At 70.3% G+C, this 113,656-nt stretch carries 97 protein-coding genes (2 of these 97 only partly in view); 51 read left to right on the plus strand and 46 right to left on the minus strand.

The window, feature by feature from the left end; translation table 11 throughout:
• Together GTY96_RS25250 and rraA are read left to right on the plus strand one after the other, a co-directional pair.
• Positions 1–1,189 carry the 3' portion of a hypothetical protein gene (locus GTY96_RS25250; RefSeq protein ID WP_161666041.1) on the plus strand. It extends 137 nt beyond the left edge of the window, so 1,189 of the gene's 1,326 nt are visible here — the last part of the coding sequence; the start codon falls outside the window, past its left edge; it ends in the stop codon at positions 1,187–1,189.
• Positions 1,190–1,420: 231 nt separating this feature from the next.
• Positions 1,421–1,918 (plus strand): ribonuclease E activity regulator RraA, encoded by a 498-nt coding sequence (rraA, locus tag GTY96_RS25255; RefSeq protein ID WP_143905388.1) that lies wholly within the window; start codon positions 1,421–1,423, stop codon positions 1,916–1,918.
• Here the strand turns inward: rraA and GTY96_RS25260 are convergent.
• Positions 1,893–2,840, minus strand: a complete 948-nt coding sequence (locus GTY96_RS25260; protein WP_161666042.1) for a LysR substrate-binding domain-containing protein — start codon at positions 2,838–2,840, stop codon at positions 1,893–1,895. The two genes, rraA and GTY96_RS25260, sit on opposite strands and share 26 nt — an antisense overlap.
• 131 nt (positions 2,841–2,971) lie before the next feature.
• Here GTY96_RS25260 and GTY96_RS25265 point away from each other — a divergent pair, with 131 nt between their 5' ends.
• Both GTY96_RS25265 and GTY96_RS25270 read left to right on the plus strand, forming a co-directional pair.
• On the plus strand, positions 2,972–4,444 hold the full coding sequence (locus tag GTY96_RS25265) for a catalase (protein WP_161666043.1): 1,473 nt from the start codon (positions 2,972–2,974) through the stop codon (positions 4,442–4,444).
• Between the two features lie 19 nt (positions 4,445–4,463).
• Entirely contained in the window at positions 4,464–5,027 is a 564-nt protein-coding gene (locus GTY96_RS25270) for an ankyrin repeat domain-containing protein (RefSeq protein WP_161666044.1), read from the plus strand.
• 18 nt (positions 5,028–5,045) lie between these two features.
• Here GTY96_RS25270 and GTY96_RS25275 read toward each other — a convergent pair whose 3' ends face one another.
• On the minus strand, positions 5,046–6,950 hold the full coding sequence (locus tag GTY96_RS25275) for a transketolase (RefSeq protein ID WP_161666045.1): 1,905 nt from the start codon (positions 6,948–6,950) through the stop codon (positions 5,046–5,048).
• Positions 6,951–7,156: 206 nt separating this feature from the next.
• Here GTY96_RS25275 and tal point away from each other — a divergent pair, with 206 nt between their 5' ends.
• Positions 7,157–8,278, plus strand: a complete 1,122-nt coding sequence (gene tal, locus GTY96_RS25280; RefSeq protein ID WP_143905396.1) for a transaldolase — start codon at positions 7,157–7,159, stop codon at positions 8,276–8,278.
• A gap of 111 nt (positions 8,279–8,389) precedes the next feature.
• Entirely contained in the window at positions 8,390–9,829 is a 1,440-nt protein-coding gene (locus GTY96_RS25285; RefSeq protein WP_161666046.1) for a hypothetical protein, read from the plus strand.
• A gap of 55 nt (positions 9,830–9,884) precedes the next feature.
• On the opposite strand, the gene GTY96_RS25290 is transcribed toward GTY96_RS25285, so the two are convergent.
• On the minus strand, positions 9,885–11,711 hold the full coding sequence (locus GTY96_RS25290) for a fibronectin type III domain-containing protein (protein ID WP_161666047.1): 1,827 nt from the start codon (positions 11,709–11,711) through the stop codon (positions 9,885–9,887).
• Positions 11,712–11,936: 225 nt separating this feature from the next.
• Here GTY96_RS25290 and GTY96_RS25295 point away from each other — a divergent pair, with 225 nt between their 5' ends.
• The gene (locus GTY96_RS25295; RefSeq protein ID WP_161666048.1) at positions 11,937–12,836 is read left to right on the plus strand and encodes a bestrophin family protein; all 900 of its coding nucleotides are present in this window, start codon (positions 11,937–11,939) and stop codon (positions 12,834–12,836) included.
• A 194-nt stretch (positions 12,837–13,030) separates the two neighbouring features.
• Positions 13,031–14,206: a hypothetical protein gene (locus tag GTY96_RS25300; RefSeq protein ID WP_143905404.1), complete on the plus strand. Its 1,176-nt coding sequence runs from the start codon at positions 13,031–13,033 to the stop codon at positions 14,204–14,206.
• 102 nt (positions 14,207–14,308) lie between these two features.
• On the opposite strand, the gene GTY96_RS25305 is transcribed toward GTY96_RS25300, so the two are convergent.
• The 5 genes from GTY96_RS25305 to GTY96_RS25325 form a co-directional block, all read right to left on the minus strand.
• The gene (locus GTY96_RS25305; protein ID WP_161666049.1) at positions 14,309–14,734 is read right to left on the minus strand and encodes an arsenate reductase ArsC; all 426 of its coding nucleotides are present in this window, start codon (positions 14,732–14,734) and stop codon (positions 14,309–14,311) included.
• Positions 14,731–15,780, minus strand: coding sequence for an ACR3 family arsenite efflux transporter (arsB, locus tag GTY96_RS25310; protein ID WP_143905408.1), 1,050 nt, complete (start codon positions 15,778–15,780; stop codon positions 14,731–14,733). Before arsB ends, GTY96_RS25305 begins: the two co-directional genes overlap by 4 nt.
• A gap of 31 nt (positions 15,781–15,811) precedes the next feature.
• Positions 15,812–16,174 carry an ArsR/SmtB family transcription factor gene (locus tag GTY96_RS25315; protein ID WP_143905410.1) on the minus strand — a complete coding sequence of 121 codons (363 nt, stop codon included), beginning with the start codon at positions 16,172–16,174 and terminating at the stop codon, positions 15,812–15,814.
• An 81-nt stretch (positions 16,175–16,255) separates the two neighbouring features.
• On the minus strand, positions 16,256–16,954 hold the full coding sequence (locus GTY96_RS25320) for a HoxN/HupN/NixA family nickel/cobalt transporter (RefSeq protein WP_161666050.1): 699 nt from the start codon (positions 16,952–16,954) through the stop codon (positions 16,256–16,258).
• Between the two features lie 173 nt (positions 16,955–17,127).
• Positions 17,128–17,556 (minus strand): FixH family protein, encoded by a 429-nt coding sequence (locus GTY96_RS25325; RefSeq protein WP_161666051.1) that lies wholly within the window; start codon positions 17,554–17,556, stop codon positions 17,128–17,130.
• 142 nt (positions 17,557–17,698) lie between these two features.
• Here GTY96_RS25325 and GTY96_RS25330 point away from each other — a divergent pair, with 142 nt between their 5' ends.
• The 3 genes from GTY96_RS25330 to GTY96_RS25340 all read left to right on the plus strand — a co-directional run bounded on the left by GTY96_RS25330 (position 17,699) and on the right by GTY96_RS25340 (position 22,804).
• Positions 17,699–18,409, plus strand: a complete 711-nt coding sequence (locus GTY96_RS25330; RefSeq protein WP_161666052.1) for a hypothetical protein — start codon at positions 17,699–17,701, stop codon at positions 18,407–18,409.
• 28 nt (positions 18,410–18,437) lie between these two features.
• Positions 18,438–19,130 carry an SCO family protein gene (locus GTY96_RS25335; RefSeq protein WP_161666053.1) on the plus strand — a complete coding sequence of 231 codons (693 nt, stop codon included), beginning with the start codon at positions 18,438–18,440 and terminating at the stop codon, positions 19,128–19,130.
• A 107-nt stretch (positions 19,131–19,237) separates the two neighbouring features.
• The gene (locus tag GTY96_RS25340) at positions 19,238–22,804 is read left to right on the plus strand and encodes a serine/threonine-protein kinase (RefSeq protein ID WP_161666054.1); all 3,567 of its coding nucleotides are present in this window, start codon (positions 19,238–19,240) and stop codon (positions 22,802–22,804) included.
• A gap of 145 nt (positions 22,805–22,949) precedes the next feature.
• On the opposite strand, the gene GTY96_RS25345 is transcribed toward GTY96_RS25340, so the two are convergent.
• From GTY96_RS25345 to GTY96_RS25370, 6 genes are all read right to left on the minus strand, one after another.
• The gene (locus GTY96_RS25345; RefSeq protein WP_143905422.1) at positions 22,950–23,444 is read right to left on the minus strand and encodes a hypothetical protein; all 495 of its coding nucleotides are present in this window, start codon (positions 23,442–23,444) and stop codon (positions 22,950–22,952) included.
• Between the two features lie 26 nt (positions 23,445–23,470).
• The gene (locus GTY96_RS25350; RefSeq protein ID WP_161666055.1) at positions 23,471–25,084 is read right to left on the minus strand and encodes a sigma 54-interacting transcriptional regulator; all 1,614 of its coding nucleotides are present in this window, start codon (positions 25,082–25,084) and stop codon (positions 23,471–23,473) included.
• An 84-nt stretch (positions 25,085–25,168) separates the two neighbouring features.
• On the minus strand, positions 25,169–25,639 hold the full coding sequence (locus GTY96_RS25355) for a hypothetical protein (protein WP_161666056.1): 471 nt from the start codon (positions 25,637–25,639) through the stop codon (positions 25,169–25,171).
• A gap of 19 nt (positions 25,640–25,658) precedes the next feature.
• The gene (locus GTY96_RS25360) at positions 25,659–32,627 is read right to left on the minus strand and encodes an FG-GAP-like repeat-containing protein (RefSeq protein ID WP_161666057.1); all 6,969 of its coding nucleotides are present in this window, start codon (positions 32,625–32,627) and stop codon (positions 25,659–25,661) included.
• 127 nt (positions 32,628–32,754) lie between these two features.
• A complete protein-coding gene (locus tag GTY96_RS25365; RefSeq protein WP_143905430.1) occupies positions 32,755–33,324 on the minus strand; it encodes a Vps62-related protein in 570 nt (189 codons plus the stop codon).
• Positions 33,325–33,565: 241 nt separating this feature from the next.
• Positions 33,566–34,594: a serine hydrolase domain-containing protein gene (locus GTY96_RS25370; RefSeq protein WP_143905432.1), complete on the minus strand. Its 1,029-nt coding sequence runs from the start codon at positions 34,592–34,594 to the stop codon at positions 33,566–33,568.
• Between the two features lie 276 nt (positions 34,595–34,870).
• Between GTY96_RS25370 and GTY96_RS25375 the strand changes: the two genes are divergently transcribed.
• From GTY96_RS25375 to GTY96_RS25385, 3 genes are all read left to right on the plus strand, one after another.
• On the plus strand, positions 34,871–35,749 hold the full coding sequence (locus tag GTY96_RS25375; protein WP_161666058.1) for an ATP-grasp domain-containing protein: 879 nt from the start codon (positions 34,871–34,873) through the stop codon (positions 35,747–35,749).
• A gap of 50 nt (positions 35,750–35,799) precedes the next feature.
• Positions 35,800–37,134, plus strand: coding sequence for a hypothetical protein (locus tag GTY96_RS25380; protein WP_161666059.1), 1,335 nt, complete (start codon positions 35,800–35,802; stop codon positions 37,132–37,134).
• Positions 37,135–37,211: 77 nt separating this feature from the next.
• Positions 37,212–37,616, plus strand: coding sequence for a hypothetical protein (locus GTY96_RS25385; protein ID WP_143905438.1), 405 nt, complete (start codon positions 37,212–37,214; stop codon positions 37,614–37,616).
• 1 nt (position 37,617) lies between these two features.
• On the opposite strand, the gene GTY96_RS25390 is transcribed toward GTY96_RS25385, so the two are convergent.
• The 3 genes from GTY96_RS25390 to GTY96_RS25400 are packed head-to-tail and all read right to left on the minus strand — an operon-like array spanning position 37,618 to position 40,657.
• Entirely contained in the window at positions 37,618–38,844 is a 1,227-nt protein-coding gene (locus GTY96_RS25390) for a hypothetical protein (RefSeq protein WP_161666060.1), read from the minus strand.
• 45 nt (positions 38,845–38,889) lie between these two features.
• On the minus strand, positions 38,890–39,732 hold the full coding sequence (locus GTY96_RS25395) for a helix-turn-helix transcriptional regulator (RefSeq protein WP_255442640.1): 843 nt from the start codon (positions 39,730–39,732) through the stop codon (positions 38,890–38,892).
• A 58-nt stretch (positions 39,733–39,790) separates the two neighbouring features.
• Entirely contained in the window at positions 39,791–40,657 is an 867-nt protein-coding gene (locus GTY96_RS25400; RefSeq protein ID WP_161666061.1) for a hypothetical protein, read from the minus strand.
• A 361-nt stretch (positions 40,658–41,018) separates the two neighbouring features.
• Here GTY96_RS25400 and GTY96_RS25405 point away from each other — a divergent pair, with 361 nt between their 5' ends.
• The gene (locus GTY96_RS25405; RefSeq protein ID WP_143905448.1) at positions 41,019–42,242 is read left to right on the plus strand and encodes a glycosyltransferase family 4 protein; all 1,224 of its coding nucleotides are present in this window, start codon (positions 41,019–41,021) and stop codon (positions 42,240–42,242) included.
• A 48-nt stretch (positions 42,243–42,290) separates the two neighbouring features.
• Here GTY96_RS25405 and GTY96_RS25410 read toward each other — a convergent pair whose 3' ends face one another.
• The gene (locus GTY96_RS25410; RefSeq protein WP_143905450.1) at positions 42,291–43,442 is read right to left on the minus strand and encodes a DegT/DnrJ/EryC1/StrS family aminotransferase; all 1,152 of its coding nucleotides are present in this window, start codon (positions 43,440–43,442) and stop codon (positions 42,291–42,293) included.
• Positions 43,443–43,768: 326 nt separating this feature from the next.
• Between GTY96_RS25410 and GTY96_RS25415 the strand changes: the two genes are divergently transcribed.
• Positions 43,769–44,917 (plus strand): SGNH/GDSL hydrolase family protein, encoded by a 1,149-nt coding sequence (locus GTY96_RS25415; protein WP_161666062.1) that lies wholly within the window; start codon positions 43,769–43,771, stop codon positions 44,915–44,917.
• A 120-nt stretch (positions 44,918–45,037) separates the two neighbouring features.
• Here the strand turns inward: GTY96_RS25415 and GTY96_RS25420 are convergent, their stop codons facing one another.
• Complete coding sequence (locus tag GTY96_RS25420; protein ID WP_143905454.1) at positions 45,038–46,168, minus strand: hypothetical protein; 1,131 nt, start codon at positions 46,166–46,168, stop codon at positions 45,038–45,040.
• A gap of 128 nt (positions 46,169–46,296) precedes the next feature.
• On the opposite strand from GTY96_RS25420, the gene GTY96_RS25425 reads away from it, so the two are divergent.
• From GTY96_RS25425 to GTY96_RS25435, 3 genes are all read left to right on the plus strand, one after another.
• Complete coding sequence (locus GTY96_RS25425) at positions 46,297–46,926, plus strand: histidine phosphatase family protein (protein ID WP_143905456.1); 630 nt, start codon at positions 46,297–46,299, stop codon at positions 46,924–46,926.
• Positions 46,927–47,146: 220 nt separating this feature from the next.
• Positions 47,147–48,289, plus strand: coding sequence for a trypsin-like serine protease (locus GTY96_RS25430; RefSeq protein WP_328701000.1), 1,143 nt, complete (start codon positions 47,147–47,149; stop codon positions 48,287–48,289).
• 109 nt (positions 48,290–48,398) lie between these two features.
• The gene (locus GTY96_RS25435) at positions 48,399–49,718 is read left to right on the plus strand and encodes an Rcat domain-containing protein (RefSeq protein WP_161666064.1); all 1,320 of its coding nucleotides are present in this window, start codon (positions 48,399–48,401) and stop codon (positions 49,716–49,718) included.
• 22 nt (positions 49,719–49,740) lie between these two features.
• On the opposite strand, the gene GTY96_RS25440 is transcribed toward GTY96_RS25435, so the two are convergent.
• Together GTY96_RS25440 and GTY96_RS25445 are read right to left on the minus strand one after the other, a co-directional pair.
• Complete coding sequence (locus GTY96_RS25440; protein ID WP_143905462.1) at positions 49,741–50,841, minus strand: ferrichrome ABC transporter substrate-binding protein; 1,101 nt, start codon at positions 50,839–50,841, stop codon at positions 49,741–49,743.
• Positions 50,842–51,069: 228 nt separating this feature from the next.
• On the minus strand, positions 51,070–51,474 hold the full coding sequence (locus tag GTY96_RS25445) for a hypothetical protein (protein WP_161666065.1): 405 nt from the start codon (positions 51,472–51,474) through the stop codon (positions 51,070–51,072).
• A gap of 222 nt (positions 51,475–51,696) precedes the next feature.
• On the opposite strand from GTY96_RS25445, the gene GTY96_RS25450 reads away from it, so the two are divergent.
• The 6 genes from GTY96_RS25450 (at position 51,697) to GTY96_RS25475 (ending at position 56,582) form a co-directional block, all read left to right on the plus strand.
• Positions 51,697–51,969 (plus strand): DUF2277 domain-containing protein, encoded by a 273-nt coding sequence (locus tag GTY96_RS25450; RefSeq protein WP_143905467.1) that lies wholly within the window; start codon positions 51,697–51,699, stop codon positions 51,967–51,969.
• A gap of 25 nt (positions 51,970–51,994) precedes the next feature.
• On the plus strand, positions 51,995–52,609 hold the full coding sequence (locus GTY96_RS25455; protein WP_161666066.1) for a dihydrofolate reductase family protein: 615 nt from the start codon (positions 51,995–51,997) through the stop codon (positions 52,607–52,609).
• Between the two features lie 201 nt (positions 52,610–52,810).
• Positions 52,811–53,821 carry a siderophore ABC transporter substrate-binding protein gene (locus GTY96_RS25460; RefSeq protein ID WP_161666067.1) on the plus strand — a complete coding sequence of 337 codons (1,011 nt, stop codon included), beginning with the start codon at positions 52,811–52,813 and terminating at the stop codon, positions 53,819–53,821.
• Entirely contained in the window at positions 53,784–54,866 is a 1,083-nt protein-coding gene (locus tag GTY96_RS25465; protein ID WP_235685848.1) for an ABC transporter permease, read from the plus strand. The genes GTY96_RS25460 and GTY96_RS25465 overlap by 38 nt, the downstream gene beginning before the upstream one ends.
• The gene (locus GTY96_RS25470; RefSeq protein WP_328701001.1) at positions 54,856–55,827 is read left to right on the plus strand and encodes an iron chelate uptake ABC transporter family permease subunit; all 972 of its coding nucleotides are present in this window, start codon (positions 54,856–54,858) and stop codon (positions 55,825–55,827) included. The genes GTY96_RS25465 and GTY96_RS25470 overlap by 11 nt, the downstream gene beginning before the upstream one ends.
• Positions 55,824–56,582 carry an iron ABC transporter ATP-binding protein gene (locus tag GTY96_RS25475; protein ID WP_161666069.1) on the plus strand — a complete coding sequence of 253 codons (759 nt, stop codon included), beginning with the start codon at positions 55,824–55,826 and terminating at the stop codon, positions 56,580–56,582. The genes GTY96_RS25470 and GTY96_RS25475 overlap by 4 nt, the downstream gene beginning before the upstream one ends.
• Positions 56,583–56,656: 74 nt before the next feature.
• Here GTY96_RS25475 and GTY96_RS38365 read toward each other — a convergent pair whose 3' ends face one another.
• Both GTY96_RS38365 and GTY96_RS25485 read right to left on the minus strand, forming a co-directional pair.
• On the minus strand, positions 56,657–58,000 hold the full coding sequence (locus GTY96_RS38365; RefSeq protein WP_161666070.1) for a S41 family peptidase: 1,344 nt from the start codon (positions 57,998–58,000) through the stop codon (positions 56,657–56,659).
• On the minus strand, positions 57,987–58,496 hold the full coding sequence (locus GTY96_RS25485) for a MarR family winged helix-turn-helix transcriptional regulator (RefSeq protein ID WP_201756381.1): 510 nt from the start codon (positions 58,494–58,496) through the stop codon (positions 57,987–57,989). The genes GTY96_RS38365 and GTY96_RS25485 overlap by 14 nt, the downstream gene beginning before the upstream one ends.
• A gap of 181 nt (positions 58,497–58,677) precedes the next feature.
• Between GTY96_RS25485 and GTY96_RS25490 the strand changes: the two genes are divergently transcribed.
• Both GTY96_RS25490 and GTY96_RS25495 read left to right on the plus strand, forming a co-directional pair.
• The gene (locus GTY96_RS25490) at positions 58,678–59,286 is read left to right on the plus strand and encodes a hypothetical protein (RefSeq protein WP_161666072.1); all 609 of its coding nucleotides are present in this window, start codon (positions 58,678–58,680) and stop codon (positions 59,284–59,286) included.
• 19 nt (positions 59,287–59,305) lie between these two features.
• The gene (locus tag GTY96_RS25495; protein WP_161666073.1) at positions 59,306–59,863 is read left to right on the plus strand and encodes a hypothetical protein; all 558 of its coding nucleotides are present in this window, start codon (positions 59,306–59,308) and stop codon (positions 59,861–59,863) included.
• A 55-nt stretch (positions 59,864–59,918) separates the two neighbouring features.
• Here the strand turns inward: GTY96_RS25495 and GTY96_RS25500 are convergent, their stop codons facing one another.
• Entirely contained in the window at positions 59,919–60,842 is a 924-nt protein-coding gene (locus GTY96_RS25500; protein ID WP_161666074.1) for a LysR family transcriptional regulator, read from the minus strand.
• 104 nt (positions 60,843–60,946) lie between these two features.
• Between GTY96_RS25500 and GTY96_RS37855 the strand changes: the two genes are divergently transcribed.
• Positions 60,947–61,390 (plus strand): DUF4437 domain-containing protein, encoded by a 444-nt coding sequence (locus tag GTY96_RS37855; protein ID WP_161666075.1) that lies wholly within the window; start codon positions 60,947–60,949, stop codon positions 61,388–61,390.
• A gap of 16 nt (positions 61,391–61,406) precedes the next feature.
• Here GTY96_RS37855 and GTY96_RS25510 read toward each other — a convergent pair whose 3' ends face one another.
• Entirely contained in the window at positions 61,407–62,201 is a 795-nt protein-coding gene (locus tag GTY96_RS25510) for an intradiol ring-cleavage dioxygenase (RefSeq protein ID WP_143905489.1), read from the minus strand.
• Positions 62,202–62,455: 254 nt separating this feature from the next.
• On the opposite strand from GTY96_RS25510, the gene GTY96_RS25515 reads away from it, so the two are divergent.
• Positions 62,456–62,863, plus strand: a complete 408-nt coding sequence (locus GTY96_RS25515; RefSeq protein ID WP_161666076.1) for a DUF3224 domain-containing protein — start codon at positions 62,456–62,458, stop codon at positions 62,861–62,863.
• A gap of 34 nt (positions 62,864–62,897) precedes the next feature.
• Here GTY96_RS25515 and GTY96_RS25520 read toward each other — a convergent pair whose 3' ends face one another.
• Both GTY96_RS25520 and GTY96_RS25525 read right to left on the minus strand, forming a co-directional pair.
• The gene (locus tag GTY96_RS25520; RefSeq protein ID WP_161666077.1) at positions 62,898–63,605 is read right to left on the minus strand and encodes a hypothetical protein; all 708 of its coding nucleotides are present in this window, start codon (positions 63,603–63,605) and stop codon (positions 62,898–62,900) included.
• Positions 63,606–63,924: 319 nt separating this feature from the next.
• A complete protein-coding gene (locus tag GTY96_RS25525) occupies positions 63,925–64,410 on the minus strand; it encodes a DUF1772 domain-containing protein (RefSeq protein WP_161666078.1) in 486 nt (161 codons plus the stop codon).
• 78 nt (positions 64,411–64,488) lie between these two features.
• On the opposite strand from GTY96_RS25525, the gene GTY96_RS25530 reads away from it, so the two are divergent.
• The 4 genes from GTY96_RS25530 (at position 64,489) to GTY96_RS25545 (ending at position 69,105) form a co-directional block, all read left to right on the plus strand.
• Positions 64,489–65,277, plus strand: coding sequence for a helix-turn-helix domain-containing protein (locus GTY96_RS25530; RefSeq protein WP_161666079.1), 789 nt, complete (start codon positions 64,489–64,491; stop codon positions 65,275–65,277).
• A 105-nt stretch (positions 65,278–65,382) separates the two neighbouring features.
• Entirely contained in the window at positions 65,383–66,438 is a 1,056-nt protein-coding gene (locus GTY96_RS25535; RefSeq protein ID WP_161666080.1) for a hypothetical protein, read from the plus strand.
• A gap of 691 nt (positions 66,439–67,129) precedes the next feature.
• A complete protein-coding gene (locus tag GTY96_RS25540) occupies positions 67,130–68,098 on the plus strand; it encodes an endonuclease/exonuclease/phosphatase family protein (RefSeq protein ID WP_161666081.1) in 969 nt (322 codons plus the stop codon).
• Positions 68,099–68,277: 179 nt separating this feature from the next.
• Positions 68,278–69,105 (plus strand): glycosyltransferase family 2 protein, encoded by an 828-nt coding sequence (locus tag GTY96_RS25545; protein WP_143905503.1) that lies wholly within the window; start codon positions 68,278–68,280, stop codon positions 69,103–69,105.
• Between the two features lie 36 nt (positions 69,106–69,141).
• Here the strand turns inward: GTY96_RS25545 and GTY96_RS25550 are convergent, their stop codons facing one another.
• The 3 genes from GTY96_RS25550 to GTY96_RS25560 form a co-directional block, all read right to left on the minus strand.
• Positions 69,142–69,669: a BTAD domain-containing putative transcriptional regulator gene (locus GTY96_RS25550; RefSeq protein ID WP_255442649.1), complete on the minus strand. Its 528-nt coding sequence runs from the start codon at positions 69,667–69,669 to the stop codon at positions 69,142–69,144.
• Between the two features lie 49 nt (positions 69,670–69,718).
• Positions 69,719–70,831 (minus strand): DUF1521 domain-containing protein, encoded by a 1,113-nt coding sequence (locus GTY96_RS25555; RefSeq protein WP_235685849.1) that lies wholly within the window; start codon positions 70,829–70,831, stop codon positions 69,719–69,721.
• Between the two features lie 160 nt (positions 70,832–70,991).
• Positions 70,992–72,401, minus strand: a complete 1,410-nt coding sequence (locus GTY96_RS25560; protein ID WP_161666082.1) for a hypothetical protein — start codon at positions 72,399–72,401, stop codon at positions 70,992–70,994.
• 254 nt (positions 72,402–72,655) lie between these two features.
• On the opposite strand from GTY96_RS25560, the gene GTY96_RS25565 reads away from it, so the two are divergent.
• Both GTY96_RS25565 and GTY96_RS25570 read left to right on the plus strand, forming a co-directional pair.
• Entirely contained in the window at positions 72,656–74,701 is a 2,046-nt protein-coding gene (locus GTY96_RS25565) for an AsmA family protein (protein ID WP_143905508.1), read from the plus strand.
• Between the two features lie 155 nt (positions 74,702–74,856).
• Positions 74,857–75,567, plus strand: a complete 711-nt coding sequence (locus GTY96_RS25570) for a LysM peptidoglycan-binding domain-containing protein (protein ID WP_161666083.1) — start codon at positions 74,857–74,859, stop codon at positions 75,565–75,567.
• Between the two features lie 103 nt (positions 75,568–75,670).
• Here GTY96_RS25570 and GTY96_RS25575 read toward each other — a convergent pair whose 3' ends face one another.
• A complete protein-coding gene (locus GTY96_RS25575) occupies positions 75,671–77,728 on the minus strand; it encodes a metallopeptidase domain-containing protein (protein ID WP_161666084.1) in 2,058 nt (685 codons plus the stop codon).
• Positions 77,729–78,124: 396 nt separating this feature from the next.
• Between GTY96_RS25575 and GTY96_RS25580 the strand changes: the two genes are divergently transcribed.
• The gene (locus GTY96_RS25580; RefSeq protein ID WP_143905513.1) at positions 78,125–78,946 is read left to right on the plus strand and encodes a hypothetical protein; all 822 of its coding nucleotides are present in this window, start codon (positions 78,125–78,127) and stop codon (positions 78,944–78,946) included.
• Here the strand turns inward: GTY96_RS25580 and GTY96_RS25585 are convergent.
• The 3 genes from GTY96_RS25585 to GTY96_RS25595 all read right to left on the minus strand — a co-directional run bounded on the left by GTY96_RS25585 (position 78,924) and on the right by GTY96_RS25595 (position 82,474).
• Complete coding sequence (locus GTY96_RS25585) at positions 78,924–79,847, minus strand: toxin-antitoxin system YwqK family antitoxin (RefSeq protein WP_161666085.1); 924 nt, start codon at positions 79,845–79,847, stop codon at positions 78,924–78,926. The two genes, GTY96_RS25580 and GTY96_RS25585, sit on opposite strands and share 23 nt — an antisense overlap.
• Positions 79,848–79,896: 49 nt before the next feature.
• On the minus strand, positions 79,897–81,396 hold the full coding sequence (locus tag GTY96_RS25590) for a HEAT repeat domain-containing protein (RefSeq protein WP_161666086.1): 1,500 nt from the start codon (positions 81,394–81,396) through the stop codon (positions 79,897–79,899).
• A 409-nt stretch (positions 81,397–81,805) separates the two neighbouring features.
• Positions 81,806–82,474, minus strand: a complete 669-nt coding sequence (locus GTY96_RS25595) for a hypothetical protein (protein WP_161666087.1) — start codon at positions 82,472–82,474, stop codon at positions 81,806–81,808.
• 93 nt (positions 82,475–82,567) lie between these two features.
• Between GTY96_RS25595 and GTY96_RS25600 the strand changes: the two genes are divergently transcribed.
• The 3 genes from GTY96_RS25600 to GTY96_RS25610 all read left to right on the plus strand — a co-directional run bounded on the left by GTY96_RS25600 (position 82,568) and on the right by GTY96_RS25610 (position 85,516).
• Positions 82,568–83,620, plus strand: coding sequence for a sensor histidine kinase (locus GTY96_RS25600; RefSeq protein ID WP_143905522.1), 1,053 nt, complete (start codon positions 82,568–82,570; stop codon positions 83,618–83,620).
• Entirely contained in the window at positions 83,617–84,402 is a 786-nt protein-coding gene (locus tag GTY96_RS25605; protein ID WP_143905524.1) for a LytR/AlgR family response regulator transcription factor, read from the plus strand. Before GTY96_RS25600 ends, GTY96_RS25605 begins: the two co-directional genes overlap by 4 nt.
• Before the next feature lie 118 nt (positions 84,403–84,520).
• A complete protein-coding gene (locus tag GTY96_RS25610; RefSeq protein WP_143905526.1) occupies positions 84,521–85,516 on the plus strand; it encodes a TolB family protein in 996 nt (331 codons plus the stop codon).
• A gap of 12 nt (positions 85,517–85,528) precedes the next feature.
• Here the strand turns inward: GTY96_RS25610 and GTY96_RS25615 are convergent, their stop codons facing one another.
• From GTY96_RS25615 to GTY96_RS25635, 5 genes are all read right to left on the minus strand, one after another.
• Positions 85,529–87,211 (minus strand): DUF4091 domain-containing protein, encoded by a 1,683-nt coding sequence (locus GTY96_RS25615; RefSeq protein WP_235685850.1) that lies wholly within the window; start codon positions 87,209–87,211, stop codon positions 85,529–85,531.
• Between the two features lie 105 nt (positions 87,212–87,316).
• Positions 87,317–87,784 (minus strand): ribonuclease HI, encoded by a 468-nt coding sequence (rnhA, locus tag GTY96_RS25620; RefSeq protein ID WP_143905530.1) that lies wholly within the window; start codon positions 87,782–87,784, stop codon positions 87,317–87,319.
• Positions 87,785–87,821: 37 nt separating this feature from the next.
• Complete coding sequence (locus tag GTY96_RS25625) at positions 87,822–91,439, minus strand: VIT domain-containing protein (protein ID WP_161666089.1); 3,618 nt, start codon at positions 91,437–91,439, stop codon at positions 87,822–87,824.
• A 329-nt stretch (positions 91,440–91,768) separates the two neighbouring features.
• Positions 91,769–92,095 (minus strand): hypothetical protein, encoded by a 327-nt coding sequence (locus GTY96_RS25630; RefSeq protein ID WP_161666090.1) that lies wholly within the window; start codon positions 92,093–92,095, stop codon positions 91,769–91,771.
• Positions 92,096–92,509: 414 nt separating this feature from the next.
• Positions 92,510–93,736 carry an FAD-dependent monooxygenase gene (locus tag GTY96_RS25635; protein ID WP_161666091.1) on the minus strand — a complete coding sequence of 409 codons (1,227 nt, stop codon included), beginning with the start codon at positions 93,734–93,736 and terminating at the stop codon, positions 92,510–92,512.
• Between the two features lie 131 nt (positions 93,737–93,867).
• On the opposite strand from GTY96_RS25635, the gene GTY96_RS25640 reads away from it, so the two are divergent.
• Positions 93,868–94,776: a TetR/AcrR family transcriptional regulator C-terminal domain-containing protein gene (locus GTY96_RS25640; RefSeq protein ID WP_161666092.1), complete on the plus strand. Its 909-nt coding sequence runs from the start codon at positions 93,868–93,870 to the stop codon at positions 94,774–94,776.
• A 283-nt stretch (positions 94,777–95,059) separates the two neighbouring features.
• Positions 95,060–96,685, plus strand: a complete 1,626-nt coding sequence (locus GTY96_RS25645) for a lipase family protein (protein ID WP_161666093.1) — start codon at positions 95,060–95,062, stop codon at positions 96,683–96,685.
• Between the two features lies 1 nt (position 96,686).
• Here the strand turns inward: GTY96_RS25645 and GTY96_RS25650 are convergent, their stop codons facing one another.
• Together GTY96_RS25650 and GTY96_RS25655 are read right to left on the minus strand one after the other, a co-directional pair.
• Positions 96,687–97,514, minus strand: coding sequence for a crotonase/enoyl-CoA hydratase family protein (locus tag GTY96_RS25650; protein ID WP_161666094.1), 828 nt, complete (start codon positions 97,512–97,514; stop codon positions 96,687–96,689).
• Positions 97,515–97,605: 91 nt separating this feature from the next.
• The gene (locus GTY96_RS25655) at positions 97,606–98,220 is read right to left on the minus strand and encodes a hypothetical protein (RefSeq protein WP_235685851.1); all 615 of its coding nucleotides are present in this window, start codon (positions 98,218–98,220) and stop codon (positions 97,606–97,608) included.
• Positions 98,221–98,285: 65 nt separating this feature from the next.
• Here GTY96_RS25655 and GTY96_RS38370 point away from each other — a divergent pair, with 65 nt between their 5' ends.
• Both GTY96_RS38370 and GTY96_RS25660 read left to right on the plus strand, forming a co-directional pair.
• Positions 98,286–98,417, plus strand: a complete 132-nt coding sequence (locus tag GTY96_RS38370; RefSeq protein ID WP_268903976.1) for a hypothetical protein — start codon at positions 98,286–98,288, stop codon at positions 98,415–98,417.
• Positions 98,418–99,213: 796 nt separating this feature from the next.
• Positions 99,214–99,840 (plus strand): hypothetical protein, encoded by a 627-nt coding sequence (locus GTY96_RS25660; RefSeq protein WP_161666095.1) that lies wholly within the window; start codon positions 99,214–99,216, stop codon positions 99,838–99,840.
• Between the two features lie 120 nt (positions 99,841–99,960).
• On the opposite strand, the gene GTY96_RS25665 is transcribed toward GTY96_RS25660, so the two are convergent.
• Positions 99,961–100,857: a LysR family transcriptional regulator gene (locus tag GTY96_RS25665; protein WP_161666096.1), complete on the minus strand. Its 897-nt coding sequence runs from the start codon at positions 100,855–100,857 to the stop codon at positions 99,961–99,963.
• A gap of 130 nt (positions 100,858–100,987) precedes the next feature.
• On the opposite strand from GTY96_RS25665, the gene GTY96_RS25670 reads away from it, so the two are divergent.
• On the plus strand, positions 100,988–101,935 hold the full coding sequence (locus GTY96_RS25670) for an alpha/beta hydrolase family protein (RefSeq protein WP_161666097.1): 948 nt from the start codon (positions 100,988–100,990) through the stop codon (positions 101,933–101,935).
• A 38-nt stretch (positions 101,936–101,973) separates the two neighbouring features.
• Here GTY96_RS25670 and GTY96_RS25675 read toward each other — a convergent pair whose 3' ends face one another.
• Positions 101,974–102,894: an AraC family transcriptional regulator gene (locus tag GTY96_RS25675; protein ID WP_161666098.1), complete on the minus strand. Its 921-nt coding sequence runs from the start codon at positions 102,892–102,894 to the stop codon at positions 101,974–101,976.
• A gap of 85 nt (positions 102,895–102,979) precedes the next feature.
• On the opposite strand from GTY96_RS25675, the gene GTY96_RS25680 reads away from it, so the two are divergent.
• Genes GTY96_RS25680 through GTY96_RS25690 form a run of 3 tightly spaced genes read left to right on the plus strand, consistent with a single transcriptional unit; the run spans position 102,980 to position 105,083 of the window.
• Positions 102,980–103,564, plus strand: coding sequence for an NADPH-dependent FMN reductase (locus tag GTY96_RS25680; RefSeq protein WP_161666099.1), 585 nt, complete (start codon positions 102,980–102,982; stop codon positions 103,562–103,564).
• A complete protein-coding gene (locus tag GTY96_RS25685; protein ID WP_161666100.1) occupies positions 103,561–104,007 on the plus strand; it encodes a nuclear transport factor 2 family protein in 447 nt (148 codons plus the stop codon). The genes GTY96_RS25680 and GTY96_RS25685 overlap by 4 nt, the downstream gene beginning before the upstream one ends.
• Positions 104,004–105,083 (plus strand): Gfo/Idh/MocA family protein, encoded by a 1,080-nt coding sequence (locus GTY96_RS25690; RefSeq protein WP_161666101.1) that lies wholly within the window; start codon positions 104,004–104,006, stop codon positions 105,081–105,083. Before GTY96_RS25685 ends, GTY96_RS25690 begins: the two co-directional genes overlap by 4 nt.
• A 60-nt stretch (positions 105,084–105,143) precedes the next feature.
• Here the strand turns inward: GTY96_RS25690 and GTY96_RS25695 are convergent, their stop codons facing one another.
• Positions 105,144–105,347 carry a hypothetical protein gene (locus GTY96_RS25695; RefSeq protein WP_161666102.1) on the minus strand — a complete coding sequence of 68 codons (204 nt, stop codon included), beginning with the start codon at positions 105,345–105,347 and terminating at the stop codon, positions 105,144–105,146.
• A gap of 648 nt (positions 105,348–105,995) precedes the next feature.
• On the opposite strand from GTY96_RS25695, the gene GTY96_RS25700 reads away from it, so the two are divergent.
• The gene (locus tag GTY96_RS25700; protein ID WP_143905544.1) at positions 105,996–106,901 is read left to right on the plus strand and encodes a bile acid:sodium symporter family protein; all 906 of its coding nucleotides are present in this window, start codon (positions 105,996–105,998) and stop codon (positions 106,899–106,901) included.
• Positions 106,902–106,973: 72 nt separating this feature from the next.
• Here the strand turns inward: GTY96_RS25700 and GTY96_RS25705 are convergent, their stop codons facing one another.
• On the minus strand, positions 106,974–108,731 hold the full coding sequence (locus GTY96_RS25705; protein ID WP_161666103.1) for a SulP family inorganic anion transporter: 1,758 nt from the start codon (positions 108,729–108,731) through the stop codon (positions 106,974–106,976).
• A gap of 172 nt (positions 108,732–108,903) precedes the next feature.
• On the opposite strand from GTY96_RS25705, the gene GTY96_RS25710 reads away from it, so the two are divergent.
• From GTY96_RS25710 to GTY96_RS25720, 3 genes are read left to right on the plus strand one after another with little or no spacing between them, the layout of a single operon-like run.
• The gene (locus tag GTY96_RS25710; protein ID WP_143905548.1) at positions 108,904–110,400 is read left to right on the plus strand and encodes a HAMP domain-containing sensor histidine kinase; all 1,497 of its coding nucleotides are present in this window, start codon (positions 108,904–108,906) and stop codon (positions 110,398–110,400) included.
• Positions 110,390–111,835 carry a sigma-54-dependent transcriptional regulator gene (locus GTY96_RS25715; RefSeq protein ID WP_143905550.1) on the plus strand — a complete coding sequence of 482 codons (1,446 nt, stop codon included), beginning with the start codon at positions 110,390–110,392 and terminating at the stop codon, positions 111,833–111,835. Before GTY96_RS25710 ends, GTY96_RS25715 begins: the two co-directional genes overlap by 11 nt.
• A complete protein-coding gene (locus tag GTY96_RS25720) occupies positions 111,832–112,239 on the plus strand; it encodes a helix-turn-helix transcriptional regulator (protein WP_235685852.1) in 408 nt (135 codons plus the stop codon). Before GTY96_RS25715 ends, GTY96_RS25720 begins: the two co-directional genes overlap by 4 nt.
• On the opposite strand, the gene GTY96_RS25725 is transcribed toward GTY96_RS25720, so the two are convergent.
• A protein-coding gene (locus tag GTY96_RS25725; protein ID WP_161666104.1) for a putative metal-binding motif-containing protein crosses the window boundary here: on the minus strand, positions 112,224–113,656 show its 3' portion. 43 nt of this gene lie beyond the right edge of the window; 1,433 of the gene's 1,476 nt are visible here — the last part of the coding sequence; the start codon falls outside the window, past its right edge — the gene reads right to left on this strand; its stop codon occupies positions 112,224–112,226. The two genes, GTY96_RS25720 and GTY96_RS25725, sit on opposite strands and share 16 nt — an antisense overlap.

The raw sequence follows: 113,656 nt of genomic DNA on the forward strand, positions 1-113,656 counted from the left end.
GACCCTCTCCGAGAAGCTGACCGCCGCGACGACCTGGGCGCCGGGTGAGCAGCAGTGCACCTACGCGGTGACAGGCGTGGTGGAGGTCAGCGGCGCGCTCACCATCGCCCCTGGCACGGTGGTCCGCTTCGGCCCCAACGCGGGTCTGTTGATGACGGCGACAGGCTCCCTCAACGCGGTGGGCACGGAGGCCGCGCCCATCACCTTCACGGGGACGACGGCCACGCCGGGCTTCTGGAAGGGGCTCGCGTTCAAGTCCAACAACCCCGCGAACGTGCTGGAGCACGTGGTCATCTCCTACGCGGGCAGCGAGGACTCCTTCTGCTGTGACTTCTTCTACGGCCCGGGTGGGAGCATCGAGGCGCGGGCGGCCGTGCTGCTGGGCTCGCAGCTCCAGGACTCCATCACCCAGGTGCGCATCACGGATACGACGGTGGAGAAGAGCGGGACGCTGGGCCTCTTCGCCTTCAACAAGGCGCGGCTGCCCGGCTTCTCGCGCAACCTCTTCCGAGGCAACCTGGGCGCGCCCGTCACCGTGAGCCTGTCCATCGCGAGCGCGCTGGACGCCACCAGCATCTACTCCGGGAACAGCGCCACCAACCCCTCGGCCAATGGCGACAACACCGTCCACCTGCTGGCGGCGCCGGAGGCCGACACCGCCACGGCGCAGACGCTGCACAAGCTGGACGTGCCCTATGGCATCTCCACCGGCGTCCCGAACACGACCGTGGAGTACGCGGGCGCGCTCACGCTGGAGCCAGGCGTGCGGCTCCAGTTCGAAGCGGAGTCCGGCCTGCGCATCACGGCGACGGGCTCCCTGGTGGCGCGGGGCACGGCGGCGGCCCCCATCGTGTTCACGGGCAGGACGGAGACGCCGGGGTCCTGGAAGGGCATCTCCATCCGGTCCACGAACGCGAACAACGTCATCGCCTCCGCGCGGGTGAGCCATGGCGGCTCGGATCCATTCTGCTGCGACTCCTTCACGAGCGCGGGCGACATCCGGGCCAACATCTCCCTGGGCGGAGGCAATTCGGGGCGGGGCCGGTTGCAGCTGACGGACTCGCTCGTGTCGCAGGGGGCCGGCTGGGGCGTCTTCGTCTTCAAGGACTCCACCCTCACCCAGAGCGCCAACACCTTTGACGGCAACACCGGCACCGTGGGCTACCAGAATCCCCCCTTCGCGCCCTGAAGCCGCGCCTCCAACACGGCCTTGGGAGCCGCGCGCCGTTCCGGCAGGGACGGCGCGCGGCGGTGGGCGCTACCGGGGCGCGAGCGCGCCCACCAACCACTTCAATGCTTGCATGAACTTCCCCCTCTGGAAGGCGTTGACGATAGGGTTTTGAACAATGCACGGCCAAGGCGCCCGGACCCACCCGAGCAATCACAGTCGGACGCGCCCGGCGTGTGCATCCTCCCAGTCATGAACGACTCCTCTGACTTCAAGACCGCGGACCTCTGCGATGCCCACGCGGACACCTCGCGGTTCCAGATCGCGGACCCTGGCTTCCTGGACTACGGCGGGCGCAGGAGCTTCAGCGGCCCCATCAGCACGGTGCGGGCGCCCGAGGACAACTCGCGGGTGCGCCAGGCGCTGGAGGAGCCCGGCCTGGGCCGCGTGCTGGTGGTGGATGGCGGGGGCAGCCGCCGGTGCGCGCTGGTGGGCGACGTGCTGGCGGCGCTCGGGCAGAAGAACGGCTGGGCGGGCGTGGTGGTGAACGGCTGCATCCGCGACGCGGAGGAGGTGGGCCGCACCGACATCGGCGTGAAGGCCCTGGGCACCCACCCGCTCAGGAGCGGCAAGCGCAACGAGGGTCAGCGCGACGTGGAGGTGCGCTTCGCAGGAGTCACCTTCACCCCGGGCCACCACCTCTACGCGGACGCGGACGGCATCGTCACTTCCGAGCAGCCGCTGCGCTGACCTTCGCCCGCCCTGCCCCACCGGGCCACGCGGAGCGCAGCGTCCCCGCGATGGCGCGCAGCGCTTCGGCCCGGGGGTGTCCGGGACGCCACGCGAGGGCGAGCGTGCGGCCCGGCCCCGGCGGCGCGAAGGGCCGCACCACCAGCTGCCCCTGCCGGTTCTCCATGGGCACCGCCAGCTTGGGCAGCAGCGTGATGCCGCCCGCCGCCATCACCATCTGCGCGAGCGTCGTCAGGCTGGTGGCCCGGAAGTCCACCTCACGCGCGCCCACGCGCGTGCACAGGGCCAGCGTCTGGCTCCGGAAGCAGTGCCCGTCCTCCAGGAGCAGCACGTCCTCCTCGTCCAGGTCGCGCAGCTGCACCTGCTTCTTCTTCTCCAGCGGGTGCCCTGGAGGCGCCGCGACGACGAAGGGGTCCTCCGCGATGACCTCGTGCTCCACCGCGCGCCCCAACTCCGTGTCCACCGCGAGCAGCGCCGCGTCCAGCCGGCCCTCATCCATGTCGCGCATGAGCAGCGCCGTCTTCTCCTCGCGCAGCCGCAGCCGCAGCTTCGGGTAGCGCTTCACCAGCGCGGGCACCACCTCCGGCAGCACATAGGGCGCCACCGTCGGGATGGCGCCCAGGTGCAGCGGGCCCGCGAAGGGGTCCCCCATCCGCGCCGCCGCCGTGAGGAGGTCCTCCGCCTCCGTGAGCACCCGGCGCGCCCTCGCCACCAGCTCCCGACCCTCTGGCGTGAGCAGCACGCGGCGCGCGTCCCGCTCGAACAGCTTCACCCCGAGCACCGCCTCCAACTGCTGAATCTGCGCGCTCAGCGCCGGCTGGGAGACGTGGCACCGCTCGGCCGCCCGCCGGAAGCCCAGCGTCTCCGCCACCGCCACCACGTACTCCAACTGCCGCAGGCTGAGGTCGTTGAGCGAGGCCATGGCCCCTCCGTGAACCGATAACCCCTGCCTATCACTTCCATCCAAACGATGTCTTGGCCCGATTGCCGCCCGCTCTCTACCTTTCCCCCCGTCGAAGTGCCCCGAAAGCCCTCACGCAAAGGAAAGCGGCCATGTCCCAGCGCCCCACCCTCACCACCGAAGCCGGCGCCCCGGTCGCCGACAACCAGCACTCGCAGACCGCCGGCCCCAGCGGCCCGGTGCTGCTCCAGGACCACCACCTGCTGGAGAAGCTGGCCCGCTTCAACCGCGAGCGCATCCCGGAGCGCGTGGTGCACGCGGTGGGCTCCGGCGCCTACGGCACCTTCGAGGTCACGTCGAAGGACGTGACGCGCTACACGCGCATGAAGGTCTTCAGCGAGGTGGGCAAGCAGACGGAGGTCTTCCTGCGCTTCTCCACCGTGGCGGGCTCCAAGGGTGCGCCGGACACCGCCCGCGACCCGCGCGGCTTCGCGGTGCGCTTCTACACGGAGGACGGCAACTGGGACCTCGTGGGCAACAACACGCCGGTGTTCTTCCTGCGCGACGGCATCAAGTTCCCGGACTTCATCCACTCGCAGAAGTACGACCCGTACACGAACTGCCAGGAGCCGGACAACGTCTGGGACTTCTTCTCCTACTCGCCGGAGGCCACGCACCAGTTCACCTGGCTGTTCGGCGACCGGGGCATCCCCGCGACGCTGCGGCACATGGACGGCTTCGGTTCACACACCTTCCAGTGGGTGAACGCGCGGGGCGAGCGCTCCTGGGTGAAGTTCCACTTCAAGACCGACCAGGGCATCCGCACCCTCACCTCGCCGGAGGCCGAAGCCCTGGGCGGGAAGGATCCGCAGCACCACCAGCGCGACCTGTACCAGGCCATCGAGCGCGGCGAGTTCCCCTCGTGGACGCTCAAGGTGCAGGTGATGCCGGAGGCGGACGCGGCGAACTACCGCTTCAACCCGTTCGACCTCACCAAGGTGTGGCCGCACCAGGACTACCCGCTGATGGAGGTGGGCAGGCTCACCCTGAACCGCAACCCGGAGAACTTCTTCGCGGAGGTGGAGCAGGCGGCGTTGGACCCCGCGCACTTCGTGCCCGGCATCGGCCCGTCGCCGGACCGGATGCTCCAGGCGCGGCTGTTCGCGTACGGCGATGCGCACCGCTACCGGGTGGGCATCAACAGCACGCAGCTGCCCGTGAACGCGCCGCGCGGCGTGAAGGGCGGCGCGCGCAACTACGGCCGTGACGGCGCCATGCGCTTCGACGGCAACGGCGGGCGCGGCCCCAACTACGAGCCGAACAGCTTCCACGGCCCCGCGCAGACGGACGCGTCCCCCGGCCTGGGCTACGCGGTGGACGGCATGACGGGCACCTTCGTGCACGGCAAGCACGCCGAGGACACCGACTTCGTGCAGGCGGGCGCCCTCTACCGGCTGATGGACGAGGCCGCGAAGGCGCGGCTGGTGGAGAACCTCTCCGGCAGCCTCGCCCAGGTGAGCCGCGAGGACATCATCACCCGCGCCATCGCCCACCTCCGCGCCGCCGACGAGGACTACGGCGCGCGCATCGCCACCGCCGTCCAGCAGCTGCGCCGCTCTCGCTAGAGGGAAAGGAACACCACCCATGCTCCCCCACACCGTCACGAAGACCCTCGATGCCCCTCGTCCCTCGGACGGGGATTCCGACGACGCCGCGGTGGTCGACCTCGCGAGGACCGCGTTCGCGCTGGCCCGCGCGGGCGCGGCCCGGGACCTGGCGGTGATGCTCGACGCCGGGCTGCCCGCGGGCCTGCGCAACGAGCGCGGCGACTCGCTCCTGATGCTGGCCAGCTACCACGGCCACGTGGAGGCGACGCACCTCCTGCTGAAGCGCGGGGCCAACCCGGAGCAGACCAACGACGCCGGGCAGACGCCGCTGGCCGGCGCGGCCTTCAAGGGCAGCGCGGCCATCGCCACGGTGCTGCTGGACGCGGGCGCGAAGGTGGACGGCGCGGGCGGAGACGGCCGCACGCCCCTGATGTTCGCGGCCATGTTCGACAAGCTGGACGTGGTGGAGCTGCTGCTCCAGCGCGGCGCCAACCCGGACCTCCGGGACGCGGACCAGCGCACCGCGCTCGCCTACGCCCGGGCGTTCGGGGCGTGGCGAGCGGCGGGCCGGCTAGAGCCGCGGCCTCCAGCCCAGGACTGACGGCCGGGGCGCGGGGCCTCAGGCGTTCGTGTGGCCCCAGGCGTTCTCGGACGGCTTGCCGCGCCCGTCCCCACGCAGGGGCGAGTCCTCCACCAGCGACGTGACGCTCTCCACGATGTGCTCGGCGTCGATGCCGGCGGCGCTCAGCAGCTCCGCGGGCTTGCCGGAGCCGGGCAGCTTCGTCACCGCCAGGCGCACCACCGTGGGCAGCAGCGCGCGCTCGCCCGTGAAGGCCTCCAGCACCGCGTCCGCGAGCCCGCCCTCGGCCCAGTGGTCCTCGACCACGACCAGCCTCCCCTGCGTCTCGCGCGCGGCCTCGCGCAGCGTCTTCGCGTCCACCGGCTTCACCGAATACAGGTCGATGACGCGCACCGGGATGCCCTCCTGCTTCAGCAGCTCATACGCCTTGAGCGCTTCGTGCAGCGTGATGCCGGCGGCCACCACCGTCGCCACGTCCTTGTCGGAGCGCCGCAGCACCTTGCTGCCGCCAAGGGGGAACGCCTCCGTCGCGGGGTAGAGCACCGGCGTCTTCTCACGCGTGCTGCGCAGGTAGGTGATGCCCGGGCGCTCCAGCACCTGCGCCAGCAGCTTCGCGGTCTGGTTCGGGTCGCTCGGGTAGAGCACCGTGCTGCCGCCCACCGCGCGCATCATCGCCAGGTCCTCCAGCGCCATCTGCGACGGCCCGTCCTCGCCAATGGAGACGCCCGCGTGGCTGCCGCACAGGTGCACCGTCGCGTTGGAGATGGCCGCCATGCGCACCTGGTCATACGCGCGCGACAGGAAGGCCGCGAAGGTGCTGACGAAGACCTTCTTGCCCAGCACCGCCATGCCCACCGCGCTGGACACCATGTTCTGCTCCGCGATGAACATCTCGAAGTAGCGCTTCGGGTGCGCCTTGTGGAACTCGTCCGAGTACGTGGAGTTGGACACCTCCGCGTCCAGCGCCACCACGTCCGGCCGGGCGTTGCCCAGCGCCAGGAGCGCGTCGCCATACGCCTTGCGCGTGGCCTCCTTCTGGCCGACCTCGTACGTGGGCAGCTTCAGCGGCGCGGCCACGTCCAGGCCGGAGGGCTTCACCGCCTCCGGCTTCTTCACCTGGATGCGGACGTTCCGCTCGCCGCCCAGCTCGCGGATGGCGTCCTTCGCCTTGTCCTCCGGCAGCGGCTTGCCGTGCCAGCCTTCCTTGTTGGCGATGAGCGAGTAGCCGTGGCCCTTCTCCGTCTTGCAGATGAGGCAGGTGGGCTGCCCCTTCTTGCCCTGGGCTTCGGCGAAGGCGCGGTCGATGGCGCCCAGGTCGTGCCCATCCAGCGCGATGGCATGCCACCCGAACGCGCGGGCGCGGGCCACATAGGCCTCCACGTTCCAGCCCAGCTCCGTCGCGCGGCTCTGGCCCAGCCGGTTCACGTCGATGATCGCGCAGAGGTTGTCGAGCTGGTAGTGGCTGGCCTTGTCGAACGCCTCCCACACGGAGCCCTCCGCCGTCTCGCTGTCCCCCATCAGCACGTAGGTGCGGAAGGGCAGCCCGTCCATGCGCGCGGTGAGCGCCATGCCCACGCCGACGGCGAGCCCCTGGCCGAGCGACCCCGTGGCCACGTCCACGTACGGCAGCACGTGGGGGTTCGGGTGCCCCTCCAGCCGGCTGCCGAACTTGCGCAGGGTGAGCAGCTCCCGGTCGTCGATGGCGCCCGCCGCCTTGAAGGCGGAGTAGAGGACCGGGCAGGCATGGCCCTTGGAGAGCACGAAGCGGTCGTTGTTGGGCGCGCGCGGCTGCTGGAAGTCGAAGCGCAGGTACTTCTGGAACAGCACGGCCATGATGTCCGCCGCGGACATGGATGAGCTGGGGTGGCCCGAGCCCGCCGCCGTGGTGCAGCGGATGCTGTCGATGCGCAGCTGCGCCGCGAGGTCCGCCAAGGTGTCCGCCATCGTTTCGCTCCCGGAGTTCAGGGGGACAGGGGTGCCCCCCGGTACTGTGTTGACTGACGCGGCCCGCGAGAAGCGGTCGCCCCCGCTGGCCTCGCGTCCAGGCAGAATCCGCGAGTGCCTGCCTGCCCGGCCGGGCTCGGGGGGCGGCACGTGGTCATCTTGAAGGAACGCCATCCGGGCGCCCTGCGCCCCCGACGGGAGAACCCATGAATCCGCTTCGACAGCTCGCCGAGTTTGGCCAATCCGTCTGGGTGGACAACCTCCAGCGCAGCTACATCACGAAGGGCACGCTGAAGAAGTTCATCGACGAGGACGGCCTCAAGGGGCTCACCTCCAACCCGACCATCTTCCAGAAGGCGGTGTCGGGCAGCGACGACTATCAGGACCTCTTCGACGCGGCGAAGGGCCAGGGTCTGTCCGGCAACGACCTCTACGAGCAGCTGGCGGTGCGCGACGTGCAGGGCGCGGCGGACATCCTGCGCACCGTCTACGACGCGACGAAGGGCCAGGACGGCTTCGCGTCGCTGGAGGTGTCCCCCCGGCTGGCGCTCGACACGAAGGCCACCCTGGAGGAGGCGCGGCGGCTGTGGAAGACGCTCGCGCGACCCAACGTGATGGTCAAGGTCCCGGGCACGGAGGCCGGCGTTCCGGCCTTCGAGCAGCTCACCTCCGAGGGCATCAACATCAACGTGACGCTGCTCTTCAGCCAGGAGCGCTACCGGCAGATCGCCGAGGCCTACGTGAGCGGCCTGGAGAAGCTGGCCGCGTCCGGAGGGGACGTGAGCCGCGTCGCCAGCGTGGCGTCGTTCTTCGTCAGCCGCATCGACACCCTGGCGGACAAGGAGATCGAAAAGAAGCTGAAGGCCGGCGCCACGCCCGAACAGCAGAAGGCGCTGGAGGGGCTGAGCGGCAAGGTGGCCATCGCCAACGCGAAGCTCGCCTACCGCATCTACAAGGAGATCTTCGGCGGCGCGCGCTGGAAGGCGCTCGCGGCGAAGGGCGCCAGGGTGCAGCGCGTGCTCTGGGCGAGCACCAGCACCAAGAGCCCGAAGCTGAGGGACGTGCTCTACGTGGAGGAGCTCATCGGCCGCGACACGGTGAACACCATGCCGCCCGCGACCATCGACGCGTTCCGCGACCACGGCAAGGTGCGCGCGAGCCTGGAGGAGGACCTCCCGGCCGCGGAGGCCACCCTGCGCCAGCTGGAGGCGGGCGGCATCTCCATGCGGAAGCTCACCGACACGCTGACCACGGATGGCATCCGCCTGTTCGAGGAGTCCTTCGACCAGCTCCTCTCCGCGGTGGGGGAGAAGCTGAAGAAGACCTGAGCCTCCGAAGGAGGGAGGGCCTGAAGACACTCCCCCCTCCTTCCAGTGCTTGTTGGAAGGCACTGCCCTGCCCCCCACCCTTCCGGACACTTGGGCCGGAAGGAGCCGTTCATGGGAGTGAAGAACTGGGGCGCCGTGGCGTGGCTGGCATTGGTGGGCTGCGGTGGCATGCCGGAGGAGGAGCAAGCGCGCCAGGTGGAGGCCCAGGCGTGCCCGTCCGGGGTGGCGTCGCGGGTGAAGGTGGTCATTCCTCCGCTCGCCAGCACCGCCACGCGGCTGCAGGGGCTGACCGACGTCCAGGGGACCCTCTACTTCGCCACCAACGGCCCCTCCTCCGAGGGCTCCATCCTGTGGCGCAGCAACGGCACGGCGGCGGGCACCGTCCCCGTCCGGGGCTTCCCCGTGGGGTACTCCGGCGTGGAGTCACCGGTGGCGGTGGGCAACCGGCTCTTCTTCCAGATGTCCGTGGCCATCACGGGGACGGAGCTGTGGGTCAGCGACGGGACGTCCCTGGGCACGAAGCTCGTCCGGGACATCACGTCAGGGCCGGAGGGCTCCACGTTGCTGAGCGCGACCGCGGTCAATGGCCGGCTGGTCTTCTTCCGGGCGCGCTCCGGCACCGAGGACGCCGAGCTGTGGCGCTCGGACGGGACGGCCGTGGGGACGCAGCGGATCAGCGTCCTCGGCGGCGTCAACGGACTCTATTCCCAGGCGACCCTGCAGGTCGGAGGCGCGCTGCTCTTCTTCCGGAACGAAGACTCGGGCACCCGGCTGTGGCGCACCGACGGCACGCTGGCGGGGACCCAGGCCGTCGCGGGCCTGAGCTCGCGGCGGCTGAACATCGTGCAGGTGGCGCAGGCGGGCAGCCTGGGCCTGTTCATCGTGGAGGACGGGCCCAACTCCCAGGTCTGGAAGACAGATGGCACGGGCGGGGGGACGGTGAAGCTGGAGACGTTCGGCCGGGCCGTCCACATCCTGGGCGTGCTGGGGTCAAAGGCCTACCTCTCGTCCGTGGACCTGGACACGCAGCAGCTGCGCATCCAGAGCCTCCTGCTGGCGGGCGGCGGCAAGGCATCCGTGGCCACCCTGCCCCGATACAACGCGAACGCCTATCCTTTCGTGCAGCGGAGCACCCTGTCCGCGGGGAGCCTGTACTTCTCCGTCGCCCAGTTCGTTGACGGCCCCGCCCCGGAGGCCGTGGAGCTGTGGGCCACGGACGGCACGTCCGCGGGCACGCGCAAGCTCTTCCAGACGCTGTCCCGGAACGACGAATACGCCTCGCCCGTGTTCGCCACGGGAGAGGGCGTGGTCCTCTTCAGCGGCTCGGCCACGGGCAGCGGCCTGCAACCCTGGTTCACGCGGGGCACCGTGGCGACGACCGGGCGGTTCGCGGCCACCGGGCCGGGAACGCCAGCCATCGCGCCAGACGGCTTCACCCGCCTGGGCAGCCGCGTCTACTTCCGCGCCCTGGACGACACCGACCGGGAACAGCTCTGGTCCGTGCCGGCGTCGTTCAGCTGCCCGGCCGGGTTCAACGACACGCGGGAGTAGCCCCGCCCGCCGCTGTCCACCGGGACGAAGCCCGTGGACAGCGACGGCCGCGTCCCTACCGGTAGGTGTCCAGGTAGGCGCGGTGGCTGTTGGAGAACTCGAAGTTCGTGAACTGATCCCAGTTGATGGACCAGGTCATCAGCCCCTTGAAGCCCGGGTAGCCGCCGGCCTTGCGCAGCACGTAGGCGCCGCCGAAGGACTGGCCCTTCATCAGATAGTCCAGCGCCTTCTGCACGTTGGCGGGCGTCGTGTAGCCGCCGCCCGCGGCCTGCGGCGAGGACGGCAGGCCGATGACGACCTGCTCCGGCTGGAGCGCCGGGAAGACCGCGCTCGCGTTGCCGCCCACGGGGAAGCCCTGGAGCAGCATCTCCGCCATGGCCACGTGGAAGTCCGGCGTGGCCTGCGCGTAGGCGCGGCCGTCCAGCGCCGTCACGGTGCCGGTGTTGTAGTGCTGCACGTGCAGGTACGTCAGCCGGTCGCGCAGCGCGTGGATGACGGGGAGGTAGGCGCCCCACGGGCCGCCGTAGGCCGCGTAGCCGCCCTGCACGTAGGCGGTCTCCGGGGCCATGGTGAGCAGGAAGCCCGCGCCGTTGTCGTTGAGCAACTGCCGGGTGCCCGCGATGAGGTTCTGGATGCGCGGCGTGGTGGGGTTGCGGAAGTCGGTGTCCCCGCCGTTGAGCGCCAGCGAGCTGCCCTCCAGGTCCAGGTCCAGGCCGTCAAAGCCATACGTGTTGACGAGCCCCTGCATGCTGGTGACGAAGGCCTGCCTCGCCGCCGCGTCGTCCAGGTGGATGGTGCCATTCGCGCCGCCCAGGGAGATGAGCACCTTGCGGCCCTGCGCCTTGAGCGTGGCGATGTCTGCCTTGAACTCCGCCACGGTGGCGTTGTACGGCGTGAAGCCCATGGTGCCCGACGGCGCGCCCGCCACCGGCTCCGCGAAGGCGACCTGGATGACATTGAACTTGGAGGAGATGTCGCGCAGCCGGATGTTGGTGGAGCCGTTGTCGAAGTTGTGCCAGTAGCCGACCAGCACCTTGCTGCCCGAGGGGGTGGAGTTGCCCGTCGTCACGGCGAGGCTGTTGCTGGCGGCGGAGCGGTTGCCCGCGGCGTCACGCGCCTTCGCGGTGAAGGTGTACGTCGTGTTCGCGGAGAGCCCCGTCACGGTGGCGCTGGTCGTGGTGGAGGTGACCGCCGCCGTGGTGGCGCCATTGACGAAGATTTCGTAGCCGGTGACGCCCACGTTGTCCGTGGACGCGTTGAAGGCCAGGGAGACGCTGGAGGCCGTCACGCCGGTGGAGCGCAGGGAGCCAGGCGCGGTGGGGGCCTGGGTGTCGGGCGCCGGGCGCGGGGGCGTGGTGGTGCTGAACGCCGCGCTCGCCGCGGAGCGGTTGCCCGCGGCATCGCGCGCCTTCACGGTGAAGGTGTACGTCGTGTCGGCGGACAAGCCAGACACGGTGGCGCTGAGCGTGGTGGAGGTGACGGCCGCCGTGGTGGCGCCATTGACGAAGACCTCGTAGCCGGTGACGCCCACGTTGTCGGTGGACGCGCTCCACGTCAGCGACACGCTGTCATACGTCTTGGAGGGGGACGCGAGGCCGGTGGGCGCGGTGGGGGCCTGGGTGTCCGCGGGCGGGTTGCCGGTGCGCTCCAGCCACAGCGCGAGCACGTTGGGAGGCTCCCAGCCCACCAGCGAGGTGTGGGACTGCCGGCAGTCGTAGCCCTTGCCGCCATACGACGCGATGTCGCCCACGACATACGCGACGCCCGGGGCCCAGGCGCCCCGGTCCGCCGCGACGGCCAGGGCGGGGAGCAACAACAGGAGCGCGGCGGTGGCCATCCGCGCGGAGCGGGCCGCGCGTGAAGAGAGACGAGGGGGATGCATGGGGTGAAGCCTCCCGGGAAGGGGTGCGAGGCGGGCCGACACAGCGAGCGCCCACCGCGCACCGGGTGCGGGAGACAGGGAGGACCGGAACCCGGAAAACGGGTCAAACGTCCTGGACGAATCCCTGTTCCCCACCTGCGAGGTGGGCGGCGTCCGGCCTCCCAGGAGCCCCACCGGTCCACTCGATTGCCCAAGGAGATGGAGGGGAAGTGCTAGAGGGGCGGCATGATCGTCCGTCCGCGGCTGCACTGGCTCCGCATGCTGTTCGTCTGGCGCGGCTCGGTGGTGTCCCGCATCCTGATGCGGCTGCTGTTCTTCCTCGGGCTGGCTTGTGGCGTGGTGGCGCTGCGGCCCCTGCCCTTCCACCTGGAAGCCGGCCCCCTGGGAATGCTGGGCGTGGCGCTGGCCATCTTCCTGGGGTTCCGCAACAGCACGGCGTACGACCGCTTCTGGGAGGGCCGCAAGCTGTGGGGGTCGCTGCTCATCGTCACGCGCTCCTTTGCCCGACAGGCGTTCACCCTGCCGGTGCCCGCGCTCACCCCGGAGGAGCGTCGCGGCGTCTGCGACCGGCTCCGCGCGCTCGCGGTGACGCTGAACCACCAGCTCCGGGAGACCCGGGTCGACGTGGCCACGCTGCCCCCGGGCGTGCGCGAGCAGGTGGTCCGCGCGGAGCACCGGCCAGCCCGGGTGTTGCTGGAGCTGGGCGCATGGCTGTCCGAGCAGCGCCGCCAGGGCCGATTGAGCGACATCCTGGTGGCCTCGCTCGATGAAAACCTGCACCGGATGTCGGAGGTGCTGGGCGGCTGCGAGCGCATCGCCACGACGCCGATTCCCTACGCGTACAGCGTCATGCTGCACCGGACGGTCTACATCTACAGCCTGATGCTGCCCTTCGCGTTGGCCGGCAGCCTGGGCTGGGCCACGCCGCTCGTCTCCACCTTCACTTCCTATACGTTCATCGCGCTCGACATGGTGACGTCGGAGCTGGAGGACCCGTTCGGGACCGAGCCCAACGACTTGCCGCTCGACGCGCTGACGCGCACCATCGAGCGCGCGGTGCTGGAGCTGGCGGGCGAGCCGCTTCCCCCGCCGCTGAAGCCCGACGACCGGTTCGTGCTGTCGTGACACCCGCCGGCCCGCTCCCGGTGGGTCGGTGGCCGGGACGCGGACCCAGGTCCGCCCTCCGGTCCGGCGGCCAGCGGGAGACAGGAAGCGAGTGCAAGGCGCACGTGCGCCTTGCGGCGCGGCGATGGGTGCACTAGCCATCCAGGAACAGAGGCCGACGGCGCCGACCGTTCGGGCCTTTCGAGGATGACTTCATGGCCCAGCGCCGTCCGACCCGACCCTCCGCCTCCCCTGCTCCGTCCAAGTCCCGCGGCGCCGCCAGCAAGGCCGCCACGAAGCCAGGGAAACAGCCCGCCCGAGGCAAGGCCCCCGCCACGGTGAAGAAGCCCGTGGCCGCCAGGCCGAAGTCGCCGGCAAGGGCGCTGAAGACCGCGCCCTCGAAGAAGGTGGCGGTGTCGAAGGGCAAGCCCGCGAAGACCCCTGTCGCGAAGAAGGTCGCGGCGAAGGCGGCTCCCTCGAAGGCAAAGCCCGCCGCGCGAGTTTCGAAGGCGCCCCCGCAGCCCTCGAAGGCATCCGCCGCGAAGGCTTCCACGCGGGCCCCGAAGTCCGCGCAGGGCCCGGAGGCTCCTGAGTCGAAGACGGGTCCCGGTGACAGCGCTTTGAAGCACGGGACGAAGACGCCGAAGGGCGCCTCCAAGCGGAAGAGCGCATCCGAAGTGACCACGCCTCATGAGCCCGCGACCGAGCGGCTGTCGTCGAACAGCGCGGAAGCAGCGGCGGCCGTGTCTCACGTGGAAGTGACCTCGCCCACGAGCACCATCGAGGGAACCCCTCCCGCGGCGGAGGCGGCTCCCGCGGAAGCGACCGAGGCCCCTGCGCGCAAGCTGTCAGGTCGCGCCGCGAAGAAGAAGACCGCGCCGGAGGTCTCCGCATCCGAGGCCGCCGAGAGCATGACTGCTCCGTCCGCTCCCGCTGAGTCCGAAGCGCCGTCCCCTGCCGCCGCGAGCAGCGAGACTCCCTCCACCCCCGCGAAGGCGAAGCGTGCCGGCAAGGGCGCGGCGCGAACCCCCTCCGAAGAGCCCCGTGAGGCAGAGGCCCCTGCTTCACCTGGACCGGCGAAGCCCGCGCGCACCGCCGATCCCCAGTACCTCATCCTCACCGGAGGCTCGCCCTTCCTGCGCGCCATCGGCTCCGTGCGCCGCGCGGACGGCGAGCCCCTGCCGGGCTTCGTCAACCTCACCGTGACCAAGATGTCCGCGCTCATGCTGCCCACCGAGCCGGGCGCGTATGAGTTCCGCTTCCAGGCCAGCAACGGGACCGGCGACTTCAAGCTCGCCCAGCGCAGCGAGACCGGGGCCCCTCGCAACGTGCGCGACTTCGAGATGGCCTCGTCGGGTGGCTTCCAGCTCTACCGCTTCACCATCTCCTGAGCCGGTGGGTCCGCGAGGCGCCCCGGAGGCGTACGCGGTCGACGATGGGCGCCCGACAAGCCGATGCCCATCGTGGAGCGGCTTCCTGGGCGCGGCGTCACCTCACGGCTCGTGAAGCCCCTCCCGCGACCGCGCCCACCCCTCTTGAGACAGCAGCTGCTCCACGCGAGTCCGCACCTCCTCGCGGATCTCGCGCACGCGCTCCACCGGCTTGCCCTTGGGGTCCTCCAGGGGCCAGTCGCCCCGCTTCAGCCCAGGCACGAAGGGGCACGCATCACCGCACCCCATGGTGATGAGCCACTGGGCTCCCTGGGCGAGTTCATCCGTGAGGTGCTGCGGCCTCGCCCCAGAGAGGTCGATGCCCACTTCGGCCATGACGGCCTGGACCTCGGGATGGACGCGGGCGCCCGGCTGCGTGCCAGCGGACACGGCTCGCGCCCGCGCTGGGTCGGCCAGGGCGTTGAAGAACGCCGCCGCCATCTGGGAGCGGCCGGCGTTGTGCACACACGCGAAGATGACCTTCTTCATCGGGGCCTCAGCCACAGCGAGAGGTAGACGAGCGAGATGAGGGCGGGCACCTCGATGAGCGGGCCCACCACACCGGCCAGCGCTTCTCCAGAGGACATGCCGAAGACCCCCACCGCGACGGCGATGGCCAGCTCGAAGTTGTTGCCTGCCGCCGTGAAGGAGAGCGACGCGGTCTCCTCGTAGCTGAAGCCCAGCTTGCGCGAGAGGAAGAAGGCACCGGCGAACATGACGACGAAGTAGATCAGCAGCGGGATGCTGATCCGCACCACGTCCAGTGGCAGGCGCGTCAGCTTCTCCCCCTGCATCGCGAACATGAGCACGATGGTGTAGAGCAGGCCCAGCAGCGCCGTGGGGCCCAGTCGGGGCAAGAAGCGCTGCTCGTACCAGGCCTCCCCCTTGAGGCGGGTCAGGCCCACGCGTGTCAGCGCGCCCGCCACCAACGGCACGCCCAGGAAGATGAGCACGCTCTTGGCGATGCTCCACATGGACACGTCGAACGCCGCGACATCCGCTCCAAGCCAGCCCGGAATGAGGGTGAGGAAGAGCCAGCCGAGCACCGAATAGAAGAGGATCTGGAAGACGGAGTTGAGCGCCACGAGCACGGCGGCGACCTCGTTGCTTCCGCATGCCAGCATGTTCCAGATGAGGACCATGGCGATGCAGCGAGCAAGCCCGATGAGCACCAGGCCATTGCGGTAGTGCGGCAGGTCCGGCAGGAAGAGCCACGCCAGCGCGAACATCAGCAGGGGCCCCACCACCCAGTTGAGGAACAGGGACGTGGTGAAGAGCTTCCCTCGCGCGCGCAGCCCCCCCAGCTCGCCGTAACGGACCTTCGCGAGCACCGGATACATCATCCACAGGAGGCCCAGCGCGATGGGCAGCGAAACGGTGTCCAGCTTCACCGTGTCCAGTCGACTGCCCAGGTCAGGAAAGAGGCGCCCCAGGCCAATGCCCAGGCCCATGGCGGCGAAGATCCACACCGGCAGGAAACGGTCGATGAGGGAGAGCTTCTTGACGATGCCTTCGGAGGCGATCAGCGAGGACATGGGTGGGAGCAACCCGGGAAACAGGGAGGCGCTACTTGCAGGCGTCAGGGCCGCAGGACTTCAGGACACGCGCCACTTCGCGCTGGAGCGCCGCGCGCGTAGCAAAGGCCGAGACGAGGGCCTGCACCTGGGAAGCGCACAGTGCGTCCGACTGCGGCGCCAACCGGTAGTAGACCCAACTGCCCTCGCGACGCGCCTCGACGAGCCCGGCGGCCTTGAGGACGGAGAGGTGCCGGGAGGTGTTGGACTGAGGAAGGGAGAGCGCGCTCTCCAGATGGCAGACGCACAACTCCGAGTGCGAGAGCAGGGCGACGATGCGCAGGCGCGTCTCGTCGCCAAGGGCCTTGAGGACGCGGGTCAGCGGACCCACATCAAGAGAAGGGCTGGCTGGCATGACGACATGAACATATTCGCATGTCGAAATGTTGGCAACAGGCGAGGGGCACGCCTGCCGGACAGGCGAGCCCCACCGCGCTCAGGACAGAGGGAAGGTGCTGCTCGCCGCGTCCCAGCCCCACCAGAGTCCGATGACGACCGACAGCGCCCCAGCGGCTCCCAGCAGGGCCACCCGCGTCGGCGTGCGCTGGGCCATGCGGCGCAGGGACAGGCCAGCCAGCCCCGTCAGGGCCGCCATTCCCAGGACGGACCCCAGGCCGAACGTAGCGATGTAGAGGAGCTGCGCGTTCAGGGACGGCAGCTCCGCCATCACGAGCGCTGTCAGCGCGCCACTGCCAGCCAGGCCGTGCACGAGGCCCACGACCAGGGGGCGCAGCGCCACGGGCCACCGCGACACGTGGACGTGGTCAGCGGAACCGGCGTGGGTATGCACCTGGGCACCGTGCTGGTGCAGGGTCCTGGGTCCCTGGGAGCCTTCTCGAAAGGCGACGCTCAGCGCGCGGACTCCCAGCCCGACGACCATCACGGCCACGGCCAGCTCCAACGCACTGCCAACGCGCTCTGGCATCTGAGTGCGCAGCGCGGCGAGCACGCCCCCCACGACGAACAGCGCCAGGCTGTGTCCCAAGCCCCAGGCCGCGCCCAACCAAAGGCTTTCCCGAACAGGTCGGCTGCGCTCCATGGACAAGGTGGAGACCGCCGCCAGATGGTCGGGCTCCAGCGCATGGCGCATCCCCAACACGACTCCCACCAGACCTGCTCCCAGCAGTGCAAGCATCGCTGCCTCCAGCACGACGCGGCCATGGGGCTCCATCAGGGCGGGCCGTGCGCACCTTCTGGAGACGCCCTACGGTCCCTCGTGAACGGACCGCCATCGGAAGCGTCAGGTGGCTGGAGCCTCTTGCGTAGCGGCAAGCCCCCGGCGCGTCAACGCGGCGTTTCGACACGCGTCTACCTTCCCAGCTTGAGGGTGACCGCCGCCGTGTCCTCCACCGCTCCCTTCAGGGTGAAGCGCAGCTCCCAGACGCCGGGCATGAAGAGGTCCAACTCCGTCACGTCAAAAGTCCCAGGCTCGCGAGCGATGACGCGAGGGACTTCCTCGATCCCATGGCCCATGGAAGGCATCCAGGGCTGGACGGCCAGCACGACGTCGGGCACCGGCTTTCCCGACGCGGCGTCGGTGACCTGAACCCGCAACACCTGGACACCTCTTCGGAGGGGCACGGCCGCGGAGCGGACCTCCACGCGCAGGCGCCCCGAAGCACTGACCGCCGACCCCACGGCGGTCTCCGCGCGCACCACTCCCGCATCGCTCCCGGCATCCGGCACGGCCAGGGGTGCCGCGCCCAGCAAATGCATCCACATCACCAGCGCCTTCATGGCTTCCTCTCCTGGAGGCCCTTCGGCCCCGCCTCCCCTGTAGCGGAAGTGTCCGGGCACGGAGCGCGACACATTGTCGCGGGAGCGCTGCGACAAGGTGCCGCATCGCATGGGGCCACCGGATGCGACAGGGTGCGCCGCCATGCCCTCCCCCTCCCCACGCTCCGAGCCGCATGCCGGGCGGTCGTGGCTGCTCGCGCTGTTGGGAGTGATGGGATTGACCCTGTTCGCGCTGGCATGCGCGGCGCTCGTGATGGTGCTGGACTTCGCCTGGTCGGGAACGGGCCACGACGACACCGTGGGCGAGGTGCTCGTACCGCCGCCCGTGTATGGCCCGCTGCCCTCCTTCACGCTTCGCGACGACCGGGGACGCGCCCTGGAGACCGGCCAGCTCCAGGGCCAGCTCACGCTGCTCCAGTTCGCGTCGGAGCCGGATGCGCGCACCCTCCAGTCCCTGCGAAGCATCCAGCAGCAACTGGACGCCGAAGGCGTGTCTGTTCAGGTCGTCATCGCGATGTCTCGCCTCCCGCCCTCGGACGAACCCGGCCCCCTGCCACCGGGCTGGCGACGGGTCTGGGATGGCGCCCGGTTGGAGGCGACAGCGCGCGGGCTGGGCATCCTCGCCCCAACGGATGCTCCGACGACTCCCGCTCCTTCCTCGAGCCCCCTGCTGCTGGTGGATCAACGAGGACAGGTGCGCGGAGCCTACGACCTGCTGCGGGCCCCTCGGACCTCCGAACGGCTCGTGGAGGACGCGCACTGTCTGAACACCTGCGGTCCCTTTTCCGTGCACACCCACACGCTGAAAGAAACGCCACCGCTCGGGCGAGCGCCGCCTTCGGACAGGCCCTGAACCCCGAGCCCTCACCCACAAGGTTCCAATGAAGCCTTCGTCCATTTCCTTCACGGTGGCGCGCAGGCGGCTGCCCTGGTTCGCGCTCGCGGGCGGCCTGCTGGCCTTCGCGCTGCTGTTCGCCGCGTGGCCCCGGCTCCAGCAAGAACGTGCGCGCATCGCCGCCGAGAAGCTCCCGGTGTATGGACCGCTCCCGCGCTTCGCGCTGACCGACCAGACGGGACGGTCCTTCTCCGACGCCCAGATGCGGGGACACCTCTACGTGGCGGACTTCTTCTTCACCCGCTGCCCCACCGTGTGCCCGCTGCTGACGGCGAAGATGCTGCGGGTACAGCGGACGGCGAGGGAGCGGGGCCTGGCCCTGCACTTCGCTTCGTTCAGCGTGGATCCCCGCCACGACACGCCCGAGCGACTGACCGCGTATGCGCGTGACCATCACCTCGACACGTCCAACTGGACGCTGTTGACGGGCCCACTGGATGAGGTGGAGACGACCGTGCTGAAGGGCTTCCGGGTGATGATGGGTCGCGACGCCGACGCGGGGGACGACGACTTCTTCAGCGTCTTCCATGGAGAGCACTTCGTCCTCGTGGACGCCCAGGGACAGCTTCGCGGGTACTACAAGGTCACCGAAGGCGAACAAGGCCTGGAAAACCTGCTCCGGGACGTGGAGCTGCTGGCGCTGGCGGAGGGTCCCATCGGCGCATCCCCCCGCCCGTGAACGTACCCAACCGGGGGCCAACCTCCCGGGTTGGGTCTCCGTCTCCAGGCGGGAAGGACGTCACCGCTCCATGTCCACGAAGGAACCGGGTGCTAGCGTCGCGCCGCATGAAGGACTCGCTCGCCCGGCCCCCTCCGTATGAGGAGGAGCTGCGCATCGCGGTGGCCGAGGGACTCGTCTCGGAGGCGGACGCGCCCGCGTTGGAGGAAGAAGCCCGGCGCGTGGGCAAGGGCCCCCTCGCGCTGCTCCACGCGCACGGACGCATCTCCGACACCACCCTCGCGGCCCTGATGCCACGCGCCGGCGCGGCCCTGGAGGCGTCGACGATGGCGCCGCTCACGCCCGCCGCCTCCCCGTCCCAGGCGGCGCCTCCCTTCCCGCTTCCACGGTGGGACCGCTACCAGGGCCTGCGCTTCCTGGGCCAGGGCGGAATGGGTCAGGTGTTCCTCGCGTATGATCCGCGCCTGCGCCGCGACGTCGCCCTCAAGTTCATGAAGGGCGACGATCCGGACGTCTTGCGGCGGCTGCTCGCCGAGGCCCGCGCCCAGGCCCGCGTGCACCACGAGCGCGTGTGCCCCGTGCATGAGATGGGTGAGGCCCAGGGCCGCGCCTTCATCGCGATGCGATACATCCCCGGGCGGACGCTGGGACAGCTCGCGGAAACACTCACCGTGGCACAGCAAGTCCGGCTGGTCCGCGAGGCCGCCCTGGGCGTCCACGCCGCGCACCTCGCGGGCCTCATCCACCGCGACCTCAAGCCCGGCAACATCCTGGTGGAGCGCACAGCGGACGGGCGCCTCCATCCCTACGTGATGGACTTCGGGCTCGCGCACGACTGGACCGCGCGCGGCGCCACCGCCACCGGCTCCGTGCTGGGCACGCCCCCCTACATGTCCCCGGAGCAGGCCCGGGGCGAGGTGGGCCAGCTGGACCGGCGCACGGATGTCTACAGCCTGGGCGCCACGCTCTACCACCTGCTCACGGGCCAGCCCCCCATCCCCGGCGCCAACGGCCTGGAGGTCCTCAGCCGCATCGCCACCGTGGAGCCCGTGCCTCCGCGCACGCTGCGCCCGGACGTGCCCGCGGACCTGGAAGCCATCGTCCTCAAGTGTCTGGAGAAGGACCGCGCCGCCCGCTACGACTCCGCGCTGGCGCTGGCGGAGGACCTGGACCGCTTCCTCGAGGACCGGCCCGTGCTCGCGCGGCCCGTGAGCCTGGGCTCCCGGCTGCGCAAGAAGGCCCGGCGGAACCGCGCCGCGGTGAGCGTGGCGGCCGTCGCGCTCGTCGCCGTGCTCGGCGCGCTCGTCCAGGTGCAGCTCACCCGCCGGCAGGCCGCGCACCGCGAGCTTCTGTCCCGCCGCTTCACGGAGGCCGTGGAGCGAGTGGAGGCGCAGGTCCGCTACACCAGCATGGCCCGCCTGCACGACGTGCGCGCGGAGCGGGCCGAGCTGCGACACCGCCTGGAAGCGCTCGCCGGGGACGTCGCTCTCGGGGGCGAGGAGGCTCGGGGCCCGGGACTGTACGCGCTGGGCCGGGGCACGCTGGCCCTGGGAGACCCGGCGAAGGCCCGCGAGCAGCTGGAGGCGGCGTGGGAGGCGGGCTTCCACGAGCCGCGCCTCGCTTGGTCCCTGGCGCTCGCGCTGGGGCAGCTCTACCGCGACGCGCTCCTGGACGTGGAGAACATCCAGGACCCCGAACGGCGGAAGTCGCGCCTCGCGGCAACCCAACGGGAGTACCGCGACCCGGCCCTCCTGTGGCTGCGCCGGAGCGAGGGCGCCGAGGTGCCGTCGCCGGACTACGTCGCCGCGCTGCTCGCCTTCCACGAGGACCGCTGGGACGACGCGCTGGCGCGGCTGGATGCCGCGGAGCCCCTGCCGCCCTGGTTCTTCGAAGCGCCCCTGCTGCGCGGCGACATACTCCAGGCGCGCGCCCACCAGCGATGGAACCAGGGCGACCGCGACGGCGCCCGGGCGGACCTGGACGCCGGACGGCGGGTGCTCGCCTCCGCCGCCGCCACGGGGGAGAGCCTTCCCGAGGTCCAGCTCGCGCTCGCCCGGCTCGAGTACCGCGCCCTGGTGATGGCGCTGTACAGCCAGGGAGATGTGGAGCCGGCCGCCACCCACGGGCTGGAGGCGGTCGCGCGCGCGCTCGCGGCCGACGCGGACAGCGCGGAGGCCCACACCTGGGAGGCCCGCTTCCACAACCGGCGGGCCGAGGACTCCCTGCGCCGGGGCGCGGATCCAGAGGACTCACTCCAGCGGGCCATCGCCGCCGCCCGCCAGGTGCTGGCCACGCGGCCGAGCGATTCGCGGGCTCGCAAGGAGCTGGCGCAGAGCCTGCTGCGCGAGGCCCGGGCGAAGCAGGGCCGGGGCATGCCGCCAGACGCACCGCTCCAGGGTGCCCTGGAGGCGCTCGACGGTATTGATCCGCGCAAGCGGGACCATGAAGTCCCCGCCACGCGCGGCCTCATCTTCCGCGTCTGGGCGGACGCCGACACACAGCGGGGCGCGTCACCCTCGGAGCATCAGGCCCTGGCCATCGCGGCCTACCGTCAGGCGCTCCAACTGGACGCCGCGCTGCCGGATGTGTGGATCAACCTGGGCCAGCTCTACCTGACGCGGGCCTCGGATCCCCGCGCGGCGACGCCGGACGCGGACCTGGACGAGGCGCGGCGCGCGCTGGAGCAGGCGCGGCGCCTCAACCCGACGAACTTCGTGGCGTGGTTCCTGGGCGGCACGCTGCACACCGAGCTGGCCTCCCGCTCGCGGACCCGCGGTGGCGACCCGCGCCCGGACCTGGAGACCGCCGCCACGCTCTTCGAGCGCGGCATCACCATCAACGCGCGCGTGGCCCCGCTGCACAACGGGCTGGGCATCGTCCGGGCGGAGCAGGCCCGCGAGGCCTGGGACCGCGGCGAAGACCCCTTCCCCTTCCTGGACGCGGCCCAGGCCGCCTACGCGAAGGCCGTGGAGGCCGCGCCCCGCCAGGGCTGGGGCCAGAACAACACGGGAGATGTGCACTTCGCCCGCGCGGAGTGGCGCGACGCCCTGGGAGAAGCGCCGGACGCGGAGGTGCGCGCCGCGCAGGCGTCCTACGAGGAGGCCGTGGCGCTGCTGCCCGGACAGGCCACGCCGTGGGCCAACCTCGCGCGCCTGCACCTCCTCCAGGCCACGCGGGCGCTGGCGCGGGGACGTCCCGCGGCGGAGGCCCTGAGCCGGGCGGGAGCGGCGCTCGACGAGGCCTTGCGCCGGAACCCGGAGGAGCCCCTGGCGTGGCGACTCCAGGCGGAGCTGGCCAGCGCGCGGGCCCGCGCCCTGCCCACGGTCCAGGCCGACGCGGCCTTCACGCGGGCCTCGAGCCGCTTCGACGCCGCCATGGAACGGGAGCCCCGGAGCCTGGAGACGCGCCTGGCCTTCGCGCGCATGTGCCTTGCGTGGGCCCAGGCCCGGAAGGCCGCCGGACAGGACGCGGCGCCCGTGCTCGCGCGCGGCCTGGAGGCCGTGGACGCGCTGCTCGCGCTCCACGCCAACTGGGCAGAGGCGCGGTGGCTGCGCGCCAGCTTGCGTCTCACGCGCGAGCCCGACCTGCCCGAGGCACTCCAGGAGCGCGCCGCCGCCATCGCCGCCAACCCGCATCTCGCGGGCCGTGGACCTCCGTCAAAGCCTGCTCCGTAGCGGTCGAGCCGGAACGGCCCTGCATCCGCCAGCGCACCCGAGGGCAACGCGCACTCAGGGCCAAGCAAGCCGGCGGGGTTCAGCGGCGCAGGCGAAGGGCGCCGGGGCACCCGCCCTGCCCATCACGGGCAGGGCGGAGAGGCCGTCACTTCTCGCGGGGATAGTTGCCCGTCGTGTAGACGTCCAGGCTGCCGGTCTTCGACTCAATGGTACCACCCGGGGGGCAGCGCTCGGTGTCGACGCACAGCACGTGGGGGCCCGGCTGGGCGCCGACCTCTCCCTTCCATGTGTCACCCTCATTCTGGAGGATGAACAGGCCCGACGTGTCGTTGGTGAAGAGCGTCTCCGGGTCGGTCCACTGCACCTTGACGGGGCCTCTGTCGCATTGAGACTGGAAGATGACGGTGGCCTGCTGGAAGGCGCAGGAGTTCACCGAGCCGGTCTTCAATCCCTCACAGCCCACCTGGATGGTCAGGTTCTCCCGGGCGATGCTGTTGTTGGTCGGACAGACATTGACGCCACCGTTGGCCTCCTCCGGCGCTGGCGTCCCCGCCGTCTTGCAACCTCCCACCGCGAGCAGTCCCGCCACCCACCACCACCCGCGAGCTCCGACGCCGTCCCTGCGCTTGTGCTTCGTCACGACCGTTCCTCCTCCGTCTGGATGATTCAGTCCTCGCGCACGTCCAGGCCCAGTTCCTTGAGTCGCCGCGCGAGCGCCCGCCGAGACACCTCCAGCGTGCGCACCATCGCGTCCAGCCTGCCACCCGTGGCGGCATGCACACGCGCGATCTCCTCCGCGCCCAGCGACCCGGCGGTCCGGATGCCCGGGCTGCGCTCGATGAGATGGTAGATGGACGTGCGGTGGATGCCCAACCGATCCGCCGCCGCCTGGAAGTCCCAGTCCCCTTCGCGCAGCGCCGCCAGCAGCTCCGCCTCCGGAATGTCCGCCGGCCGCCGCCGCCCCACCGGCTCACCCGTCACCGGTGCCGAAGCGGGTGCATCCGACGCGGGCACGGGCGCGCCCGCGGGCCGCCCCATCGGGGTGCCCGGACTCGCGGACAGCTCCGCGTCCAGCTGCGGATCCGGCCGCAGCTGGGACTGTCCCCGGCTGCCGATGACCAGCTGGCGAACCACGTTGCGCAGCTGCCGCACGTTGCCCGGCCAGCCATGGCGCAGGAGGCGGACCGCGAGCGCCGGAGGCAGCCACGGCTCCGTGGACGGCGGCGGCCAGGGCTCGCCCATCGCCTCCAGCTCCTCCCGCGCGAAGTGGTGCAACAGGACGCCCAGGTCCTCACGCCGTTCACGCAGCGGAGGCACGCGCAGCGAGAAGCCCGCGAGCCGGTGCAGCAGCGGCGCCTTGAAGCGCCCCTCCTGGATCTGCTGCTCCAGGAGCGCGTCCGTCGCGGCGACCAGCCGCACGTCCACCGCCAGGGGCACGCGCTCGCCCACGCGGTAGATCTCCCCCGTCTCCAGCACGCGCAGCAGCATCACCTGCACCTCGGGCGGAGCCTCCCCCACCTCGTCGAGGAACAGCGTGCCGCCATGGGCCGCCTGGAAGAAGCCGTCCTGGTCCCGCACGGAGCCGGTGAAGGAACCCCGGCGCGCGCCGAAGAGCTCCGCCGCGGCCAGCTCCCGGGGAATGGCGCCCAGGTTCACGCTCACGAACGGCCGGGCCCGCCGGGGGCCGCACTGGTGGAGCGCGCGGGCGATGAGCTCCTTGCCGGAGCCCGTCTCGCCGCGCACGAGCACCGGAACGTTCAGGTCCGCCACCCGGGAGATCTGCGCGCGCACGCGCTGGAGGCCCACGCTGGCGCCCACCATGCCCAGCGGCTCGCCTCCATCCTCCGGGGGTGAAGCCCCGTGCAGCAGGAGCACCACCCGCCCCGCCACTTCCAGCGGCACGCCCGCGGCGACCTCATCGGCGGAGAACAGCCAGGGGCCGGACAGCACCAGCTCTCCGACGCGCACCCGGCTGCCGTCGCCCGGCTCCACCCGCACGCCGCCCTCCGGCAGGGCCTGGAAGCGCACCGCCTTGCGGCTCACGAACGGATCCTCCAGGGGACGCCCCCCGGACAGGCCCGGACGCTGGAAGAGGGGCTCCGCGCGAGAGAGGGCCAGCGCCCCACCAGGCGCGGCGGGCAACAGCACCCGCTCGCCCACGCGGTCCACCTGGGGATGCACTGCGAGCGTCAGCGCCGGCACGAGCGCGGCGGCGGGCACGCTCCCTTCACGCTCCGGCGCATCAGCCGTGGAGATGTCGACAAAGGGGGGCGGACGCATGACGGGCTCGGACGGTCCGCAGTCTACACCCACCCCCCATGCACCAGACGGTCCTGCCCCTGGGGGCAGGACCGTCCGGGTTCTTCAAGGATTCAATGACGGCCCGTCGAAAGCCGCGTCCCGGGCGAAGGATGCCAGGGTGAGCACGGTGCGTCCGACGATGGCACGCACCGGCCCTGGCAGCTCCTCCAGCAGCAGGGGCACCTCCGGCAGGATGACCCGCCGGTACACCCACCCCCGCCCCCGCGGCTCCAGGTCATAGGCATACAGCCCCCGCTCCCCCATGGCCCGGAAGTCGCGCAGGTAGCGCTCCCGCATGTCCTGCGTGGCGAACACCTCCCGCGCCTCCAGTCCAGGGTCCACCCGGGGTTCGCCCCCGAGCGCGGGAGCGGTCCGGAAGTAGCGCTGGACCTGGCGCAGGTCCTCCCAGGAGACCGCGATGCTCTCCGGGAGGGGCCGGCCCAGGGACGTGAAGTGCGCGAGCCGCCCTTCGCCGTCCACCGCGAACCAGTCCAGGTCCCATGCCTGCTGTGCGTCCTCTGGGATGCGCGTCATCGCAAGGGACCTCGTGGCCTCACTGGCCGCTGTCGAACGTCGCGTTCCGCGGGAATGCGTCCCGGCCGAACAACCGCTCGCAGTTCTCGCAGACCGGCATGTTCCTGCCAGTCCTTGGCCGGAAGGGGTTGGTGAAGCGGATGTCCTCCCACTCGGCGCCCTGCTGCAGCAGCGCGTTGGCCGCCCGCTGTTCCGCGCACGCCCCCAGGAAGTTGTTGCACACCCCGCGTTGTCCCACCCTGCCCCGTCCGAACTGTCCCTCGATCTCCGCGCGCATGCGGGGGTGCATGTTCGCCCCCCGGGGAACGGAGCCGCTGCCCTCCACCGAGATCAGATTCGACCCCGCTCGCGAGTCGTACGCGGCCACGCCCGAAGCGCGCCACTGTTCGTGGTAGTCGTCCCAGAAGACGCTGGCCTCGGTCGTGTCCTGCCATGCCTCGGTCGCGGCGGCGTTCGCCTCGCCCAGCGTGCAGTTGTGGACCCAGGCCTCCAGCCGGCCCACGAAGTACGTGCGCAGCTCGCGGACCTGCAGGTCGTGCACGGGCCGGGGCTCGGCCAGCGCCCGCACGCTCACGACGCGCAGCCAGGTCCCCTTCGCCGAGTACACCGCGTCGTCCGGCCCCAGCCGGCCCACCTCCGTCCAGCCCCGGTCCCGGGCCCAGAACGGGTGGGCGGGCGTGGAGACGATCCGCTCGGAGGCGCCCTCCTCCTCCGACTGGAGCACCACCTCCACCACCGGCACGGCGTCCTTCTCACGCGTCGCCACGAGCGCGCGCAGCGCCATGAACCCGGTGGCGTCGTCCTGGCTGAGCACCGCCACGCCCGCCTGGAGCGTCTCGATGGCGCGCGGCCCGTCCGCCGTGGCCACCCACGTCCCCGCGACGAAGCTGTTGGGGCATGGCGCGCGGTCCGACGTGAGCGAGTCGGCGGCGGACGTGCCCTGCGTGTCCGCCGTCTCCTCCACGCCCGTGCGCAGCACGGTGCCCTCGGCTTCTCCCGCGGCCCGCTGCGATGCCGCGGTGGCCTCGCGCGCGCCCGCGGCCTCCAGCTGCGACGCCTCGCTCTCCGCCAGGCCCACGCCGGACTCCGCGGTCTCACCGAAGCCGCCGGTGAGCATGCCCAGCACCGCGCCCACGCCCTGCTGGATGCCGTACTGCTTCCAGCTGAAGGACTTGCCGCTGGTGGCGCTGTACATGATCCCGTTGATGCCCGCGCCAATGAAGGCCCCGCCCACGGACTCCAGCGCGCCGTCGCTCACGACGTCGATGACGACGCCCACGGCGACCTCCAGCGTGCCCAGCGTCGCGCCCAGCACGCTGTCCCAGACGCTGTGGCCCGTCGGGTCCGTGTACGTGACGGGGTTGTTGATGGCGAAGGCGAAGCGGTTGAGCGAATCGCGCCCGGAGATGCGGCTCGCGGTGCGCGAGTCGGGCGTGAGGAAGCGCCCCAGCGCCGGGTCGTAGTAGCGCGCCCCGAAGTAGAGCAGCCCGCTGGGCTCGTCCGCCTCGCGGCCCTGGAACTTGGGCCGGAAGTCGTCCGGGCCCGTCGTCTTCGGGCGGAAGACGCCGCCGTACGGCAGATACGCCACCTGCGACGCCTTCTTCCCCGAGGCATCCGTGGTGAGCGCGGTGCTGCCCAGGTGGTCCGCGTGGAAGTACAGCGTCCCCGGCTGGGGGTAGCCCGCGCCGGGCGCACCCGACACCGTGCCGGACACCGCCACCGTCACGGCGGCCACCATGCCGTCCGGGCCCATCACCGCGCGCGTGGCCTCCACCGCGCCGCCGGGCAGCTTCGTGACGGTGTACGCCGGATCCGGGTACAGGCTCGTCACGCCGCCGCCGTCCACCTTGCGCAGGCGGTTGCCGTTGGGCCCGTACTGGAGCGAGGAGAGGACGGGGACGCCGCCCTGGGTCACCTGCGTGAGGCGGTTGCGCGCGTCGTAGGTGAAGGCCCAGGTGGAGCCCTGCGCCTGCTTGGACACCACGTTGCCGCTGGCGTCGTAGCCCAGCGAGAACACGGTGGCCGCGCCCTGCGTGCCCTTCAGCGCGCGGTGCGCCTGGTACGTGTACGCGACGCCGTTGTTGTTCGTGAGGTTGCCGGACGCGTCGTAGGCGAACGTCCGCGCGCCATACAGCCCCTGCGCGGAGGCCTGGGACAGCCGGTCGTTCGCGTAGGTGAACAGCTGGCTGAAGTCCACGCCGCCGGCCTTCACGGCGTCGGTGATGCCGGTGACACGCGCCAGGTGGTCCCACTGGATCCCCTGCGCCACCAGCGTCTGCTGGGCGGAGTCCTGGACCTGCTGCGTGTTCAGCTCCCCCTGCGGCGCGTAGGTGTACGAGGCGCGGGCGCCATTGCCATACACCACCTGCTGGGGATTCCCCTGGGCGTTGAAGCCGCTGTAGCTCGCGAACGTCGTCGTGCCGGACGCAAGGGTGGTGAGGTTGCCCTGCGCGTAGGTGCGCTGGAGCACCGTCCCATCCGGATACGTCAGGGTGCGCACGCGCGCGAGCGGGTCATACGCGCGCACGGTGGTGTACGCGGACGGCTCGCCCTGGAGCAGGACGCGGCTCTGGGTGCGGTTGCCGTAGGGGTCGTAGGCGAAGGTGGACTGGAACACCTGCGCGCCGCCCTGCTGGCCGGTCACCTGCGTGAGCTGTCCTCCGCCGAAGGCCGCCGCCGGGTCGTCATAGCCATAGGTGTAGACGGTGCCGTCGGAGCCCGTGGAGGTGAGGATCCGGCCCAGGCCGTCATAGGTGAAGCGCGTCGTCTGCCCCCGCGCGTCCGTCACCTGGGACAGGTAGCCCGTCCTCGCGTCGTAGGCGTACGTGCTGGCCTTCGCGCCCGCGGACGCGCCGGTGTTCTGGTCCGGGTTGTCCGCGGTGAGGCGGCGGTTGAGCGAGTCATACGTCACGGTGTTGGTGACGCCCGACGGGTTGGAGCCCGTCCTCGCGTCCGTCACCGACGTCAGCCGCCCCAGCGCGTCGTAGGCGAGCGCCGTGGTGGCATTGCCCTCCTGGGGGACGACGATCTGGAGGGGCTTTCGCTGGCCGCGGTAGTACGCGTACTTGAAGACCTTCTGGGTCTGGTACGGATCTCCCACCGCGGAGGTGAGCGTGGCGGTGTCCACGCCCGTGTACGCCACCTGGGTGACGGAGGTCTCCGTGCCCTGCGAGCCCGCGGGCCGCGTGTGGCGCGTGAGCCGGCCGTAGACGTCGAAGGCGTTCGTGCTCCACAGCGTGGGCCCGCCCGTGCCCGGCGTGCAGGAGGGCCCGTCGCCCGGGAAGGACTGGAGGACGGACTCCTGGAGGACGCGGTTGTCGCCGTCATACACGCGGCACGACACCCCGTTGCCGTCGGAGGCCGCGCCCTGCGCCACCTCCTTGAAGCTGCGGCCCAGCCCGTCCAGGTGGACGTGGGTCCAGCGCCAGTCCGGCGTGCCGCCGCTCGCGGTCCAGCCCTGGAGCGTGTTCTCCGTGACGAAGACCCCCAGGGCGTCGGTGCTCCACGCCTGGGTCTTGAGCGTGGCGACGGCCGCGGCGCGGAAGGTGGGCGCCGCCAGGCCCGTCACCCCGGGGCTGACGCAGTTCGTGTCCGTGGCCATGCCGCTGGAGGGCACGGGCCCCTGCGTGGCGCGCTCCCGGCCAAAGGCATCCAGGCAGGTGAGCTGGGAAGCGCCCGCGGTCGTCAGGATGGCCACCTGCGTGCCGTGGGCCGCGTCGTAGCCGTAGCGCTCGCTCAGCGCGGTGCCGGCCGCGTTGGCCGGGAACGTCTTCGTGTCCGGGTACGTGTGGAAGGCGGACTCATACGTCGTCGTGATGACGCCGCCCCCGGGCAGCATCTGCCGGGTCCGGTTGCCGAAGCCGTCATACCCATACGCCGTCGTGAGGAAGGCGCCCTGCGTGCTGTCCCAGGTGCCCAGGGACGCCAGGCTCCACCGGCCATCCGTCGTGTACGTCAGGTGTTGCAGCGAGAAGTCCGTGCTCGCGTTGAACGCCGTGAAGTTCGAGCACGCGCTCGTGCGGGAGACCTTGGTGTCGGTGAGGTAGCCCAGGCGCCAGCGCGCCGCGTCGTTCGAGTACTGGCTGCACGTGTAGACGTTGTCGCTGGGGGACGCGTCCACGCCCTTCGCGTTCGTGATGCCCAGGTCGCTCTCCAGCACGGTGTTGCCGTACGCGTCGTACTGGTACTGCGTGACGTGGGAGTCGCCATAGACACCATAGGCATACGCGTCCGTCTGGACGCGCGTCTTCTGCACCAGCGTGACGCGCTGGCTCGTGGCCGTGGCGCCCTTCGCCGTGCTGACGGCGGAGTAGTCCGTCCGGCTGGAGGACAGCAGCGTGTCCGTCTTGCCCTTGGGGCACAGCGGATCCTTGGACACCGTGGCGTCGCACCGCGTCTGGAGGACGGACGGCGTGCCGGTGTACGGGAAGGACTGGTTGTACGTGGTGACCAGCACCTGGCCGTCCTGCGCGTCATGCTTCGTCACCTGCTGGAAGCCGAGCCAGCCGCGCCCCTGCCGGTCGATGAGGGCCCGCGCGTACTGGTACGTGTCCGTGTACGCGTACGCGGCGCCGCCGGGCAGCGCGTTGTGCATCACCGTCTTCGCCACCAGCTGCATCACTCCGCCGCCCACCACCTGGAAGGGCATCTGCGCGGGGGCGCCCTGGAAGACGTAGGCCAGCGCGTCGGAGCTGGGATAGGTGGGGGCCGCCGTGCTCGCGTTCGCCGTGTAGACGGACGGGTCGGACATGGGGACGTAGGTGATGTCCACCTGCCCGCCCAGGCCGTCCACCACGCTGCTCACCAGGTCCGGCGTGGGGCCCTGGGCGATGAAGTTCGTGAAGGAGAGGCCCGAGCCGTTCGGCCAGCCCTGCACCAGGTCCACGAGCCCGTCGCCGTCCACGTCCATGGGGTACGTGGTGGCCACGTTCGCGGCGCTCAGCGCCGTCTGGGTGTCCGTGCCTGAGTCAAAGCCCGCGCCGGTGTTGCGGTAGACGAGCAGGTCCAGCGTCCCGCCGTTGTTCCACGCCTGCACCAGGTCCGTGCGGCCGTCGCCATTCACATCCATGGGCCAGAACGCGGAGAGGTCCGTGGCGGAGCGGCCGGTGTTGGTGGAGCCACCGTCCACGAAGTGCCCGTCCCCGGTGGAGACGAAGGCCTGGAGGTTCAGCGTCCCCTGCGACACCCAGCCCTGCACCAGGTCCATCACCCCGTCCGCGTTCACGTCCACGGGCCACACCGCGAGCGCCCCGGCACGGCCGCTCCCGAAGGACGAATCCACGCCGCTCCCGAACGTCTGGCCATTGGAGAGATACGCGGTGAGCTGGGTGGCGCCCGACGCGGACTGCCACGCCTGCACCAGGTCCACCTGCCCGTCCGCGTTCACGTCCATGGGCCACCACCGCGCCCCCGCCTGCCCGCCCAGCGTCGTGCTCGGCCCCGCGGTGAAGCCCTGGCCGTTGCTCAGGAGCGTCTGGAAGCCCATCTGCCCGGACGCGGCCGACGCCAGCACCAGGTCCGTGCGGCCATCGCCATTCACGTCCATGGGGTACGCCTGGGCGTAGCTGCTGCTCGTGCCCGGGGCGCTGGCGTTGGTGGCGGTGAAGCCACAGGACGTCGCGTTGGACAGGTACGTCGTCACCTGGAGCGCGCCGCCCTGGCTCCACAGCTGCACCAGGTCCACGCGACCGTCGCCGTTGACGTCCATGGGCAGCAGCCGCTGCTGGCTTCCCGCCGCGATGGACGTGGGGGTCGCGCACGCGGTGAAGCCCGTGCCCGTGGACAGGTACACGTACGCCTTCATCGACTGGCCATTGGACAGGTAGAGCAGGTCCGCCTTCCCGTCGCCGTTGACGTCCCCGGGCAGCAGCGCCGTGAAGCCCTGGGGCACCTGGAGCTTCGGATCGCTCGGCGTGAAGGCCACGGCGGAGGCCCCCTGGAACTGGAAGGACGTCGCGGGCAGACAGGGCGCCGACGCGCCGGTGCCCGCGCACACGCGGGCGCTCGTCACGCGGCTGCGGCCGGTGGACGGGCCGGTGCCGTAGGTGAGCCGGTAGTCCTTCACCGCGGTGTCATTCACATACGTCGTGACGTTGGACAGGAGCGCGCGCGTGAGGATGGGCGAGCCGCCCACGTAGCGGCTCGACACGTCGCCGCGCGCCACGTACGAGAAGCGCACGGAGCGGTTCGCGGCCACCGCGGGGACCACCGTCGCGTTGGCCGTGTAGTCGATGCGCACCGGGTAGAACTGGCCGTCCGCGGCGCTCGTGCTGGAGATGGGCGCCTGCGAATAGCTGACGTTCAGCGTGTTGCCGTTCAGGTCCTTCACCTGGGTGAGCGCCCAGACGCGCGCTTCGGCACGGCCCACGGCGAGGACGCGGCTGTCGGTGCTCGCGCCGTAGGTCCACTGCTGCCCCTGCGCGGTGGTGACGGTGAAGGAGCAGGGGCCGGAGCCGCACTGCTGCTGCGACGCCTGCACCTGACGCCACGTCTCCAGCTCCGTGCGGTAGACGGAGGCCGGGGCCCCGTAGGCGCCGGTGACGTTGATGAGGCGATGGCCGTCCAGACAGAAGCGGTCCTGCGCGTCGTAGCCGATGCTGCCGCGCACGCCGTCCACGGCGAAGGTCTGCTTGCAGCGGGAGATGGCGGACAGCCCCTGGAGCTGCCACCCCATCCCCACGGTGCCGTCGCCGGACATGCTGCCGTAGACGAGCGACAGGCTCGGATCCAACCCCTGGATGCCGGACGGCACGTCGATGGCGACGGAGTACTGCGCGTCACCGTTGGCGCCCGGCGTGAACCGGCCCGGGAGCATGCCCACCGGCGCGGCGGCGCCGTCCATTGGGAGCGCGACGGCACTCAGGGTTTGGGGCTCCACGCGCTTGGGAGCCACGGAGGTACATCTCAAGGAGACGAGGACCAGCAGCGCGAGCATCAGCGCGCCCAGTCGTCCCGGGGAGGCGAGGTTCGGTGGGGTGTCTTTGGACATGGAGGCTCCAGCACGCGCGGGGCCACCGCGCGCGTCGGGTCGACAAGGGAGGGAGGCGGGAAAGACACGAGGCCCCGGAGAGCGGGTGCGCTCCAGGGCCTCGGGGCGGGCTTCGGTGTGAGGTGGACTAGGAGTTGGAGACGAGCTGCGAAGGCACCCAGACCGGCCCCACGGGCGGGTTGTAGTTGCCCTGCGCGTAGAACAGCCCGGGCGAGCTGGTGGCGTAGCAGGACACGTCCAGGTCCGCGCCGCTGCCCTCGTCACTCCAGATGAGCGAGCCGATGAGCCCCTGCTTCACGAGGTCGAACCGGATGCAGCGCAGGTTGGGGATGTAGGGCGAGTTGTAGCCCGTCTGCGACACCGCCCCGAGCGCCACGTAGCCCTGGGGCGCGATGGGCATCCAGAGCGAGCCGTCCATGTCCGCGCCGCTGCCCTGGTCGGTCCAGATGAGCGCATAGCCGGTGGGCGCCGCGAGCGCGGGGTTCGTCGGATCATCGTTCTGCACGGACACGGTGAGGACGGAGCCGGAGGGCGGGTTGTAGTTGCCCTGGGCGTAGTCCCCCAGCAGGAACGTGGTGTCACCGGACACGACGCCCCGGTAGAAACAGCCGTCCAGGTCCGCGCCTGAGCCCTTGTCGCTGTACATGAGCTGGAACTGGTTGACGGTGCCAAAGGTGAGGATCGGCGGGCCACTCATGGGGGTGCTCTCTTTCGATGGAGGCGGCGGGAGGTGCGTGGGTCCTCCGGCGCCGCGGGCCGGGGACGCACCCTCCTTGAGCAACCGCGATGCCACCGGCCCTCCCCGTGTGCTTTCCAGCGGTTGGCCCGTCCACGCGGGCCCCCGACCCGGATTCACGCGTGAACGCGCGCCGTCCTCGCGTGAATTCACGCGTCGACGCACGCACGCCCGGGGCGCGTGAAGCCGCGTCCCCCCGCCCTCAGCCGGGCAGCACCCGGGAGAGGAGCGCGAGCCCCGGCGCTTCCAGGGGCACGCGGCCCCGCAGCGCGGAGAACAGCGACCACCCGTGGTCGGACAGGAGCACCACGGCCGCGTCCGCCGCGACGCACAGGCCCATGAAGCCCACGGAGCCGCCCATCGCGGACGAGCGCCACACCACGTCGTGTCCGCGCACCCGGGAGACGTTCCACCCCAGGCCCCGCTGCCACGGCCCGGCCTTCACGCGGGGCGCCTGCATGCGGGACAGGGCCCGCGTGAAGAAGGGCTCCCCCCGCCCGAGGCTCGCTTCGAGGAAGCGCAGCACGTCCCCCACGGTGGCGTGCAGCGCCCCCGCCCCGGGGAGCGCCGGGAAGGTCCAGGGCGGCACGGGCTTGCCTCGCGCGGTGTGGCCGGACAACAGGCGCGGCGCCTGCTCGTCGGTGACGCGCGCCGTGGTGTCCGCGAGGCCCAGGGGCTTGCAGAGCAGGTCCCGCATCGCGTGCCCGTAGTTCAACACCGCGCGCCGGGAGAGCGCGTGGCCGAGCACGCCCATGCCCAGGAAGGACTCGGAGGACGGGTGCGGCGGCGGACGCTGGGGGTGGTAGCCCCGAAGGAACTCGCCGAACAGGCCCGCGGAGTAGTGGCCGAACGGGTCGTCCGGATTCTGGGGGGCCGCGTCCAGGTTGGGGGGCAGGTTGGGCAGGCCCGCGGTGTGCGTCGCCAGCTGCTCCAGGGTGATGGCGCGCGCGACCTCGTCGCTCAGCAACGACGCGGGGATCAACCGCCCCAGGGGCTCGTCGAGCCGCACGTCGCCCCGCTCCACCATCACCGACAGCAGCGCCGCGGTGAAGACCTCCGTGAGCGACCCCAGGGAGAAGATCGCCTCCGTGGACGGAGGGGGCCCCTTGTGGCGAAGGCCTTCGACGTGCGTCGTCCCTTGCCAGCTCATGGCCGCGCACACGGAGGCAGTGGGGTAGCCGCGCAGGTAGCGCCGCAGCTCCGCGTGGAGGAGATCCGAAGGGTTCGGCATGGGCTGGGGCTTTACGGGTCCCCTGCCCCGGGTGGCAAGCCCCCTGGAGGCCGGCGTGTCAGACGTCACCGTGAGGGGGCGTCGGAGACAGGAAGCCCTCCAGCTCCAGACATGCAGCCCGTGGTCGCGTGCTCACGCCTCCACCGTGGCCGTGTCAGGTCCCCTGTGTCCCGGCGTCAGCGAGGGCCCTGCCGTTCCACTCGCAATGACGAAAGGTGCCTGGATGCCCATCCCCCTTGTCGTGGTGGAGTCGTTCCGCGAAACCCGGAGGTCGCGATGAGCCCTTCGCGCGAGGCGACGGCGATCCTCTTCGGGCGCAACCCGCACCAGCCAGACCCCTTCGACGTGGAGGCCGACGCGGCGGAGGCCCTGGGTGTGGACACGTATCAGGCGGACCTCTCCGCCCTGCTGTCCAGGGACGCCGAGCGGGCGCTCAGCGGGGTGCCGGAGCGAGGGCGGCTGCGGCTGCTGTACCGGGGCTGGATGCTCACGGAGGAGGAGTACGGAGCGCTCGACGAAGCGGTGGCGGCGCTGGGGCACCGGCTGATGACGACGCCAGAGCAGTACGCCGCCGCGCACTACCTGCCCCGCTGGTATCCGCGCCTCGCCCGCTACACCGCGCGCTCCGTCTGGACGGAGGGGACGGACGTGGCGGAGGCGTGGCATGCGGCGCGGCGGCTCGGGCCGTCGCCGTGGATCGTGAAGGACCACGTGAAGTCCGCGAAGGAGCGCTGGGCGGAGGCGTGCTTCGTGCCCGCGGACGCCACGCGCGAGGACTTCGAGCGCGTCTGCCTGAACCTGCTCGACGCGCGAGGCGACCGCTTCGAGCGCGGCTTCGTGGTGCGCCGCTTCCTGCCGCTCAAGGTCTACGGGCGCACGCCCGAGGGGCCCGCGCACCTGGAGTTCCGGCTGTTCTTCGGCCGGGGCCGGCTGCTCGCGGCGGAGCCGTACCACGAGTTCGACGTGGAGGTGCCTGACTTCTCCGCCTTCGCGCCGCTGGGCCAGCGCATCGCGTCTCCGTTCTTCACGCTGGACGTCGCGATGCTGGAGGACGGGGGCTGGGCGGTGGTGGAGGTGAATGACGGCGGCGTCTCCGGCCTGCCGCCGGGGCTCGATCCCCGCGACCTCTTCGCCGCGCTGCTCGGCATCCGGTAGCCTGGAAGGCAGGTCCCGCCGCTGGAGGACCGGTGTTAGCGTCCACGGCCATGATGGACACCGCTCCCCGGCGACGGGGTTTGCTCCCGCGCCTCGCCGCCCTCCTGCTGCTCGGACTCGCCGCGTGCGGCGGCTGTCAGCGGACGGATGCCGAGCGCGCCGCGAAGGAGCGCGCGGAGATCGACCAGCGCATGCGCGACTCGGTCGCGCTCGTGCCCTACCGCGCGCTCAAGCTCACCCTGCGCGCGGACGGCGACCCGAAGGCCCCGGAGGAGGTCGCGCTGCTGTGGAAGGCCCTGGCCGAGACGCGCGCCCTGCCGGACAAGCCCCTCACGGACGAGGCGACGCGCGCGGCGGCCCGCACGTACCTGGACCTGGGCATCGCCTTCTATAAGGCGCGCAAGGCGCTCCAGACGCGCGACGAGGACGAATTTCCCCTGCTGTGGTCCCGGTGGGCCCCCACCTCCACGCCCCCCACGGCCTATGACGCGGGCCAGGAGCACGCCCTCTTCGCGGCCCTCTGGCTGCTGCTGGACGCCGCCGAGCGCTCCGACCGCGTCCCCGCCACGGAGCTCGTCTTCTACGAGCTGTCGCGCGCCACGCCCGCGCCCACCTGGCCCCCGTCCATGCGCGTCGCGGTGCGCGCGAACCGGGGGCTCTCCTTCTGCCTCGGCGGCTACCACTACGCCGCCGAGGAGGAGCTGACCGCCTTCCTCACCGAAGCCGAGCAGCTCCCCCCGGACGAATTCCCCGCCCTGCGGGACACCACGCCGGCGCAGTCACGCGAGGCGGCGCTCGCCGCGGGACACTTCCTGCGCGCGTGGAACCGCATGGGCCTGAAGCGTGAACGCGCCGCGGAGGACGACATCGAGCAGGGCCTGCGCTCACTCCAGGCGCTGGGGGTGGAGAACGAGCTGACGTGGTGGGGCTGGGCCCTCATCCACACCCGGCGCGGACGCTACGAGGACGCCGCGGCGTCGCTCGACCGGCTCGCCGCCAGCCCCTTCCTGCAAGAGACGGAGCAGCGCGAGGTGCACGACAGCGCGGAGGCCTTGCGCAAGCACGGCGACAGCCTGCCGCTGTTCCAGCAGACGCGCGCGGGCCTGCTCCTGGGAAGGGCCCTGCTGGCGCGCGCGGGAGGCCTGGAGCACGTGCTCACCGTGGTGCTCGGCCCCGAGCGGGCGAAGCAGCTCTACGCCCCGCTGCGCTGGATGGACCGCGTGCGGCAGGGCACCGCGAAGCTCTCTCCGGAGCAGGTGGCCCAGGGCGCGGGCGAAACGCTCGACCGCGCCCGGGAGGCGGGGAGCCGTGGCTGGAAGGCCCTCCAGCAGCGCCTGGACGACGCGGTCCCGGACAAGGCCACGGCCCAGGACGGCCCCCCATGAGTCGCCCACGCGGCGCCTCGCAGGGCTGAGTAATCCAGGATATCTTTTCTATCAAACTTGTCCTGGAGGAGTCTGTGATGAAGCGTTTCCTGTTCGTGGCGATGGCCGTGCTGGGATTGCAGGCGGTGGCGTGCGGCGGCCCGATGGATGCGGGCGAGCCCGGCGCGGAGCCGCCGGCGGCCGACGTCACGGCGATGTCCGTCTGTTCAACGACGTGCCCCGGGGGCGCGACCCTCTCCTGCACGGGCAACGTGTGCAACGCGGTGCAGGGCCAGTCGGTCACCTGTGACGGCCAGCGCAGCGACTGTCCCACGCTCCAGACGGTGACGTTCTACTGCGAGGCGGGGAACACCACGCTGAGCTGCAGTGGCTACTCCGTCCAGACGCTGCCCCCGCAGGGCAACAAGATCTGCGGCGGCGTTTCGTGCGACGGAGCCTCGACCTGGTGCCCGGCCTTCACCGACGACCGCGAGTGCTTCTGAGTCAGGGCGTCGCCGCCTCGCCCAGCGCCTTCACGGGGTAGTGCCCCGGGGAGGCGCGGAAGCGGCGCTCCAGCTGGCCGGGCGCGAGCACGCCCCGCTCGAATAGCGCGAGCAGGAAGTCCTCGTAGGTGCCAGTCCGGGAGGAGCCGGCGCGCTTCAGCTCCTCGTAGAGCACGAAGGCCAGGACGTGGATGCCGTCATCGTGGTCCGCGAAGAACTCCGCGCCCGTGAGCGGCTGGCCGTCCCGCTTCCGCAGCAATCCCTCTCGCTCGCTGACGAAGACGTCGATGGCCTCCGCGCAGTCCTCCTCCGTCAGTCCGCGCGCCTCGGTGTAGCCGAACGCGGGGTCATGCTCGCGCACGAGCCGCTGGAAGTAGGGGTCCGCCTCCAGCGCCGACAGCCGCTCGTCGAGAACACCCGCGCGCACGAAGGGCGGGTGCAGCAGCTCATGCGCCGCCGTCTTCACCGTGACGTCCATGGGGTAGGTGGCGTCCGTGAGGAAGTTCCATCCCGTCACCCGGATGCCATGCGGCCGGGCGAACATGAGGACGTGCGCGTTCAGCGCGGCCACCTGGAGCTCCCGCCCCAGCACCTGCTCATCCCAGCCCACCACGTCATACGGGGCCACCTTCGCGGCCAGCCCCGCGATGGCCTGCTCCACCTTCGGCAGGTACTCCGCGCGCCAGATGCGCGCGAACCCGACGCGCTGGAGGAAGGCCAGCAACACGCCCAGGTCCTGCCGCACGTCCTCCATCTCCGCGAAGCCGTCCTCCTGGCCATACGTCGTGGCCAGGAAGGCCGCGCGCATCCTCCGCCACGCGGCGTCGTCCTCCACCGTCGCCGTCAGCCCGTCCACCGTCGTGGCCCCCGAGACCGAGAAGACGAGCGACAGGAAGGGGCCCACCATCTTCCCGCCCTGCTTCGCCATCCGCTCGGTGAGGTGCGCGAGCGCCGCCTGCTCCGGAGCGCCCAGCAGCGCGGAGAAGCGCTGGAACTCCGCCGGATAGTGGCGCGTGTAGAAGTCCTCGCCGCGCAGCAGGTTCAGCAGGCACAGGGCGTCATAGGCCTCCGACGGGCGGAGCACCCAGGGGGTGCGCCCCGCGTCCACGCGGTGCACCCCGGGCTCCCAGGGAGGAGGGACGGGCCGTGTGCCCGCGCAGGCGGACAGCATCAGGGCCGCCAACAGCGCCCCGGCACGGCGGAAGAGGATCCACGATTCCGAAGTCATGGTCGCCAGCGTGGACCGGGCCCGCGCTCGCGTCTTGGACGAAACCTACCGCCTGGAACGAGACGCAGGCCCCGCGAGCCGCCGGTACTCCGCCGGGGTCAGGTGCAGCCGGCGCCGAAACTCACGCGTCAGGTGGCTCTGGTCGCAGTAGCCCGCGTCGAGCGCGATGTCGCCGAGCGGCCGCTCCGTCTCGCGCAGCGCCCGGCCCGCCCGCTCCAGCCGCGAGCGCCGCAGGTACTCCGCGGGGCTGCACCGGTACGTCTGGCGGAACGCCCGGCCCAGCCGCAGGGGACTCACCCCCGCTTCCCGCGCCAGCGCCGCGAGCGTGGGCGGCGGCCCCCGGACCGCGTCGAGCCGCTCCTGGACGCGGCCCAGCCACGTCGGCGGGCCCCCTTCCTTGCGCGGCGCGGACGCGCGCACGGCCTCCGCCAGCAGCTCCAGCGACAACCCCTCGATGGCCAGCGCCGCCACGTCATCCGCGCGCCGGAACTCCTGGTAGACGCGCGCCCCCAACGTGGACAGCCGCACCGACGAAAGCTCCATCCGGGGATCCAACCCCGCGACGAGCGGACACCGCACCCGCCAGTACGCCTCCGAGAAGTCGATGTTGAAGGTGCGCGTGCGCACGTCCCGGATGTGCTGCGCGTGCGCGAGCTCGGGCGCCTGGAAGGCGACCGACCGAGGAGTGCACTCCCGGGCGCGCCCCTCCACCACGTCCGTGAAGCCCCCTTCCAGCGTGAGCCGGAAGCCCGCGTGGCGGTGCCGGTGCGGCGGCAACCGGACCCCGGGCGCGTAGGTGCTCTCCGTCAAGACGAGCCCCGGCACCTCCACGCGCTGGAGGGGGGTGCCCAGGTAATGGCCGAAGTCGAGGACAGGTGCGGAGGACACCCCTCCTTCATGCACGGGACCCGGCTCCATTGCATCCCCGGCCTCCGATTCCGTCCGCTCACGGCTGGCCCGTGAGCCAGGAATACGCGTGGGGGTAGCGCCAGCGGATGAAGGCGCGCGCCAGCGGATTCATGCCCCAGTGGATGGGGATGGGGTCCACGACGAAGCCCAGCCCGTCCTCGAACGGCTCCAGCGGCGCCGCGTCGGACCCGTGCAGTCCCCCCACGAGCGTCCGGGCTTCAAAGCGACGGCAGACCTGCGCGAACGCGTAGAGGAGGCCGGTGGAGATGTTCAGCGGCAGCGCCCAGCTTGCGTAGTACGCGCTGAAACCATACGCGACGCCGTCCACCACGTAGCCATCCAGGTAGCCGCCCAGCTTTCCATCCACCAGCCCCGCGAGCACGCACCAGTGGTCCGATACGAAGTAGCGCCGCAGGCTCTTGAGGTACTCGTCCAGGGTGGGAATCTTCTTGGGGCGTGTTCGCGTCAGCGCATCCCGGATGACGCCGTAGCCCTGCTCCAGGAGCAGTGACGGGCCGGTGAGCTGGACGATGCGCACCAGGCGCTGGCACTGGCGCAGCTCGCCGCGCCGGTCGGAATCCAGGTGCTGGACGTCATAGGTGTCCAGGTCGCGCAGCCGCGCCACGGGCACCTGGCCGGTGGCCGCGCTCGCCGTCTCCGGCGTCAGCGCCGCCCGGAAGCCCCAGGACAGCGGGGTGGGGGCCGTGGCCTCGTCGGGCGTCAGCCGCGCCAGCAGGTGCACCGGCTGGAAGAAGCCGGGCAGGCCTGACTGCTCCCAGTAGTGCCCCCGGTGGGAGATGACGCGGACACCCTCCTCGCGACGGCGCTCGGCCAGCTCCCGCTCCGTGAGGCACGTGAAGTGGGCCTCCGTGACCTCACGCAGTTGGGGAAGGGACAGGACCATGGAAACCCCTCGACGAACGGCCGGGAGCGTCAGGAACGGGGGCGCGCCTTGACGCAGCCAGAGGGTATCGGGGCAGGCCTGGCGTCTGTCATTACCCCCGGAGGGAGGCGACGATGTCTTGATTCGGGCGCTCGCCCTCCACTCGGCCCTGGAGGATGGGCCCGGTGTCGCCTCGCTGGGGACCCCTAACGCGTTCCAGACACTTGGCGCGCGGTGGGCTTACGCTCGCATCCGCGACCCCAAAGACTTGCGCCCCATGCAACGGGGCCTCCTCCGGGCCACGGTGTCATGCGTGAGCGCCTGCGCTGGGGGCCCGAGGTACGCCCCCATCCGCGGCCTTCACCCACAGGAGCCGCCTGACATGCGCATCGTCTACCTGCACCAGCACTTCAACACGCCCACCCCGCACGGGGACACACGCTCCTACGAGCTGGCCCGCAGGCTGGTCACCCTGGGCCACGAGGTCCACATGGTGACGTCCGACCCGCGCACGGACGGCGGCGCGGGCCGGGGCTGGCGCGAGTCCAACGAGAGCGGCATCCAGGTGCACTGGCTCCCGGCGCCCTCCAGCGGCGCGATGAGCTACACGGAGCGCGTCCGGACCTCGGGCCACTTCGCGCTCAACGCCACACGCCGCGCGGCGCGGCTGCCGGCGGACGTGTTCTTCGCCACCAGCACGCCGCTCACCATCGCGGTGCCGGGCATCGCCGCCTCGCGGTGGAACAAGCGCCCCATGGTCTTCGAGGTCCGCGACCTCTGGCCCGCCTTCCCCATCGCCGTGGGTGCCCTCAAGAGCCGCTCCGCCATCCTGGCCGCGCAGCTCCTGGAGAAGGCGGCCTACGCGGGCGCGGAGCACATCGTCGCGCTGTCCCCGGGGATGAAGGCCGGCGTGCAGGCGGCGGGCGTGGCTCCAGAGAAGATCACCATCATCCCCACCCTCTGCGACCCGGAGCGCTTCCAGGTGCCGGCGTCCGCGGGCGCGGAGTTCCGCCAGAGGCATGCGTGGCTGGGGAACCGCCCCATGGTGCTGTACGCCGGCACGTTGGGGCTGGTGAACGGCGTGGACTACCTGGTCCGGGTGGCGGCGGAGATGCGCGAATGGGACCCGGAGGTGCGCTTCGTCATCATGGGCCGGGGCCGCGAGGAGGCCTCGCTGCACGCGCTGGCGGAGGCGCTGGGCGTGAAGGACCAGAACCTCTTCTTCCTGCCTGGCGTGCCCAAGGAGCAGGTGCCCGCGCTGCTGAGCGCGGCCTCCCTGGCCATGTCCCTCTTCACTGACGTGACGGGCATGCAGGACACCTCCGCCAACAAGTTCTTCGACGTGCTCGCGGCGGGACGCCCGCTGGCGCTCAACTATGGAGGCTGGCAGGCGGAGCTGATGGACCGGGAGCCCTTCGGCCTGCGCCTGCCGCCCAAGGACATCCCCGCCGCGGCGCGCATGCTGGCGCGCCGGCTGCGCGACCCGAAGTGGCTCGCGGAGGCCGGGGCGCTGGCGAGCAGGCTGGGCCGGGAGCGCTACTCCGCGGACACCGCCGCCCAGCGGCTGGCGGAGGTGCTACAGCGCGCGGCCCGGGCCCGGTCATGACGAACCGCCCGGTGGAGCGCCACGCCACCGGGCCGCGCCCCCTGCCCGTCAACCCGTGGTCCGCAGCGCCTGTTTCCGGGGAGTGGCGCGAACCGCCTCCACCACCCGCTCCAGCTCCCGGGCCGTGAGGCTGGAGCCAGAAGGCAGGCACAGCCCCTGACGGAAGAGCTCCTCCGCCACGCAGCCCCGCCGCCGTTCGAAGTTCGCGAAGACGGGTTGCAGGTGCATGGGCTTCCACACCGGCCGCGCCTCGATGTTCTCCCGCTCGAGCGCGCTCCGCACCGCCTCCCGGTCCGCGCCGAACACCGCCGGGTCGATGGTGATGGCCGTCAGCCAGCGCGTATGCCGGCCCCACGGGGCCTCCGGCATGAACGCGATGCCGGGCAGGTCCTGGAAGGCGTTCGCGTAGAACGCGTGGTTCGCGCGGCGCGCCGCCACCCGGTCCTCCAGCACCTGCAACTGCCCCCGGCCAATCCCAGCCAGCACGTTGCTGAGCCGGTAGTTGTAGCCAATCTCCGAGTGCTGGCAGTGCGTCGCCGTGTCCCGGGCCTGCGTGGCCAGCTTGAGCGCGTGCCGGGCCAGCTCCCCGTCCGGCGACACCAGCATCCCGCCCCCGGACGTGGTGAGGATCTTATCGCCGTTGAACGAATAGATGCCCACCCGCCCCACGGTGCCCGGCACGCGGCCCTTGTACGTGCTGCCCAGGGCCTCCGCCGCGTCCTCCACCATGGGCACGCCGTAGCGGTCGCACGCGGCCAGGAGCGGATCCAGGTCCGCGCTCTGGCCGTAGAGGTGCACCACCACCACGGCGCGCGGCAGCCGGCCCACTCGGGCGCGCATCGCCAGCTCCTCCTCCAGCAGCACCGGGTCCATGTTCCAGGAGGTGCGCTCGCTGTCGATGAAGACGGGCGAAGCCCCCAGGTAGCGGATGGGGTTCACCGTCGCGGCGAAGGTGAGCGTGCTCACCAGCACGTCATCTCCGGGCCCCACGCCCAGCAACTGGAGCGCCAGGTGGAGCGCGGCCGTGCCGGAGCTCAGCGCGACCGCGTGCGGCGTGCCCACGCACCGGGCGAACTCATCCTGGAAGGCGTCCACGTGCGGCCCCAAGGGGGCGATCCAATTGTTCTCGAACGCTTCGTCGACATAGCCGCGCTCGAGCGTGCCCATGTGGGGTGAGGACAGGTGGATGCGGGAGGACATGCGACTGGCTCCAATCGGGGGGCCGGGGGCATGGCCCCGGTGAAGGCATGGAGCGTTCGCACACTCCCCTCCCCCGCGCGCTCGGGCCGGAGGAGGGGGGGTCTGTCCGCATTGTGGAACTGGGGCATGTCCGCAAAAAGCCACACGCGTCGCGCTCCTCCAGGGGGCCCATCCTTCCGGATGAGGGTGGAGGAATGGGGCCCTCGGGAGAGGTCATGGAGCGACAGCGCAGGTCGTCCCGTGTCGGAGCGCCGCGGGGTGTGTTTCGCGCGTTGCTCACCGTGGCCTGTGTGCTGGGCGGGCCCCGTGTCGAGGGCCAGGAGCGTGTGCCGCTCCCTCCACCGTTCTGGCTCCCCGCCTTCACCGCGCCCATGCATCCGTCGGCCAGCGGCGCTCGCGCCGCCGAGCTCGCCGGGCCCAGCTTCCGCGCCCAGACGGTGCGGATGTTCGTGCGTCCGACGCTGGCGGGCCCTCGCCTGAGGCTCGTGTTGAGCAACCAGTACGGGACGCAGCCCCTGCGGCTGGAGGCGGTCCGGGTGGCCCTCCGAGTCAGCGGCATCACCATCGACCCCGCGACGGTCCGGGAGGTTCGCTTCGCGGGTGCGGCCTCCGTCAGCATCCCTCCAGGCCGGACGGCCGTCAGTGAAGCCGTCGAGCTCGCGGTCGATGGCCAGCGGGATGTGGCCGTCTCGCTCTATTTCCTGGAGCGCTCGGGCGCGGTGACGTGGCACCTCCAGGGCGCCAACAGCACCTATGTCTCCGCGAGCGGCGACCACACGGCGGCGCGGACCTTCGAGTCCGCGCTCACGACGCGCAGTCTCTATTTCCTCACCGCGCTGCACGTGGACGCGGCGCACGACGCATCCCTGGTCGCGACGTTCGGTGACTCCATCACCGACGGCGCGGGCTCCACGGTGGACACGGGGCGCTCGTGGCCGGCCCGCCTGGCCCAGCGGCTGGCGGCGCGGGGTGGCAAGCCCGTGGGCGTGCTCAACGCGGGGCTGTCAGGGAACCGGCTGTTGAAGGACGACTATGGGCCCAAGGGGTCGCAGCGCTTCGAGCGGGACGTGCTGGCCCAGCGGGGCGTCAAGGCCGTCATCCTCCTGGAGGGCATCAACGACATCGGTCGGTCGGGGCCCGCTTCCGGAGCAGTGACCGCCGCGCAAATCATCCAGGGTTACGAACAGCTCATCCAGCGTGCGCGGGCCAAGGGCCTGAAGGTGTATGGCGGAACCCTGACGCCCATGCAGGGCCACCCCTACTTCACGCCGGAGCACGAGGCCCTGCGCGAGGCCGTGAACCAGTGGATCCGTGGCGCTGGCGGGTTCGATGCGGTGATTGACTTCGAGGCGGCGGTGAGAGACCCGGCCAACCCCGACGCGATCCGCAAGGAGCTGACCGTGGAGGGACTGCATCCCAATGACGCGGGCGCCGAGCGCATGGCCAACGCCATCGACCTCCGCCTGTGGGAGTAAACGTCCGCCACGGCACTCGACGCCATCGCGCTTCGCCCCCGTCACGTGACTCCAGCCTGTCTGGCCGCGTCCTTCACGTGGACGGACCCGCGCGGGTCCCCGTCCACGGGGCACCGCCAATCAGCGCGAGCGCAATGGCGACACCCCGCGGACCTCCCCCGGCGGCAGCGGACCGATGTGCTTCATCCACTGGCTGAACTCCTTCTCATGGGGGAAGACGTTGAAATAGACATCGCCGACGGTGCCCGTGGTGGGCGTGGCCCGCAGCCAGAGATGCAACGAGCCATCCTCCCCCAGGCGCGCGAGCCCGATGGCATCCGGGGCGGGTGTCCCAGGGGACGCTGGCACGGGAGGCCCGCCGCCCTCCTCCGGCGTCCGCTGGAGCGCGGCAAGCACCTCGCGAGCCGAGTCCCGCCACAGCGCGCCGGTCCCGGAGAGGCCCTGTCGTGCGTCGAGCCGCCGGGCGATTTCGGGGAGGAGTTGGGGACGCAGCCGCTCGATGGCCGCGGCGCTCCAGCCCGTGGAGCGCCGGCTCCGGTTCAGACACCCGAGGAGCCGCTCCAGGTCGGCCTCGGACAGGAACGCGTCCGACCGCGCGAGCCAGGTCTCGTAGAAGGCGGGGAGGAACCACTCCTGCTCATGCCTCACGACCGCGACGGACCGGTTCCAATCCCAGGACGGGGCCAGCCCCAGCTCCTCCGGGTTCCAGGTGCGGAAGCCGGTGCGCCCGTCAACGAACTTCAGGAACTCGCGCCAGCGCGCCTCCGGGCTGGCCAGGGACTCGATGCGCGTCCGGCATCGGCGCAGGTCCTCGGGCGTGGCGGCGGGGTCCGTCACCACCAGGTCGCAGGACTTCTCCACCGCGCCGCGCTCGACCTCCGCGCGCAGCCCCCTGCGCTCCTTCCGGCGCCGGGACTCGAAGGCGCGGCCGGCCAGCGCCTCGCCCCCAAGGAGCGCCAGGAAGACCGCCGCCGCGCACGGCAGCCCCACCGCCAGGGGCAGGCCCAGGCCCAGGGGCACCTCGCCCCACGGCCGCGAGGAGAAGAAGCGCCGCCAGATGACCCACAGGGTGAGGAGCAGCGGGACGATGGCGATGACGGCCGAGAGCGCGTTCATCGCCCGATGCGCGAGGGTGATGCCACGGCGGTAGGCCTCGCCGCTGAAGGCCAGCGCCACGAACGTGGCCCCCATCAGGGCCACGGCCAGCACCAGCTCCACCCCCAGACCCACCACCGCCAGGAACGTGCCCATTGGAAGGCTCCCTCGACACCGGCGGGGAGCCGGGGCCCCACCGTAGCGCAAGCCGCTTCACCCGGCGGTGGACGGGCGCCGCCCATGCGCCTTGCTCCCCCGGGGCCTTGCCCGTCACGCTTGAGCCCATGACGACAGAATTCATCCTGCTCCGGCACGGGGAGACGGAGTGGAACGCCCAGGACCGTTTGCAGGGACACATGAACAGCTCCCTGAGCCGCGAAGGGCTGCGGCAGGCGGACGCCCTGGCCGAGCGCCTCGCCACCCTCCCCTTCCAGGCGCTCTACAGCAGCGACCTGGATCGCGCGGTGGAGACGGCGGCCCGCATCGCGGCGAGTACGGGTCACGCCCTCCAGCCGGATGCACGCCTGCGCGAGCGTGCGCTGGGCATCCTCGAAGGGCTGACGCGCATGGAGGCCCGACAGCGATACCCAGACGTCTTCGCCGCGTACACGGAGGGCGGCGCCGACTACGTCGTCCCCAAGGGCGAGAGCGCGTCCCAGCGACTGCGGCTGGCGCTCCAGTGTCTGGGGGAGCTGGGGGCACGGCACCCGGAGGCCCGCGTCGTGGTGGTCACCCATGGAGGGCTGCTCAGCGGACTGCTCCGCCATTGCCTGGGCATCCCGCCGTCCACGCCACGCGCCTTCTCCGTCCTCAACGCCGGCTGGAACCAGTTCGACCTGCACGAAGGCGGCTTCCGGATGGTGACCTGGGGGGACGTCAGCCACCTGCGCGGCCTCAGCCTGGATGACACGTGACCCGCGGCCACGGGACAACAGGCCGCGTGTCGCCGAGCGTCGGCCCCTGGACAGCCCGCGGTGCCATCCAGCGATGGGTGGACAACACCATCACAGGAGCTATCCAGTTGCGTTAATTGCCAGGGCGGGGGCGCTTAGCAAGACGTGCAGGGCCCATCCAGAGTCGTTCGGTCTCCCGTTTCATCACTTCACCGAGGCCAACATGTTTTCAGGACAGGTCGTGCGCCGTTGGACCGCCGCCAGCGCGGTTTCGCTGCTGATCATCGGGTGTGGTCCCCAGGCCACCGAGGAGCAGCCGCCCCAGCCGGGGGCTCCCGCCGCCACGTCGCAGGAAATCGTCGGTGGCGCCAACACCACCATCGCGCAGAACCCGTGGCAGGTGTCGCTGCAGAGCAGCGGCGGCAGCCACTTCTGCGGCGGCACCATCATCAACGAGAGCTGGATCCTCACCGCGCAGCACTGCGTGAACTCCGGGGGCAGCATCTCCAAGCCGGGCCGCGTGGTGGCCGGCATCACCAAGCGCAGCGGCAGCAGCGCCGGGCAGATCCGCACGGTGTCGCAGGTGTTCGTCTACCCGGGCTATGTCGACGCCAACGTGGGCAAGGACGCGGCGCTGCTGAAGCTGTCCTCGCCGCTGGACCTGAGCGGCGCGAACGCGAAGGCCATCCCGCGGGTCACCGAGGAGGACGAGGCGGCGGGCGTGACCAACGCGGGCGTCATCGCGCGCGTCACGGGCTGGGGCACGCTGAGCAGCGGCTCCTCCTCCCTGCCGGACACGCTCCAGACGGTGAACGTGGCCCTCATCACCAACGCCTCCGCGCAGTCCAGCTACCCCAGCGAGACCATCGGCGCGGACCAGCTGGGCGCGGCGTCGCCGGGCAAGGACTCCTGCCAGGGTGACAGCGGGGGGCCCCTCACCGTCCTCAAGGGCGGCACCCAGGTGCTCGCGGGCATCGTGAGCTGGGGCTACGGCTGCGCCGACGCGCGCTACCCGGGCATGTACGGCCGCGTGTCGTCCTTCGAGAACTGGATCACCAACACCCTCAACGGCGCGTCCCAGGGCACGACGGTGCTCGACCTGGGCGGCCTGTCGGGCGCCACCGGCTCCTTCACGCACTACGCCATCAACGTCCCCTCGGGCACCACCGCGCTGACGGTGTTCCAGTCGGGCGGCACGGGCGACGCGGACCTGTACGTGCGCCAGGGCGCGCAGCCCACCACGTCCCTGTACAACTGCCGCCCGTACGCCAGCGGCAACGAGGAGACCTGCACCTTCAACAACCCCACCGCCGGCACCTGGTACGTGTCCGTGCGCGGCTACAGCGCGTTCACGGGCGTCTCCTTGAAGGCCACCGTGCAGTAGCCCTCCGCCTGGCGCGGGTGTGCGCCGCGAAGCCCTCTTCGTCCCGCGCGGAGGAAGGGGGCTTTCGTGTTTCGTCCCTCTCTCGCGTCCTGGGTGCTAGACCTACCGGATGGCCCGGAACGTCCCCAGAGCCTCCCGCTGCCCCCACTGCAACGCACCCTTCACGCCGCAGGTCTCGCGGACGCACTACACCTGCGGCTACTGCGGCCATGCGTTCGACCTGGAAGGGCCGCCTTCGATTCCGCCCGCCCCGCCAGCGCCCGCCTCCGCGCCGACGAACCCGCAGGTCGCGATGATCATCGCGGGGTCCGTGGGGGTGCTCCTGCTGGGGGTGATCGTCGCGGTGTTCGCATGGCGCGGCGACCCTCCAGAGGAGGTCCCCCCCTCCAGGCCCGAGCCCGTCTCCAGCCCGCCCCCAGCCGTTGTCCCCCCGCCCCCCTTCGTTCCCAGTCCTCCTCCGCCGCCCCGCCCGGAGCGCCTCCAGTGGGCGGAGCGGGATGCGCCGGTGTTCGTGGACCTCAACGGGGATGGGACCGACGAGATCATCGGGCACGTGAGCCGCTACAACTCCGGCTCGACGGACCTGGTGGCCGCCTTCGACGGGAAGACGTTCGAGAAGCTCTGGGAGACGCTGCCCTCGGAGGGGCCGGATGCCTCCAGCACGACGAAGGTCATCGCCCAGGGCGGGCGGCTGGTGATGAGCGAGCAGCGCGCGGTGAACCTGCTGGAGCTCGAAACGGGCAAGCGGCTGGGGCGCGTGGCGCTGTCGGACTCGCCGCGCCGGCTCTGCATCCCGCCAGGAGACACGGAGTCCGTCTGGGTGGAGGTGGTGGACCGCAAGCACCTGCTCTTCAACACCCGCACGGCCACCGCACGGCCCGCGCCCCGGGCCCCGCCCGGCTGCGCGACGCCGCCCCTGAGCCCCCAGACCTGCAACATGCTCCGCCCCGCGGAACACCCCACGCCCTGCATCCGCTCCAGCTACCCGCCCTCCGACATCCGCGGCTTCTCCACGCAGTACCTCTACCGGGCGAACGGCTACACCCTGGCGCTGGGCTCGCGGTGGCCGGGGACGCAGGTGCCCCTGGTGGCGGTGTACGAGCCTGGGAACCGGAAGCCCCTGTGGCACGGCGTCGTCGCGGACGGGGATCCGCTCCTGCTGAGGGACACGCCCCCGAAGACCGCCGACATCACCCGTGACGCGGTGTACATCCTCTACGAGATGGAGCAGGGAGGCGCGCGGCTCATCCGGCGCGACCTGCGCACCGGCGCCATCGCCTGGGACGTGGCGGTGCCCCGCACCAACATGGGCACGTCCCCGTCCGTCATCTGGATCCAAGGCGAACGCATCTACGTGCCGCACTGGCAATCGCTGGAGGTGTTCGACGCGGCGACGGGCAACCTCGTCGGCACGCTCGGACCAGAGTGACGCGGAGGAAGCGTCCCGCGCCTCAGTAGACGGCGAGCAGGTGGATCTTCACGCGGGGGTTGCCGAGGTATTCCTCCAACCGCCAGCGGGTCCACATCCCGTCCTCATGGATGCCCACGCCGCCATCCGTGGGGGCGTCCGCGCTGGCGAGCGCATCGCGCAGCTGCGACACCGCCCAGGTGTCGAACTTCGGATCCCCGGAGCCTTCCAGCACCTTGAGGTCCACCAGGCGGCCATCGCGCGCCTGCCGCACCTCCACGATGGCGGCGAGCGCGAGCACGGGGGCCGTGACATCCATCATGGCCATGTTCGCCGCGCGCCCGGACTCCGCGGCGGCGCGCATCCGGTCAAAGCCTTCCATCCGGAAGTCGCGCTCCTTCGTGGAGTCGGGACTGCCCGTGCGGCCGAACCGCTCCATCGCCTCCAATTGTTCGCGCCGCAGCCGCCCGAGCACCACGCGGGCATCGGGCGGGGGCGGGTCCACCAGCCGCTCCGCGAAGCCCTGGCGCAGCTTCGCGAAGTAGGGAGGCATCGCGCCCCCAGAGGCCCGCGCCGCCGCCGCCGCGTCCTTGGCCCACCCGTCCACCCGCCGCTGCACGTGCTCCGCCTCCAGGGCGGCCAACGCCTTCGGGTCGGGCTGCGAGCCGGGGTCGTTGCGGATCGTCCGTCCCGTCGACGGCGGTCCTCCCTTCAGCAGCCCGCCGCCCATCAGCCCCCGAGGATTCAGGTCGAGCTTGGGGCCCGCGCTCGGGACATCCCCGCCCCGCGGCGTGGAGGCTGCGGCCAGCGCGTCGGAGCGTTGCGCTGACGGCGTGCTCTCCGCCAGCGCATCGGGCGCCATCGGCTCTGGCGCGGGCCTGGAGGGCGCTTCATGAGGGGCGGGCTGCGCGATGGGCGCTGTCGGTGCACGCGGGGCCGACCTGGGCGGCTTCGGAACGGGCCGGGCGGGAGGCGGCGTGGACACGGGCGGAGAATCCCGGGTCACGATCTCCATCTCGATGGCCCGCGGCGCGGACGGCCTCCGCACGCGCCCGGCGGAGCTCCGCGACAGCGCCAGGAAGAGCGCCGCGTGCAGGAGCCCTGACACCAGGACCAGGAGGAACAGCTGTGAGCGCCGGGACACGGCAGACAGCTTGCTCCGTCCCGGAGAGCGGGAGAAGAGGCTCGGAGCGTGGGCGTCATCCCGCCACGCCCCCCTGCCTCCCCGCCGCCAGCGCTCGTCAGGGGGGCGCCAGTGTCCGGCCCCCCGGGATGAGCCTGCTCGTCCGCCCGATGCGCTGGAGCACCTTGTCGTGCGCCAGCCTGCCCACCCGGTGGAAGGACCCGAGCGCGCCGCGGCCCGGCGCGTGGACTACGGGCCGCCCGGAGGCACGGTGCAGATCCAGGTGTTGTTGGACATGCAGTAGCAGCCCCCCGTGGGCTGACCATCCAGACAGCACTGCCTCTCGGTGCCCGCGAACGGACAGTCCGTGCCTTCGATGAACGTGCACGTGTTCGCGCGCGAGCAGGTCAGCGGCGGAGGCGTCGTCGGGCAGTACTGGTAGGAGCCATTGCACTGCACATAGGAGCCGTCCACGGAAGAGCAGGACGTCCCCGAACACGACAGCGTCGTCCCCGACCCACAGGAGATCGAACACGTGGCCAGGGCGCTGGAGACCTCCCCCAGCTCCTCCGACACGTCACCAGTGGCCGGTCCACCACAGGCCACCAGGGCCGTGACGGCCAGGGCCGCGAGTACTCCCAGGACATGCTTCATGACGGGCTTCCCTTCGTGTGGGTGATGGCGCGTGGCGGGGGCCACTCGCCGCCAGGAATTGAACCACGCCAATTCCACGAATGTCACGAAAGGCAGACTGTTCTGTCAAAATGAGCTTCGATAGGATTGGCGTGGCTTTCATCAAAGCCAACCTCCCCCCGCGCGCCGGCACCATGAAAGGCGGGCGCATGGCGTACGCTGGTCGCTCCCGGGAGGATCACCATGTGCCGGAGCATCAAGACCCTGTTCAACTTCGAGCCGCCCGCCTCCGACGCGGAGGTGCGGGCGGCGGCCCTCCAGTTCGTGCGGAAGCTGAGCGGCACCAGCGCGCCCTCCAAGGCGAACGAGGAGGCGTTCCACCGCGCCGTCGAGGACATCACGGAGGTCGCGCGCCGGCTGATGGACTCCCTGGTCACCACCGCCCCGCCGAGAAACCGCGACATGGAAGCGATGAAGGCGAAGCTGCGGTCGGCGAAGCGCTTCGCGGTCCGCTGACGGCCTCTTCCTCCTGGAGTCACCGATGCGGCGAATCGTGATGTTCAACCAGCTGTCGGCGGACGGCGCCTTCGCGGCCCCGGACGGAAGCCTGGATTGGGTCGTGGCGGACGCGGAGCTTGAACGGGAGTCCGTCGAGTCCTTGTCGAGCTTCGACACGATGCTCTTCGGACGCCGGACCTACGAGATGTTCGAGTCGTTCTGGCCAAACGCCGTCGACGCCGCCAGCACCTCGCCGGACCCGCACGTCGAGGGACGCAGGAGCGAAGGGGTCCGCGCCATGGGCGTGTGGATCAACGCGTCAGCGAAACTGGTGTTCTCCACGACGCGCAAGGCCGTCACCTGGAACAACTCCCGCCTCCTGCCCTCCTTCGACCCGAGAGAGGTGGAGGCGCTGAAGCGGCAGCCGGGAAGGGACCTGATGCTCTTCGGCAGCGCTTCGCTCGTGTCACAGCTGTCGGAGCACGGGCTGATTGACGAATACCAATTCGCCATCAGCCCGCGGCTCTTGGGCAGTGGCCGTCCGCTGCTCGGGAGCGTGCCCCTGCGCCTCCCGCTGAAGCTGCTGGAGGCCAAGGCGTACCCGTCTGGCCTTGTCATGCTCCGCTACGCGAAGGCGGACTCCGCCTCCCACGAGTGAACGCTGAAGTCCTGCTCACGCCAGGGGCCTCAGCGCGAGCCCGCCACATCCATCGCCTGATCGAAGGCGAGCCTGCGGGCCGCCTCGCCCCACCGGGATTCAATGGGTTTTGACGGTCTCGCGGGGATCCGCTATACCCCGTCTCGATAATGCATATCAATTTCATTTAACATCCCGCCTCTTCTTGGACTGGCCTTTCCCGTGAGCCCCTCTCCCCAGCGTTTCCCGCTCCTCCTCGCGGCCCTGATTGGCGTCGCGGCCATCGGCCTCGCCGTCTACGTCCTGCGCCCCTCGGAGGCCCCTGCTCCGGCGGGAGCGGCACCTGAGGAGGCGGCGTCCCCCGGCGCTGGAGCGGGCCGCCCCATCACGCACGCGCAGGGCAGCACCGTGGTGGCCGCGAACCTGAAGGAGGTCGTGGTCTTCGACCTCGCCGCGCTGGACACGCTGGATGCGCTGGGGGTGGAGGTGCAGGGGGTGGCCGGCGAGTACTTCCCCGGCCAGCTGGCGAAGTACGCGGACGCGAAGAAGTACCCGCGCTTCGGGACCCTGTTCGAGCCCGACTACGAGGCCATCCACGCGGCCCGGCCGGACCTGGTCATCACCGGCGGCCGCTCCAGCGCCCGGTACGCGAAGCTCTCCGCCATCGCGCCCACCATCGACCAGCTGACGGACGACGCGCACTACCTGGACACGGTGGTGGGCAACACGGAGCGGCTGGCGTCCGTCTTCGGCAAGGAGGAGCGGGCCCGCGCGCTGATTGAATCGCTGCGCCAGGCCATCTCCGACCTGAAGCAGACCACCGCCGCTCGGGGACGGGGGCTCATCGTCCTGACGTCTGGCGGCCGGATGAGCGCTTATGGCCCGGGCTCGCGCTTCGGGGTGCTGCACGAGGACTTCGGCATCCCGCCCGCGGCCCCGTCGCTCAAGGCGTCGCTTCACGGCGAGGCCATTGGCTCGGAGTTCATCCTGGAGACGAACCCGGACTGGCTCTTCGTCATCGACCGGGACGCGGCCATTGGCGAGGGCGGCGGCGCGCAGCGGCTGCTGGACAACGAGCTGGTGCGCCAGACGTCTGCGTGGAAGCAGGGGCAGGTCGTGTACCTGGACCCCGCCAACACCTATCTCATCGGCGGCGGCATCCAGTCCGTGCGGCGCCTGCTGGAGCAGATCTCCGATGTCTACGCGAAGCCCCGACAGCCCACCGCACCTTGAGGCGGAGGGCTTCGCGAGGAGCGAGCCCGCCCCGTCCCCCGCGGTCCGCTCGCGAGCCCCGGGTGCGACAGCGGGAGGCGCCCTGCCGCTGCTCGCCGTTGCGGGGCTCGCGGTGCTGGTGCTCGCGGGCGTGAGCCTGCTGATTGGCGTGAGCCACGTGTCCTGGGACGCGCTCCTGGCGCCGCAAGAGAACCACCGCGCCGTGCAGGTGCTGGTCATCAGCCGCGTCCCGCGCACCCTGGCGCTGGTGCTCGCGGGCATGTCGCTGGCGGTGGCGGGCCTCATCATGCAGATGCTCGCGCGCAACCGCTTCGTGGAGCCCTTCACCGCGGGCACGGCGGAGTCCGCGAGCCTGGGCCTGCTGGCCGTCACGATCTTCGCGCCCGGCCTGCCCATCCTCGCCCGGACGGCGGTCGCCGCCGGCTTCTCCATGGCGGGCACCGCGCTGTTCCTGCTCATCCTGCGGCGGATCCCGCTCCGCTCGGCGCTGGTCGTGCCCATCGTCGGGCTGGTGTTGGGGGCCATCTTCGACGCGACGACGACGTTCTTCGCCTACCGCTTCTCGCTGCTCCAGTCGCTGATGTCCTGGACCACGGGTGACTTCTCCAGCGTGCTGCGCGGCCGGTACGAGCTGCTCTGGGGCGCCTTCGTCCTCACGGTCGTCGCGTACGTCGTCGCGGACCGCTTCACGGTCGCCGGCATGGGCGAGGCCTTCACCACCAACCTGGGCCTGAGCCACCCACGCATCCTCGCGCTGGGGCTGGCCATCGTCGCGATGGTCACCGCCGTGGTGGTGGCGACCGTGGGCATGATTCCCTTCATCGGGCTCATCGTGCCGAACCTCGTCAGCCTCATCGTGGGGGACAACGCGCGCCGCTCCATCCCGTGGGTGGCGGTGATGGGCGCGGGCTTCGTCCTCGTGTGCGACATCGCCGGGCGCGTGGTGCGCCAGCCCTATGAGATTCCCGTGGGCACGGTGGCGGGCGTGGTGGGCAGCCTGTTGTTCCTCCACCTGCTGCTGCGGAGGGACGCCCGTGTGGGCTAGCGCGCTCCGAGCGGAAGGCCACGAGCGGCGGCTGCTCCTCTTGGGAGGACTGGCCACCCTGTGCGTCATCGTGTTCATGACCGTGGACGCGGGAGGCCGGTGGGACTTCGTGCTGCCGTTCCGCGGGCGCAAGGTCGCGACGGTGCTGCTGGTGGGCTACGCCATCGCGGTCTCCACGGTGCTGTTCCAGACCGTGACGGAGAACCGCGTCCTCACGCCCGCCATCATGGGCTTCGACACGCTCTACGTGTTGCTCCAGACGTGCCTGCTCTTCTTCCTGGGCTCACGCACGGTGGCCTCCCTGGACCCCCGCCTGCTGTTCGCGGTGGAGGTCGTGGTGATGGTGTTCTTCTCCGGCGTGCTGCACCGGTGGCTCTTCTGGGGCGGCAGGCGGAGCATCCACCTGTTGCTGCTCACGGGCGTGGTGATGGGCGTGCTCTTCCGCAGCCTGTCCACCTTCCTCCAGCGGGTCATCGCCCCGGCCGAGTTCGCCTTCCTGGAGGACCGCTTCTTCGCCAGCTTCAACAACCCGGACCCCGACCTGCTCCTCGTGTCCGCGGTGATGACGGTGGGCGTGTCGCTGCTGGGCCTGCGCCTGCTGCGCACCTGCGACGTCCTGAGCCTGGGCCGCGATCTGGCCATCAACCTGGGCGTGGACCACCGCCGGGCGGTGTCACTGCTGCTGGTGGTGGTGGCCGTGCTGGTGTCGGTGTCCACGGCGCTCGTGGGGCCGGTGACCTTCTTCGGCCTGCTGGTGGCGAACCTGGCGCACGGGCTGGTGCGCTCGCACCGTCACAGCCACGTGCTGCCCGCCGCCATCTTCCTCGCGGTGGTGGGCCTGCTGGGGGGCCAGCTCGTGCTGGAGCGCATCTTCTCCTTTGGCGCCAACCTGCGCGTCATCATCGAGTTCCTGGGCGGGCTGATGTTCATCGCCCTGCTCATGCGAGGCGCGCTGCGATGATCGAAGCCCGGAATGTCTCCCGCCGTTACGGCGACACCCTGGTGGTGGACGACGTCACGCTGCGCATCCCCGAGAGTGGCGTCACGTCCATCATCGGCCCCAACGGCGCCGGCAAGTCCACGCTGCTGTCGATGATCAGCCGCCTGTTGCCCCTGTCCTCCGGCACCGTGCTCGTGGACGACCTGGACGTGGCCCGGACGCCCGGCGACGCGCTGGCGCGCAAGCTGGCCATCCTGCGCCAGGACAACCCCATCACCGCGCGGCTCACGGTGCGCGACCTGGTGACGTTTGGCCGCTACCCACACTCCAAGGGGCGCCCCACGGTGGAGGACCGCGCCTTCGTGGAGGGGGCGCTCCACCACCTGGGCCTGGAGCCCATCGCCCACCGCTTCCTGGACGAGCTGTCCGGCGGCCAGCGCCAGCGCGCCTTCGTGGCGATGGTGCTGTGCCAGGACACGCACTACGTCCTCCTGGATGAACCGCTCAACAGCCTGGACATGAAGCACGCGGTGTCCATGATGAAGGAGCTGCGGCGCGCGGCGGACACGCTGGGCAAGAGCGTCGTGCTGGTGCTGCACGACCTCAACTACGCCTCCTGCTACTCCGACCACGTCATCGCGATGCGCGACGGCAAGGTCGCCTTCCAGGGGACCCCCGACGAGCTGATGCGCTCGGATGTGCTGCGGCGCATCTACGACCTGGACATCGACATCCACCGGCTCGACGGGAAGCTCATCGCCGTCCACTACCGCTGAAGCCCCCTGGCGGAGAGCGGCCTCCGCACCCGCGCGGGGCGCGGAGCCGCTTCTCACCTGGGGGACGGACGCGCTCAGCTCCGCGAGAACACCAGGGGCTCGGGCTCCCCTTCCCAGAACAGCTCCGCGGTCTTGCCGGTGAGCCGCACCCGCAGGTGGTCATTCCCCTCCACCGCGAACAGCCCCTCCGCCGTCAACGGCACCAGCCGGGCCTCCGGACGCTTCCCGCGCACGAGCCAGAGCGCGCCCTCGCGCAAGGTGGCCACGACCTCCCCGAAGCGGCCCGCCAGCGACTTCATGCGGGCCGGGCTCACGGACACCGGCTGGAGCCGGGCCTCCAGCGCCGTCCGCGCCCAGGTGTACGCGGCGAGCTGCTGGGGCGCGACCCCAGGGGCCGCCATCAACCGCTTCAGGGCCCGGAGCTGGGCCACCTCCAGCGCCTGCGCGGGAGGGACCTCCACGTCCGGGGCGATGCCCACGCCCTCCCAGTTGGTCTGGCTGACGGCGTGGACGGGGTAGCCCTCCGGCACGCTGAGCATGAAGCACGGCGCGACGGGCACGAAGCCGTTGTTGTTCGCGGCGCCCGCGGTCCTGGCGCCGATCAGCTCGCCCAGCTTGAACTGCTGCACGTCATAGGCGAAGTCCTCGCCCGCGGACGCCACGCCACGGTCAATCAAGACATACAGCGGCTTGCCCATCAGCCGCCCGGCGGGGACATGCGCCAGCGTGCGGGACTGCGCGGGCGGCGCGTCAGCCCGGTGGAAGGTCATCAGCAGGGTGTCCTCGTCCAGGAAGTGGCTGACCAGGTACTGCACCGCCGCGGCGTGGCCGCCGCCGTTGCCCCGCAGGTCGATGATGTACGCGTCCCCGCCCTTCAAGAACCGCAGGGCGTCGTCGTAGGCCACGCCCGTCTCGTCCCGCGTCCAATGGAAGCCGGAGATGCGCAGGAGGCGGACGTTCCCAGGCAGGACGCGCAGCTCGGTCAGACCGTAGTGCTCACGCAGGCCCCACTCTCGCATGAACGCGTCGTCATCCCGGCTCCCCGCCGGGGCGGCCTTCGCGGCGGCGTACCTCGCGGGCTCGTTCACGAGGAACAGGTGCAGGTCCTTGCTGGACTCCTTCAGGTCCTGGGTGATGCGCTCCGCCAGCAGGGCGGGCGAGTCCACGTCATAGCGCCCCGCCTTGCGCGACTGGCCCAGCCGCTCCAGGACCGCCGCGCGCTTCTCCGGGAAGGCATAGGCCGTCCGCACCGCCTCCTCGACCCCCGCCAGGGCCGCGTCGCGCTCCGCGGCGGTGAGCCGGGCACGGACGGGGCCTTCGACGCGCACGGCGGGCGCCGGCGGTTGTGCCAGGGCCGGAGCGGCGCCCGACAACAGCAACATCATCACAGCGGCGAAACAGCGGTCAGACATCTTCATCCAGGTCTCCAGATACGTCCGAGTCATCCCAATGCAAGGTGTCGCCAATGCGGGCCCGCAGGCCGCGCCGGTCGAGGGCCTGCTCCAGGCCCTCCAGGTCCGCGAGCAGCGTCGGTGCCCCTTCCGCGAGCACCTGGGTGGCCGCTGCTTGGATGGCGGCCCACAGCGGCGCCAACCTCCGCGCCGTCTCCCGCCCCCGGGCGGTGAGCTTCAATCGCTGGCGCCGGCCGTCCTGCGGGTCCGCCTCGCTGGCGATCAACTTCTCGCGCTCCAGCGCCGTGCGCACCTGGCTCACGGCCGCGTGCGTGATGCCCAGCCGCTGCGCCAGCTCCCCCACCGTCAGGGGTCCTGCATCCCGCAGCGACGTGAAGACCCCGTACCACCTCGGCTCGAACCGCTCGCCCGAGGCCTGGTAGGCCGCGTGGACATCCCGGTCCAGCCGCTCCACCAGCCGCCGCAGCCGAGACCCAAAGGCCCCAGCCCCCTGTCTGACCACGTCATCCATAAATCCGTAAGTACTTACCCATTTTGCCATTGTCAATGGCGGGGCCCGACACACGCCAGGGCGGAAATCCGTGACACGCGTGTCACGCCTGAGCACCCCGGACGGTGTGTCAGGCCGTCTCTCTCCTCTGTGACTGTGTGTGGCACCTGCCTTGCTCTGTCAGCGCCCCACCATGAGCCGATCCGGTCCGTCTCCCTCCTTCGAAGCGTCTCCTCCGGTCTCCCGCCCCAGGTTCTGGGCGACACGGCTGCTGTTGTTCGTGGCCTGCGTCAGCGTGGTGGCCACCTCCGAGCCCGTCTCCGAGAACGTCCTGTCCGAGGAGTACGTGGGCGCCCCGCTGAGCATCTCGACCGAAGCACCCAAGGCGGTGCGCCGCCTCATCGTCCGGGCCTCCGCGCCGAAGCCTCCCTCCAAGGAGGTGGAGGCGGAGATGACGGCACGGGTCACGGCGCGGTGGCGTCCCACTGATCCCAGCCAGACGGCGAGCCCCTGGCTCCGGGTGTCCCTGGTTGACACGTCGAACGACTACGCCATTGGAAGCAAGCTCGGCGTGCTGACGGAAGCAGAGCCCGTGACGGTGGAGGTAGAGCCATCCACGAACCTCTCGACGTACTGCGAGCTGGACGAAGGCTGTGAATGGAGCGTGGACCTCACCCTCGAAGTGCAGCCCAACGCCGCCCCCGGCACGGTCGAGTTGGAGTGGACGACGCAGGCCCGGGCGCGGGTGGTGGGCACCTCCAGCACCCCCAAGGGCTTCACCGTGACCGTCTCCGAGCCCTGAACCTGGAGTCGAAAACCCCATGCGAATCCCCATCCCTTCCTGTGCCCGGCACCTGCTGCCTGCGGCCCTGCTGCTGCTGACCCCCGCCTGCTTGAACATGAACAGCTGGGCGGAGATGGACTCCGAGGCCCAATCCCTCACCCTCATCCCAGCCGAGCCTCACGCCGAAGCGCGGCTGCACGTGGTGGCCACCTCCCGGGCGGGCAAGCGCGCGAAGCTCTCCTACATCAACCTCAACTTCGACATGGAGCAGTCCTGGCGGCCACAGGAGACAGACGCCCCGGCGGTCCAGCCCTGGTACCGCGTCAGGCTGGTGGATGAGCGCGACGGGCACGTCGCGGCCGAAGACATCCTCGCCTTGACGGAGCCGAACAAGACGTACCTCGTGGGCCTGCGCCCCGAGTTGGGCTTGGAGGACAAGGAGATCGAGCGGTTCGAGGCCACCTACCGGCTCGAGTTCGACCGGCAGGGGCCGCCCTCCGAAGGTCCCATCCAGATTGGATGGAAGGCCCATCTGAATGCGCTGGCCGATGAAGACGATGTGAAGGACATCGAGCTCACGCTGGCGACACCCTGACGGCCGCCGGCAGGACGTTGGATGTGGTGGCTCCCCCTGCCGAATGGGGGAGCCGTCACCGCGCGCGCTTGCGCCGGGGGGAAGGCGGGGGTTTCGCGAGCAGCTCCGCCTGGGCGGCGATGGTCCGCGCCAGGAAGTCCACCACCGCGCGCACCCGCGCGTTGTGGGCCAGGTCCTCGTGGAACACCAGCCATACGGTCCGCTCCAGCTCTGGCAGCGCATCCCGGAGAGGAACCAGCTCAGGGTGCAGGTGGCCGAAGTACGCCGGCAGCAGCGCCACCCCCAGCCCTTCGCGAGCAGCCTGGAGCAGCCCCAGGATGGACGTGAGCCGCACCGGCACGGTGGCCTTCGCCGCGTGCACGTCCAGCCACTTCGACTCCGGCCAGCGCCGAGAATCCTGCGCGTACCCGATGACGGCATGCCCCTGGAGCCCCGCGTCCAAGCGCACCGGCCCCCGGCGCTCCAGGTACGCCCGGGACGCGAAGGGCACGACGCCAATGGCAGCCACCTTCCGGGCCCGCAGGGAGGCTTCCTGGGGTCGCACCAGCCGGATCGCGACATCCGCGTCGCGCCGCACGAGCGACAGGGACTCGTAGCCGGAGAGCAGGTGCAACTCGATTTCGGGATGCTGCTCCTGGAAGGCCGCCAGCCACGGCATCACGTTGTGCACCAGGAAGGAGTCCGTGGCCGTGACGGTCACGGGGCCGGAGGGGCGCAGGTCCTCCCCGCTGGCCAGCCGCTCCACGCGCAGCGCCTCCGCCTCCACCGCCTCCGCGGCCGGCAGGATGCGCAGCGCCACCGCCGTGGGCCGGAAGCCCGTGGGCGTGCGGTCGAAGAGCCGCGCCCCCAGCTCCTGCTCCAGCACGGCCAGCCGCCGCCCCACGGTGGTCTGGTCCACCTTCAGCAGACGCGCCGCCGCGGAGAGGTTCCCGCCCCTCGCGATGGCCAGGAAGTACCGCAGGTCGCTCCACTCGGGCATGGTCTGCATTCTCGCAGAGGCACCCTGCGGAAACGGGCATTTTCGCAGACCCTCTCCCCTCGCCATCCTCCCCGGCGTTTCCTTCCACCGAGGAGTTCGCGCCCGTGAAGACCCTTCCCAAGCTCGTCGCCGCCGTCGCAGTCGTCTCCGCGTTCACCTTCGCCGCCGCCAAGGGCCGCGAGGCGGCCACGTTCCAGCAGACCGCCTACGACAAGCTCGCCTGGACGGAGCTGATGCCCGGCGGCCCCTCCGTGCACGTCCTGTGGGGCGACATGAAGAAGGGCCCGTACGCCCTCCTGATGAAGTTCCCCGCCGGGTTCGACTCGGGGCCGCACACCCACTCCGCCGGCTACCACGGCGTGCTGGTGAAGGGCCGGATGACGAACATCAGTGAAGGTGCCACCGGGGCCGGCCCCGTCGAGGCCGGCAGCACCTGGGACCAGCCTGGCAAGGTGGTGCACCGCAACCAGTGCGCGGCGGACGCCGAGTGCGTGATGCTCATCGCCCAGGACAGGCCATTCGACTTCGCCCCAGCTCCCGCGAAGTAGCCCGAGCGAGGGTGCGTCAGACCTGGATGGGCACCACGAGGCTGGCGGAGTAGCCATCCGTGGTGTTCCCCGTCACGGTCGCCAGCTGCCTGGACACGCCGTCGCTGAAGACGTTGTCGCTGGAGAGGGAGATCTGGCTGAGGTTTCGGACGCTCTGCGAGTAGCCCGAGGTGGCGAACACCTGATTGCAGACGTCCTCCGGCAGGGCCAGCTGGGACGTGGCGACCTTGTTCCGGGAGGAGTTGACCGAATCCAGGGAGGGATAGATCTCGAAGTGGATGTGCGGCCAGCGCCCGCTGTAGCAGGCGGGGAAGATGCTGGTGAAGGACACCTTGCCCTCTTCGTCCGTCTGCTGCACGCCGCGCAGGTAGTTCTCCTGGGTGACGCCGGACGAATACATCGAGTACAGGCCCGCGCGGTCGCAGTGCCACAGGTAGATGGCGTAGCCCCGCAGCGGGGTGCAGCTGTCGTTGCTCGCGACCAGCGTGAGGGTGACGGTGAGCGGGACGCCCTGTGCCACGCCGGTCGCGCCCGCGATGCTGGAGCGGATGTCGCCGCGGACGATGCCCGACAGCACCAGGGCGTTGGCCCCGTTGGAGCCGTCGCCGGGATAGGGGCCGGCCGTCTCCTCGGGGATCCTCGAGCATCCCGAGGCATCACCGCCGCCGGTCTCCGAGCCACCGCAGCCGATGAGGGGGATGAGGCTGCTGAACGCCATCCAGCGCAGCAGCTCCCGCCGGTCCGTGCGCGTCGCCAGGATGCGCAGGTCCTCCTGGAGCCCGTGGTGGTGATTCCGTTCGTCGTCGCGCATCTGTGTGCACCCCCTGTGAACGTCCCTGACGCTAGGGGAAAGGTCTTAAGCGAGTCCTAAGCCGCTCCAGGTGACGCCTTTTTGCAATCCCGAGGGAGGGGTCCTGACGTACCTGTCGGGCTCCTCGATGAGGGAGCAACCGGATGGCGCAGGCCGCAAGGAAGAGGCTGGCGTGGGGGCTGTGCGCCGTGGTCTTGCACGGCTGTGCGGGGGCCCAAGCCACGGTGCCCCATGAACCCCGGAGCGAGACACCCATGACGAAGCGTGCGAGTGGCCCTTTCGACGTCAAGCTGACCCCGATGGCGCCGGAGGCAGGAGCGGTGGAGGCGGCCCCGGGCCGGATGACGCTGGACAAGCGCTATCACGGAGGGCTGGAGGCCACGAGCCAGGGGCAGATGCTGGCGGTGCGGTCCCCGGTGGAGGGTTCCGCGGGATATGTCGCGATGGAGCGCGTCAGCGGGACCCTGGACGGACGGAGCGGCACCTTCGCGCTCCAGCACTCCGGGACGATGACGCGCGGGGCACCCCAGCTGGTCATCACCGTGGTACCGGACTCCGCCACCGGTGAGCTGGTGGGGCTCGCCGGGACGATGACCATCGACATCGCTCCGGGAGGCCAGCACTCCTACGCCTTCCAGTACACGCTCGCCGGGACGCCGTGAGCCTGGCGCCCGGGAGCGCGTATCACCAGCGCGCTCAGGGCGCGCAGTAGCGGACCGCCTGGAGCGTGTGTGACTCCGGGCTCTGGGTGGACGTCATCACGAGCGCGCCCATCCAGTTCTCCGGCAGCTCCTCCAGCCGTACCCACTGCGAATAGCGGTGCAGCGACAGCGGCGCGGGCCCGGGTGTCCAATCCATCGGGCTGCCACCATGCCCCAGCCCCCAGAACCGGCCCCACCAGTCGAACATGGAGCCGCCTCCTTCAGGAGCCCTGAACTCGGAGAGCCACCCCACCTGGAGCCTGCGGGATGTCGTCGCGACACCGAACCAGGGCACCTCGCCCGGAGTGGTCACAGCCAGGGTCTGTGTGGTCACTTCACCGAAGAGGTTCCCCAGGACCCTGATGGCTTGGGTGCCGCCCTGTTGGCTGCGGAGCACCATGACAGGGGACTCCAGAGGGCCTCCTGCTCCCGCACCCAACTCCACGAGCTCAGCGTCTGGATAGGCGTCCGACGAGAAGGTCCGCGGCTCGCCGACTGGATTCAGATCGGCATCGAAGCGCTGGAGCCGCAACACCCCCTGCTGCGGGCTGTCCACTCGCTCGAGGACCAGCACCAGGAAGCCCCCATCACGCAGCCCCATCACGGCCTGGGTGATGAGAATGGTTCCGTTGTCGAGCGCCTGCATCAGGACCCGTGGTGCGACCATCACCTGCCCGTCCAGGTCCGTGAGCGTCCCCGACATCACTCGTCCGCCGTGCCCGACACCGGTCACATTCCGCCAGGTCGCCAGCACTCGCGTCCCGTCCGCCGACACAGCCGCCCTCGTGACCCTGTCCCATACGGGCTGATCGAAGAGGAGCATGCCCTCCGCGGGCTCGCCCTCCCGCGCCACGGGACGCCCCTGCTCATCGAGATCAGCCATTGCATCCTTGCTTCCATCATCCCAGCATTGACGGACCGGATATCCGTCTCGCTGCGGAACATGCTGAGTTCAACTCATATTATCGCGCTCCCCCAAACGACTGACATCACCATCAAGGCGACAGGCAATTCAACCTGCCTCACCGGGGCACCCGAACCCACGACAGCGCCTGGAGCGCCGCGAACCAGGCCCCCGCGACCAGCGCGTGGCGCAGGTGGTTCGCCCGGGCCCACCGCATCGCGGTCTCCACCGCGCTCGCCGAGTCGGACGCCTGCATCAGCCGCACCATCGTAGGGATGAAGTACGAGAAGGTCAGCAGCCGATCCACGAGCGCGACCAGGGCCGCCGCCAGCCACCATGAGCGCAGCGGGCCCGTGGCGTGCGCGGCGAAGAAGAGGCTCGCCAGGGTGAGCAGCGTCAGAGGTCCCGTGCTCACGAAACCCCAGAAGCGCCGCCCCACGTCGTCCGCGCGCGCCGCCTCCGAGGACCAGCGCGCGCCAGGGATGTCCAGCCACCGGGGGAGCACGATGCGGTGCTCATAGAGACCCGCGCCGAACGCGATGCCCAGGTTGACCACGAAGAGCCACAGGAGGACTTCCGCCACCGACAGCTTCAGGTTCATCATGGCCACAGGATGCGTCCCGGGGGCGTGAGCGTCTTTCGTGCCCTTGTGCTGTCTTTCAAGTTCCTGCGGTGTTCCTCCATGAATTCCCGCCACGCCCTCCTTCAACAGATTGGCGCCGACGTCGTCCGCTTCCAGGAAGCCTCCGCCGAGTTCGATGCGGCCGTCGGCGAGGTGCTCGCGCTCGGGCACGCGGAGCTGGCGTGCCTGGCGCAGCTTCACTTCGGAGGCCCCGTGCCGCTGAGCGCGGTCGCTCGGGGCGCCGACGTGGCGCGGCTGGAGCTCGCGGGGTACGTCCAGCGGGAAGGCACCGGAAGCCGCGGGCGGCTCGCGCTCACCGGACATGCCCGTGAATGGATTGAAACCCTCTGGGGCCCCCTCCAAGCGGATGGACTCCAGCTGATGGCACCCCTCCCAGAGGCGGACCTGAAGGTCATCGCCAGCTTCCTGACCGCGGCGCGAGCGGTCCAGGACCTTCACGCCGCACGCCTCGCGAAGCTGCTCCAGGCGCCTGGGGGCTCGCGAGCGGCGCGCAGGCGAGGCGGGCTCTCCGCCGCGGCGCTCCACCGCGTGAAGCTCTTCGTTGAAGCGCACCTCGCACGGCGGATCCGCGTGGGGGAGCTGGCTCAGCGCTCGGGCCTGAGCGTCTTCTACTTCACCCGGGCCTTCCGGCAGTCCACGGGGATGACGCCACACGCCTACGTGCAGCAGCGGCGGGTGGAGCGGGCGCGCGAGCTGTTGGGCCAGTCGACCCGGTCCCTGGGAGACATCGCGCTCGAGGTCGGCTTCAGCTCGCAGAGCCACTTCACCACCGTCTTCCGCCGACTCACCGGGCTGACGCCCGCCCTCCTCCGGCGCGCGGGGCGTTGAGGGCCGGGCGCGCGAAGATCCGGCCCGGCGGGCGTAGAAGCGGGTGACCGGCGTTTTCACCGGGATTTCCGGCGGCTGAGTCCCCTCCTCCCAGGTTCCTCCACCATGCCCCGACCCAAGAGCCCTCTCGTCTGGATCCTCCTCGCCGTCGGAGGCGCCTGCGCCCTGTGCTGTACCGGCACGTTGGGGCTCATGGTGCTCGGCCTCCTGGGCGGCGATGCCACTCCGGGGGCCGTGGCCACCAGCCCCATGAACCGGGCACGTGCCGGCACCCGAGGCGAGCCCGGCGGCTTCGCGTTCGACGCGCCACCGGGATGGAAGAAGCTGGAGGACGGGCGGTTCATCCTCGAATGGGTCGACCGCGGCGACACGCTCGGGGTGGAGGCGCTCCGGCTTCCGAGCGTGCCCGGACTCGACGACGGCGAAGGCAAGCTCGCACGGCTGTGGCGGGAGCGCATTGGCGCGGACTGGAACGACGTGAAGCCCAACCCGCTGGCGATGCGGCGCTTCGTGACCAACGGGGCGTGCGCCTACTTCACCGCGGCGGAGGTGCGCTCCAAGACAAACAACCGCTCCTTCCGCGTGAGCCTCTATCTGGTGGAGGCGGACGACCGCCTGGAGCCGCTGGTCTTCATCCAGAGCTTCATGACGCCCGGTGGGATCGCCGAGTCCCTGTCGGCCTCCTTCTCCTGGAACGCGTCCTACCCCAGGGTGGAGGAGGCGCTGAAGGGCGTGCGCGGGAGCCCTGTCGGCCTGCCGCTCGTGGATGACGAGGAGGTGGTGGGAGACTTCCTCTACGGCAGCAGCACCTCCACCCAGTGGGTCAATGCCTATACCGGTAGCGCCACCATGACGGCGGTCTCCTACAGCGCCGAATACAGCTTCGGCGCGAACCACGCGTTCCAATACAAATACGCGGGCGCGTCGGGCCAGGTGGGCGCGATGAGGTTCGGCTCCGAGGACGACCAGGGCACCTGGAGCGTGAAGCATGACGTGCTGACCGTCGCGGGAGCGAAGCGGACACGCCGGTTCCTGCTCGTCGGAGCCGCGCGAACGCCAGAGGGCAAGCGCACCCTCTATCTCATGCCTGAGCACCCGGGCTGGTCCCTCTCCCCCGGCGGCATCGCCCAGCATGCCGAGCTGTACGTGGCCAAGGATTAGACACGAAGGGCCCGCCTTCGGTGGGTGCGGGCCGTGATGCACCGAACGGAATACGCATCGACCCGGCTTCCTGGGCAATGACGAGCGTGATTCCAGGCGGAGTCCCCTCCAAGAGCGGGCGACACCTCACGCCCGGTGCGCTCCGCATTCTGGATGCCTTCCGCACGACCAGCCCCATGAGTTGCGTCCGTAACACCTGTCGGAGGACGCCGGGGTGTCGCGTGGGCGTTGGATTCAGCGCGAGCCCCTGGCCCACCACTCGCCAGGAGGACAAATGAAGTCGGTCGTAGCGCATGAAGGGTTTGAGCCTTGTCGTCGTCGATCCCTGCTCCAGGCCTTGCTGATTCCTTCGGCGGCCCTGGCGGTTCTCCTGACGGCGGAGACAGGGTGGGCGGCCTGCAACGATGGGGTCAAGGCGTCCTGCACTGTCATCGGTGATGATTGCCCGGGAGAGAAGGTCTGCGACGGTGGGATCTGGAGCGAGTGCACGCCCACGCTCTGCCACCCACCGCCGGCCCTGACACCCGTGCTGCGCTCGGAGGGACTGGGAACGGGGAACGAGCTCTACTCATCCGCCACGGGCCCCACGAGCACACGCTCCTTCGTCCATGCACGAACCTTCACGGTCATCGCGACAGCGAACGCGGGCCCGGCCGTGAACATGCTGCGGCTGTCAGGAAACGTTGACGTCGTGTGCGAACTGGGAGGAACGGAGTCCACCTTCCGCACGCCCTTCTTCCAGGACGTGGTCGCGAGCGGGACCACCGCCGGACTGACGCTCTCCCGGACCTTCAATACGTCCGCCGCGGTGTGTCCCACCACCGCGGCATACCGCCGCACCGCGGTCCGCTATGAGATGGCCGCCACGATGTACGCAGCGGATGGACGGGTTGTGTCCACGTGGCCCGCCAAGGCGGAATACCTGCGGCTCCTCAAGTTCATGAGCTGGAACATCCATCACGGCGTGGGCACGGACTCCGTGCTGAACCTGCAGCGAATCTCCAACACCCTGCTGGCATCCGGCGCCCACTTCGCGGGCTTCCAGGACGTGGATCGCCACTGGTCAGGGCGCAGTGACTGCCAGGACCAGCCCGAACTGCTGAGGCAGCAGACGGGGATGAGTGTGCTCTACAGCCCCAGCCTCGACGAGGGCGCCAATCTCTTCCAGTGTGGCCTGGGAAGCCACCGGCAGTATGGCAATGCGTTGCTCAGCCGGTTCCCCATCACCTCGAACTCCATCGGGTTCCTGTACCATCCGGATGGGTTCGAGCGGCGCAGCGTCCAGGCGGCGGTGGTCACCATCGGCGGGACGCCGCTGACCCTCTTCTCGTCCCACCTCCAGCACGGCTCGACTGAGAACGACAAGCTCGTCCGCTACTTCCAGGCGCTGGAGCTGGAGGACTTCATCGGCAACTTTGGCGGCCAGCCCAAGTTCCTGATGGCGGACCTCAATGCCGAAGAGAGCACCTGGGAACTTCAGCCGATTCGCGATGCCCTCCAGGACTCCTGGTTCGCGGCGGGCAATGCCTCGCGGAGTCGAATCGACTATGTCTTTTCGTCGCCCCTCCCCGTGAGCCGGGCCTTCTTCGTGGACACCCTCGCGTCCGACCACCACGCCTACGTGAGCTGGATCAGCCTGGAGCCCACGAGCGTGCCCTGACCCGGAGCCCGCGGGGGGGAGGTGACGAAGATGCTCCGGGGGACCGGGGTGGGCTAGCATCCGCCGGCCATGAAGGGCCTCCCTCCCGCGTCCCCCCGCCTCGCCCTCCCGGGGCGTGCGCCGTCCATCCCTCCTGGGAGCGCGCACGCCGCGACAGGATGGGAAGAGGGAGGGAACAGGTGAGGCTCTCCGGCTTCGTGATTCACGGCAACAACCGGGACACCCTTCCACGGTGCCTGGAGGGGCTGCTGTCCGTCTGCGACGAGGTCGTCGCGCTGGACTCGATGTCCACGGACGGCTCCACCGAAATCGCGACGCGGATGGGAGCCCGCTCGGTGTCGTTCCCCTGGGCGGGCTACGGCGCCGCGAGGGCCGCCGCGATCTCCGCGCTGGGCCCGTCCGACTACGTCTTCTTTCTCGACTCGGACGAACACCTGGAGCCCGAGTCCATCCAGGCCATCCGGGACTGGAAGGCAACGGAGCCTCGGGACCCCGTCTACCGCCTGCCCCGGCATGACTGGGCGGAGGTGGAGGGCCGCCGCTTCCTCTACCGGACCGAGTGGCGCGCGCGCCTCATCCGCCGGGATGTCGCGGTCTGGCGCCCCGAGATGATCGTCCACGAGGCCCTGCCTCGCATGCGCGCGCTGCGCATCCAGGCCCCCATCGAGCACCAGTTCGCGACCTCCGTCTCCTGGCGCTCCGCCAAGGAGGAGCGCTACGCGATGCTGTGGGCCGTCATGGCCTTCGCCGAGGGCCGGCGACTCAAGCCCGCGCTGATTCAACGCCCCGTGCACGTGCTGCGCGATGGGCTCCTGCACGGCGCGCTCTGGCGCGGAGGGTTCGCGGCCTTGAAGCTCGCATGGGTGGTGGCGGGCTATCACGCGGCCAAGTACCGCTACCTGCGTGAGCTGCGGCAGGGCCGCCACCCCGAGCTGATCCAGGCCTTCCGGGAGCAGCGCTATGGGGAGCTGTTCCAGAAGATCCGGACCGGCGAACTCACCGGGTGACGGAGCGGGCCCCCTGGCGCGCGGCGCCGCGGCGGTCTACCGCTTCGCTGCGGAGCCGGCCTTCGCCTGCTCCGCCTGCTTCTTGAGCGCGAGCAGCGTTCCACGAGCCCGCTGGGTGGAGCGGCGGCGCAGGGCGGGGTCGTACTCGATGGCCCGGCCCAGGTCCTTCAGCCCCTCCGGCACCTTGCCGCGGCGCAGGAGGATCTCCCCACGGCCCACCAGCGCGTCCACGTTGGTGCTGTTGAAGCGCAGGGCCTGGTCATACGCCTCGAACGCGTCATCCACCCGGTCGACCGTCATGTACGCGGCGCCCAGCTGCGCGCGAAACACGGTGTCGTGCGGCGCGGCGGCCACCAGGCCCTCGAAGATCTGCAGCGCGACCTTCACGCGGCCCGCCAGCAACATCTGGTGGCCGGTGGCGGCGTACTTGTAGAGCCGGTCGTTCGACAGCCCGAGGAACTGCCCGAGCGTGACCTCGCCCCGGATGAGCCCTTCCTCCAGGGACGGAGCATCCTTCGGCGCATCTTTTGGTGCGGCCTTGGGAGACACGGGCTTGCGGCTCACGGACACCTCATCCGGGGGCCCCGGAGGGCCCCCTTCCAGGGGGTTGCGGTCAGACGAACAGGTTGCGCTTGACCATATCATTCAGGCGGCCGACGTCGTCGAGCGCGCTGAACATGGTCTTCACGCTGTCGAAGGCCTTGGTGATGGCCTTCGCGTGCTCGTCCTTGTCGTACTTGCCCAGGTCGTCCTTGCCCGTGAACGGGTTGAAACCCAGCGACTGCGTGTTGCCCAGCGCGTTGAACGTGCGGGTCACGGACTCCGTGGCCTTGGTCAGCGCGTTGTCGCGGGTGGTGTCGAAGGTCGCCTTGTTGAACGTGGCCGAGCTGGTCTTCCCGTCCGAGCTGGAGATGGCCTTCTCGCTCAGCGTCATGAAGTCGCCGGTCTTGAACTTGTCGACGGTGCCGTCGTTGCCGGTCACCTCGCGGCCCCCGTAGGACCAGGAGGCCGTGGAGTCACCCATGTTCAGGCGGTCTTCGAAGTGCTTGGTGGTGAAGTCCGCGGAGACCTCCCAGCCATCCTTCTGGATGGTGCCGACCTTGCCCTTGCCCTTGTCGATGTCGGTGACCTGGATGTGGTCGTCGCCGCAGGTGATGTCCAGCTTGCCCGTCACCGTCATCCCGTTGCCGTACGGCACGGTGCCCACGTGGATCTGCGTGCCGTCACCCAGCACGAAGGTCGTGTCGCGCTTGAAGTCGAACTTGCCGCCGTCGCTCTCGTCGACGTGCGGGTCGCCCCAGATGCGGGTGCTCTTGCCGTCCGGGCCGGAGATCTTCCACTCCTGGGTGCCCAGCTGTTCAATCTTGTAGCCGCCCGGCGTGGTGATGACGCCGTTGTTGTCGACCTTGAGCTTGTCGGCGGGGCGCATCTGCGCTTCCCACTTCGGCGCCTCGGAGGGGAAGGCCCCGTTCGTGGTGGCCCCCTGCTGGGTGTCCGCGGGCGCCTGCTGGCTGGTCACGAACGCGCTGCCGTCCGGGGTCTTCGTCGTCGACGCAGGCTGCGCCGAGGCCTGCTTCAGCTGCGCCTCGATGAGCTTCAACGCCTCGTTGGCCGTCGACTCGATGAGCTTGAGGTTCTTCGCAAGCTCCGCCTCGCTCAAGCCGGGAGCATTGGTGGCGCTCTGCAGGACGCGGGTGCTGCTGCCGGTGGAGGTGATACCAGCCATGATCTTCCCCTCGGTGTTGGGCGCCTGCGAGGCGCCGGATATCTAACTGAGGGTTATCCCTCCGGGGCGATCAGAAGTTGTGCCTACATGGTGAATTCCACCAGGGCGGAAAACCGGGCGCGCCGCCTCCCGGGGTGAGGCCGGCGCCACCCAGGCCGGACTACCAGCCCTGGTTGTCCAGGGCGACGCGCAGGCTGGTGAGGAAGGCGTACTTGATGGCGGTGGCGCTGGCCTTGTCCTTCACCATGTCGTCCGCCATCTTCATCCAGGCGGAGACCTCCGAGGAGCTAGGAGGGCGGTAGCTGCTGCCCAGCACCTCGTGGAGGGCCTCGTCCAACACGCGCATCAGCGTGGCGCGGTCCGTCTTGTCCAGGCCGTCGCGGGCCTCGCGCATCATGGAGGGCAGCGTGTTCTTCACGCCGGACGCGTTCAGCTTGTTCTCGTCCACCAGCTTCTTGGCCTCCCCCTCCCAGCGGGACAGCTCGCCGGCGCTGGGCTCGCGGCCATAGGTGGCCTTGAAGGCGTCCTTCGCCAGGGTGCGCAGCGTGGCGGCGTCCGTCTTGTCCAGGCCGTCGCGCACCTCCCGCATCATCCCGGGCAGCGTGTTCTTCACGCCGGTCGCGTTCAGCTTGTTCTCGTCCACCAGCTTCTTGGCCTCTCCCTCCCAGCGGGACAGCTCGCCGGCGCTGGCCTCGCGGCCGAAGGTGGTCTTGAAGGCGTCCTTCGCCAGGGTGCGCAGCGTGGCGGCGTCTGTCTTGTCCAGGCCGTCGCGCACCTCCCGCATCATGGAGGGCAGCGTGCTCTTCACGCCGGTCGCGTTCAGCTTGTTCTCGTCCACCAGCTTCTTGGCCTCTCCCTCCCAGCGGGACAGCTCGCCAGCGCTGGGCTCGCGGCCGAAGACGGACTTGAAGGTCTCCTTCGCGAGGCCGCGCAGCGCGGCGGGGTCTGTCTTGTCCAGGCCGTCGCGCACCTCCCGCATCATGGAGGGGAGGTTGTATTTGATGGAGGTGGCGTCCATCCCCTGCTCCGCCAGCTTCTGGGCTTCGGCGGTCCAGCGGCTCAGCTCGCCCTCCCCTGGAGCCCGGCCGAAGAGGCTCTTGAACGTCTCGCTCGCCATGGAGCGCAGCTCGGCGGTGCTCGGCTTCACCGTGGAGCCTGACTGGATGGCCTTCAGCTTCTCGATGACCGCGTACTTGATCTCCGTGGCGCTCTTGCCCTTACCCGCAAGGTCATTCGCGAGCGCGATCATCTCCTTGCGCTCGTTCGAGGACGGAACGCGCCCGATCTGACGGTAGGCCTCGTCGACCTTATTGGTGAGCACGTCCGGCCTGGGCCGGCTGTCTGGCAGCAGCGGCCCGGTGGGAGCCGCCTTGGCCTGCGGCGTCGTGACGTACTGCGTCCGGGCCACGTCCGTCGGCGCCGCCGCGGTGGGGGCCGCCACCGCCTGCGCGCTGGTCAACTCCTGCAACCCTTGGAGGAACTGCAGCTCCATGGCCTGCGCAGACGGGGCCGCCGCCGGCGTCTGGGTATTGGAAGGAATGGCACTGAGTGGACGCTCGCTCACCTTCATGGAATCTCCTCTGGAATGGAAAAGCGGGCCCCCCGCCATCTCAAATCATCCAAGAATAGCCAGAAAAGTTGCCATGAATGCCAGCCCCCTGTCTTCTGTCGTTGCCGCAACGACAGTGCGCCCCGGACATACATCCCAGGAATGGGGGCAAGGCATGCGGGCGGAGGGACCGCAGGTGTTCGCACGCGCGGCCTGCTGGGAGTCTGGCTTCCCGGAGGCACCACGGCGGCTGGGAACGCCCAACTTTATGGGCCATGGAGAAGACAGCCCGCCCCCATCGCCATGCATTGAAGTGGGCGCTCGGCGCCATCGCCGCCGTACTGGTGTTGGTCGTCGGTGCGCTGGCACTGAAGTCCACGTGGATCGCCGAGCGCCTGCGTGGAGAGCTGGAAAGCATCGCCACCCGGTCGCTCGGCCGCCAGGTGAGCGTCGGCAAGCTCGAAACCCATTGGTTTCCGAAGCCTGGCGCCACGGTCACGAACCTGCGGGTCGAGGGGGCAGCCAATGAACCGCCCTTCCTGGAAGCCTCCCACGCGACGGCGACCGTTCAGCTCTGGCCGCTGATCCGGAGCCTGGGCAAGGACGTGCGCGTCGGCGCGCTGAAGCTGGACCAGACGAAGCTGAACCTCGTGCGGCACAAGGACGGGACGTGGAACTACGAGTCGCTCGGGGGGCCGCCCAAGCCTTCGCCGGCTCCCTCGCCGGGGGCCTCCGCTTCTGGCCGGGAGACGCTCATCGAGGACCTTGAGATCCGCGATGGCATCGTGAACGTGATGGACCAGCAGGCGACCGGTGGCAATGCCATCGTGGCGCTGCGGGACATCGACGTGACGTTGAAGGGCCTGGGGCCGGGCCGGGCGCTCAAGGGCTCCTTGAAGACGGCGCTCGCCGCGCCAAAGCAGAACGTGGCGGTGGACTTCAAGGTCGACCCCCTCCCCGCGGGGAAGATTCAGCCCGGACAGCCGTGGCCCCAGGTGACGATGCGCCTGCGTGGCAAGGACCTCTCCGTGAATGCGTTCCGGGACTTCCTGCCTCCAAAGGCAGCCAACTACTTCACCGGAGGCCAGGTGGACGTCAACGCGGACGTGAAGACCGAACAGGGCATGTACACGCTCGTCGGCCAGGGGGCCGCGAAGGCGCTGAAGCTTCGCGGTGAGCCGGCCAGCGGCGCGTTCACCTTCGCCTCCCGCGTCGACCCGGCCCATGTGAAGGCGGCGAAGGTCGACTTCACGCGGATCTCGCTCAAGGGGCCGGGCATCGACCTCGCGGGGAGCACTTCGGTGTCGATGGCGCCGATGCACGTGCGCTTCGCGTTCCAGGGGCAGGAGCTCGACCTGGGACACCTGCTGGGCGCACTGCCCCCCTCACAGCCCCAGACGCAGACCCAGGAAGCGACCTCCTCCACCGCGCTGCCTGCCTCGGTGCGCACGGGGCTCGCGAAGGTGGACGTGGGCGGCACCATCAAGTTCGCGAAGGTCCACCACGGCACGCTCGAGGCGACGAACGTGGATGCGCAGGCGAAGCTGGATGATGGCGTGCTGCTCCTCCAACACGGGAGCGCGACCGTCTACAGCGGGCACGCGGACCTCAGCGGGACCCGGGTGGACCTCACGAAGAAGCAGCCGGAGTGGTCGCTGAAGATGGCGCTCACCGGGATGGACACGGCCCAGGCCTTCCAGGCGCTGTCAGGGCACCCGTCCCTGAAGGGCAAGGCCAGCGGCCAGCTTCAGCTCACTGGTACTGGCGTGGATTGGGACCAGACGCGCAACACCATCACCGGAGAGGGGAACGTGCAGCTCCGCGACGGGGCGCTCACGACAGCGAGCCTGGGAGACAAGGTCACGCCAGTCCTGACGCAGGGACTGACGAGCTTGGGGCACAAGAACACGGCGGGCACGGTCGCGAAGACAGCGCAGGGCACGCAACTGAAGGACCTGAACGCGCAGTTCCGGGTCCAGGGTGGCTGGGTCGCGTTCACGAAGCCAATGGCCTTCGAGTCTGACATTGGCAGCGGGACCGTGGATGGCCGGGTGGGTCTGGATGAGCGGCTGGACCTCAAGGGCACCCTCAACGCTTCGGAGGCCTTCGTCTCCGGAATCACCCACGGCGCGATTCCCATCAAGGCTCCCGTCGCCATTCCGCTGACCATCACGGGCACGATTGGCTCACCGGAGGTGAGGCCGGGCAGCCCGCTGAACATCGCCCAGGGGCTGCTGCCCAAGGTGGGGGGCGGCAACCCGGTGAACCAGGCACGCAAGGGCCTGGGGGACCTCTTCAAGCGGCCCCAGCCCCAGAAATAGGGCTCCGCGGCACTCCTGATGGGTCGGAGAGACAGGGCCTCATGGACGCGCCCGCGCGGGCGCTCGGCTGATTTTTCTGGGACGGGGGCCGGCTCGGTCCCTCCTTCTCCATGGCAGCCCGCTTTCCACTCCCTCGCCCCACCCAGGAGGCGCCCATGGACTACCGCATCAAGTCAGGTGACACGCTGTCCCAGATCGCCAAGACGCACCACACCAGCGTCAGCGCGCTGATGAAGGCCAACCCGAAGCTCAAGGACGCGAACGTCATCCAGGCAGGCAAGTCCCTGAACATCCCTGGCAAGACGGACGGGTTCGATGACAAGCCCTCGCGGGCCATGGGCTCCCGGTCGTCAGCGAAGTCCGACGCCAAGAACACCACCTCCGGCGCGGACGCCGCGTCCTCCGGTGGCGCGAAGGGCGCCAAGGGCAATCCCTTGGACATCGCGAAGAAGCACCTGAACAAGAACGCCGGGTCGCTGAAGCTGGAGAAGAAGGGAGTGGGCGCCGACATGGACGACAACGTCGGCAACAAGGTCAACTGCGCCAACTTCGTCTCCGCGTGCCTGGAGCAGGCCGGGCAGATCAAGGACAGCCAGCACAGCAACCTGGTGCGCGGCCTCCAGAACAACCTGGACAAGGACAAGAACTTCAAGCGCGTGTCCTTGAAGGATGCCAAGCCCGGCGACGTGGTCAGCTTGAAGACGGGCTCGGGTGTCGATGACCGCCACGTGGTGATCTTCGCGGGCTGGAAGAATGGGAAGGCGGAGTTCATCGGCTCGAACAACCGGAACCCCGACCGCACGCAGCGGATCACCATGACGATGTCGAACGCCCCCGTCCTGTCCGTCCACCACTACACGGGCTGACACCGACCGTGGAGGGGTGGACGGCCAGTCGCGGGCCGGGAGGTGCTTCACGCAGGGAGCCGGGTGCGCCGCGGCTCCCCGCCTTCAGACCCCGGCGGCCCGGTCACCGTGCGTTCGGGGCGGTCCCGATCACGTTCACCGTGGCCGTGGCGCTGGCCGCGATGCCGAAGTCATCCTGGTTGATGAGCAGCTCCACGGTGTGAACGCCCCGCGCATTCAGCGGAACGGTCTTGGTCATCGTGAACGAGTAGGCGCCGCCCGGAGGCAGGTTGACGCCCCAGTCGGGCCAGGAGGTCTCCCAGCCGTCAGGCAGGGTGGACCAGAAGTCGTACCAGACCCAATTGCATGAGGCGGAGTCATTGTCGGTGACGGTCACCGACCACGTGACGTCCGAGCCCGGGGCCGCCGTCACCGTCGCCGGTGAGAGCGAGAGCGTGGGCGGCGTCGCGATGCAGCGCTCGACGACCTCCACGGTGGCCGTCCGCTGCACGGTCTGGCTGCCCCGCGTGACGGTGACGCCCGCCGTGTAGGAGCCAAGCGGCGTGCTGTAGGGCACATACGTCTGGAGGACCAGGGTGTCGGAGCTGGCGGCCGCGAGGGTGCGCTGCGCGGGCAGCGGGTCCGCGCCCCAGCCCGTGGGGACGATGGCGGCGAGCTGGAAGGTGCTCGGACCGCAGCCGGCCGAGTCCCGGTTGGTGATGGACAGCTCGAACTCCGGTCGTGCTCCGGGCGAGAAGGTGGGCTCCAGGGCCGTCACCCGCACCTCGGGCGCGGCCTGCACGCAGGTCGTCACGCGGCGCTGGACGCTCACCGTCAGCCCCGCGGACGTCGCCGCGTTCACCGTGAGGGAGAGGTCGCCATAGGGGTCATTCCACGTCGTGCCCCGCAGCAGGGCCGGGTCGCTCCAGGACGACGTCTGGGGCGTGAAGTCGAGCAGATGGGTGCCGCCGCGCGTCTCCGCGTCCGCCAGGTGGATGAGCGCGCCGCCGAACACCTGGGACGCCAGCGTCGACTCGAAGCGCCCCACGGGCTGGCGGTACTCCACCCACAGCCAGTCGTTGGTGCCAGGGCGCCGGCGCACCTTGAGCGCCTTGAGTCCACCGGAGGCCACCATCGGCGCCAGCGTGAAGGTGCCACCCGTGGCGTCCACCTCGGCCACGGCGGACGGAGCCAACCAGCCGATGCGCGCCTTGTGCGGCGCCGCGTAGTGGCCCAGGTTCCAGGAGCCCATCGTGGAGAAGAGGTCTCCATATTCGTCGATGGTGCCCAGGGCGCCCGGCATGCCCAGCGCCTCCGTGGAGAAGTCTCGAGAGCCCGCGTGGTCCAGCGTGAGGTTGTGTCCTGCCTCATGCGTCACCAGCTTCACGGCGGTGTCGTTGTTCCCCATCCAGTCAGCGACGAGCCACGCCATGGAGGCCGTCACGGTGCCATCCGCCGTCACGACCTGTCCGCAGGACAGGGTGGCCTGTCCCGCATAGGAGCAGCCCTGCGAGGGATTGGGGTGGACGATGAAGATGCGGTCGTACTGCGTGAAGTCCACGTCCGCGTCCGCCGCTCGCACGGCGGCGTCGCGCATGGCATCCACCTCTGAACAGGAATAGGCGCGGTCCAGCGTGTACCAGCCCACCACGTTGCCCGTGGTGGTGGTGCGTCCCTCGGAGACCTCGCTCCAGTAGCTCGCCAGCGAGCGCTGCGTGGAGGAGAAGAAGCTGTCGTGGATGCCCTGCGGGGTGACGGCGGGCCGGGGCATGCCCGGGAAGTCCGCGAGGATGACCAGGCTGCGCTGAACTCCAGTGAGCCCGCACGTTCCCAAGGTGGACTGCAAGGCCGCGGCCTGACGGTCCACTTCCACGCTCCGGGCCGTGAACCGGTGCGCCCCCTCGGTTCCGCGCAACGTCACGCGCAGGCCACTGCGCAACCCTTCCGGTGCCCCGCCGGTGAAGACCACCGGTCGGTGCTGGTTCCCGGTGAAGAGGAAGTACTCCTCGCGCGATTCAGCCAGCGAGGGCGCGTCCGCGACCCGGACCTCGAGCACGCCCTGCACCACCTGCTCACGGCTGGCGTCCCGAGCCGCTGGGGCCGCGTGCTCCTCTGGGACGGAGACCTGCGGGTTACAGGCCGCGAGCCACACGGCCGCGGTGATGCTCCACATGCGGGACATTTCCCCTCCGGCGAGTGGCGGCCCGGCGCGGGAGTGCGCCTGGCGACCGCCGCGCGCCTTGTGCCCCCAGTCGCGCCCGCGCGCAACGACGATTGGGAGCGGAGCGCCGCGGCGTCACCGGGCACGGGAGGCGACGCCGCCATGCAAGGCTTGCCGGACGCGTGCAAGGTTTGCCGTGCCGGCGCGCGGTTTCCGGCAAGCCTTGCCAGGCACGGTGCGCCGTCGTGGGCCGGGCCTCTGGGTTCAGGGTTGGCATCCGGGTTGCTCAGGAGGATGCGTGCTCAGCCCATCATCAAGGCGGGCCTGAAACGGAGACTGGCTTTGAGAACCCGAATCCTCCTTTTGCTCGCGGCATTGTTCTTCATCCACATCCCTCTTTCCGCCCAGGCCCAGGATATGGACTATCCGAGGTGCGGAACCCCCTACCCGAAGTGGTGGTGGAACAAGAATGGGCTCCTCGAGAAGGTCGGGATCCGCAACTGGGACATCCAGCAGGTCGGGCGCACGTTCCAGGTCCGCTTCGACGCCGTGAACCTCACGGACGCCGTCCTCGACTCCGGGCAGGTGTACACGTTGAGCCACGCGGCCGTGGACCCCTCCGGGCACCGGGATCCTTCGTCGCTCACCGTGCCCGCGGATCCTCGCGCGCTGCTGGGCGCGGAGGCGATTGTCCAGGGCCGGCTCCCCAGGCTGGCGCCCGGCCAGTCCGTCACCATCCGCGCGGAGGCGCAGGCCTTCCGGGAGGATGCGAACCACCTGCTGACGATCAGCTTCCTGGACGGCCAGCAGGTGCGCCTCCCGGCGGAGCCCGAGCCGTCGCCCTGGTTCTGGGTGCGCGTCCTCCAGCCGGACACGCGGGGTGCCGTCTTCCGCACCGTGACGAGCTCCGTGGAGGCCGTGGACTCGCGGATCCCGGGCTACGAGGCGCGCCATGTCCGCGCCACGCTCCAGAACGTGGGCAGCGTCACGCTGCGCGAAGGCACGCCCGTGGCCATGGGGCACAGCAGCGCGGCTTCGGCGGCGGGCCTCTGGAGCCCGGAGGATGACAAGGACCCGAATGATCCGGGCAACCCCTACGCCGTCATCTTCCGCACGATCCCGTACCAGGGTGTCCTCGAACGGGCCGTGGCACCGGGTGGCACCTTCACGGTGGAGGGAACGGTGTATCTGCCCCCGGGTCCCTGCATGCAGCTGATCACCGTGTCGGTGGGGCGCTGAGTTCCTGAAGCACACCGGCGTGGAACACCCGGGCCCGCTCCACCGGGCTCCACTCGTCGGTGCCGGTCCAGAGGCCCTCCTCCAGACCGTCCTTGACCTCCCCCCGGCCCCAGAGCCGCTTCTCCGAGGCATCCTCGGTGTGGCTCGGGGGGAGGTGGTACTGCCAGGTCCCCTGCCGCACGCCGTTCTCGAAGTGGCCAGAAGCCAGGGGGGCTCCGGTCATGAAGAAGAAGCGGAAGGGGCCCTCCGGCTTGTCGTCCTTGAAGGCTCCCTCCGACTTCACCTTTCCGTTGGGCCATCTCGCGTCCGGCGTCACCGCCGTGGGGTAGTGGGACGCGGACCCGGCATAGAGGGAGAGCTCGTCGGCGGGGTCGCTGGCCTTCTGCTTCCTCGGCTTCTTCGCACCGGTTCCCGCCGCCAGGGCCTTGCGGCGGACCTTCTCGATGCGGGCGATACACCAGTCATCGAAGCTCGCCGGCTTCTTCTGGGAGAGCGCGAGACTCTCTTCGACCTCCCAGACGCGCGGCTCCTCTCCGTCGAGCCTCAAGCACCAGCCGCCCACGTCGGAGAGGTCGGAGCCCGCGAAGAACGCGCCATTGGCGCGACGGACCGCCGCCTGGAGGAGCGCCTTGTAGAGGTGCCAGTCGAAACCGGCCTCCGCGAGCCCGATGGTGGGCTGAAGGTGCAGGGGGACGAAGGCCAGTTGAAGTCCCGGGGCCAGGATCGACGGATACCCGCACCGAGCGACGAACGCGCGCAGGGCGGGCGGCACCAGGTGCGCCCAGAGGGGGTGCGGCGCGTCGACGGTCGGCGAGCCTTCGCGGATCCAATGCCTCTTGCCGTTCGCGTCCAGAAGAGACTTCAGCGCTTCAAAGGCGTCCGCGGCACGAGATTCCATCATCCCCGGAAGCATAGCCCCGCCCGTGCGCGGCAGGTCGTGCCTCGGTCCGTCACACGGCCTCGGGGACATCCTTCGCCGGGGGGCCTTCGTACCGGGTCAGGTGGCCCTCCAGCTGTTGATCCAGGCCCATGGAGCAACACCCACTCAGGCTCGCGTTCAACAGGGCGAAGAGGTCCTCCTCCGTGCCTCGCCGGGAGAGTGCCCGGATGGCCTCCTCGACTTCGGGCGAGACGTGGGGAAAAAAGACAAGGGACGGGAATTCACCCGCCCCCCGGGCGCGAGCATCGGCGAGGACCGCCAGGAACAGCGGCCGGCTCTCTTCCGCGTCCAACGTCCCGAGCCACCCCAACGCCTCGGCGCGGGTCCAGGGGTCGGGCTCTTCGTGGGCGAGCCGACGCAGTGGCTCGAGCCACTCCCGCCGGCCCTGCTGGACGAGCCCCGCGAATGCCTGGAGGCGAACCCTGGGGCTGCTGTCGTGAGTCAGGGTCAGGAGCTTGTCACACCAGCCCGCTCCGGACTCGCCGAGCGCGAGCAGCCCCTTGAGGGCAAACTCACATCGCTCTTCATGGGGTCCTCGCAGCACGGCCAGGAACAGGGGACGGTCCGCGGGCAACGGGTTGGCCGAGGCATACCGGAGGATCCTTTCCACGAGCAGCGAGTTGTCTGGATATCGCTCCGCCGCGAGCGCCCAGCGGACGGCGACGGCGCGGTCCCGCACCCACAGGGCATCGAGCAGCTCCATGCGGACGCTCGACGCCACATCGAAGTCACAGAGCAGCCGGTACAGCACCCGCCGCCGGGCCTCACCCCATTCACACAACACCTCCCTCGCATAGCGGAAGGCCCGGGGATGCTTCACGAGACCGCAGGGCACGGTGCAGGCAACGCTCTCCATCCGCACGACGCGTTCGAGCCGGCGCAGCAGCCCGTCCTCTCCAAGATGCGCAAGCAGGTCCGACAGGGGAAGCAGGAGCGTTTCCACGGCCCATCGACGCAAGCTTGGAGAAGTGCCGGTGAGACCTGCCAGCGCGTCGGGGGACTGTCGCCACACCATCCAAACCTCTACATCCTCCAGTTGCTCGGCCGTCAGCTCTCGACTCCACTCCACGAGGTGCGTCCATGCTTCGGGCCGCTCGCGCAGGGCAAGCGCCACGTTGACGTTGAGCAAGCGACCCGATGGGCCCTGCGCCTCCAAGAGCTGGCGGTCGCATGAGTTCCAGCGCGCGAACAGCCACTCCATGAGCGCCGGGGGTTGAGGGACTCCATGCTGGGGGACGGGGAACCGGAACTGGTTGCTTTCGAGCAGGGCCTCGACCACGCGCTGGCGTTGGCTGAGGCCCGCCAAGGACCGGCGCCTGTCGCAACCGCGAAGCCTTGAGAGGAGTCGGGCCCGGTCACCGGGGTCCATCCGGGCGAGGGCCTCCTCGATGTCCGCTCCGAAGTCCTCGAGCCGCACAAAGAAGAGGAGATACGACAGCTTGAAGGAGGGAGCGTCGGGCTCGACTGCCTCTTCATGGAGCTGGAGCAGTTCCCGCGCGGAGAGCGTCATGCCGTGCTTCAAAACGGCTCGCAGCGCCATGTCTCGAACGAGGGGGTCTTCTCGTGGGTCGAGCAGCAGGGACTTGAGGAGAGGGTGCAGCCCGGCGCCCCCGACAATGCCTAACAACCAGACGATTCGGCACCGCGAGTCGGCGGACTCTCGTGGAGTCTCATCCAGGAGGGACCGCAACTGCGCGCGGAGACTCTCGCGCGAGGACCACACCAACGGGCGAAGCGAGGACACACAGGACGCCGAATCGGGACCGGCTGGCGAAACCGGCTGCGAGAGCGCAGGAAGTGCCATGCAGCGTAATGGAGCCATGGACCGGGCGCAAACCCACCCTTCCCACGATGCCCAGGCCCCGCGCTCCACTCCGGGCCGCCTGTCCTCGGGTCTGTTCCTCCGGGAACTCCTTCGCCTACGGGCGGAAGAGCAGCCGGTCCAGGAACGAGCGGCGCCGCGGGATGACGGGAGTCCCACGCTGTTCCGGCAGGTCGTCGAGGCTCAGCTCTCCCCCGTCCCCTCCCGAGAACAGCCAGAGGTCGACGTCCCCTGCGTCCGGAGCGGGCGTGCTCAGGCTCTCGTACAGCCCCACCTCCTCCATGCGAAGGTGCGCAGGGAGCTGCTTGAAGCCATCCTCCTTCGCGGCCTTCAGCGCCGCCGCCAGCGCGCGCACCTCCGAGTGAGTCAGGCAGTACGCGGTGTGCGCACGGCCGAGCCGCTTCGCGCGCTCCGGGAGGCGCTCGAGATGCGCCACGACATCCGCGCGCGAGGGCACCTCCCACAGGAACCCGAGCAGGTTGGTATCTCCATACGCATGGAGGATGGCTCCGAGCCACGCGAAGAACCCGCCGACGGAATCGGCGTGGAAGATCATCCGGGCCCCCAGCTCCCGCAGGTACTCGGGGGCCACCCACTCCTGGCCTGGGTCGATGAGGATCCGCTCGAGATAGCGGCCCGAATCCTCGCCTCGCATGGGCTCACGTTCCGGCTCGGGCTCCTGCGCTTCCTTGAGCGCGGGGAGCAGGAACGCCGGACGCTCCAGGAGCGCCACGGGCAGGCGGAAGAAGCTGAATGCGTTTCCCATGAGGCGCCCAAGCTACCAGCCGAGCCCCCTGGCTCATTCGTCTTCGTCCACGAGCCTCCGCCGCGCCAGGGAGTTGACGTATACGCTGAGGCCATGGTGCGTGCGGCATGGTGGAAGTGGTGGGTGGCGGCCTTCGCCTACTGGACGGTGCAGGGCCTGGCCGCCGCCAGCGAGGCCCACTCCGTCCGCGAGGTGACGTGGCGCCATGCCCTGCTCACCGAGGGCATCTCCCACGTGCTGTGGGTGCCCATCACCCTCGCCATCCTGCACTTCAGCCTGCGCTACCCGCTGGAGCGGCGACGCTGGCGCTCACGCGTCGCCCTGCACGTGGCGGGTGCACTCGCCGTCTCGCTCATCCGCGCCACGCTCATCTATGCGCTGGATCCGTGGGTCGGTTGGTATGCCACCCCGCCCGCGTACGGCGCGGTGCTCAAGCACGCGCTGGTCTACAACCCCTTCATCTACCTGACGCTCCTGGGAGTGGCGCATGCCGTCTACTTCGCCGAGCAGCTCCGGCTGAGGGACACCCAGCTCGCGCGCGCGCAGCTGCACGTCCTCAAGGCACAGCTCCATCCGCACTTCCTCTTCAACACGCTGCACTCCATCTCCGCCCTCGTGCACCGGGATCCAGGCGGCAGCGAACGGATGATCGCCCGCCTGAGCGACCTGCTGCGCGGCACGCTCGACGCGGCGGCCCGGGAGGAAGTGTCGCTTCAAGAAGAGCTGCGCACCCTCCAGCTCTACCTGGACATCCAGGGGGTGCGCTTCACCGACCGCCTTCGGGTGCGGCACGAGATCGAGCAGGACGTGCTCGGGGCGCAGGTACCCCACCTCGTGCTCCAACCCCTGGTGGAGAACGCCATCCAGCATGGCATCGCGCCGCGCTCGACCCCCGGCACGGTGACCGTCGTCGCCCGGCGCTCGGGCTCCGAGCTGCACCTGGAGGTGCGTGACGACGGCGTCGGGCTGCGGCCCGGCGCGGACACGGCCCCAGGTGGACCTGGGAGCGGCAAGGGGCTGTGGATCACCCGGGAGCGCCTGCTCCAGCTCTACGGCGCCAACCAGCGGATGGAGCTGCGAGGCGCACCGGAGGGAGGCGCCTGCGTGACGCTCGCCATCCCCTTGCGGCTGGAGTCCGCGGCGTGAGCCCCCCCATCCGCGTGCTCATCGTCGACGACGAACCGCTCGCCCGCGAACGCCTCAAGGATGTCCTGGCCGACGAAGCCGACATGTCCGTCATCGGCGAGTGCCGCGACGGCGGCGAGGCCATCGCGGCGATCCTCCGGGAGCGCCCGGACCTCGTCCTGCTGGATGTGGAGATGCCCGAGCCCAACGGCTTCGGCGTGCTCCGCGCGGTGTCCCCCGAGCACCAACCGGCGGTCATCTTCGTGACCGCCCACCGCGACTTCGCGGTCCAGGCGTTCGAGGCCAACGCGCTCGACTACCTGCTCAAGCCCTTCGACCGAGAGCGTTTCCGCCTCAGCCTCACGCGGGTGAGGGCGCGCCGCCGCACCGGCGCGACGGAGCTCGATTCGGAGCTCCTGGAGCGGCTGGACTCGCTGTCGCTCCGGCGGTCACCACCCTCCGAGCCCTACCTGACGCGGCTGGTGACCAAGGTGGGCTGGCGCATGAAGTTCCTGCGCGTCGAGGACATCGACTACCTGGAGGCCGAGGGCAACTATGTCTCCGTGCACCTGGGCAAGGAGTCCTACCTGGTCCGGGAGACGATGAACGCGCTGGAGGCGAAGCTGGACCCCAAGGCCTTCGTGCGCGCGCACCGCTCGCTCATCCTCCGGATCGACCGCGTCGAGGAGGTGGAGCCCCTGCCTCCCGGCGAATACGTCCTCACGCTGCGCAACGGCACCCGGTTGACGTCGGGCCGGAGCTACCGCGCACGGCTCCAGCGGGTGCTCGACCTGCCGTCCTGAGCCACGTCCGGACTCCGGCCTCCACGGCTCGTCCCTGGACCTCCACCGTTCGTCACAACGCCGTCGTCCCCCGAGCGAAGTCAGGCGACCGTCGCCTCCTCAACCGAGGAGACATCGCATGCATCGCTTCATGCCGAAGACGTCGTGGTCCCTGAGCCTGATGCTCGCCGTATCGTCCGTGGCGCTGGCGTGCGGCGGGACCGAGCCGGAACAGAAGCCGGAGCCCAAGTCGGACGAAGCCCTGGTGATGGAGGAGCTGGCCGCCCGGGGCCTGGATCCCGCTGGAGCGGCGGGAGGTTCGCACTGCACGCCGGGCGGGACGCTCTTCGCGCCCGGGGAGATCTCCCTGCCGGAGCGCTCGGAGTACCGGATCACCTTCTCCGCGGATGGACAGACGGCGTACTACCACGTGGACACGGCGGAGCCCCCCACGCAGATCATCTACGTGTCGCACCGGGTGAACGGACACTTCACCCCGGGCGTGGTGGCGTCGTTCTCCGGCACGTACGCGGACTCGGACCCCTTCCTCGCTCCGGATGGCCGCTCGCTCTACTTCTCCTCCGCCCGTCCCGTGAATGGCGTGCCCCGCGAGGACACCGACCTCTGGGTCGTCCGCCGCACCGCGAGCGGAGAGTGGGGCGAGCCCGAGCACCTGGGCCCCCAAGTCAACTCGGACCGCCAGGAGCTCTTCGCGAGCGTGACGAATGACGGGACGCTCTACTTCGCCAGCGGCACCTTCGACTCGGACTTCGACATCTACAGCGCGGAGCCGCGCGGCACGGGCTTCGCTCCCGCGGAGCGGCTGGGCGTCGGGGTGAACAGCACGGACTACTGGGAGTACAACTCGCAGATCTCCCCGGATGGCCGGCTCCTCATCTTCGCCTCGCTCAACCGCGAGGAGGGCTACGGCCTGGGCGACCTGTACGCGAGCGTCAAGCTCGGCGGGCGGTGGCTCAAGGCCATCAACCTGGGGCCGGGGGTGAACACGGAGAAGGACGAGTTCCACCCCACGCTGAGCCCCGACGGAAAGGGCATCTACTTCGTGCGGCAGACCTGGGACCCGTACGTGCCGTCTGACTTCTACCACGTCGAGCTGCGCTGCCTGCTGCCCTGACCTTCAGGGGGCTCAGGGCCCGGCGCACTCCGGCCGCAGCTGCTGGTAGCGCCGGATGAGCAGCTGCCGGGCCCTGTCGAACGCCGCGCCGTCATTCGGAACGGCCCAGGCATGCGGGATGAGCTGCCGGGCCACGGCGCGCGCGTAGCCCGGGTCTCCCGCGTCGCTCACCAGCTTCAGCCATTCGTAGTCCTGCATGCCCAGCCGGATGAGCTTCATCCGCAGGGAGGGCAGGGGCACCTCCGTGGTGCCGCCGATGATGGACGGGAGCCCCGGGTAGAAGAGCGTGCCATCGCCGTTGCCATTGAAGCGGAACTGGGTCGTCCACGCCGTCGAGAGCAGCCCCACCGTCTGGTAGTACAGCTCGCCGCGCGCGCCCTCGACGAAGTCCAGCCATTGCATGCCTCGCGCCTTCGCCGCGGAGCGGTCCACCATGTACGAGGGCCAGCCCTGCCCCGGCGTGTTCTCCGGGAGAGGGGGCTCGCCGGGGACGCAACCGTGGCTCGCGCAGCTCTGGTACAGCCACAGCTCACGACCGGGGCGTGAGAGGAAGTCGTCGTACTTCGGGCGCTGGTTGCCCACGTAGGGGGGCAGCGTCCCGTCGATGAAGTTCACCAGCACGGTGTCCAGGTCGATGTCCTCCAGGAGCCCGTGGTTCTCCAGCTCCGTGACGGTGGTGGTGAGCAGCGTGCGCAGGCGCGGCGCCACGGTGCGGGTCAGGCCCGCGCGGGCGGTCGCCTCCGCCCAAGAGGTGCCATAGGGCGGCTCGTCCCCCACGTAGTCGAAGGCGCGCGAGAGCCACCCACGGGTCTCCGCCTGGGATTGGAACTCCGCGAGCGACGCGCCGTTGCCCGGCCCCAGGTACTGCATGGCCGTCATGCGGGCGCCGGACAGCCGGTTGGGAGCACGGCCCGCGAGGAAGGGCCCCCAGCGCGACGCGAAGGTGTCGTAGTCCGGCAGGTCCCAGGTGGGTTGATCCACCTGCCGGGGAAAGCCGCTCGCCAGCGTGATGCGGTGCTCCAGCGCCATCCGATGGAACCGCTTCAACAGCCGGACCTGGGTCTCCACGGGACACAGCGGATCCCCGGTGAAGGCACGGCACACATGCGGAGGCCAGAGCAGGAAGGCGCTGCGCAGGGAGGACGTGCTCGGCAGCACCGCGTCCACCACCTGGAGGTGCACCGTCACGCTCGCGACGAACCCCGCGCCCTTCAAGCGCACCCCACCGGAATAGCGTCCCGGGGGAGCGTGCGCCGGCACGTGCACGTCCACCCAGAGGGCCCGGGACTCACCGGCTGGGACATCGAAGGGAAACGCCAGACGCTTCTCCCCCACCACCTCGTCCACGTCTGGCACCAGCCCGTCCGGCCAGCGTCCGGCCGTGCCAGGAGGGGTGGGGGTGGTGATGTCCAGCAGCGCCTCCCGGTAGAGCAGGACGTCCTCTCCGTGGATGCGCGCCCGCCTCCCCTCGAAGCCCGGCGGCGACGCGCTCACGCTCCGCAGTCCCGCCGAGCCTCCGTGCAGGACCACCTGGAAGGAGGCGAACTCGTTGCGCGCGGCCGTCAGCTCCAGCTCAGGCTGGAAGCGGGGCGGGGTCTCCGGGCGCACCTTCACCATCGCGCTCTCCGCCCAGATGGAGGGCGGGGTCGGATGCGCCGCGACGGCGGCGGCCCACAGCCAGGACAAGATGCCCATCCAAGGTGCCAGGGATTGCATGGACAGACAGCCTGAGAGGCGAGAGGAATTGAGTCAACCCGCCCTCCAGTCCCGGTGCGCGGGCCCACACCGGGGCCTGCGGCCTCACCGCCCCAGCCGAGCCGCCAGCTCGAGCCGTGCGGCCACGGCCAGGCTGTCCGCGCGGTTGTTCTCCACGTCGTCCGAGTGGCCGCGCACCCAGTGCCAGGACACCTCGTGGACGCGGACCGCCTCCAGCAGCTCGCGCCACAGGTCCGCGTTCGACACGGCCTTCTTGTCCGACGTGCGCCAGCCGTTGCTCTGCCACTTGTCCAGCCACTTCGCCTCGAAGGCGTTGCAGACGTACTTCGAGTCGGTGAACACCTGGACGCGGCACGGCATCTTCAGGGCCTTCAGCGCCACCAACGCCGCGGTCAGCTCCATCCGGTTGTTGGTGGAGTCCGCCTCCGAGCCCTGGAGCTCCTTGCGGTACGCCTTGCGGTCGGGGGCGATGAGGATGGCGCCCCAGCCGCCCAGGCCGGGGTTCGGCGAGCAGGCGCCATCGCAGTAGATGTGAACGAGGGGGAGCGACATCGGGCGCGCATCCTACGACCGAACCGCCCCCCGGCCATCAAGGCGTGGAGGGCACCGCGACGCTTTCCTTCCCCGCCACCAGCACCTCGCGCCGCAACAACAGCCGCGCGTCGCTCTTGGGCAGGATGCGCACCTGGAAGCGGCGCTGGCCCAGGTCCTCGGCCGTGAAGACGCCCCGGTCGCTCACCAGCAGCAGCGCGGTGGGCACCACGTCCCGGGCCGAGTGGTTGCCGTAGTAGTGCACCACCACGTGGTACGGCCCCGGCGCCGCCTTCTTCGCGTGGTACAGCTCCGGCCCCAGGCCATCCGTGATGTCCCAGTACAGCCGGCCCCCCAGCCGCGTCTCCTTGTGCTGGTAGAAGCACTTCTCCCCGTCTGGCTCGAAGACCCACAGGTCGATGTCCGTGTTGTCCGAGTTCCAGTGCGTGGTGAGCTGATAGTCGATGGGCTGCGGCTTCCCGAGCGTCGCCCACCCGTCCGGCCCCGGCAGCTCCTCGCGGCGCGAGTACAGCACGCCCGCCACCTCCTTGAGCTGGGATTGCCGCTCCAGGCCCGCAAGCATCCGCGCGTAGTGGACGGCGGCCACGACCCGGACCTCGCTCCCATGCCGCTTCCAGGGACGCGCCAGCACGATCTCGTAGTTCCGCGCCGCCTCCGAGTAGCGCCCGGAGGCATCCAGCGCCAGGGCCTCCTCCAGGTAGGCCTGTGGCTCGAAGGGGCGGCGCAGGCGCACGTGTTCGAAGAGCTCCGCCGCCGCCGGATACTGCCCCAGGGCCAGCAGGCCGTACCCCACCAGCCGCAGGGCCTCCGCGTCCTGCGGGCGCAGCTCCACCGGCGACGACAGGGCCCGCACCGCGCCCCAGGTGTCTCCAGCGAACGCGCGCCTGCGGGCGACCGCCTCGTAGATCATCACGTCGTCCCGGTTCTCCCGCCGAGCCTTGCGGTAGAGCAGCTCCGCCTGAAGCCGCTCCTCTCCCCCCGCGTAGGGCTCGTCCCGCAGCGGCTGGCGGCGCAGGAGCGCGGGGAGCTTCGCCTCCTTCAGCCGGGCCACGACCGCGCGGCCGGAGGCCGGCACGTCGTCCAGCGCGATGCCCAGGAGCTTGTCCCGGCGCTGGTCCTCCTCCTGGCGCCGCAGCGACTCCAGGTTCGACAGGTCCACCTGCTCGTCGCGGACCGCGTAGCGCGTGTAGTCGCCCTCGGACTCCAGCACGAGCATGGACGCGCGGGAGTTGGCCAGCCGGTAGTGCTGGCTGAGCGCCACCACCATCCGGTCCAGCCGCTCGTCATCCAGGGACACCAGCCGCGACACGAACAGCTCCGCCCACGCTCGGGGCGCGAACGCGCTGTTCTCATCGAGCGGCAGCGGGATGCGCAGCGTGCGCTCGGGGCCGGTGCCCGCCTGGGTCACGACCTCCAACTGCGCCGCGCCCTTCCCCGTCAGCCGCCCCGCCACCTGCAGCTCCTGACCGGGGAAGACGAGACGCGGCCTGCCCGCCACCACCAGGTCCTTCACGTCCGCGCCCACCACGGACACCTTCGCCAACACCACCGACGCCGCGCGGTGCGCCTTCGCCGCCGCGTCCACGTCCGCGGCGGACAGGACGCTCACCCCGCGCCCGCCACTGGAGCGCGCCAGCGCATCGAAGAGCTCCGTGTTCACCGCCGCCTCGCCGAACCGGTACGTCACCCAACGCAGCGACTCCACGCACGGGTGCCGGGACAGGAGCGCGTCCACGCTGCTCTGGCCCCAGGTGATGTTGCCGTCGGAGAGCAGGAACGCCGTCACGCGCTCGCCGGGGGCCGCGGGCTTGAGCCACTCGCGCCCGGCCCGGTCGAGCTCCTCCAACGCGCCATCCACGTGCGACGCGCCCTCCAGGAAGATGCGCTCCAGCTCCGCGAAGCTCTCCTGCCGGTGCCGGGCATCGTTCACGCGGAAGCCCGGTCCGTGCAGCCACCGGGGGCGCACATCGAAGAGGAGCACCGCGTACTCCTTCAAGGTCGGGTCCTTCTCCAGCAGCGCGCGCAGCGTGGCCGCCTGGATGGCCCAGGCGTTGCCGTCCTCGGAGGACAGCGAGGTGTCCACCACCAGCACCGCGCGGCCCGTGGGCGCCCCCTCCTCGCCGGAGGTGAGCCTCGCGGGCAGCCGCACCCGAGCGTGGAAGGCGTGGCCCGGCAGCCCCGCGTCATCCGTGCCCACCAGCACGTCCGCGTCCTCGTGGCGCGGCTTCAGGGCCACGGCCAGCGCTCCGTCACCCGTGAGCTTCGGGAAGTCGTAGACCTGCCAGTCGCCCACCCTGCGCGCCTTCGCGCCCGGCTCCGGCTGCACCGTGACCTCCGGCGCCTGCCGGGGATCCACGTGGACGCGCGCGGTGATGCGCACCTCCTGGCCCGCGCCCGGCGGCAGCGGCCACGTGTAGCGCAGCCGCTCGCCGTCGGAGAGGAGCGTCTGCTCATACGCGATGACGACGCGCTTGAGGGACTTCGGCGGCAGGGGGAAGACACGCGCGCTGAAGGAGGATGCGCCCGACCACTCCAGCAGCGCGGGGTCCACCTTGCGGCGCACCACGTCCTCGTACACCTCCCGGGCGCGCTTCTGCTCGACGACGCGGGCTTCCTGGATGTCCCCCCAGGAGCGCTTCGCTCCTCGGGGCGCGGGCGGCGCGGAGGCGGCGAGCCGCTCCGACTCCGTCGAGTCGTCTCCCAGCGGGGGCAGCAGGTCCGACGACTGGAAGAGCGACGGCGCATCCACCGTCACCGCTCCGGAGTACAGCGCAAAGCCAGCCACCGTCGCGCCTCCGGGGAGCGGGTAGTAGAACGTGCCTTCGAGGCTGCGGCCCGTGTCGTTCTCGAAGAGGTGGTCCACCACCGTCCGGGCTCGCGAGCCCTGGATGTACGTGACGACGCGGATGGCGCGGGCCTTGAGGGGCTGATAGCGGCCGTCGTCGCTCATCACCAGCACCTTGGCGGCGCGCGGCGCGGACTCCACGCGAGGAAGCACTGGCTTCGCGGCGTCCGACTTCTCGGCCTCCTTCTTCGCGGGCGCCGCTCCCCCTCCACCAGCCCCGACCCCACGCACACCACCGCTACCGCCCTTGATGATCTGGATGACCGATTGGCGTCGCTGCTCGAGGACGGGGGCCGAGGGAGGCGGAGCGGCCCCAGCCGAGGACGCGCCTCGTGGCCCCTCGGCGAAGGCCTCTGCTCGCGGAGGGGAGGCGGGCGCGGGTTCGGGCGGCTCGGCGACCGCGTCCTCCTCCATGTCCATGTCGCGTGGCGCCAGGGCCTCCGATTCACCCAATCCCGGTGCCTCGTCGGCGTGGCCTCGCGCCCGAGGTGCGGCGCTTGTCGGCGCGGGACCCAGGCGATGGCGCAGAGCGTCCGAACCCTGGCCATGGTGGCCCGACAGCGCCGCGAGCTGCTGCTCGGAGAGCACCTGCGGATCCGCCACGGAGTCACGCAGCGCCGCGAGGTCCACTTCACCGGTATCGGGCTGTCCCGCGGCGGTGGCTGGCGCCACCAGTCCGGCCTGCGCGAAGGCCGTGGGCACTTCACTTGGAGCCGCGGGCGGGGAGGCGTTGGGGTCGGAGTCCCGCTTGCAGCCCGCGGCGAGGAACCCCAATAACAGCAGGAAGGTGGAGGCGCGGACGAGTCGCATGCCCCGGGACGCTAGCCCATCTGCTCCGCGCCAGCGTATGGGGGGCCAGGACAGGACCCGGTGGATGACGCAGCCGCGATGCGGCATGACGGGTCGTGGCTGTCGAACCCAAGCCTCGGTTCAGCGAACGGGGCCGCCCGCGCGGATGCGCTGGACTGGCATCACGGCAGCGGTCAGTCGCGCCCTGTCAGCCAATCCTGGACGCCCTGAATGAAGGGAGGGAGGAACGCGAGACGCCGCGCACCAGTCGACAAGCAGGTGGCGCGCATCTTCCCTACTTGCGCCACCTGCATCCATCAGACAGGGCCCGGGCCCCACGGGCAGACTGTCTACTGCAGGTCGCAGCCAGGGATGCAGTAGTTCACGTTGATGAGCGTGCGCGAGGCAGGCAGGTTCGACTGACAGCCGGCGTACTGCGTGGCGGGAGTGGCCTGGATGCGCGAGGCGCCGCACTTCACGACACAGGCGCGGATGTCCTCGAACCAGTAGACGAGGTCGTTGTTCGGGCAGTTGGGCGGGATGCCGATGCCCTGCTCCGTGCTCGCCATCGCGTCGCGCTCCGGCACGTCGACCGCGGACTCGGCCCCACCACCGCAGGCCACCAGGGACAGGCTGCACATCGCGAACAGGGAAACGACGATACGCTTTGCGTGCATGGCAACTCCTTCAAGACCGAGGGAGAGGAGAATCATGTCCTATCTGGGGCTCCCCGCGAAGCGCTCCTCTGACGCGCGGGCCTTGACACCTCGGACGCCACCGCCATGCACTATCAAGGGGTGAGCGGGCAGCCACGCTTCGCGCCCCACCGCTGACCCGCTCAAGAGTCTCGATTCAGGTCGTCGCGGTCGGCGGCAATGGCAGATGCGGCGCAGCAGCAGATGCTGAAGCCGTCGGCGCACTGGGGCTGTGCCCGGGGCCGCTTTCAACGAGGCGTTGACGCGTCAGGGAGGAGATGTGCCTGCCCAGAATTCAATCGCCTTGGACTGGCACGTCCAGGCTCACTTCGAGCAGGACCGTGAAGACGGGACTGCCCCAACCCTTCGAGAGCCATCCCGAAAGCGTGGAATGGGCTACGCGGGTATCCGCCTCCCGTCATCGGGCCTGGGTGTGGCGAAGGCACCGCCATACTCCGGGAGTTCGAACGCATTGGCTGCATGGGTGACAAGCCTCTCGAACACGCGCTCGAGGGGCTTCGCGGTGAGCATCCGGTAGAACTGGTTGCGCAGGAACAGCCCAGGCCGCGTGCGGGGTGCGAAGAAACCGCCCACGCGCTTCGCGCCGTCCTGTGCGGGAGTCGCATAGGGCCGCATCCGGGCCTCGAAGCGCGCGAAGGCAGCGGAGTGCGCGTCCGGGCTCGCGCTGAGCTCTCCCGCGAGCACATACGCCCCCACTACCGCGAGGGGCGTGCCCTGCCCCCCGAGCGTGCCACCCCACGCCGCGTCTCCGAGCAGCACCACGCGTCCTTGCCAGTACCGTTCAAGCCGCACGGAGCCGACGTCATCGAAGTAGACGTCCTCCGCTTCGAGCAGCCCGTCCACGAGCTGCCGCGTCTTCCACCCCGCGCCCGCGAAAGCCGCTGAGACCGCTTCGCGCGCCGCGGTCGGAGAACGTTCGCGTGGCCCGAGGGGTGCACCCGTGAAGACAAACAGCGCGCGGGACTGCTCCGCGTCACGCGCGCTGGTGACGCTCACTCCACGCCCCGGCTCGCTGTAGATGACGCCGCGCTGCCTCAGCCCCAGCACGTTTGGCAGGGTGCAGCCAGCGACGCGGTAGCCGTGGTGCATCAGACAGTCATGGGCCCCGCCGAAGAGCAGCGAGCGCACGTTCGAGCGAAGCCCATCCGCGCCCACCACCAGGTCGAAGCGCTGCGGGGTGTGCTGTTCGAACGCGACCTCAACGCCGCCAGGGGTCTCGTGCAGCGAGGTCGGGGCGTCCCCGAAGCGATACTCCACGGTCTCTCGCGTCCGCTCGAAGAGCAGCTGACAGAGGTCCCCGCGCTGGAGCTCGACGTCGCCGCTCATCATCAGCGGGGGCAGCTCCACCCGTGTCCGGCCCTTGGCGTCGATGAGGGCCTGCGTCCCCAGCCGCGTCCGCCGGTCGTGGATCGCCTCCCACAACCCCATGCGCTCGAGCACGCTCCGGTGCACGGGACCGCGGAAGTCCACGGCCTGCCCACCGGTGCGCAGCGAGTGAGCGCGTTCGACGACGGTGACCCGCCAGCCCTGCCCCGCGAGCCACCCGGCGAGTGAGGGGCCCGCGATTCCTGCTCCAACGATGAGGACGTGAGGTCGTGCCATGATGCGTACGCTGTACGCACGCACCCTCCGCCGCAATGTGCCCCGCGACGATGTTGCCCGGTGTTCTAGCTCAAGCGAACGCGTGCGCCAGGGCGTGCGGATGCGCCGCGCCCTGTACTAGTACAAGCCTCATGGGAACGGCCCCCTACCAGCGCATCGTCGAGGACGTGAAGAAGCAGGTCCGCACCGGCGCGCTCCAGCCCGGCGACCGGTTGCCGTCCACCCGGGAGCTCGCCCGGCAGTGGAAGGTCGCGCTCGCGACGGCGGCGCATGCCATGAGGGTGCTCGCGCAGGAGGGCGTGGTGAAGGCCCTGCCGCGTGTGGGCACCGTTGTCGCTGGGGGCGCCTCCCGGACCGGTGCGGCGCGCGGCACGGCGGAGTCCACGCGCGAGCGCATCGTGCGCGCGGCGATCACCATGGCGGATGACGAAGGCCTGCCAGCGCTTTCCATTCGTGGAGTCGCATCGAAGCTGGGCCTGCCGGTGATGTCGCTCTACCGGTACGTCGCGAGCAAGGAGGTGCTGCTCGTGATGATGGCGGAGGCGGCGTTCGCGGAGGAGCCGCTGCCACGGGAGCCTCCGCAGGGCTGGCGCGCGCAGCTGGAGCTGGCGGCGCGGCTGGAGTGGCGGGTCTTCAAGCGGCACCCCTGGCTCGCGCGCGTGGTGAACCTCACGCGGCCCCAGCCGCAGCCGGGTGCGCTCGCCTTCGCGGACTGGGTGATGCGCGCGCTCCTGGAGACGCGGCTCCCGGCGCAGGACATGATGAGCGTCCACGTGCTGCTCCACGCGTTCGTGCAGGGCATCGCGGTCAACCTCGAGTCCGAAGCCGACGCGGTCGCGCAGACGGGCATGAACGACGAGGAGTTCATGCGGCAGACCGAGTCCGTCTTCCTCCGCTTCGCGACGTCAGGGCGCTTCCCGCACTTCGCGAAGGTGCTCTCCGACCTGCGCACGGGCTTCGACCTGGACTTCGACGCACTGTTCGAATCGGGCCTGCGCGTCTGGCTCGACGGACTCGAAGTCCGGCTCGCGAAGCGGTGATGATCCGGCCACCGCCCCACTTCTACTGTGACGCGGGCAGTTCGCCGTGACGTCGCAGGGCGGAGGCCAGGACGCGGAAGGGCCCGGGTGCCGAGCCGCCCGTCGCCGGAGCTGCCCGGGCGCAGTCCCCTCTTCGCATGGTGGTGGGAAGGACTCTGAGCATCCCTCGCGGCTCGACACCCGAGGACGTTGGGGTCATCTCACCCCCGCACCGCCGCCTTGACTTCAGGACCTGCGAGCCCGTTTGATTACAAATAATTATCAACTGGAATCAGGAACCGTCATGCCCGATGTCGAAACCGCGCTGGAGATGCTGGAGTACTGCCGTTTCGCATACAAGGCATACGCCCAGACCTGCACCTACCCGCTGGACCCATTCTACGAGGCGCACGGGGCCGGAAAGTGGCAGGGCGCGCGAGACCGCGTGATGGCCCATGTGCACAAGCTCATGGACAGCGACGAGGACGTCCGCAAGTTCGACCCCATTGAATACAATCTCACCCAGCTCCCCAATCCCTCGCACGGCATCGTGTATCGCGGTGGCTCCGCGGAAGAGCCCTACATCCTCTTCCAGCCACGCGAACTCGACCGCTCCATCTCCTATGTGCAGGGCGTGGCCCTGGATGGAAGCGACATCTGGGGCTTCGACATCCACGGCGCGATCGGCTCGAAGCGGTGCTGCTACTTCCAGGGCAAGACGGGCATGACCCAGACGCACCCGGAGGCGGGCTGGCCCAGTTGGATGGGAGCGGCGATCTATGACCCGGACAAGCAGCGGATGGTCATCACCTTCCGGGGGAGCCGGAGCGGAAAAGGGGGCCGCGCCCTGTCACAAGCCCTGGTCAAGAGCGCGGGGAGCCCGGACTGGGTCACGGACATGAACCACCTGAAGGCCGTCCAGGTCCCGCGGTTCAGCCGGGCGAGCCTCGCGTGCGGGTTCTGGTATGCCTATGAGAGCTGCCGGGAGTCGCTGGAAGGCGCCTTCCTGGAGGCACTGCACCACCGGGGACTCAAGGAGATCATCTTCACGGGGCACAGCCTGGGCGGTGCGCTCGCGCAATGCGCATACATCGACATGATGGGAGGGGAGCTGCTCAGCCGGAGCGCGGCGATGCAGCGGCTCAAGAAGACGGTGCCCATCTCCTGCTATGCCATCTCGGCCCCGCCCATCGTCCTGGGCCGTGAGTCTGCGGCGAAGGTCTCCGTGCACGTGGGGGCGATGAATATCTTCCACTACTTCTCGCCCAAGGACGCCGTGCACCACAGCGCGAAGGTGGATTTCTCCGGGGTGACGGCGGTGAACTCGGTCGTGGGCTTTTCGACGCATCCGCTCACGACGGCGGTCCACCTGGGCACGGAGTTTCCCCTGGAGGGGTGCACGGCCGCCTTCCCCGACTCGCACGAACCCGAGGAGGTGCGACGGGGGCTCGTCGCGGCCATCGCGAGCTTTCGGCGCATGGGCCTGGGCGCGGACCCGGGGTTCTGGCCCACCTTCGAGTTCAACCCTTGCGGCGCGTGGGGCGCGTCCGTCCGGCACGGGTGGGCCACGGGTACGCTCGCGGAGAACCTGAAGATGGCGCTCGTGAGCAGCGTCTCGGACGGGGGGACCCAGGCCCGGGCGGAGCTCTGGTCGGAGGTCATCAAGGGGATGGAGAGCGGTGGGTACCGCCGCCTGGATGACACGAACGGCGCCGCGTTCGACTCCTTTGGCGATGCGGTGCGCCTGGTCGGCGAGCTCAGCAATCCCTTCACGGACAACCGGGCGCAGAACGCGCTGGAGTTGAAGAAGCTCCGGACCGCGCTGCTCAAGTCCTATGAGGGGGCCTCGAGCCACAAGGCCACCTCGAGCGTCTACTTCGTGATGCTCCAGTACCTGACCGCGATGCAGTACGGACTCGACATCGTCTGAGTCAGCGGCCCTGGAAGTGGGGCGGCCGGCGCTCGGCGAAGGCGGAGAAGGCCTCCGTCAGGTCATGGGACTGGAGGAACGCCGAGTTCCACACCGCCACGTAACGAAGCCCATCCGCGATGGACTTGTCCGCGCAGTACTCCATCACCTGCTTGGCGCCCTGGATGACGAGCGGCGGATTGTCGGCGATGCGCCGCGCCGTCGCCCGTGTCTCCGTGAGCAGGGCCTCGGGCGTGGGGAAGACCTCATTGACCAGGCCGATGCGCAGCGCGCGAGCGGCGTCCACGTCGCCGCCGGTGTAGGCCAGCTCTCGGGTGTTCCCCTCGCCGATGATGCGCGGAAGCCGCTGGAGCGCGCCCAGGTCCGCGACGATGCCGACCTTCACCTCGCGCAGGGAGAACTTCGCGTCCTGCGAGCAGTATCGGAAGTCACACGCGGCGATGAGGTCCATGCCCCCGCCAATGCACCAGCCATGCACCGCGGCGATGACGGGCTTCTTGCACCTCGCCACCCCTTCGGTGGCCTGCTGCATCTCCCCAATCAGCTTGAGCAGCCGGCTGCGCTCCAGGGCCAGGTTGCTCTCGGCGGTGAGCAGCGGCCCCAGGGACTCCATCATCCCCATCAGGTCCAGGCCATAGGTGAAGTGGCTGCCCTCGCCGCGCACCAACACGACGCGCACCTCGTCGTCGGCGTCCAGCGCGCGAAGCGCCTCGGGCATCTCCCGCCAGAAGTCGGGGCCCATGGCGTTGCCCTTGCCGGGACCGGTGAGCACCAGCTCGGCGATGCCGTCGCCCTTCTCGATGCGCAATGACTTGTACGAAGTGCTCATCCGTTTCCTCCCAGGAAGGTTCGCCGGAGGCACTTGAGCAGATGCAGCGCGGCTTCGTCCACGAACGTGCCGGATGCCGAAGCGCCGCGCCCTACTCCCACTCCTTCGCGACGTCCCTCGGGGTCGGTGGGGGTGGGGGCGGCGGGAAGTAGCGCGCCCGGTGGTGATCCCAGTCCGACCAGGTCACCTTCTGCCCGAACTCGGCCACCCTGCCCCGCACGTCATCGACGGAGGACTGACGCTCACGTCCGTCGGTGAAGGCCTGATCGACGCGACCCTCCTTGAACGTGGCGCGGAAGATGAGCGTCTTCTCGCTACACCTCGTCCCCGTATAGATGGGCTTGAAGCGAACGCCATCCACACGGACCAGGTGATACTCCAGCTTGTTGTATTTCTGGTTGGGCTCCAGTCGGCCCATGCTGCACCGGGCGACCACCTCGGAAACCTCGTGCAGGAACACCCGGGAGTTGGCCGCCGCCTCCCGAATCAGCCCGGGCGCGTCCCTTGGATTCATGTCCGCCAGCGCGTTGTCGATGCTCTCGTTGAGCAGCCGCGCGAGTGTCGGGCTGGGGATGTTGCCGGGCACTTCGGGCGGCGCCAGCCAGGGCGTCAGGATGAAGTAGCCACCGGGAAGCATGACCGCCAGGGAGAAGCCCACCACCAGCGCCACGTTGGTCCGCTTCGCCCGCTCTTGCTCTTGCGTCATCGCTTCGGTCCCCAGGGCGGGGAGGTCCCACGCTCCCCCGCGTTCGAGCTGACGCCGGGACTATCATGAAACGAGCCGTTGAAGGTTCCTTCAACGGCAGCATCACGCCCGACGGGTGCTGGGACGCCTACGGGTACACGCCCAACCGTGAGTCGCAGGAGGCTCGCCGATTCCTTTTCGAGCAGGGCGCGGAGTGAGCATGGTCTCCGAGATGAAGGTGAAGGCGTTCCCAAGCCGATGCTTCCACTCGCATGGAAAGAGAGTTCTGCGCCCGCCGTTGCGAAGAAGCCGCAGAGACGGCGAAAGAAGTGGAACGAGGTGAGCGCACGGAACGCCCGGCTCCGCTCGCCCGTGGTGGACGAGTGATGCACAGCGCACACCCGCCAGCTTAGACTGCCAACCTCAGCTTGAGGAGCCGCACGTGGCCTGGCCAGACGCTGCCTACCTCGAGAAGCTTGTCGGCTACCTCCGCAGGCTTGCCGCGTCGAGCCCGGGAGATGCGGAAGCGGCCCGTCATCTCCGCTTCGCTGAGTAACTTGCTCGCCTGCGTCGCGAGCATTCCCTCGATACGAACGCGCTGCGCAGCCTTGTCCAGCAGATGGAAGACGCTCGAAGCGCTGGTGACCCTTGGGGCTCGGGAATGCAGGAGGTGTACGTCGCCGCGAAGGCGTTGGCGAGAACGGCGACCTGACTGGTCATCGAGACCTTGCCGGTAGAGAGGGGGAGGAAGTCCGCGTGCGCGGTCGAGAAGCCGCCGCCGGATGCAGCGCAAGAGTTCGCCGTGCCCGGGCGCACCGCGGGCGTGGCTCTCCTTCGTGGCTACCACCAGGGCCTCGCGGTGGGCATGAAGACCGTGGGTCCCGGTCCGGGCTGGTGCTCCCAGGGAGAAGTAGCGGCGAGGATAGTAGTCCAAGACATCTTGGGCGGAGACTCGCGGTGCGGCATCGTCGCGCGTCGGCAGGCCATGGAGACGCTCGCAGAGGAGATGGTGGCGTGGGGGTGCTGTGCGTTGTCGGTGTCATCAATGCCGTCGCCGTGCACGTCGAGGGAAGGCTGGTGGGCTACCTCTCCCGGGAGGACGCGCTGCTCTTCAAGGGGCTCCTGGACGACATGGCTCCGTGCGGGGAGGTGGCCACATGCGCCGCTCTCATCGTTGGCGGATGGGACCGTGGGTCCCAGGGCACGGGAAGCTTCGGCGTGCAGTTGAACCTCGTTCACCCGGACAAGGCGCCTCCCGAAGCCTCCATCATCTCCAAGGCCATCACGGACCTGTGGGCGGCGAAGGGGCCGGCGTGGCGACGCACCGTGCTCCGGAATGCCCTCGCCACGCTCCGGACGAACGAAGCGAAGATGCAGATGCTCAACGAGGCGTCCAGCGTCGAGGTGGTGCCCGTCCTCGAGGCAGTGTCTTCCCTCAAGATGAAAACCGCGAAGAAGCGCCGCCTGGAGGATGCCCTGGCCGCGCTCAAGGCGGATGAGGTGCCAGACGAACTCCAACAGGAGCAGGTGGCGAGCACGAACGCCACGGAGCTTCATCTTGCCGGACCCAGAAATGCCCCACTGCGTCTTGTCGCCACACGCGGCGGCGTGCCCCGGCAGGCCCCGGGGTGCCGCCCCTGAGACCTTCCCTCGGATGAAGCCGGGCGTTTCTTGAAAACCAGGGGACGGTGGAGGAGCTCGACGAAGCGCTCTTCACAGACGCCGAGCCCCGCCTGCGACAAGCCCCTCCGCCCCTCTGGCTCAGGCTCTGGGCACCTTCATGAAGTCGATGAAGGCACGCAGCGCCGCGGGCATGTGCCGCCTGCCCGGGAAATAGAGGCTGAACCCCGCAACCGGTTTGCACCAGTTCTTCAGCACGCGAACCAGCGCTCCACTCTTGAGATGTGGCGTGACCAGAGGCTCGGCCAGATAGGCCAGCCCGATGCCCTGCAGCGCGGCCGAAAGCAGCATGTCGGTGTCGTTCACCGTCAGCACGCTCTCGACGGCGACGTCGATCGGGCCTTCGCTGCCCTCGAACCGCCAGGGATGCGCCGCGCCCGATGCCAGCCAGCGATAGGTGAGGCAGGGGAAGCCGGTCAGGTCGGCCGGGCGGCGCGGCACCGGTCGCTCCGCGAGGCATGCGGCCGTGCCGACGACCGCCATCCGTGTCGGCGGTGTGAGCGGCACGGCGGTCATGTCCCGGTCCACGAACGCACCCGAGCGGATGCCCGCATCAAAGCCCTTGGCGATGACATCGGTGATGGCATCGTCGATCGCAAGGTCCAGCCTCACCTCCGGATAGGCGGCCCGAAACGCCGCCAGCCGGGGCATCACCACCAGTTGTGCCGCCGCGCGCGGCAGGTTGATCCGCACGAGACCGCGCGGCTGCTGCTGAAACGCGGTGACGTCACGGACCGCCGCATCGACCTCCGCGACGGCTGGCCCCAGGCGCTCCAGCAACGCCTGCCCCGCCTCGGTCACCGAGACGCTGCGGGTGGTGCGGTGAAGAAGCCGCGCGCCGATCCGCTCCTCGAGCGCGCGCATGCCGTGGCTGAGCGCGGAGGGTGACATGCCAAGGCGCCGCGCCGCCTTTCGGAAACTGCGCTCCTGCGCGATCGCCATGAAGGCCATGAGCTCCGCATAGTCGCTTCCACGCATATTGATGACTCCTGCTCACCACCCCATGCCGATGACAGGCAATTGTCACACCCATCCGTCCGGGCGATATCTGACGTCCAACCGTTCGGCAATGACTTCGCCCAGCCGAAGTCAAAACCAGGGGACGCCGATGAACGATAGAACCCAGACGCGCGACGCGAACATGAGTACCTCGAACCCGGTCCTGTCGATCCGGGCGCTGCGGCTCCCTGCCCCCTCGCGGGGTGAAGACCTGCAGTTGCGTGTCTCCGCGCCCGCGACCGGGGAGAACCTTCCCGTCGTGCTCTTCTCGCATGGCCATGGCGCATCGATGGATGCCTATGCACCGCTCGCCGACCATTGGGCGGCTCATGGCTTTGTCGTCATCCAGCCGACCCACCTCGACGCGCGGCGGCTGGCTCTTTCGCCCGAGGATCCGCGCAGGCCCTTCATCTGGCGCATCCGCGTCGAGGACATGACGCGCATCCTCGATCATCTGCCCTCGCTGACCAGGGCGCGGCCCTGGCTGGATGGCCGGGTCTCTCATGAGCGGGTGGCCGCGGCTGGCCATTCCTTCGGCGGTCAGACGGTCAGCATGCTGCTCGGAGGGCGGATGCAGGGGCACGGCGCCGGCGAGGACATGCGTGATCCACGCGTGAAGGCGGGGGTGCTGCTGGCCTCGGGCGGGCGCGGGGGCGCGGACCTCAGCGACTTCGCGCGGCAATACACGCCCTGGCTCGACATGGCCTTCGAGCAGTTGGTGACACCCACGCTGGTCGTAGCAGGCGATGCCGACCAATCCCCCCTGACCGTCCGCGGCCCGGACTGGTTCGAGGATCCCTTCAGGCTCAGCCCGGGCGGGCGGGCGCTCCTGACGCTGCACGGGGGCGAACACATGCTGGGCGGCATCTCGGGGCATGAGGTTTCCGAGACGACCGATGAGAGGCCCGCCCGCGTCGCGCTGATCCAATGGGCCACCACCGCCTTCCTCCGCGGCGCCCTTGTTCCCGCCGCCGGCGACTGGGAGACGCTGGTGGCGACGCTTGCAGGCGAGGCGAACGCCGAAGGGCACCTGACGTCCCGCCAAGCAGAGGGCTGAAGCTCCACCGCGAGTCCCGTTAAGCACGAGGGCCGCGCCTACGCGCTCCGAAGTCGTCGGCGATACGCGCCGGGCGTCTCGCCAAAGTGCCGCTTGAACACCTTGGAGAATGCGCTCTCCGTTTCGTACCCGACGCTGGCGGCAATGGCGCTGATGTTGGACGTCTCGACCGCGAGCAGCTCCGCGGCGCGGTGCATGCGCCAGCGCGTGAGGTACGCGAGCGGCGTGAGCCCGAGCAACTCGGTGAAGCGCGCCGCGAAGGCCGCGCGCGACATCGACGCGGTGCGCGCGAGCTTCTCGACCGTCCACGGCTCCGCGGGCGCCTCGTGCATGCACCGAAAGGCGGCGCCAAGCCGAGCATCGCCGATCGCGCGGAGCCACCCAACCTGACATGGGTTGTTGTTCACGTGGGAGCGCAGCGCATGGACGAAGAGCACGTCAGCGATGCGGCTCGCGACCAACTCGTATCCGGGCTCCTCCGTGTGCATCTCGAATGCCATGAGATGCAGCGTCGACTCGAGCCATCGCACGACGTCGCCCATGTCACCCGGGACGTGAATCACCTCCGGGAGGTGCGCGACGAGCGGGTTGAGCGCCGTCGTGTCGAACTCGAAGCCACCCGAGATGATCGTCACCGGAGCGCCGCCGCCCCCGTACTGGATGACGCCGCCGCAGCGCCCTCCTCGTTGCGCGTAGACCGCGTTGACGCTCGCCGCACGCGAGCGAGCGTGGTCTTTCAGGGTGTGAGCGAGCCCCTTCTGGAGGAAGACGAGATCGCCTGCGCCAAGCTGGATCTTCTTCCCACGGACCTCGAGGACCGCCGCGCCACGCGCCACGGCATAGAACGAAAGGCGCCGCGTACCGTCCACGCGGAGCCCCCACGGCGCGGACAGCTCAAGGCGACCATAGATGGCGGTCCGGCTCATCCCTTCGCGGAGCACTTCGGTCAGGACATCCACAGGCAGCCCTCGCGCAAGACGATTGGACAAAAACCATGGACGAAAGCACGGTACACGTCCAGCGCGGAGCAAGTATCTCTCTCGCATGGCAGACAAGCTCAAGATCGGGCTCATCCTCAGCACCACACGCGAAGGGCGGCTGGGAGAAGACATCGGGCGCTGGGCCCTGGAGCTTGCCCGGAGACGCAACGACGCCACATTCGAGCTCGTCGACCTGCGCGACCACCCGCTCCCGTTCTTCGAGGCGAAGGTTGCTCCGGCCCGCTCGCCCATCGACACGCCCGCCGCGAAGCGATGGAGCGAGACCATTTCCGCCTTCGACGGCTACGTCTTCGTGACGGCGGAGTACAACCACAGCATCACGGGCGTGCTGAAGAACGCGCTCGACTACCTGTACCCCGAGCTCCGGCGCAAGCCAGCCACGTTCATCGGCTACGGGGCAGTGGGCGGCGTCCGTGCGGTGGAGCACCTGCGGAACATCCTCGCCGAGCTCCAGGTCGCGACGCTCCGGTTCACCGTGCACATTGGAAAGAGCGAGCTCCTCGGCCTCGTCCGCGAAGGGAAGACGCTCGCGGACTCCCCCGACACCGCCGCCGCGCTGACACCTGCGCTCGATGAGTTGGTCTGGTGGGCCGAGACCCTCAAGGCCGGGAGGGCGCGCGCACCATGAATCGCCTCGAAGCGCTCTGCGTGCGAGAGGTCATCGAGCGGTTCCACGACGCCGTGAACCACCGTGACTTCGCGGTCATCGAGGCCCTCTTCGCCTCCGAGGGTGTCTGGGAGGTCGCGCCCCCCTTCGAGCACCGCATCGAGGGGGCTACGAACATCGCCGCCGGCGTGGCCGAGAGCGTCGGGAAGCTCGAGTTCCTCGTCCAGACGTGCTCGCCAATCGTCGTCGACCTCACGGACGCGACACACGCCAGCGCGCGGACATCCATGCAGGAGTTGGGTCGCTTCAAGGGCGGAGGCTCGATGCGCGTCGCGGGGACGTACTTCGACACGCTCCGCAAGGACGGCGGGGTGTGGCGCTTCACGCACCGCGTCTTCCGCCCGCGCTACGCCGATGCCCCACCGCTGACAGGACAGTTCTTCGACACCTGGGAGTCTCCATGAGTACGAACAAGCCAATCGGCGTAGGCATCATTGGCGCGAGCCCCGGATACACATGGGCGACGCTCGCCCACCTACCGGCGCTCGCGACGCTGCCGGCGTTTCGCGTGGTCGCCGTGAGCACCACCCGCACGGAGAGCGCGAACGAGACCGCGAAGAAGTTCTGCGTTCCGCGCGCGTTCGGTCGCCCCGAACCGCTCATCGAAGACCCCGAGGTCGAGCTCGTCGTCGTGTCGGTGCGCGCCCCCTCCCATGCGCCGCTCGTCCGGGCAGCGCTCGCGGCCAGGAAGCATGTCTTCTGCGAGTGGCCCGTCGGCGCCACCTCGGCGGACACGGGTGAGTTCGCCGTGCTCGCCCGAGAGGCCGGCGTCCGCACCGTCGCGGGGCTTCAGCGCCGCCTCGCGCCAGGCGTTCGCCACGTCAAGAAGCTCATCGACGAGGGATACCTTGGCCAGCTCCGCTCGGTGAACGTGATTGGCTCCGTGCCACTGCTCGGCGCGCGGCGCCCCGCTTCGTGGGCCTACACCGCGGACCTCCAGAACGGCGCCAACGCGCTCCACACGATGACCGCCCACTTCCTCGACACCGCGCTCTCCGTCGTAGGAGAGCCCGCAAGCTTCCAGGCGCTCGTCGCGCGCCAGTTCTCGGAGGCCACCCTCGAGGAGACGGGCGAGAAGATTCCCGTCACGGCTCCTGATCAGATCGAGGTCGCGGGGACGCTGCGCTCGGGCGCCGTGTTCTCCGTGCGCATCGAGTCTGGCAAGCGCAACGGCGCCAACATCGCGTGGACGTTCACCGGCACTGAGGGAGATCTCGCGCTCGGCCCTGACCTCGCGCTCGTGGGCGCGCGCGGCGACGGCCAGCCGCTCACGCCCATCGAGGTGCCGGCCGATCCAGCGTGGCCCGCGCGCGGCGAGCTGTCCGACGACGCCTTCCAGACCGCGCACCTCTACGCCGGCTTCGCCGCCGAGAGCCCGCTCGTGCCCACCTTCGATGACGCTGCGCGCTTTCGCCGCATGCTCGAGGCCTTCGTCGAATCGTCGACGACGGGCCGCCGGATCGAGTGGCCGGAGCGCTGAGCCCAACTCCACGAAGCCGCGTCACGCCCGCGCCCCCTCAACGCAATGACTTCGCCAGCGTCAGTCCGAGTTGAGGCAGCGGGAGGGCATGACGCGGCTGGCGCGCAGCTCGGGCACCCAGCACGCCAGTCGTGAACAGACGGACAACACCCCCGCGGCTTCCACGCCGTACAGGAGGCTGGCCATCAGCCGGGTGCGGCCAACCGCCGCCACCACTCCCGCACCCACGCCCCAGAGCGTCAGCCGGAGGCCCTGGCCGAGCACCAGGGAGCGGAGCTGCCGTGGATGCGCGCCCAGTTCCCCCAAGCAGGTGAGGAGGAGGCGAGAGCGGGAAAGGAGGCAGCGGCCAGAACGGAGCGGATGAAGCAGAGAACGCCGCGAGTGGACGGGGCCGAGTTGCCGAGGGGGACGTTCGACTTCGACGTGTTCGCCTGCGTGAAGTGTGGAGGCCGCAGGAGGGTGCGGGCATACCTGACGGCCCCCGGTGGGGGGCGCGCCATTCTGGAGCACCTGGCATTGCCCTCGAGGCCTGCGAAGTTGGCCCCGGCACAAGGTCCACCCCAGTGCGCGTGGTGTTCCCCCAAGCCCCCACAGTGCCCCGGAAGCCCACGCCCCTGCCGCCTGCCGTCTGGCTCGACCGCTTGGGCCGGCCTGTGCCCCGAGCCGCGGCACTGCCTCTGCTCCGGCCCCGAGCACAGCCCGCGGGGCACCCTCCTGCGGCCCTTCCTGGCCCCTCTTCACCAGCCCGCCGCCCTTAACAGGGCTCCTCTCCGTCCTATACTTTCGCCTTGCTGCCTCCGTCTGGCATTGGAGTCGCAGCCAGAGGATGAGCGGTCGATGAGGCGCAGAAGCGGCTGGCTCCTGCGAAGCGGGGCTTTCTGGCAGAGTGTGTGCTTTCGCCAGGGGCCCGCCATGCAGAGCAGTGCCATCACCGAAGTGTTCCTGCCGATTGCGTTGGGCGTCATCATGCTCGGCCTCGGGCTGAGCCTCACCCTCGCGGACTTCCGCCGCGTTGCTTTGTATCCGCGCGCGGCGCTGGTGGGCCTGGGCTGTCAGACGCTGCTCATGCCTGGGGTCTGTTACGCCATCGCGACCGGCTTCGGGCTACCACCCCAGCTCGCCGTGGGGTTGATGCTGCTCTCCGCCACGCCGGGCGGCGCGACCGCGAACCTCTTCAGTCACCTGGCCAAGGGCGATGTCGCGCTGAACGTCAGCCTGACGGCGGTCAACAGCGTGCTGTCGCTGCTCACGCTGCCGCTCATCGTGAACTTCTCCCTGGCGCACTTCATGGGGGAGGAGCGCGCCATTCCGTTGCAGTTCGCGAAGATCGTCCAGGTGTTCGGCATCGTCCTGGTGCCCATCTCGCTGGGAATGTTCGTGCGCGCGAAGCGGCCGGCGCTCGCGGATGGCCTGGACCGGCCGGTGCGCATCATCTCGGCGCTGTTCCTGGTGCTCGTGGTGCTCGCGGCGACGCTCAAGGAGCGGGACCAGTTGGTCACGTACTTCCAGAGCGTGGGGCTCGCGGCGCTGGCCTTCAACCTGGCCAGCATGGCGGTGGGCTTCGTGGTGCCCAGCCTGCTGCGCGTCGAGCGCAAGCAGGCGGTGGCGATCGCGATGGAGGTGGGCATCCACAACGGCACGCTCGCCATCGCCATCGCGTCCAGCCCCCGGTTGCTCAATGACGGCGTGATGGCCATTCCCGCGGCCATCTACAGCGTCATCATGTTCTTCACCGCCGGAGTCTTCGGCGCCGTGGTCGCCCGGAGGCAGGCCCCAAGCGCGACCGCGGAGGACCTCCAACCGCGCAGGGCTCCGTGAAGCAGGTGGGCCGGCGCGGGAGCCCCCGGGGGCCTCGGGGGGCTCGATCCGCCACGGCCGCGGATATGCGCTTCACGGATGCGCGGAGGGCGCGGGGCCGGCGACACGCTCCAGGGGCACGGGGTGCGCGTGCGCGGCGACAGGCTCCATGGGCGCGGGCTGCATGAGGCCTGCGCCCAGGAGCGCCCCCTCCATCGAGCCGTGCATCCGCCCTTCGAGCAGGTGCTTCGCGATCGGCTCGAGCGCGGCCTCCAGATGGGGCGGCACCTTTACCAGGGCCAGGTGCGCGCTGCGCACGGCGAGGAACTCCGCCAGGTACTGGAGCGTCGCCACACCGGCGGCGTCCACGAGCGACACCCGCGACAGGTCGACGACCACGAGCTTCGCCCAGGGCGGGCCGTCCACGAGGTCGTAGAGCTTCAGGTGGTTGATGAACAGGATGGGCCCGTCCACGCGCGCGACCATGAGGTCCAGCGCTTCGGGGGTGTTGGGCGTTTCGGGGGCCTGCGTGTGCAGGTTGCGCTGCAGCTGCGACGCATCCGTCACCCGCTGCACCTCCAGCCGCAGGGCGCCATGGCGCCGCACGTAGAGGATGCTCGCCAGCGCGAGCCCGGCCCCGATCCCGGCGAACACGTTGAACACCGCGATACCCAGCGCGGTGACGAGCACCACGCTCAACGTCGACTTGGATTGATTCCACATGGCGACAAGGCCCTCCAGATTGAGCAGGCGCACCCCCACCACCAGCAGGATGGCGGTGAGTGCGGCAATGGGGATTCGCGCCACCAGGGACGCGAGCAGCGCCATGGCCACGAAGAGCCACAGTGCGTGCAGGACGGAAGCAGCGCGGGTGCGCGCACCCGCTTGAATGGAAGCGCTGGCGCGCACGATGGCGCCCATCACCGGGAAGCCACCCACGAGTCCGGCGGTCATGTTGGCCAGGCCTTGCGCCATCAGGTCCTGGTCCAGGTCACTCTGGGTGCGCGCCCCCGTGAGCGTGTCCAGCGAGCTGGTCGCGAGCAGCGAGCCCAGCGACGCGAGCAACGCGAGGCCGAACGCCGCCGGCAGGAGCGACGCGAGGTGCACGCCCTCGAAGGACGGCAGCGTCGGCATGGGCAGCGACCGCGGCAGGGCGCCCACCGCGTCGTAGCCCACCCCGAGCGTGACCATGAGCACGGTGCCGAGCGTCAGCCCCACGAGGACCGCGGGGATGCGCTTGTGGAGCCGGGGCAGCCCCACCATGGCCAGCGCCGTGAGGGCTCCGGCCGCGACCCCGAGCCACCCCACGTGGTCGCCCCAGGTGCGCCGCAGCACGAGCGCCACGGCGTTCGCATGCGTGTCCTCCACCGCGAACAGCCGCGGCAGCTGCGTGTTGAGCAGCAGAAGCCCGATGCCCACCGTGAAGCCCATCACCACTGGCCGGGGAATGAGCCGCGCGAACCGGCCGGCGCGCACGAGCCCCAACGCCACCTGCATGGCGCCCGCGAGCACCGTGGCGATGGCGAGGCCCGCGGCCCCATGCGCCGCCACGATGGCCGCGGCCATGGGCAGCAGCGCCGCCTCCGGGCCGGTGACCTGGAAGCGGCTGCCACTGAGCAGCCCGCCCACGACGCCGGCCACCACGCCGGAGACGAGCCCCACGCTCGCGGGCAGTCCCGCCGCGGTGGCGAGCGCGACATTGAGGGGAAGGGCCACGCACGCCACGCTCAGGCCGGCGGCCGCGTCGGCTGGCAGGCTGCTGGGCTGCACCATCTCGCGCCAGCTTTGGAGGAGCTCGCCCGCACGGCGGGTCGAGAAGGGTCGCTTGGAGAGAGCGGTCGTCGAACGCATGGACGACACGCCTTTCAGGTGTCGTGCCAGGGGCCGTGTCAGAGGGAGGCGTGCCCCCGCTGTCGGTCCACACCAGCAGCGCCCTGTCGGCTCCGACCAACACTGTTGGGACCGACAGACGGCCGTGCGAAGGGACGGGCCGTGCGCACGGGCGCGGGTTAGATTGCGCGCCATGTTGGTGCTTCGACTGCGTGCCCGGCTCCTGTTGTCCTACGCCGTGGTCACCGCGCTGCTGTTGGCCGCGTTCTCACAGATGGCCGTGGGCCTCATGCACACCCACGAGGTGGTGGCGAGCGTGGGCCAAGAGGAGCTCGCGTCCTTCGAGCGGGAGCAGCGGGTGTACGTCGCGGCCTGGGCGCTCGAACTGGCGGTGCGGCGCGGCGTGGTGGCCTGCGAGCAGCACGACAGCAGCGCGGCCTCCGTGCACCGCGCTGTCGCCAGCGCGCGCCAGGATCTCCAGACCGCGCTCGGCGCCGGCTCGGAGCGACTCGACGCGGGCTTCCGCGCGAGCGCCCAGGACTATGTGCAGTACGCCCTGCAACTGGAGCAGGCCGGCACCTGTGAGTCGATGCTGTCGTTCCCCCTCCGTGAGCGGCGGCTGCACCTGGATGAGGTCCTCACCACGGTGTGGTCCGAGCGCACGCGGGACATGCGCCTGGCCATCCAGGCGAAGGAGGACCACGCGCGCGCCATCGGCTCGGCGTCGCTGCGTTCCGGCGGACTCTTCGGCCTCCTGGGCATCCTCGCCGCGGGAGCGCTCGCCCTGTCGCAGGCGCGCGCGGTGTCGAACTCGGTGGCGCTGCTCTCCACGCATGCGCGCCGCATCGGCCAGGGGGACTTCAGCCCGCTGCCCCCCCTGCGAGGCCCCGAGGAGCTGCGCGCGCTCTCGTTGGACCTGGACCGCATGCGTGGGCGCCTGGCGGAGCTGGATCAGCTCAAGAGCGCGTTCGTGGCTTCGGTGTCCCACGACCTGCGCACGCCGCTGGCCCGGGTGCGCGAGGCCCTCTCGCTCCTGGGCGATGGCAGCACGGGCCCCCTGACGCCGCAGCAGGCCCGCGTGGTGAAGCTCGCCCAGGCCGCGTGCGAGCGGGAGATCCGCATGGTGACCTCCGTGTTGGACCTGTCGCGCGTGCAGTCCGGCCAGCCGCTGCAGCGCAACGCCGGGGCCTCGGTGGACCAGATCGTCCAGAACGTCCTCCGGGACCTTGCCTTCGAAGCGGATGAGCGCAAGGTCCAGCTGGTGTACGACCCCGCCTCGAAGCCCGTGCGTGCGCCCATCGACGACCCCCTGGTCGAGCGCGCCCTGTCCAACCTGGTGAGCAACGCCATCGCGGTCTCCAGCGCGGGCAAGACGGTGCGCATCACGTGTGAGCTGGTGAGCCGCAAGCGCCATGGCGCCGCCAGCGCCGTTCCCGCGGTCCAGCTGTCCGTCGCGGACCAGGGCCCGGGCGTGCCCGCGCACGCGCGCGAGTGGATCTTCCGGCCCTTCGCGAGCCTCGAGGTCGGCGGGCGCCGCAGCACGGGGCTGGGCCTGACCATCGCGCGTGAGATGGTCGCCGCGCATGGCGGTGAGCTGTCGCTCGCGGACACTTCCGGGCCTGGCGCCACCTTCACCTTCTGGATTCCCCTTGAAGACTCCGCGTCCCCCGGAGGCCGCCTTGACGCCTGAGCCCCCCGTCCAGCAGCCCCATGTGCTCCTGGTGGACGATGACCTCCAGCTCGCGGAGCTGATGTCCATGCGGATGACTTCACGCGGCTACCGCGTGACCGTGGAAGGCGAGGGCAAGGCCGCCCTGCGCAGGCTCTCGCAGGAGCGCGTGGACGCGATGGTGCTCGACCTGCGTCTGGAGGACATGGATGGCATGGATGTGCTCCGGGCCGTGCGGCAGCGTGCGCCCGAGCTGTCCGTCATCATGCTCACCGCGCACGGCTCCATCGAAACCGCGGTGCAGGCCATGCAGGAGGGGGCCTACGGCTTCCTGACCAAGCCGTTTCACGACCACGAGCTCATGCAGAAGCTCACGCACGCGCTCGAGCGTTCGCTGCTGCGCCAGGAGGTGGCCGAGCTGCGGCGGCGCATGGGGGAGGAAGGCGAGCCCCTGCTGCTGGGCATCAGCGAGGCCATTTCGCGCGTGCGCGAGGTGATTGCCCGCATCGCCCCCACCGACGCCACGGTCCTGCTCACCGGCGAGAGTGGCACCGGCAAGGAGCTGGCGGCGCGGATGCTCCACGTGCTCTCGCGCCGCAACACGGGGCGCTTCGTCGCCGTCAACTGCGGCGCCCTTCCGCCAGAGCTGCTGGAGAGCGAGCTGTTCGGTCACGTGAAGGGCGCGTTCTCCGGGGCCGTGCGCGAGCGCGAAGGCCTGTTTGGCGCGGCCAACGGCGGCACGCTGTTCCTGGATGAAATCGGCGAGGCGTCCCCGTCCGTGCAGGTGAAGCTCCTGCGCGTGCTACAGGAGCAGCGGCTCACGCGCGTGGGCGCGGACGTGGAGGAGCCCGTGGACGTGCGGGTGGTCGCCGCCACCAACCGGGACCTCGCGGAAGAGGTGGCCGCGAAGCGCTTCCGCCAGGACCTCTACTTCCGGCTGCACGTGGTGCCCATCGAGCTGCCACCCCTGCGCGAGCGGCTCGAGGACATCCCCCTGCTCGCGCAACTCTTCCTGGAGCGCACGGCGAGCCGCTACGGCCTGCGTCCGCCGCGCCTGTCGCCCGCGACGGTGGAGCTGATGCAGCGCTATGGCTGGCCGGGCAACGTCCGGGAGCTCATCCACGAGATGGAGGCCGCGGTGCTCCTGGCCGGTGCGGACGAGCTCCAGCCGCGGCATGTGCCCCGCCTGGGGCAGGCGCTGGAGCGGCCCCCGGCCGGGAGCGCGCAGCTGCCGGTGGTTCCGGCCGGGACGGAGGACCTGCCCTCGCTGCGCGAAGCCCGCGATGCCTTCGAGCGCGCCTACCTGGCGGAGGCCATGCGCCGCTGCAATGGCAGTGTCAGTGCAGCGGCGCGAATGGCCGGGCGCAACCGGAGCGACTTCTACGACCTGCTCAAGCGGCACGGACTGTCCGCCGCTGACTTCAAGGGACCCTCCGAGGGCGGGCCCACGGGTTGAGCCCGCCCCTTCGCCGCGGTGGCTACGGCGTCCTCACGCAGACCCCGCGCTGGGGCTCCGTCTTCAGTTTGAACGACGTCTGGCCCGAGGACAGGTTGATGCCCAGGGCCGTGGTGGTCGGTGAGCTCCAGGTGCTGGAGCTCCAGAAGGAGTCCGCGGACCAGCGGGAGACGGGGCTCACACCGCACCAGTTCCTGCTGCGGACGCGGGTGCTCCACGCCCTGGCCCTGCTGCGCGACACGCGAAGGCCGGTGACGGAGATTGCGTTCGACGTGGGGTTCGGGGACCTGTCGAACTTCATCCACACGTTCCGCAGGGAGCTGGGCTGCTCCCCGCGGGCCTTCCGCGAGGCGACGCCCGCGGCCTGGGCCGCCGCGAGCCTCCAGACTCAGGGCGCGCAGTAGCGCACGGACTGGAGGCTGTAGCTTTCCGTCGGCATGTTGGTAGCGGTCATCAGGAGCGCCCCCATCCAGTGTCCGGGGAGCTCATGCATCAACACCCACTGCGAATAGCGGTGCAGGGCCATGTACTGGGGGCCCGGGCTCTGGTCCTTCGCGAGGCCGTTGGGCCCCCGAGTCCAGAACCGGCCCTCCCAGTTGAAGAACGTGTCGTCCGCCCCCTGGGGGGACACGCCGCGCACGGAGAGCCAAGCCATCTGGAGGCCCCTGGAGGTCATCGTGGCGCCGAACCACGGCACCTCGCCCTCCGTCGTGGACACGAGCGTTTCCGGAACACCCCCCTCGAGAACGGCCCGGACCTGCTTGAGCGGGGAAGGACGAACCGACGTCTCGCGATAGAGCAGCGACGGCTCGTCGCCCAGCAACATGGCCGTGGGCGAATACCCCACGTCGACCACCCGCGACTGGGTCGCGGCCGACAGGCTGCCGTCGTAGCGCATCAACTGGATGCGTGACGGCTGGTCGACGCCATGGTCTTCCAGCACCATCAACAGGAACCCTCCATCCTCGAGCCCCATCACGGTCGGAGTGGAGAGCCTGACCTGCTCCTCCTTCGTCAGGAACAGGATCCAGGGACCGCTCACCACGCCTCCGTCCAGGTCCACGACCCGCCCCAGCACCTCCTTGGCATTGCTCGTGGCGCTCCAGACCACCGCGAGCTGCTGCCCATCCCTGCTCGCGGCCACCCGCGCGGAGACCGTGACCTGGAAGTGTTGGAAGATGACGACGCCCCCCGCGGGGCCCACGGGGTTGCCCTGCTCATCCAGGTGAACGAGGCGACCTTGCGAGACGACGTCCGAGGTCACGTACCGCCCGACGTAGACCAGCGCCGGTCCACGCGCGGTCCGCACCAGGCTGACCGAGGTGATCGGAGCGGGGCCGGGCGCGACGGGCACCTGTATGACGGCCTGCAGCTTCAGGGACGCATCGAGACGGCGCACCTGGATCGTGTCCGAGCCCGCGACGGATGCCACCAGGAAGCCCCCAGACACGGGCAGGCTGTCCACGAGGCCTCCGTACGGCGGCGTTCCCAGGGAATCCACCTGCGCCCAGGTGGCCGGATCCGCCACCCCGTCACAATCGTTGTCCAGCCCGTCGCAACGCGTCTCCGTGGCCTCGTAGTCCGCGCCATAGGAGCGCGCGGTGCATACGGGCTCATAGGCGCCGTCCACCATGGCCCGTCTGGCTCCGGCACAGACGCCCTGGGTCTTCTCGCAGGGCAGGGCCTGCGCCACGCCACTGTCGGGCGTCCCGGCGTCGTCCGTGCTGCCCGCATCCGTCCCGGCATCCACCTGCGTGCCGGCATCCGGCCCGGGGCCCGACGGGCTCGTGTTGGAACCACAGCCCACGAGCAGCAGGGCCA

Source organism: Corallococcus silvisoli (assembly GCF_009909145.1).
Classification (GTDB): Bacteria; Myxococcota; Myxococcia; order Myxococcales; family Myxococcaceae; genus Corallococcus; species Corallococcus silvisoli.

Coding starts and splice junctions, on each gene's coding strand:
- GTY96_RS25710 (WP_143905548.1), top strand. CDS start 108,904: ATGTTGGTGCTTCGACTGCGTGCCCGGCTCCTGTTGTCCTACGCCGTG.
- arsB (WP_143905408.1), bottom strand. CDS start 15,780: ATGTCCTCGCTGATCGCCTCCGAAGGCATCGTCAAGAAGCTCTCCCTC.
- GTY96_RS25290 (WP_161666047.1), bottom strand. CDS start 11,711: ATGCATCCCCCTCGTCTCTCTTCACGCGCGGCCCGCTCCGCGCGGATG.
- GTY96_RS25690 (WP_161666101.1), top strand. CDS start 104,004: ATGAGTACGAACAAGCCAATCGGCGTAGGCATCATTGGCGCGAGCCCC.
- GTY96_RS25340 (WP_161666054.1), top strand. CDS start 19,238: ATGAAGGACTCGCTCGCCCGGCCCCCTCCGTATGAGGAGGAGCTGCGC.
- GTY96_RS25585 (WP_161666085.1), bottom strand. CDS start 79,847: ATGATGGAATCTCGTGCCGCGGACGCCTTTGAAGCGCTGAAGTCTCTT.
- GTY96_RS25640 (WP_161666092.1), top strand. CDS start 93,868: ATGGGAACGGCCCCCTACCAGCGCATCGTCGAGGACGTGAAGAAGCAG.
- GTY96_RS25530 (WP_161666079.1), top strand. CDS start 64,489: ATGAATTCCCGCCACGCCCTCCTTCAACAGATTGGCGCCGACGTCGTC.
- GTY96_RS25515 (WP_161666076.1), top strand. CDS start 62,456: ATGACGAAGCGTGCGAGTGGCCCTTTCGACGTCAAGCTGACCCCGATG.
- GTY96_RS25270 (WP_161666044.1), top strand. CDS start 4,464: ATGCTCCCCCACACCGTCACGAAGACCCTCGATGCCCCTCGTCCCTCG.
- GTY96_RS25580 (WP_143905513.1), top strand. CDS start 78,125: ATGGACTATCCGAGGTGCGGAACCCCCTACCCGAAGTGGTGGTGGAAC.
- GTY96_RS25455 (WP_161666066.1), top strand. CDS start 51,995: ATGCGGCGAATCGTGATGTTCAACCAGCTGTCGGCGGACGGCGCCTTC.
- GTY96_RS25350 (WP_161666055.1), bottom strand. CDS start 25,084: ATGCGTCCGCCCCCCTTTGTCGACATCTCCACGGCTGATGCGCCGGAG.
- GTY96_RS25625 (WP_161666089.1), bottom strand. CDS start 91,439: ATGCGACTCGTCCGCGCCTCCACCTTCCTGCTGTTATTGGGGTTCCTC.
- GTY96_RS25535 (WP_161666080.1), top strand. CDS start 65,383: ATGCCCCGACCCAAGAGCCCTCTCGTCTGGATCCTCCTCGCCGTCGGA.
- rnhA (WP_143905530.1), bottom strand. CDS start 87,784: ATGTCGCTCCCCCTCGTTCACATCTACTGCGATGGCGCCTGCTCGCCG.
- GTY96_RS25700 (WP_143905544.1), top strand. CDS start 105,996: ATGCAGAGCAGTGCCATCACCGAAGTGTTCCTGCCGATTGCGTTGGGC.
- GTY96_RS25465 (WP_235685848.1), top strand. CDS start 53,784: ATGTCTACGCGAAGCCCCGACAGCCCACCGCACCTTGAGGCGGAGGGC.
- GTY96_RS25650 (WP_161666094.1), bottom strand. CDS start 97,514: ATGAGCACTTCGTACAAGTCATTGCGCATCGAGAAGGGCGACGGCATC.
- GTY96_RS25410 (WP_143905450.1), bottom strand. CDS start 43,442: ATGTCCTCCCGCATCCACCTGTCCTCACCCCACATGGGCACGCTCGAG.
- GTY96_RS25445 (WP_161666065.1), bottom strand. CDS start 51,474: ATGAAGCATGTCCTGGGAGTACTCGCGGCCCTGGCCGTCACGGCCCTG.
- GTY96_RS25380 (WP_161666059.1), top strand. CDS start 35,800: ATGATGGACACCGCTCCCCGGCGACGGGGTTTGCTCCCGCGCCTCGCC.
- GTY96_RS25400 (WP_161666061.1), bottom strand. CDS start 40,657: ATGGTCCTGTCCCTTCCCCAACTGCGTGAGGTCACGGAGGCCCACTTC.
- GTY96_RS25330 (WP_161666052.1), top strand. CDS start 17,699: ATGCCCTCCCCCTCCCCACGCTCCGAGCCGCATGCCGGGCGGTCGTGG.
- GTY96_RS25595 (WP_161666087.1), bottom strand. CDS start 82,474: ATGGGAAACGCATTCAGCTTCTTCCGCCTGCCCGTGGCGCTCCTGGAG.
- GTY96_RS25490 (WP_161666072.1), top strand. CDS start 58,678: ATGAGCCGATCCGGTCCGTCTCCCTCCTTCGAAGCGTCTCCTCCGGTC.
- GTY96_RS25315 (WP_143905410.1), bottom strand. CDS start 16,174: ATGCCAGCCAGCCCTTCTCTTGATGTGGGTCCGCTGACCCGCGTCCTC.
- GTY96_RS25370 (WP_143905432.1), bottom strand. CDS start 34,594: ATGCCGAACCCTTCGGATCTCCTCCACGCGGAGCTGCGGCGCTACCTG.
- GTY96_RS25260 (WP_161666042.1), bottom strand. CDS start 2,840: ATGGCCTCGCTCAACGACCTCAGCCTGCGGCAGTTGGAGTACGTGGTG.
- GTY96_RS25375 (WP_161666058.1), top strand. CDS start 34,871: ATGAGCCCTTCGCGCGAGGCGACGGCGATCCTCTTCGGGCGCAACCCG.
- GTY96_RS25685 (WP_161666100.1), top strand. CDS start 103,561: ATGAATCGCCTCGAAGCGCTCTGCGTGCGAGAGGTCATCGAGCGGTTC.
- GTY96_RS25305 (WP_161666049.1), bottom strand. CDS start 14,734: ATGAAGAAGGTCATCTTCGCGTGTGTGCACAACGCCGGCCGCTCCCAG.
- GTY96_RS25655 (WP_235685851.1), bottom strand. CDS start 98,220: ATGACGCAAGAGCAAGAGCGGGCGAAGCGGACCAACGTGGCGCTGGTG.
- GTY96_RS25590 (WP_161666086.1), bottom strand. CDS start 81,396: ATGACGCTCTCCGCGCGGGAACTGCTCCAGCTCCATGAAGAGGCAGTC.
- GTY96_RS25510 (WP_143905489.1), bottom strand. CDS start 62,201: ATGCGCGACGACGAACGGAATCACCACCACGGGCTCCAGGAGGACCTG.
- GTY96_RS25325 (WP_161666051.1), bottom strand. CDS start 17,556: ATGAAGGCGCTGGTGATGTGGATGCATTTGCTGGGCGCGGCACCCCTG.
- GTY96_RS25420 (WP_143905454.1), bottom strand. CDS start 46,168: ATGGGCACGTTCCTGGCGGTGGTGGGTCTGGGGGTGGAGCTGGTGCTG.
- GTY96_RS25555 (WP_235685849.1), bottom strand. CDS start 70,831: ATGGCTGGTATCACCTCCACCGGCAGCAGCACCCGCGTCCTGCAGAGC.
- GTY96_RS25500 (WP_161666074.1), bottom strand. CDS start 60,842: ATGCCCGAGTGGAGCGACCTGCGGTACTTCCTGGCCATCGCGAGGGGC.
- GTY96_RS25425 (WP_143905456.1), top strand. CDS start 46,297: ATGACGACAGAATTCATCCTGCTCCGGCACGGGGAGACGGAGTGGAAC.
- GTY96_RS25610 (WP_143905526.1), top strand. CDS start 84,521: ATGCATCGCTTCATGCCGAAGACGTCGTGGTCCCTGAGCCTGATGCTC.
- GTY96_RS25665 (WP_161666096.1), bottom strand. CDS start 100,857: ATGCGTGGAAGCGACTATGCGGAGCTCATGGCCTTCATGGCGATCGCG.
- GTY96_RS25570 (WP_161666083.1), top strand. CDS start 74,857: ATGGACTACCGCATCAAGTCAGGTGACACGCTGTCCCAGATCGCCAAG.
- GTY96_RS38365 (WP_161666070.1), bottom strand. CDS start 58,000: ATGAAGATGTCTGACCGCTGTTTCGCCGCTGTGATGATGTTGCTGTTG.
- GTY96_RS25365 (WP_143905430.1), bottom strand. CDS start 33,324: ATGAGTGGCCCGCCGATCCTCACCTTTGGCACCGTCAACCAGTTCCAG.
- GTY96_RS25475 (WP_161666069.1), top strand. CDS start 55,824: ATGATCGAAGCCCGGAATGTCTCCCGCCGTTACGGCGACACCCTGGTG.
- GTY96_RS25525 (WP_161666078.1), bottom strand. CDS start 64,410: ATGATGAACCTGAAGCTGTCGGTGGCGGAAGTCCTCCTGTGGCTCTTC.
- GTY96_RS25560 (WP_161666082.1), bottom strand. CDS start 72,401: ATGAAGGTGAGCGAGCGTCCACTCAGTGCCATTCCTTCCAATACCCAG.
- GTY96_RS25390 (WP_161666060.1), bottom strand. CDS start 38,844: ATGACTTCGGAATCGTGGATCCTCTTCCGCCGTGCCGGGGCGCTGTTG.
- GTY96_RS25705 (WP_161666103.1), bottom strand. CDS start 108,731: ATGCGTTCGACGACCGCTCTCTCCAAGCGACCCTTCTCGACCCGCCGT.
- GTY96_RS25520 (WP_161666077.1), bottom strand. CDS start 63,605: ATGTCGGGGACGCTCACGGACCTGGACGGGCAGGTGATGGTCGCACCA.
- GTY96_RS25275 (WP_161666045.1), bottom strand. CDS start 6,950: ATGGCGGACACCTTGGCGGACCTCGCGGCGCAGCTGCGCATCGACAGC.
- GTY96_RS25435 (WP_161666064.1), top strand. CDS start 48,399: ATGGCCCGGAACGTCCCCAGAGCCTCCCGCTGCCCCCACTGCAACGCA.
- GTY96_RS25285 (WP_161666046.1), top strand. CDS start 8,390: ATGGGAGTGAAGAACTGGGGCGCCGTGGCGTGGCTGGCATTGGTGGGC.
- GTY96_RS25295 (WP_161666048.1), top strand. CDS start 11,937: ATGATCGTCCGTCCGCGGCTGCACTGGCTCCGCATGCTGTTCGTCTGG.
- GTY96_RS38370 (WP_268903976.1), top strand. CDS start 98,286: ATGAAACGAGCCGTTGAAGGTTCCTTCAACGGCAGCATCACGCCCGAC.
- GTY96_RS25645 (WP_161666093.1), top strand. CDS start 95,060: ATGCCCGATGTCGAAACCGCGCTGGAGATGCTGGAGTACTGCCGTTTC.
- GTY96_RS25360 (WP_161666057.1), bottom strand. CDS start 32,627: ATGTCCAAAGACACCCCACCGAACCTCGCCTCCCCGGGACGACTGGGC.
- GTY96_RS25265 (WP_161666043.1), top strand. CDS start 2,972: ATGTCCCAGCGCCCCACCCTCACCACCGAAGCCGGCGCCCCGGTCGCC.
- GTY96_RS25320 (WP_161666050.1), bottom strand. CDS start 16,954: ATGCTTGCACTGCTGGGAGCAGGTCTGGTGGGAGTCGTGTTGGGGATG.
- GTY96_RS25575 (WP_161666084.1), bottom strand. CDS start 77,728: ATGTCCCGCATGTGGAGCATCACCGCGGCCGTGTGGCTCGCGGCCTGT.
- GTY96_RS25635 (WP_161666091.1), bottom strand. CDS start 93,736: ATGGCACGACCTCACGTCCTCATCGTTGGAGCAGGAATCGCGGGCCCC.
- GTY96_RS25355 (WP_161666056.1), bottom strand. CDS start 25,639: ATGACGCGCATCCCAGAGGACGCACAGCAGGCATGGGACCTGGACTGG.
- GTY96_RS25600 (WP_143905522.1), top strand. CDS start 82,568: ATGGTGCGTGCGGCATGGTGGAAGTGGTGGGTGGCGGCCTTCGCCTAC.
- GTY96_RS25495 (WP_161666073.1), top strand. CDS start 59,306: ATGCGAATCCCCATCCCTTCCTGTGCCCGGCACCTGCTGCCTGCGGCC.
- GTY96_RS25335 (WP_161666053.1), top strand. CDS start 18,438: ATGAAGCCTTCGTCCATTTCCTTCACGGTGGCGCGCAGGCGGCTGCCC.
- GTY96_RS25450 (WP_143905467.1), top strand. CDS start 51,697: ATGTGCCGGAGCATCAAGACCCTGTTCAACTTCGAGCCGCCCGCCTCC.
- GTY96_RS25300 (WP_143905404.1), top strand. CDS start 13,031: ATGGCCCAGCGCCGTCCGACCCGACCCTCCGCCTCCCCTGCTCCGTCC.
- GTY96_RS25615 (WP_235685850.1), bottom strand. CDS start 87,211: ATGGGCATCTTGTCCTGGCTGTGGGCCGCCGCCGTCGCGGCGCATCCG.
- GTY96_RS25630 (WP_161666090.1), bottom strand. CDS start 92,095: ATGCACGCAAAGCGTATCGTCGTTTCCCTGTTCGCGATGTGCAGCCTG.
- GTY96_RS25385 (WP_143905438.1), top strand. CDS start 37,212: ATGAAGCGTTTCCTGTTCGTGGCGATGGCCGTGCTGGGATTGCAGGCG.
- GTY96_RS25405 (WP_143905448.1), top strand. CDS start 41,019: ATGCGCATCGTCTACCTGCACCAGCACTTCAACACGCCCACCCCGCAC.
- GTY96_RS25680 (WP_161666099.1), top strand. CDS start 102,980: ATGGCAGACAAGCTCAAGATCGGGCTCATCCTCAGCACCACACGCGAA.
- GTY96_RS25565 (WP_143905508.1), top strand. CDS start 72,656: ATGGAGAAGACAGCCCGCCCCCATCGCCATGCATTGAAGTGGGCGCTC.
- tal (WP_143905396.1), top strand. CDS start 7,157: ATGAATCCGCTTCGACAGCTCGCCGAGTTTGGCCAATCCGTCTGGGTG.
- GTY96_RS25670 (WP_161666097.1), top strand. CDS start 100,988: ATGAACGATAGAACCCAGACGCGCGACGCGAACATGAGTACCTCGAAC.
- rraA (WP_143905388.1), top strand. CDS start 1,421: ATGAACGACTCCTCTGACTTCAAGACCGCGGACCTCTGCGATGCCCAC.